Genomic DNA, 112,862 nt, shown 5'->3' on the forward strand with positions numbered 1-112,862 from the left:
CTGATCCATATTCCACTCTCGGTTGATAATTATTTTAATAAATCGATGATTATCCATTCCTGCTCGGAGGTTAGCATGTCGGATATCGATGTGAACCCCCCAATGAAGGAACGATCGGAATGAAAATGACCAAGGCCCTGCTGGCTTCCTGCCTGTTTATGGCGGCTCCCCTGATGGCGGCCGACTACGATGTCGATGCGGCTCACACCACAGTCCAGTTCAAGGTGGGCCACCTCGGCTTCTCCGAGCTGGTCGGCCGGTTCAACACCTTCAGCGGCACCTTCAGCATGGACGATGCCAATCCGACCGCCGCCAAGGCGAGCTTCGAAATCGACGCCGCCAGCGTGGACTCCAACCACGAGGCCCGCGACAAGCACCTGCGCAGTCCCGATTTCCTGGACGTCAAGCAGTACCCCAAGATGACCTTCGTCAGCTCCGGCTATGAAGGCACCAAGGACAAGGGCGTGCTCAAGGGCACCCTGACCCTGCACGGCGTCTCCAAGGACGTGGCCTTCGACATGGTCCACATCGGCGAAGGCAAGGATCCCTGGGGCGGCTACCGCAGCGGCTTCAACGCCACCACCACCATCAAGCGCAGCGACTTTGGCGTGAACTACATGCTGCCGGGCATTCCGGATGAGATGAGCATCAACCTGTTCGTCGAAGGCGTGCGCAAGTAATGGGCGCAGCACTCTTGCTACAAACCCTGGCGGCTCCTTTAGGGGCCGCTTTGCTGTCATGGCGCTGGCCGCGACTGGGGTATCTGTGGGGGGCGCTCGCGCTCTGGCTGGTGGGCTGCCTGCTGGGCGGCGCCTATGGCCTGCCGGTCAAGGCGTGGCAGTGGCTGCCGCTGTGCCTGCTGGTGCCCGCCGTGGCGCTGCAACTGGCAGACAAGGGCATAGCCCTGGCACTGTTCGCCGGGCTCGGTGCCCTGGTGTGGTGGCAGGGGCTGGCCTCGGTGCTCGACATCGAGCCGCGCATCTGGCTGGCCCTCTTGCCCGCCATCGCCTGGTTCGGCTGGACGGGCTGGCGCGGTGACAGCGAGGAGGGGCTGGGCTTTACCCTGGGCTTCATCTGGTTGGCGCTGGTCATCGGCATCGATGGCAGCCTGCTGATCGCCCAGCTGGCGGGCGCCCTGGCCGCCTTCGCCGGTTTCCGTGCCCTGCTCGGTGCCTTTGCGGGCATCAAGGTGACTCCGGCCGCCCTGGCGCTGGCGCTGGCCTTCGTGCAGATGCTGGCCTGGCAATATGTGGAAGTGCCGCTGCTGGTGCTGCTGCCGGTCTGGTTGCTGCCGCTCTTGGAGTGGGCCCTGCGCAAGCGCCCGGGGTTGTCTCGTTGGGGTCTGCTGATCCTGGTCGGGGCAATTGGTGCTGGTTTGAGTCTGTGGTGGGTCTGGCCAGAGGCATCACTTTATTAATTTCTGCATGAAAAACAGACTATTACCTTATAAATTGATGGGTTAGTCAAAGTCTGCACAGATAAAGATTGAGCCCCATGGTGCTTTCAGATAAAAAGGATTTTCAATTATCTGGACACACACAGAACCCGGCTATGCCGGGTTCTGTTTGCCTGCTTTCTCGCGGCACGCTAAGGAGGCCACAGTTGCGCAGTCAGGGATCTGAGCATCTGTTTTTTCGCCATTTCACCGAGCAGGGACGCCTCGGGGATCTCTGCATTCTGCTGGTGACCCACCTGCTCCCGGACCGACCCCATTTCATCCAGGTGCTCGACCGGGTGGGGCGGGTCGGCGCCATACTGCCCAAACCCAAGTCCGTGCACGGACCTACCCTGGCCTGGGCCCAGCAGCACTACCCAGTGCTGCCCCTCAATCGCCACTGGACCTCGGATCCCGAGGGCGTCATTGCCCAGATAGCCCCCCTGGTGGCACCCCACGAGCGGCTCATCATTCTGGACATAGGCGGCTACTTCGCCAAGACCCAGGCGGTACTCTCTGAACACTTCGGCGAGCGCTTTCTCGGGGTGGTGGAGATGACAGAGAACGGCCATCAGCGCTACGAACAGGAGCTGCTGGCCGCCCCCGTGATCTCGGTGGCGCGCAGCCCCCTCAAGCAGGCGGAAGACATCCAGATCGGCCTGAGTGTGGTCTACTCCGCCGAGTCTCTGGCGCGCACCCTGAGGCGTACCTTCAACGTCTGCCAGGCCGCCTTGTTTGGCTATGGCAAGGTGGGGCGCAGCATCGCCCGCGAGCTGCGCTGCCGCAACCTGCACCTGGAGCTGGTGGAGACGGATGCCCTGCGCCAGGTGGAGGCGCTCTCCCACGGCTTCAAGCTGGTGAACAAGGCCGAAGCCCTCGGCCGCGCCGAGCTGGTGATCTGCTGCACCGGCAACGGGGCCCTGGATATCGCCGACTTGCAGGCGCTGCGCCCCGGCGCCATGGTGGCCTCTGTCACCTCGGCGGACGACGAGTTCGCCTTCTGCCTCTCCCAGCTGCCCTGGCCGAGCGAGGAGGTGTGCCCCCATGTGCTGGCGCTCACGCGCCCGGATGGCAGCACCATCTTCCTGCTCAATCGCGGCGAGGCGGTGAACTTCGTCCACGGCGCCGTCATCGGCGAGTACGTCTATCTGGTGCTGGCTGAGATCATCGAAGGGGTGCACCAGCTGGCCGGGCAGAGTCCTGCCCCCGGCCTGCTCGAGCTGCCCCAGGCCACCATGCAGACCATAGCCCGCCACTGGTTAACCGATTTTCATGGAGTCATCGCATGACAGAACCACAGACCCCGGTCAGCAAGCCGCGCATCGAGATCCGCTACTGCACCCTCTGCCGCTGGATGCTGCGCGCCGCCTGGCTGGCCCAGGAGCTGCTCTCCACCTTCGACAGCGATCTCGGCGAGGTGGCGCTGGTGCCCGCCAGCAAGGGGGAGTTTCGCATCCTGGTCAACGGGATACAGGTGTGGGACAGGGTGGCCGACGAAGGCTTCCCCGAGGCCAAAGAGATCAAGCAGCGGGTGCGCGACATCATAGCCCCGGAGCGCGATCTTGGTCACGCCGATCGCAAGCCTGCCACCGAGTAGGCCGGGGACAAGGGGTTGAACGAGAGAGGGAGGCGCAGGCCTCCCTCTCTTTTTTTGCCCGGGGGATCAGGCGGCGGCAGACGACGGGGCGTCGGTCCCGCTCGCGGGAGAACCTATGTAGCGGGCCCGCTTGTGGGGCTTGATGCGGCTCATGTCCACCCACACCAGGCCGTCGATGCAGTGGTTGAAGTCGGGGTCTATGCCAAAGTCCATGAACTGCACGCCCCCCGGTTCGCACAGCTCGGAATACTGCTTGTAGAGGGTGGGGATGGCGCAGCCCAGGTGGTCGAGGCGGGCCTTGAGCGCCTTGAGATCGGCGCCGTAATCGGTCCCCTCGAACAGGGGCGCCGTCTCGGGGTAGGGGCGGCGCGAGGGGGCAAGGGCAAGCTCGGGGGCGAAGTGCTGGCGGTAGAAGCCCACCAGCAGATCCTTGCCGCCGGTGGCAGGCTGCCTGAGAGGGTCACGGGCCCGAACAGATACCGATACTGGGGGTAGCGGGCCAGGTAGGCCCCTATGCCGAACCAGAGGTAGTCGAGCCCCCGCTTGCCCCAGTAGGCGGGCTGGATGAAGCTGCGGCCAAGCTCGATGGCCTGCTCCAGCCGGGGCAGCAGCCTCTCTTCAAACCCGAACAGGGTGTGGCTGTAGAGGCCGCTCAGGCCTTTGCGCGCCAGCAGCTCGGCCACGGGGGCGAAGCGGTAGGCCCCTATGATGTCGAGGCGGGCCGGATCCCAGAGGATGAGGTGGTGGTAGTCATCGTCGAAGGCGTCGAGATCCCGCCGCCTGCCCGAGCCTTCCCCCACGGCGCGAAAGGCGATCTCCCGCAGTCGCCCCAGCTCGCGCAGTATCACAGAGTGGCCCTGCTCGTGGCGGCGATAGAGCAGGATGCGCTGGCCGTCCGGGGTCTGTCCGAGCAGCTCGCAGTCGTCTATGGCCTGCTTGAGCTGACGGCGCTCCTCCGGCAGGGCTATGGGGGCCTCGGTCGCCAGGGGGCCCTTCTTCCCCTTGCCGAGGCGATAGAGGTGGCGGCGCACCAGGGCGGCCGCTGTTTTGGGGGCGAGCTCCCCGAGGCTCTGGGGCGGGATGCGTTCCCCCAGGGTGAGGGAGATGCGCCGCCCCTGCTGGCGAAACAGCTGGCGCACCAGCAGCAGGGCGGAGGCGGGCTTGTGGAGCCAGGAGGCGAGATAGAAGGGGAGGCCGTTGCGCCCGTCCAGATGAATGGGCACCAGCGGGGTGCGGGTGCGCCTGGCGAGCTTGATGAAGCCCCCCTGCCAGGGGCCGTCCTTCACCCCCTTGGGGCCGAGGCGCGACACTTCGCCGGCGGGAAAGATGATGAGGGCGCCTTCTTGTGCCAGGTGTTCCCCCATAGCCAGGATGGCGCGCCTGTCTGTCTTGCCCCCCAGGTTGTCCACCGGCAGCAGCAGGGGGCGCAGGGGACGGATCTCCGCCAGCAACTGGTTGGCCACTATCTTGACGTCGGGGCGGATGCGGCCGAGCAGGCGCAGCAGGGCCAGCCCGTCCAGGGATCCTATGGGGTGGTTCGCGACTATCATGACCCGGCCGCTGGCGGGGATGTTCTCGAGTTCGGCCTCGCTCACCCAGTAGTCAAAATCGAGGGCGCCTAGGGCCTGCTCGACGAAGTCGAGGCCGCGCAGGTGAGGATGGCGCTCGGCAAACTCGGTGAAGGCCTCCTCGTGCAGCAGCCAGCGCAGCCCCTGCCGGAGCAGGGGACGGATCAGGGGTTGGGTGGCGAGGCGGGGCAGATGCTGCCCCAGCAGGGTATCGACGTTGAACATGGGCAAGGCTCCGCGGAACGTTGCCCCAGCCTGCCGCTACCCGGTTTCCCCTTTGTGGCAGCGGTGTGACGGTTTGATGACGGGGCGCAGGACCCCGCTCAGACCGCCGTTATTGCTTTCCCTCGGCCCGGCCCCGTTCAGGCGGCGTCACTGCTCCCGCCAGGCCGAGGTGAGCCGCACCAGTGCCACCAGGGTGGCGACCGCCTTCTCCATGGATTGCAGCGGGATGAACTCGTGCTTGCCGTGGAAGTTGTGACCACCGGTGAAGAGGTTGGGGCAGGGCAGCCCCATAAAGGAGAGGCGGGCGCCGTCGGTGCCGCCGCGGATGGGCTTGATCTTGGGGACCACGTCGGCGGCCTCCATGGCGGCCCTGGCCAGCTCGACTATGTGCATGTGCGGCGCTATCTGGCTGCGCATGTTGCGGTAGTTGTCCTCTATCGTCAGCTCGATGCGCGCCTTGGGGCAGTCGAGCTGCAAGGAGGCGACCCGCTCCTTGAGCTGGGCCTTGCGGGCGGCGAAGTGGTCGTCGTCGAAGTCGCGAATGAGGTAGTGCAGTGTGCTCTCCTCCACAGTGCCCTCCATCCGGGCCAGGTGGAAGAAGCCCTCATACCCTGCCGTGCACTCCGGGGTCTGCTCGGGGGGCATCTCGGCGTGGAAGCGGGCGGCCAGGGTCTGGCTGTTGATCATGCTGCCCTTGGCGGTGCCGGGGTGCACGTTGTTGCCTGTGATGCGCACAGTGGCGCTGGCGGCGTTGAAGTTTTCATACTCCAGCTCGCCCAGTTCACCGCCATCGACGGTATAGGCCCATTTGGCCGGGAATCTGTCCAAGGGGAACAGATCGGCGCCGCGGCCTATCTCCTCATCCGGGGTGAAGCCTATCCAGAGATCCCCGCGGGGGATGTCGGGGTTGGCCAGCAGGTACTGGGCGGCGGTGAGGATCTCGGCGATGCCCGCCTTGTCGTCGGCCCCAAGCAGGGTGGTGCCGTCCGTGGTGATGAGATCCTGCCCCAGGTAGTTTTTCAGGCAGCGGTACTGGCGAATGGCCAGCACCTCGTCCCCCTTGCCGAGGCAGATGTCGCCCCCCTGATAGTGCTCGACTATCTGGGGCACCACCTGCGCGGCCTCGTAATCGGCGGTATCCATGTGGGCGATGAGCCCGATGGCCGGTGCATCCGGCTGGTTACCCGGCAGGCAGGCGGTGAGATAGCCGTGCTCGTCCAGGGTGACCTGGGTCAGCCCCAGCTGGATCATCTCCTCGAAGAGGGCGCGGGCGAAGACGAGCTGGCCCTCGCTGCTGGGACAGGCAGGATTGGTCGCATCGGAGCGGGTATGAAAAGTCAGGTAACGCAGAAAACGCTCAAGCAGGGTATCCATTGGCAGGCCTCAAACCACAAAAGAGGGACCATTGTGGACAAGACGGCCGGACTGCTCATTGCGTCAGCGCAGTTTTTGATGAATTTGTCGGGGCAGGGATCCCGGGAGGAACGCTGGGGAAGGGGGCTCAGCCCTAAGGTGTTTTGAATAAAAATTCCGAATTTAAAACTGGTCATGCATATGCGAAAGGGCTGAATTTCCCCCCGGCCCAGCACTGGCAAGGGGTGGGGGAAAATGGCCGGTTCCCCTGTTATTTTCAGGGCCAATCCCGAGCGGGCTCATCCCTCGCCATCCCAGAGCCAGCCTTGCTGGCAGCAAGATTTGACCCATCGATCAAAACCCATTTTTTAACACGATTTTTTATTGTCAGTGGCGCCGGTAAGTGTGTACACTCCGCGCCGATCCGAGGGTAACCCTGAGCAGGCAGAGGCCGCCAGACACCGACAGGATCAGACGCCTATAGGGCGAGGCACGCAGAAACGACAGACACTGCTGGGGAATGGTTTCTTTAATACCGGTTAGGCTCCGGTATCAGGGAGAACAACAGACTCTCATCACCTACTGACCGAGTGGGCCAACGGCTCATCATCTTCCCTTGTCATGGGCGGTCACTGGCGTTGAGCGGGCTGTGGTGGTTGTCGTTTATCAACACGCGTGCGTGCTGACGTCTACCCTTCTCTTCCTTGAACCTCTCTCCTTCTGTCGGGATGGCTGCCGAATGATGAACGAACGGCGTGGCTGATGCCGGTTGTCATCAAAGTACCGCGGCGCCCCATTAGAGTGGCACCGCATACCGTTGAGCTTGATGTAAAGCCACCAGCCCCACATCAAGACTCGTTACTTCCCAAGATCCACCAGGCAGCCTTGGCTTGCCGCGATGTGCAATAGAGGATCCGGCTGTGACAAGGCCCAGGGTCAGGCGACAACGCCTCCCCCGCTGGCAGTGACGCACCGGGTGCCCGCAGGCAGCCTTTGCTCGCCGCATGTTGCAATCGATGGTCTGGATGTGATTGAGGGTAACGAAGGCGGCCTTCTGGCCGCTCATTTGCGAGGCATAGCCCATGACTAACTGGTCCAGCAAGGACTCCTTGAAGGTCTACAACGTTCCCTACTGGGGTGCGGGTTTTTTCAATATCAATGACGCCGGTCATGTGACCGTCTCCCCCGACAAGTCTCGTCCCGGGGCGCATATAGTGCTGTCCGAGGCCATCGAACAGCTGCGCCAGTCCGGACTGACTACCCCGGTATTGCTGCGTTTCCCCGACATCCTCAAGAGCCGGGTCGATGCGTTGTTCAACGCCTTCGGTCAGGCCATCGAGAAGTCAGGCTATGAAGGGGACTACCTGTGCGTTTACCCGATCAAGGTAAACCAGCAGCGTCGCGTCATCGAGACCATCAGTCAGTCCTACAGCGACAAGCCGCGGCTTGGGCTGGAGGCCGGCTCCAAACCGGAGCTGCTGGCCGTGCTGTCCCATCATCATGAGCAAGGCTCCGTGATCGTCTGCAACGGTTACAAGGACCGCGAATACATCCGCCACGCCCTCTTGGGCAACCTGATGGGCCACAAGGTCTACATAGTGGTGGAGAAACCCTCCGAGCTGGAAATGGTGCTGGACGAGTCAGTTCGCCTCAACATCAAGCCCAACATAGGGGTGCGTGCCAAGCTCGCCTCCACCGGCTCCGGCATGTGGGAATCGAGCGGTGGCTCCATGTCCAAGTTCGGCCTCTCCGCCTCCCAGATCCTGGCGCTGGTGGAGCGTCTGCGCAGCCTAGGCAAGCTCGATTGCCTGCAACTGCTGCACTTCCACCTGGGCTCCCAGATAGCCAACATCCGCGACATCCAGGGCGGCATCCGTGAGTGCGGCCGCTTCTATGCCGAACTGCGTCGCTTAGGGGTGCCCATCGACGTGGTCGATGTGGGCGGCGGCCTGGGTGTGGACTATGAGGGCACCCGCTCCCAGAGCCACTGCTCCGCCAACTACAGCCTGTCCGAGTACGCCAACAACGTGGTGTGGGGCATAGGCGATGTGTGCCGCGAGTTCGACCTGCCGCACCCGACCATCATCAGCGAGTCCGGCCGTGCCCTGACCGCCCACCACGCCGTGCTGGTCACCAATCTGATTGGTGCCGAAGGGGTGGAGGTGAACGACATCCATGCGCCGGATGAAGACGCCCCGACCATCTTGCAGAACATGTGGAAAGGCTGGCTGGACCTGCGCAGTGAAGATCCCTCCCTGCTGGAGATCTTCCACGACTCCGTGGCCGACCTTGGGGATGTGAACGCCCAGTTCACCATGGGTCTCTTGAACCTCGAGCAGCGGGCCTGGGCCGAGATGCTGCACCAGAACACCTGCCTGGCGCTCAAGGAGCTGCTCAACCCGGTCAACCGCAACCACCGCGCCCTGGCCGACGAGCTCTCCGAGAAGCTGGCAGACAAGTGCTTCGCGAACTTCTCCCTGTTCCAGTCCCTGCCCGATGCCTGGGGCATAGGTCAGGTGTTCCCCGTGATGCCGCTCACCGGCCTCGAGCGTCCGCTCACCCGCCGCGGCATCCTGATGGACATCACCTGTGACTCCGACGGTCAGGTAGAGCACTACGTCGACGGTCTGGGTGTCGAGAGCACACTGCCGATGCCGGAGTACGGCGAGAACGAAGAGTGCCACGTCGGCTTCTTCCTGGTGGGTGCCTACCAGGAGATCCTGGGGGATCTGCACAACCTGTTCGGTGATACCCACTGCGCGGAAGTGTGGCTGGACGAGGAAGGCAAGATGGACATTCGCAACGTGGTGCGCGGCGATACCGTCGATCAGCTGCTGCGTTACGTCAACATCGACCCGTCCGTCATCCGCGAGAACTACCAGCGGATCGTCTCCCACCCGGCGCTGGACGACGCGACCCGCAAGGCCCTGCTCGACGAGCTGGAGCTGGGTCTGCAAGGCTACGCCTACCTGGAAGACGAATAAGCCACGGGCTGGTTCGCCCCGTCGCTGCAAAGACGGGAATGAAAAACGGCGCCTTCGGGCGCCGTTTTTGTTGCCAGGATCCGCCCATCCGGTGATGTAGCGAGGCGAATCCCCCTCTTCATTTGGAGAGCAGGAGCCGGCCCTGGCTCTGGCAGGCCACAGATCCGGCAGATATCTGCGCCCGCCTGCCGCTTCCCTTGATCCACATCAAATGGGACTCGGACCGGTTATTTTACGGTCAGGAGTGATGTTGATGGGATGTAACAAAAGGATGCGCATATGGAACTGAAAAGGGACCCGAGATGCTATACCGACCTCTGTATCGACGGTAAGTGGTATCACTACGATCATTGCAGCACCCAGGTCTACATGCTGATGGGGGGCGCGGCGCCCAGCCTGCAACTGGCCTATGAGCCCGGCAGCGAAGAGGAGCTGATAGCCATGCTCCAGCAACTGGCCCGCTGCTGAGCAGGACTGTCTCATGGCCATCGGGCAATGTGCCGCGATGGCCACCTTCTGTTTTTCCTGTCAGCCGTTTGTCTTGCGGCCAAACAGTCTCTTGCCCATCTCCATCAGGGCGCTCGCTGCGGTATAGCTGCTGTCTGACTTGCCCGCTTCGTCTGTCACATAGAGAAAGTCTGATCTGTGCTTCTCCACCGCCTCCTGGGGGCTGGCGGCATAGATAAAACCCTCCTGCACCTCGAATCCCTGCGCCAGCAGCGCCGCTTTCTCGGTCAGAAAGCTGGGGGAGGCCATGTCGATAAAGGTGTACTGCTGCCGGTTGGAGGCCGGAATGGAGAAAAACTGGTATCTGGCCATCTGCGATTCCTCGCCTGCACGGCGTTGCCTTGATGTGATTGCCACTCGTCGAACGGCCTCCCTGTTTGCCGCCTGTGCAGGGGACGGAAAGCAATATTCGACTCTTTGTTGGGGCGGCCGACCCGATTCAGCGAGAGGCGCAATTGGAAGGCGTGCCCGGGGCAGGGGAGCAGGCCGAGCGCGGCAAGGCGTTGTGGCATTGCCCCTGCACCCGGGCGGCTCTGCCCCCACGGCAGGATCAGGCGGGCAGGCTGTGCCACTCAGGCGTAGGGAGTGGCGCCTCGCAGTGGGCCAGCAGTTGCTCCCCCGGCATGGGGCGCCCCAGCAGATAGCCCTGCAGGGTGTCGCAGCCGAGCTGGGTCAGCAGGGCGCGCTGCTCCGGGGTCTCTACCCCTTCGGCCACGATGCGCATCCCCAGGGCCTGGCCCAGGGCTATGATGGCGCCGATGATGGTGGCATCGTCCCCCTCGTGCGCCAGGGTGGCGACGAAGCCCCTGTCTATCTTGAGTTCGTTGGCGGGGAAGCGCTTGAGGTAGAGCAGGCTGGAGTAGCCGGTGCCGAAGTCATCGATGGAGATGCCAAGCCCAAGCTTTGCCAAGCGATTGAGGATGGCCAGGCTCTCCTCGGCGTTCTCCATGGCGGTGGATTCGGTGATCTCCAGGGTGAGGTGGCGGGCCTCGAGCCGGTGGCGGGCGAGGGCGGCCTCCACCACCTCCAGCAAGCCGGGGCTGGCCAGTTGTATGGTGGAGAGGTTCACCGCCACGCTCCAGTCGTGATGACCCGCCTCCCGCCAGCGGCTCATCTGACGGCAGGCCTCATCCAGTACCCAGTTGCCGATGGGGATGATGAGCCGGGTCTTCTCCGCCAGGGGCAGGAAGCTCGCCGGGGAGATGGCGCCATGGTGCGGATGCTGCCAGCGCAGCAGCGCCTCGGCGCCGACCACCTCGCCGCTGCGGGCGCCGTACTTGGGCTGATAGTGCAGGGCCAGCTCCCCCCGCTCCAGGGCATGGCGCAGCTCCTTTTGCAGCAAGAACTGCTGGTGGGCGTTGGCATTCATGGCGCTGTCGAAGTAGTAGTAGTCGTTGCGCCCCCGCTGCTTGGCGTAGTACATGGCGGCATCGGCGTTGAGGGTCAGCTCGTGCAGGCTGGTGCCATCCTGGGGATAGACGGCGATGCCGATGCTGGCGGTGATGTGCAGGCTGTGATGCTCCCAGGGATAGGGCCGGGCCAGAGTCGCCAGCAGCCGCTCGGCGAAGGCCGTGGTCTGGGTGATGTCCCCCGGCGCCAGGGCCAGCACGAACTCGTCGCCGCCAAAGCGCGAGGCGGTGTCGCTGGCGCCGAGCAGCCCGGTGATCCTGGTCGCCACCTCGGCCAGCAGCAGATCCCCGGTGTGGTGACCGTGGGCATCGTTGATGATCTTGAAGCCGTCGAGATCGAGAAACAGCAAGGAGAAGCTGCGCTGATTGTGCTGGCACTCCTGGATGCGCTGCTCCAGCCGGTCGGCAAACAGCAGCCGGTTCGGCAGCCGGGTCAGGCTGTCATGGAGCGCCAGCTTGAGCAGCTCGTCGTGGGCCAGGTGCAAGGAGGTCGAGAGGCGGGCTGCGTGGGCATCCAGCAGGGAGAGGACCAGGGCGATGGCGAACACCGCCAGGGTCACTATGATGATGACGGTCGCGAGCCACTGGGTATTGAGGCCGGTGTAGAGGGCGCCGCACAGGCTCCCCTCGGGGAACTGGGCCGCCGCCATGCCGGTGTAGTGCATGCCGATGATGGCGGCCCCCATGACCAGGGAGGCGAGGGCCTTGCGAAAGAAGGCGCGCGGTGTGCTGTTTCGCAGGCGAAACGCAATCCAGAGCGCGGCGCCGGAGGCGAGCATGGCGATGAGGATGGAGAGGACGAAGAGCCCGCTGTGGTAGTGAATACCAGGCTCTATCTTCATGGCCGCCATGCCGATGTAGTGCATGGCGGCGATGCCGGCCCCCATCAGCAGGGCGCCCCCCGCGATCTGGCGCCAGGGTAGCTCGGGGCGGCTCACCAGCCAGAGCGCGAAGGCCGAGGAGCCGATGGCCGCCACCAGGGAGAGCCCGGTCAGTGTCAGATCGTAGCCCAGCGCTATGGGCAGGTTGAAGGCGAGCATGCCGATAAAATGCATGGACCAGATGCCAAGCCCCATGGCGAAGGCGCCCCCCGCGAGCCAGAGGGCGGCGGCCCGTCCACGGCTCTGGCTCACCCGGCTCGTCATATTCAGCGCCGTGTAAGAGGCGAGCACCGCCACCAGGATGGAGAAAAACACCAGATCCTGGCTGTAATAACTGTCGAGCATGGGGTGGGTCGCGGTCACTTGATTCACTCTGGGATGGATAACGGCCTGAGCCATGGCCGGGCTGGGGAGGAAAATCGGGCTGGAGATTGTACACCAGAGGTGCCCCATACCGGCCAGCTATACGCACCAAAATGGGCCCAGGATCAGAGTAAAAACACTGAATTTATCCCTTGATGGCAATGCCCTCCCGCCCCTTGTCCCAAGGCGGGTTCCAAATTTTCCCGCTTGAAAAGCAGGGGCGATTCAATGGCACCGAGGTCAAGGCGCTGGTGGTGCTGTATGAGGGGGAGCAAGTCCCCTTCTCTTATCAGCTCTGGCAGATCAAACAGAACAGCGTCTGCCGTCCCTATGAGCAGGATGTGCGGCGCTTTAGCCAGTGTACGGTCAAGGCAAGGGCACTGTTTGGCAAGCTGTGCGATGAGTTATCGCGCCAGGATGACAGTAGCTGGCAGCTCCCTAAGTTCCGCACCATGTACTGCTCGGCCGCCATCGGCTTTCGCCCCATGATTGCGGAGATCGCCGATGCCAAGCAGAGCCCGGCGAAGCTGGCGGAGCGGGCCTGCAATCAGGCCATTCTGGCGGCCATGGAGAGCGAAGACGAAGCCCTGCTTGCCCAGCGCGACAAGGCCTGTGCCGCCATGCGATAAGGCGTATTCCCCTGATAAAAGAAATGCTTAGGGATAATGGATGTGCGCCAAGGCACAGTCTTTGCCAAGGGGGCTGGCTATGATGGGGGGCGATCACCATCACAGGGAGGAAGCATGATCAGCCATATCGACCATCTGGTATTGACGGTCAGCGACATAGAGCGGGCGGTAGCGTTTTACAGCCGCGCCTTCAAGATGGAGCCCATCACCTTCGGGGCCGGGCGCCGGGCCCTGCGCTTTGGCAACCAGAAGATCAATCTGCAACTGCTGGGGGAGGAGCCGCGCAACCGGGCACAGGTAGGTTCGGGGGATCTCTGCCTCATCACCCGCTGGCCCCTGGATCAGGTGATGGCCCAGCTGGCGAGCCAGGGGGTCGAGATAGTGGAGGGGCCCGTGACGAAGAGCGGTGCCTGCGGCCCCATAGAATCTGTCTATTGCCTGGATCCGGATCAGAACCTCATCGAGATCAGCCGCTATCGCTGAGTCCCCTGACGCATCAGGGCCGGTTTTCTTCCCCTTTGGTGAGGGCCCTGCGCAGTAGCGGGCGCAAGCTGAGCACCATGCCGGTGAAGAGCAGCAGATAGCCCAGGGGCAGCAGGGCAAAGGGCTCGTGCAAGAATCCCTGTGCATCCACTGTGGTGCCAAGCAGGTTGAAGGCCACAAAGCAGCCGAGCCCGGCCAGGATCAGCAGGGCGCCTATGGTCGTTGTCATCTCGTTGTCCTCGTTCGCGTATGGAAGAGGGGTGAGGGTGTCATGGCTGGGTGAAGCGAGCGTGAAGTGGTATCGGCCATGCAACCTGCGGTCGCCCAGATTAAAGCAACAGCTATGCATATAGAGCAACAGGGCAGCCATGGGCTGCCCTGTTGCTTTGGGGGATGTCACGGGGAAGGGCGTGACTAGCAGACCCCTTGCGCCAGCATGGCGTCGGCTACCTTGACGAAGCCGGCGATGTTGGCGCCGCTTTCGTAGTTCACATGGTCGTCATCCTGGCCATAACGTACACAGGTGGCGTGGATGCTGGTCATGATCCCCTTGAGGCGGGCATCCACCTCTTCCCGGGTCCAGGAGAGGCGCTGGGCATTCTGGCTCATCTCCAGGCCCGAGGTGGCGACCCCACCGGCGTTGGCGGCCTTGCCCGGGGCGAACAGCACCCGCGCCTCGTGGAAGACCTTGATGGCGGCGGCGCTGGAGGGCATGTTGGCCCCCTCGGCCACCAGTTGCACCCCATTGGCGACCAAGGCTGCGGCATCCTCTGCATCCAGCTCGTTCTGGGTGGCGCAAGGCAGGGCGACGTCCGCTTGCAGGTGCCAGGGAGTGCGACCGGTGAAGAACTCCAGCCCCAGCTCATGGGCGTAATCCGCCACCCGCTTGCGCTGCTCGTTTTTAAGTTCCATCAGGCGGGCCAGCTTCTCTGGGGTGAAGCCGTCCGGATCGTAGACGGTGCCACCGGAGTCGGAGGCGCTGATGACACAGGCGCCCAGCGCCATCGCCTTCTCGATGGCGTATTGGGCAACGTTGCCCGAGCCCGACACCGAGACCCGCATGCCGGCCAGGGACTGGCCACGGTGGGCCAGCATGGCCTGGGCGAAATAGAGCAGGCCGTAACCCGTGGCTTCCGGGCGGATCAGGCTGCCGCCAAAGGAGAGCCCCTTGCCGGTGAAGACGCACTCGGCGCTGTTGGTGAGCTTCTTCATCATGCCCGCCATGTAGCTCACCTCACGCCCGCCCACCCCGATGTCACCGGCCGGCACGTCGGTGTTGGCACCCAGGTGGCGATAGAGCTCCAGCATCAGCGCCTGGCAGAAGCGCATCACTTCCCCCTCGCTCTTGCCCTTGGGATCGAAATCGCTGCCCCCCTTGCCGCCCCCCATGGGCAGGGTGGTGAGGGCGTTCTTGAAGGTCTGCTCGAAGGCGAGGAACTTGAGCACCGAGAGATCCACCGAGGGGTGGAAGCGCATGCCCCCCTTGAAGGGACCTATGGCGCTGTTGTGCTGGATGCGGTAGCCGCGGTTGACCTGCACCTGACCCTGGTCATCCACCCAACTCACCCGAAACTGGATGAGGCGCTCGGGCTCCACCAGCCGCTCCAGCAGGCCGTGTTGCAGGTAGCGGGGGTGGCGTTCCACATAGGGCCAGATGGAGGCGACCACCTCGCTCACCGCCTGGATGAACTCGGGTTGGTGGGGGTTGCGGCTGGCCACCTGGGCCAGGAATGCCTCCTGAGAGAGGGAATGACTCATCTGTAACTCCTGTAATAAAGGGAAATTGGCCTCTTGCCAGAGACGGGTCGGCGCCGCTACATGGCCGACGCGAGCATGATAATTCGCGCTGACGAAAATCTTTTTATGCATTTTTGGTCAATAAATAGCAAGTTTTAGTTCATCCCTCTCTATGGGTATCCTTCGACGCTCTCTGCGGCCCTTGGCCTGTCGCTTCAGGCGAGGCTGGGCGGGGCAGGGGAGAGGAGGGTGAGAGCATGGGCAAGATGAAGGGGTGAATGGGCAAGGGGAGTCTTATCTGCGAGGCGGCATCCGCCGGGCGGCGGTTCTCTTCGGGGCGAATAGCAGGATCCGGTGCACGGGGCGGGGCAAGGGATGGCGCAATATGCTACTGTAGCGGCGTTTTTTGATGGGTTTATTGATGAAAGGGCAGCCTTGCCCTTTTGAAGAGACTTTTTGCAGGTGCTTTTTGTAGATTCTTTTTGTAGATGGAACCGTATGCAGACTAACCCGACCATGACCCGGCTGACTCAGCCGACACTTCTTCTGAACTCCACGATCTGGCAGGTGACCCATGCTGGCCGATGAATCCATGCGCCTGAACAAATACATCAGCGAGAGCGGCATCTGCTCCCGTCGCGAGGCCGACCGCTTCATCGAGCAGGGCCATGTCTACATCAACGGCAAGCGGGCCGGGATCGGCGATCAGGTGTTTGCCGGGGATCTGGTCAAGGTCAACGGTCAGGTGATAGAGGCGCGCGAAGCCGACAGCCTGGTCTTCATCGTGCTGAACAAGCCGGTGGGCATAGTCTCCACCACAGAGGCGGGAGAGAAGGACAACATAGTCGACTTTGTCAACCACAGCACCCGCATCTTCCCCATCGGGCGCCTCGACAAGGACTCCCAGGGCCTCATCTTCCTCACCAACCACGGGGATCTGGTGAACAAGATACTGCGGGCGGGCAACGATCACGAGAAAGAGTACCTGGTGACCGTCGACAAGCCGGTGACCGATGAGTTTATCCGGGGCATGGGGGCCGGGGTGCCCATCCTCGGCGCCGTCACCAAGAAGTGCAAGGTGAAGCGGGAGGCTCCCTTCGTGTTCCGCATCACGCTAGTGCAGGGGCTGAACCGCCAGATCCGCCGCATGTGTGAGCACTTCGGCTTCGAGGTGACCAAGCTCGAGCGTATCCGCATCATGAACGTCAGCCTCAAGGGATTGCCGGTAGGGGAGTGGCGCGATCTCACCGACGACGAGCTGATCGAGTTGTTCAAGCTCATTGAAGACTCCTCCTCCGAGGTGAAACCGGCCAAGGGGGAGAAACCCAAGACCCCGGCGGCGCAAACCGCCAAACCGGCCCAGGGCAAGAAGCCGCGCCGGGACGACGATCACGAGATTGGCGGCCGCCCCAATGTGCCGGGCCCGGAGGCCTTCGAGAAGAAGAGCCCCGCCGGCAAGGGGACTGTTGGCAAAGGTGGCGCAGGCAAAGCCGCCGCAGCTAAAGGTGCCCCCAGCAAGGGCGGCAAACCGGCCCCGGGCAAGCCGCGATCCAGCCAGGCCGGGCGGCAGAAGAAGGGGCGCTAGTTCGCCCCCTCATCGCCCTCTGATGTGCTCCCGATACACCGGCCCTAGGCCGGTGTATCGCTTTGTGCCGTCTGGGCCCTTTGGGTGAGGGGGGCGGGCTGCCCCATCGCCCTGGCCCCCATCACGTGAGCGTAGTGGCGCGGGTTCAGGCGCAGCACCAGCAGGCTCATCAGCATCAAGCCGCTGAGCTGCCACTGCCAGGCGCTGGCGAAGTCACCGCTCAGGTGGTGCAGGCGGGCCGCCACCCAGGGGCCTGTGGCCGCCAGCATGAAGCCAAATCCCTGCATCAGGGCGCTCAGGCTACCGGCGCGTCTGGGGTCTGGCAGGTGATCCAGCGCAATCACCATGATGAGGGAGAAGCTGCCGCCAAGGCCGGCGCCGCACAGCAGGCACCAGAGGATGGGGGCGGCTTGTGGGGCGAGCCAGAGGCCGCCAAAGCCCGCCACCTGCATCACTATGGCCAGCCCCATCCAGGGGCGCCTGTCCTCCTTGCGTGCCGCCAGCAGCGGCAGACCCAGGCCGCTGGCGGTCTGGGCCAGGGCCAGCCAGGCCACCAGCTCGCCCCCCTGCTGGGGGCTCCATCCCAGCGCCAGGTAGGCGGGGGCCAGCCAGGCCACGACTATGCCGTAGCCGCTGTTGATGATGCCAAAGCAGGCGATCAGCAGCCAGGCGCGGGGCAGCGCGATCAGCCGCGGTTCCCCTGATGGGGCGGAGTGCGGTGCGGCGGCGGGCAGGCGCACCCGCCAGCCGAGCCAGAGCAGGGCCAGCAGCACCGGCAGGCTCCAGAGGGCCAGCGCCCGGGACCAGTCGAGGTGCAGGGCGACCCTGGGGGTGAGCACGGCGCCGAGCGCCCCGCCCCCCATCATGCAGGCCGAGAAGATCCCCATCACCAGGGGCACCTTGCCCGCAAAGGTCCCCTTGATGAGGCCGGGCAGTGTCCCCTGCACCAGGGCCGACCCCAGCCCGCACAGGGCGGCGCTGGCGATGAGCAGGGTGCCGCTGGACAGGCTGAGGCGCAGGGCGCTGCCCAGCGTCAGCAGCAACAGGGCCGCCCCGAGCAAGGGGCGCGGCCCGGCCTTGTCGAGCAGGGCCGGGGTGAGCAGGACACCGACTCCGATCAGCAGCAGCGGCAGCAGGGTGACCCAGGCCAGCCTGTCCATGCCGAGGCCCAGCTGGGCGTCTATCTGCCCCGCCAGGGGGCCTATGGCGGTGAGGAAGGGGCGCAGGTTGATGCCAATCAGCACCACCAGCACCAGCAGGGCGCCGCTGCCGGAGGGGAGATGGCGCTTAACCATGGGACTGGGGGCCGTAGAGGGCGGCGGCCGGTATGGAGCTTGGCAACTTGATGAGGGGCAGGGGTGGCGGGCAGAGCGGCAGTCGCAGCCTGTCGTAACTGGCGCTGCTGTCAAAGCCGAAGGGGGCGGCGTCTTCATTGTCGAAGGCGTAGTAGACGGCGCTGATGCCGTTCATCACCAGGGCGCACAGGCACATGGGGCAGGGGTGGCCGCTGGCATAGACCACGGCGCCGGCAAGCGGGCCCTTGCGGCTCCCCTCCCGCAGCGCCTCCAGCTCGGCGTGACGGCTGGGATCCCCCGCTTCCAGCATGCGGTTGACGGCGCTCGCCACCAGCTGGTTGTCTCGCACCAAGAGGGCTGCGAAGGGGCGGCCCCCTTGCTGGCGGTGGGTCAGGGCCAGCTGCAGGGTCTGCTCCAGCCATGCCTGATGGCTGGGGGCCGAGACGGCACTGAGGGAGTTCACCGGGCGGGCACCGGACTGGGGAGGCTGTGACATGGGATCATCCTGGCAAAAGAGGGGGTGACGGCAGCCTAACGGGCCCGCAAGTCATTTGGAAATTAAATGATAAAATGACTTTCAGTGATTTTATAAATGGAGAATCCCCCCATGGAGCGACCCTTGCTGGATCCCCACCTGCTGCAGAGCTTTGTCGCCATCGTCGAGACCGGCAGTTTCACCCGTGCCGGCGAGCGGATGCACCTGACCCAGTCCACCATCAGCCAGCAGATGCGCCGCCTCGAGCAGCAGCTCGGTTGCCCGCTGCTCGACAGATCCGGCCGCCAGGTGGTGACCACGGCCCAGGGGGAAACACTGCTGGGGCTGGCGCGCCGCATCCTGGGGCTGCTGGCCCGGGCGGGGGAGCGGGTGAGCGAGGCCAGTCACCCCCTGCGCCTCGGGGTGCCCGAGGATTTCGCCGCCGGCGCCATGACGGCTGTGCTGGCGGCCTTTGCCCGGCAATACCCCGAGGTGAGGCTGGAGGTGCAAAGCGGTCTTAGCCACGTGCTGTGGCAGGCCTTCGAAGGGGGGGAGCTGGATCTGGCGCTGATCAAGCAGGGGCGGGGGCAGGGGGAGCCCATCGCCCGTTGGCGCGAGCCGCTGGCCTGGGTCGACAGCCGCGGCTGGCCTGCCTGCGAGCGGGAGCCTGTTCCCCTGGTGGTGTTTCCGAGCGAAGGCCTCTATCGGCGCCAGATCACCGAGGCCCTGGATGCCAGGGGGATCCCCTGGCGCATCGCCTACGTGAGTGCCAGCCTCGCCAGCCTGCAGGGGGCGGTGAGCGCGGGCATAGGGGTGAGCCTGCTGCCTGCCCGATTGCAGCAGCCCGATCAGGTGGCGCTGGTGGATTGGCCGGCGGTGCGCTCGGTGGAGCTGGCCCTGCACCTGGGGGCCGGAGACAGTGAGCCCCTCAGCCGGCTGTGCGAGGCCCTGATCGCGCTCTGTGACGAGGTGATGGGGCCCAGGTAGGAACAAGCCAGGCCCGAGGCCTCAGGCCAGGGATTGTCTGGGCACCACGGCGAGCCAGACTTCCACCTCGCCGCTGCCGCTATCCGGGTCAAAGGCGTCGCCGTAGCGCTCAAAATCCGGCTGGTGGGCCGACTCGTAGCCTGAGTGCGCCAGCCACGCCAGCGCCTGCTGCCAGGTTTGGGGCAAGGCATCGACATGGCCCCGGTGCAGGAAGACGGCGTAGGTCTGGGGAGTGATCCGCATCCGGCCGATCCCGGGGGGCAGCACCTCCAGCGCCGCTACTTCCACCGCGCACATATATTCGCACTCGGTGGCGGTGGCGGCGCAGATGACGCCGTAGGCGTGCTCCCCCAGCTGACCCGGCAGGGGGCCAAGGTTGCTGAAGTCACGCCACTGGCCGGCGAAGTCGCCGTGCTGGAAGCTATGATGGCGGCGCAGGCCGCCAAGCAGCATGGCCTTGCCGGTTTCGAAGCGAACGGGGTCTGACATAGCGCCTCCTGGGTTGGAAGGGTGAAGGGACAGAGTCTAGGTGAACGCGTCAGTGCGCCCGGCCTTCCTCGAGCTTGCGCTCATAGTCCCGGCGGACGATGGCGAGCGCCGCCAGGGCGAGATCCGGGGCAATCTGGTTGGTTTCCAGCAGTTCTATCAGATCCACCGCGAGTTTGACCTCGGGTGGTGCATTTTCCAGTGACATCTTGATTTCTCATGGGGCAGAGTGGGCGCCATTATAGCGCCGCGGGCCGTGAAGACACGCCCCGGTTGCCCGGGACCTGAAGGGCTTCACATGTGCTGGCGCATCTCCTTGTCGAGCTCCTCGCGCAGGGCCATCAGCTTCCTGGCGTACTGCTGCAAGCTCAGATCCTGCTCGCTCACCGGCTGCCATTGGGGCACCGGGCTCGGCTTGCCGTGCTCGTCCATGGCCACGAAGATGATGATGCAGTGGGTGGTCTTGTGGCGCTGGGGGTCAGTGGGGTGGCGGCTGTAGACATCCACCGCCAGGTGCATGCTGGTGGTGCCCGTGTGGATCACCCTGGCGTGCACCTCCACCAGCTGGCCTATCTGGATGGGGCGCAAAAAGCGAATGCCCCCCACATAGACGGTGACGGCATAGCCGCCACACCAGCCGGCGGCGCAGGCGTAGCCGGCCTGATCGATCCACTTCATCACCATGCCGCCATGGACCTTGCCACCGAAGTTGACGTCGGCGGGTTCGGCGAGAAATTGCAAGGTCAGCTCGTGGGGTGGGGTCATATCGTCTCCTCGGTTCATTGCCGGTCACTCTTGCGGTAGGCCTCGGCCTGCTGGCAGGGAGGCAGGGATGACACATAGGGGCGTTCATTGCCGGTGCGCTGGCCGAGGCTGGCGTACTCCTGCTGGCAGCGGGTCGTCTTGCCCCCGGCCCTGACGCAGGCATCGATGCGCTGCTGCCTCTCTTGTATCGTCTGTTGTTGCCGGGCGTTGGCACAGGCTCTGTCCAGCCCGGCCTGATGGGTTTCCCGAGCCTGTTCTATGGCGAGCAGGCCGCCCGAGAGGGTGCCACCGAGCAGCAGTATGACCAGCTTCATCATGGGTTGTCTCCTTGCGAAGGGCGCCTCGCCATGCCCAGGGCTATGCCCCCGAAATGGCCAGTGATGACAATAACAACCGCAGCGACCAGGACTCATCCAACCAGAGTCCGCGGGTCAGCGGCACCAAACGGGGCGCGGGCATCCATTCACCTTGAGTTCAGCGGCGGCGGCCCAGCATGGCAGCTCATGCAAATGAGGAGGCCCCATGAAACAGATGCTGGAGCAATTGATGGGAGCTGGCAAGGGCTGGCTCAACGATGGCGGTGACACGCGCAAGGCCCAGATGAAGGGCATGGCCCAGGGGGGGCTGGCCGCCGGGGCCATGGCGCTGCTGCTTGGCAACAAGAAGATGCGCAAGTACGGCACCAAGGTGGCGGCGGTGGGTGGGGCGGCCGCCCTCGGCGGGCTGGCCTACAAGCTCTATCAGGACTGGCAGCAGAACCAGAGTGCGCCTGCGGCCGGCACGCCCCATCCCCTCAACGAGCTGGCGGGCGCCGAACTGGATGCCCGCGCCAGCTTGCTGGTGCGCGCCATGGTGGCGGCGGCCCGGGCCGACGGCCACATCGACGGCAACGAGCGTCAGAAGATCCAGCAGTACCTGACCGAGCAGGGCCAGCCCGATGCCGCTCGCTGGATTGATGCCGAGCTGGCCCGCCCGCTGGACCCGCAAGCCCTGGCCCGGGAAGTGACCGACATGGAGCAGGCCACCGAGGTCTATCTCGCCTCCCTGCTCGCCGTCGAGGTGGATCACTTCATGGAGCGCGGCTATCTCGATGAGCTGGCCCGTGCCCTCAAACTCGATGACAACCTCAAAGCCAGCATAGAGCGCCAGGTGGCCCAGCTGGGCGCGCCGGGTTGAGCCCAGGCAGCCATAAGATTGTCCACAAGGCCCCGTCATGGGGCCTTGTCGTTGGTGGTCTATTGATGGGGCGCGAGCTGCTGGTGGACCAGGGCCGCCAGCCGGGTGAGGGCGGCCTCCAGCGCCGGGCTCCAGGGATGGGCGCTGTTGAGGCGCAGGCAGTGGTTGTGCTGGCCCTGGCTCGAGAACAGGGCCCCGGGGGCCAGTGAGAAGCCGCTGGCCAGCGCCTGGGCATAGAGTGCCCGGCTGTCGAGGCGCTCGTCGAATGTCAGCCAGAGGAAGTAGCCGCCATTCGGGGTCGAGATGCGCACCTCGTCCTGGAAGAGGCGCAGCAGGGCCGCCCGCATCTGCTGCTGGCGCTGGGCCAGGGTGTGGCGCAGGCGGCGAAAGTGGGCATCCACCCCGCCCTGGCGCAGCATGTCGGCGAGCGCCAGCTGGCTCGGCACATTGGTGGAGAGGGTCGACATCAGTTGCAGCCGCTGGATGCGCTCGGCATGGGGACCGGCCACCACCCAGCCGACCCGAAAGCCCGGCGCCAGGCACTTGGTCCAGGAGCCGCACAGCAGGCTGTCGCCCCGGGCATCCCAGCGCTTGATGGGGCTGGGGCGCTCGCGGCCAAAGTAGAGCTCGGCGTAGACGTCGTCCTCCACCAGGGGCACCTCATGGGCGTTGAGCAGCGCCATCAGCCCCTGCTTGTGGCCATCCGGCATGGTGTGGCCCAGGGGGTGCTGGACGTTGCCCATCAGCCAGCACGCCTTGATGGGACGCTGGGCCAGGGCCTCGGTGAGCAGGGCAAGATCGATGCCCACCCCGGGGATCACAGGGATTTCCACCACCTTGAGCTGCAAGCGCTCTATGGCCTGCAGGGCGCCGTAGAAGGTGGGGGACTCCACCACCACCCAGTCCCCAGGCTCGGTCAACACCTGCAGGCTGAGGGAGAGGGCCTCCATGGCGCCAGTGGTGATGATGATCTCCTGAGGGTCCACCGCCAGGCCGTCGCTGGCGTAACGCTGGGCGATGGCGCGGCGCAGCGCCTCGTTACCGGGGGGCAGATCTGCGACCGTGCTGAAGGGATCGAGGCGGCGCATGCAGCTCGCCAGTGCCCGGCCGAGCTGGGGATGGGGGAAGAGGGCGGGATCGGCCACCGCGAGCCCCAGCGGCACCAGCTCCCGGGACTTGCTCGCCTGCAACACCTCGAACACCAGATCGTTGATGTCCACCGAACCGCTGTAGTGGGCCTGCTGGGCGGCGCTCGCCTGCAGCGGGGAGGTGGCGGCCTTGACGTAGTAGCCGGACTGGGGCCTGGCCAGGATAAGGCCGCGGCTCTCGAGCAACTGGTAGGCCTGCAGCACCGTCATGGGGCTGAGGCCGTGGGTCTTGCAACTCTGGCGGATGGAGGGGATGCGCTCCCCCGGCTGCCAGAGGCCGCTCTCTATCTGCTGTTGCAACAAGGCAGCCAGCTGACCGTAACGGGACATGGTGTGTCCTAACTGTTATAGGTGGATTTCACTATAACTGCATCTGTTATAGGTGTCATGGCACGTGTTGTACTTAACGGGCGAAAACCTGTCTGTTAAATGCAACATAGAGAGTCATGCATGATAAGCCTGGATGATGTGGTCAGCCTCTCCCGAATACAGTTCGGCGCGACGGCGATGTTCCACTTTCTGTTTGTGCCCCTCACCCTGGGGCTGTCCTGGATCCTGGTGATCGCCGAGTCCGCCTACGTGATGACCGGCAAGGTGATCTACAAGGACATCACCCGCTTCTGGGGCAAGCTGTTTGGCATCAACTTCGTCATGGGGGTCACCACCGGGATCACCCTGGAGTTCCAGTTCGGGACCAACTGGGCCTACTACTCCCACTACGTCGGCGACATCTTCGGCACTCCGCTGGCGGTGGAGGGGCTGATGGCCTTCTTCCTCGAATCCACCCTGGTGGGCCTCTTCTTCTTCGGCTGGGACAAGCTCTCCCGGGGCCAGCATCTGCTGGTGACGGCGCTGGTGGCGCTGGGCTCCAACCTCTCCGCCCTCTGGATCCTCATCGCCAACGGCTGGATGCAGAACCCGGTCGGCGCCGAGTTCAACCCCATGACGATGCGCATGGAGCTGGTGGACGTGGCGGCGGTGATCTTCAACCCCGTGGCCCAGGTCAAGTTCGTCCACACTGTGGCGGCGGGTTATGTGGCGGCCTCCCTGTTCGTGATGGGGGTGAGCAGCTGGTATCTGCTGCGCCGCATGGAGGTGCGCTTCGCCCTGCGATCCTTTGCCATCGCCTCGGGCTTTGGCCTCGCCGCCATCCTCTCTGTCATCGTCCTCGGGGACGAGTCGGGCTACCGCTCAGGGGAGGTGCAGAAGGTCAAGCTCGCCGCCATAGAGGCGGAGTGGGAGACCGAACCCGCCCCTGCCTCCTTCACCCTGTTCGGCCTGCCGGATCAGGGTGCCGAGACCACTCACGCGGCCATCAAGATCCCCTATCTGATGGGCATCATAGCCACCCGCTCCCTGGATGAGCAGGTGACAGGCCTTAAAGATCTGAAGGCGCAGCATGAGGTGCGCATCCGCAGCGGCATGCTGGCCCACGAGGCTCTGGAAGCCCTGCGAGCGGATGGTAGCAATGCCGAGGCCAGGGCCACCTTCGAGCGCCACCGCGCCGATCTCGGCTACGGTCTGCTGCTGACCCCCTATGCCAAGGAGATCGGCAAGGCGGACGAGGGGGCCATAGCCAAGGCGGTGGACGACTCCATCCCCCAGGTGGCGCCGCTGTTCTGGAGCTTCAGGCTGATGGTGGGCATAGGGGGGGGGTTGCTGCTGCTCTTTGGCGCCGCCTTCCTGCAGCTGTGCCGGGGCAGGCTGGTGCAATCGCCCCGCCTGCTCAAAGCCCTGTTCTGGAGCATACCCCTGCCCTGGATTGCCATAGAGGCGGGCTGGTTCGTGGCCGAGTTCGGCCGCCAGCCCTGGACCATCAGCGACGTGCTGCCGGTGTCGGCGTCCGTCTCCTTGCTGCAACCGGGCCAACTCTGGTTCAGCCTCATCGCCATCTTCCTCATTTACAGCACGTTGCTGGTGGTGGAGCTGTTCTTGTTGCGTCATGTGATCCGCAAAGGGCCCGCCAGCCTGCAGACGGGTCGTTATCAAGGTGAAGTCTTGGCAAGCGGGAGTGCGCTCTGATGGATTACGAAACCCTGAAAGTGATCTGGTGGGGGCTGGTGCTCTTCCTGCTCGTCGGCTTCGTGGTGATGGATGGCTTCGATCTCGGGGTCGGCCTGCTGCTCCCCGTGGTGGCCAAGAACGACGAGGAGCGGCGGGTGCTGCTCAACAGCGTGGGCCCGGTGTGGGAGGGCAACCAGGTGTGGCTCATCGCCGGGGCCGGCACCCTGTTCGCCGCCTGGCCCCTGGTCTATGCCGCCGCCTTCTCGGCGCTCTATGTGCCCTTCATGTTCCTGCTGTTCGGCCTCTTCCTGCGCCCGGTCGGTTTTGACTATCGCAGCAAGCTGCCGGACCCGCTCTGGCGCCGCTGGTGGGACAGGGCCCTGGTGATGGGCGCCCTGCTGCCGACCCTGGTGTTTGGCGCTACCCTCGGCTTCCTGTTGCAAGGCTTGCCGTTTCGCTTCGATTCGCACCTTCGCATCCACTACGGCGCCTTCGATTTCAACTGGCCGCTGCTGTTGACCTGCATGGGGACGGCGCTGGCCCTGCTGATGCTGCACGGCGCCAGCTTCCTGCAGTGCAAGACCCAAGGGGTGATAGCCGAGCGCTGCGCCCGCCAAAGCCTCTGGCTCGGGCCCTTGGCGAGCGCCCTGTTTGCCCTGGGCGGGGTCTGGCTCAGCCAGATGCGCGGTTACCGGATAGCCGAGATTGGGGATCTCAACAGCGCCCTGACGCCGCTGATGAAGCAGGTGACGACGGCGCCGGATGGCTGGTTTGGCAACTTCGTGGCGCACCCAGTGCTCTGGGCTGTGCCTGTCCTCGGCCTCTTGCTGCCGCTCTTGAGCACGCTGGCAAGCCACCTTGGCCGGGCGCGGCTGGCGATCCTTGCCAGCGGTGGTGCCTGCGCCGCCATGATGCTGACCGTGGCCATAGCGCTCTTCCCCTTCGTGCTGCCCTCGTCCCTGGATCCGTCCAGCAGCCTGACCCTGTGGGACGGCACCTCCAGCGAGGGCACCCTGCTCATCATGCTGGGAATCGTCGCCGTGCTGATGCCCATCAACCTGGGTTACACCCTCTGGGTCTACTGGGTGGCGCGGGGCAAGATGAGTACCGAGCAGGTGCGCCAGCAGGGCCATAGCCTCTACTAACCCGCTTTCTACCGAAGGGAGACTTCGACTATGTGGTATTTCACCTGGATTCTGGGATTGGGGTTTGCGCTGCTGTGCGGTCTGGTCAATCTGCTCTGGCTGGAGGCGCGCTGGGCGGCGGACGAGGATCTCAAGGAGCCTTGATCCCGCCCCTGAAAACGAGAAAGGCCGACACTGGGTGTCGGCCTTTTTGTTTTTTTGTGCGGCGGATTAGATTGCCAGCGCCAGCCTGGCCTCGCGCTTCTCGCTTGCATGGGTGAGGCCATAGGCCAGCAGCACTATGAGGGCCCCGATCCAGGGTGTGTGCATCAACCCCAGGTGCTCCACCACAAAACCGCCAACGACAGAGCCCAGGGCGATGCCGACGTTGAAGGCGGCGATGTTGAGGCCGGAGGCCACATCCACGGCGTTCGGGGTATGGCGCTCGGCCTGTTTCACCACCAGCACCTGCAGGCCCGGCACGTTGCCAAAGGCGAAGGCACCCCACACCAGCACTGTGAGCACTGCCAGCACCGGATGGGGTGCGGTGAAGGTGAGCATCAGCAGGATGAGTGCCAGGCCGCCAAACATCAGCTTCAGCGCGGGCAGCGGGCCCATCTTGTCCGCCAGCTTGCCGCCCCAGATGTTGCCGACCGCCACCGAGACTCCGTACACCAGCAGGATCAGGCTCACCGCATTGGCACCGAAACCGCTCACCTGCTGCAAGATGGGGGCGAGGAAGGTAAAGGCGGTGAAGGCGCCGCCATAGCCAAGCGCCGTCTTGGCGTAGACCATCAGCAGCGGCTTGTGGGTCAGCACGGCGAGCTGCTCGCGGATGGTCGACGCTGTCCCCTTGGGCAGGTTGCTCGGGATCAGCAGCAGGCTGCCGACCATGGCGATGATCCCGAGTGCGCTCACCACCAGGAAGGTCTCGCGCCAGCCGAACTGCTGACCAATCCAGGTGCCGAGCGGCACGCCGGTCACCAGGGCGACTGTGAGGCCGCTGAACATGATGGCGATGGCGCTTGCCGCCTTCTCCCTGGCCACCAGACCCGTGGCTATGGTCGAGCCCACCGAGAAGAAGACACCGTGGGCCAGACCGGTCAGCACCCGGGCGACGATCAGGCTCTCGTAGCCGGGGGCCTGCCAGGCCAGCAGGTTGCCGGCGGTGAAGAGCGCCATCAACCCCACCAGCAGCCACTTGCGCGGCAGCTTGCCGGTGAGCGCCGTCAGCACGGGGGCGCCGATGGCCACTCCCAGGGCATAGAGGCTGACCAGCAGGCCCGCCGAGGGGAGCGAGACATTGAGCTGCTCGGCTATGGTGGGGATCAGCCCCACGATCACAAATTCGGTGGTGCCGATCGCAAAGGCACTCAGGGTGAGGGCAAATAATGCCAGTGGCATACAAACTCCTTGGATAGTGGCTCCCGACGGGAGAATGGCGCCAGTATGCCGATGAGCTTTGTTGGCAAAAATGACGGCAACGTCAAATTACTTTTGCCAAATCAGCAGCAATGGCGCCGTGGAATGGGGTAGAGGGAATGGCTGAGGCTGCGCAGACAAGAGCGGGCCGTACAGCGCGAGTTGAGTGCAGAGGCAAAGCGCGTAGAAGCAAGCTGTATAAACCGAGCTGGGAACAAAGAGGAAAGGGGCAAGGGCAGGTAGCAGAGGTAGGGGTCAGCGGCGCGGGCGGCTGGAGCGATACTGGAGACAAAAAAAGCGGGAGGCATGGTGCCTCCCGCTGGGGTTCTCGTCGACGGTGTTGGGTTTTCTTTGCTCCCTTCTCCCCTGGCGGGAGAAGGGTTGGGGATGAGGGGGGATAGCTTGCCCCTCACCCTAACCCTCTCCCGCAGGGAGAGGGGATAGCTCGTGGTTGCAATTGGCTAGTGAGGGTTGCCGGTATCCGCCGCCGCAGCGATAGATACAATGCGTCCTCTCCCGTTTAATCCCAATTCGGGGCGAAGTCCGGGTTGGCGCAGCGCTCCCCTCGCTCCAGGGTGGCAATCTGTGCCATCTCCTCGTGGCTGAGTTGCACCTTGAGGGCGGCCAGGTTGGCGGCGAGATTCTCCCGCTTGGTGGAGCTTGGGATCACCGTCATGCCCTGGGCCAGCAGCCAGGCCAGGGACACCTGGGCCGCTGAGACGCCGTGGCGCTTGCCTATCTCCATCAGGAGCGGCTCGCTCAGCACCTTGCCATAGGCCAGCGGCATATAGGCGGTGATGGCGATGCCGTGCTCCTGGCAGAACTCCACCACCTTGCGGTTTTGCAGCAGGGGATGGATCTCCACCTGCTGGTGGGCGATGGCGCCCGGCCCCAGGATAGCGATGGCTTCTTTAAGCTGGGCGACCGTGAAGTTGGAGACCCCGATCTCCCGGGTCAGGCCTTGTGCCTTGGCCTCGGCCAACTGCTCCAGGTAGACCGCCATCGGCACCTCATCCTTGGGGGAGGGCCAGTGAATAAGCGCCAGATCCAGATAGTCGGTGCGCAGTTTCTCAAGGCTCAGCTCCAGGCTCGGGATCACCTTGCCCGGGCCAAATTCGCTGGTCCACACCTTGGTGGTCAGGTAGATATCCTGGCGGGGAACACCGCTCTCGTTCATCAGCTGGCCCACTTCGGCCTCGTTGTCATAGATCTGGGCGGTATCTATGTGGCGATAGCCGAGATCCAGACCCTGCAGCAGGGAGTCGCGCAGGGGCTGATCTTTCAGGCGAAAGGTACCAAGACCCAGGTTGGGCATCTTCATCATTATATTCCTCAAGTTATTGTTTCTACGCTCAATATTGTGTCGGCCCATCCCCGCATCCAGGGCGGGCAGGGGACAGGCCGCAGCTGGATTCAGGCTAGCTGATAGCGGCGAACGCTGGTGCTGGCAAACCAGCCCCGGGTGTTGGCCACGAAGGCGAGAAAATGGGGCTGCTGCTGGTGGGCACTGAGCGCCGTATCGCTCTCCCACTCCTCGTGGATCATCCAGCCGTGGGGGTTCTCCATGCTCTGGTGCAGCCGGTAGCCGAGGCACCCGGGCTCTTGCCGGCTGGCGTTGACGAGCGGCGCCAGGGCGGCCCGACACTCGGCGGCGAATTCAGGCTTGGCCTCAAGCTCGGCAATCACGATCAGGGGGGATGGCATCTGAACCTCCTTGCTAAAACGACGGTCAGTATGCCCCCGGCAGACTGGGGGAAACAGGGCAGCAGTCGCAAAACACTATTGAGGAAAGAACAGCAATAGGGAGGGGGAACCCACACATTAGTATTTCGTTAGATCTATGGGCATTGCGAATTCTTCGCCAGCGACTTCTTTAGTTAAGGCTTGTCCTGCGATGCAAGTATTTCCATTGAAGGTCAGTGTCGGGCCATGGTGAAGCTCCCAGCCCTTGTTCATCAATTCAGAGATCCGCATGCAAAAATCTTTATCATCAGGGCCAGTAATAAATCGATAGAGCTTCATGGGTAATGCCTTGATTTAAAATTAAAAGTCAAAATATTTCGCTGAAATAACATGTCTGCTGCGCTGAGGGTTATCCCTCTGACCAGACCGCAAACTCGTTGCCGCTGGGCTCGACAAAGTGGAAGCGGCGGCCACCGGGGAAGTCAAACAGCGGGCGCACTATGGTGCCGCCATGCTGGCTCACCTTGGCCTGGGTTGCCTCTATGTCGGCGCTGTAGAACACCAGCAGGGCGCCCCCCTGAGCCGTGTGGCAGCAGAGATCCGCGCGATAGAAGCCGCCATCCAGCCCTTCCTCTTCGAAGGCGCAATAATCGGGGCCGTAGTCCGCGAACTGCCAGCCAAAGGCGGCGGCGAAGAAGGCCTTGGTGGCGGCGAGATCCCTGGCTGCAAACTCCACATAGTTCAGTTTTTCATGGGCCTTGGTCATAAGGGTCTCCTTGTCGATGACGGTGGTTATGTCGGTTGTCAGCCTTGCTGGGGGCGGATCGTGGAGTGCGGCAAGGCGTCCCAGGGGGTCAGCTTGAGCTGCTTGCAGCGCACCAAAACGATGATTCCCATCAGCAGACCGAAGCCTATGCCGAACAGCAGGCTCTGGCGCAGGGCGAAGGCCGGACTCACCTCATCTTGCCAGCCGAGGTACCACATCAACATCCCCCAGATGGCACCTGTCGGCAGACCAAAGGCAAGCAGGTTGACCAGAAAGCGTTCATGGTGGGGCGGTCTGAGTCGCAAGCCCAGTCTGCGCAGCAGTCTGAGCAAGGGGGGATTGTAGTTGGCGTGCCACACGCCTTTGCTTTCAAGCTCCTGGTGGGCTGCCGCCAACCGCTCTTCGAAGTTCATGATGTTCATCCTTGCGATGGCTTGGCGCCATACGATGCCAATTTTCGGCATTGTAACCACAAGGCCGGGAGCAAAACAGGCGGTTGCTCACGTTATGCGGACGGCAAGATCCGTCTCTGGTGACGCCTGCCTTGCCAACCCAGGGCCATTGTGCCTATAAAACCCCATGACTCTTGCCAGGATGACAACAATGAAGACCCATTCCGATGAACTTACCCTGTTCGTGGCCGTGGTGGAGGCGGGCAGCTTTCGCCAGGCGGCGGAGAACCTCGGCATGGACAACTCTGTGGTGAGCCGCGGCATCAAGCGCCTCGAGGAGAAGCTCGCCACCGTGTTGCTCAATCGCACCACCCGGCGGGTCAGCCTGACCGAGGAGGGAAGCTGGTTCTATCAGCGGGCGGTGAAGGTGCTGACCGAGATGAGCGAGGCGGAGAGCCACCTGCTGATGCGCCGGGAACAACCCGAAGGGATTCTGAGGGTCGACGCCGCCACCCCCTTCATCCTGCACCGGCTGGTGCCCATCATTGGCGAGTTTCGCCGCCGCTACCCCGGCATAGAGCTGCAACTGCACAGCTCCGAGGGCTTCATCAACCTGATGGAGCGGCGGGTGGACATGGCCATTCGCATCGGCGAGCTGACGGACTCCTCCCTGCGCGCCCTGCCGCTCGGGCGATCCAAGCTGCGGTTGCTCGCGTCCCCCGACTATCTGAAGGCGCGCGGCACCCCGCGCCAGCCAGCTGACTTGCTGGCGGGCCACGAGCTGCTCGGCTTTTTGCACCCCGATCACCTCAACCACTGGCCGCTGCTCAGCACTGAGCAGGGGGACAGGTTCGCCATCACCCCGACCCTGAGGGCCAGCAGCGGCGAGACCCTGCGCCAGCTGGCGCTCAGAGGTCAAGGGATCGTCTGCCTGTCGGACTTCATGACGGGAGAGGACAGGGCGAGCGGCGCCCTGGTGGAGGTGCTGGCCCGCAGCAACAGCGGCGCCTCGCGCCCCATTCATGCGGTCTTCTACTCCGATGCCCAGCGGGATATCCGGCTGCGGGTCTGGCTCGACTTCCTCAAAGAGCAGCTCGGCGCCGAGGCGTTGTAGAGGGCATGCCGACAGTGCCAACCCCCTCCCCCTCGTGGAGGGGGCATTTTCTCCCACCCCTTGGCAAGGGGAGGGCTGGGGTCAGGTGCGGTCAGAACACCCGCGCTCGCCAATAAAAAGAGGCCGACATCGCTGTCGGCCTCGTTCGTTTTCATCTCAAGGATGCATCGGCTGCCCGATTAATCCTCTTCGGCCCAGCGGCGTGAGCGTTCAACCGCCTTCTGCCAGCCGCTGTAACGCTTGGCGCGATCGGCTTTGTCCATCTGGGGAATGAACTCCCTGTCCACGCTGAACTTGTCTTCCAGCTCGTCGGAGCTCTTCCAGAAGCCGACGGCGAGGCCTGCCAGGAAGGCGGCGCCCATGGCGGTGGTCTCGATGCGGGTCGGACGCACCACAGGGGTGTGCATCATGTCAGCCTGGAACTGCATCAGGAAGTCGTTGGCGACGGCGCCACCGTCAACCTTGAGCGCTGCCAGCTTGATGCCGGAGTCCTGCTGCATGGCATCCAGCACGTCGCGGCTCTGGTAGGCGATGGATTCCAGCGCGGCGCGGATGATGTGGTTGCGGTTGGCGCCACGGGTCAGGCCGACCATGGTTCCGCGAGCGTAGGGATCCCAGTAGGGTGCGCCCAGGCCCACGAAGGCCGGTACCAGGTAGACGCCGTTGGTGTCCCCCACCTTGCTCGCGAAGTAGTCGGTGTCGCGGGCATCGTGGATGATCTTCAGTTCATCGCGCAGCCACTGGATGGTGGCGCCGCCCATAAACACGGCCCCTTCCAGCGCGTAGTTCACTTCCCCTTTCGGGCCGATGGCGACAGTGGTCAGCAGGCCGTTGTTGGAGCGAACCGGCTCTGTGCCGGTGTTCATCAGCAGGAAGCAGCCGGTGCCATAGGTGTTCTTGGCCATCCCCTTCTCGAAGCAGAGTTGGCCGAACAGGGCGGACTGCTGGTCACCGGCGATGCCGGCGATGGGGATGCGGGAGCCGCCGCCACGGGTGGTGTAGCCATACACCTCGGAGGAGGGTTTGACCTCGGGCAGCATGGAGGCGGGGATGCCCAGCTCGTCCAGCATCCGCTCGTCCCACTTCAGATCGCGGATGTTGTAGAGCATGGTGCGGGAGGCGTTGGTCGGGTCGGTGACGTGCACTTCACCGTTGGTCATCTTCCACACCAGCCAGGTGTCTATGGTGCCGAACAGCAGCTCGCCGTTCATCGCCTTCTCTCGGGCCCCTTCCACGTTGTCCAGGATCCACTTCACCTTGGTGCCGGAGAAGTAGGCATCCAGCACCAGGCCGGTGTTTTCGCGCACGTACTCTTCCAGGCCGCGGGCTTTCAGTTCTTCACAGATGGCCGCGGTGCGGCGGCACTGCCAGACGATGGCGTTGTAGATGGGCTTGCCGGTGGCTTTCTCCCACACAACGGTGGTTTCACGCTGGTTGGTGATGCCGATGGCGGCGATCTGCTCGCTGTGCAGGCCGCTCTTGGCCAGCACCTCGGTGAAGACGGAGGACTGGGTCGCCCAGATCTCCATGGGGTCGTGCTCGACCCAGCCCGCCTTGGGGTAGTGCTGGGTGAATTCGCGCTGTGAGGTCGCGACTATGTTGGCATCCTGATCGAACACTATGGCACGGGAGGAGGTGGTACCTTGATCCAGCGCGACGACAAATTTCTTTTCAGCAGACATGATGTTCTCCACGTTTGGGGGGACCGCTCTTAGGCGGCGGCCTCTTCTTTATTGGACAGCTTGGCGGCTTCTTCGGTCACGACACGGTTGCCCGGGACGCAGGGAGCCAGCACTTTCACATACAGAGCGGTACCCAGCTGGGCGCCGACTATGGGGCCGAGGATGGGAACCCAGAAGTAGGGGTTGTCGCGACCGCCGGTCAGGGCCACATCGCCCCAGCCTGCAAAGAAGGCGAACAGTTTGGGACCAAAGTCACGGGCCGGGTTCATGGCAAAGCCGGTCAAGGGACCGAGGGAGGCGCCGATCACCGCGATCAGTATGCCGATCAGCAGGGCGGCGGCGAAGCCTTTGGGGGCACCGTTGTTGTTGTCACCCAGCGCCATGATGCCCAGCATCAGGACGGCGGTGATCACCAGCTCGACCGCGAATGCCTGCATGTTGGAGAGCAGGGCATTGGGGTAGGTGGAGAAGATGCCGGCGGTGCCGAGGCTCTCTACGCTGCCGCGCACCACGTTGTGGGTCAGTTCCCACTGGGTGAAGAGGTTGCCATAGAGGAAGTAGACCAGGGCGGCGGAGGCGAAGGCACCCGCTATCTGGGCGATGATGAAGGGCACCACCTTGCGCTTGTCGAAGCCGCAGAAGGTCATCAGCGCCAGGGTCACCGCCGGGTTCAGGTGGGCGCCAGAGATGCCGCCGGTCACATAGATGGCGATGGCGACCCCCAGGCCCCAGGTAATGGAGATTTCCCATTGCCCGAAGTTGGCGCCAGCCAGCACCAGGGCGGCCACGCAACCGACGCCGAAGAAGATCAGCAGGCCGGTGCCGATAAACTCGGCGAGGCACTCGCCGAGCAGGGTATTGGGTCTTTGTATGCTCATAGTTGTTATTCCTTATATCCACCCAGAGTAGGTTTGATGTTCCGTTTCGTTATCTTGCATTCCCATTTTTTGCGTCCGAAAACGTTTCTTCTTGTTATTTGAGCTGACGCAAACGTTATGCTCGTTTGCGCTCGTTCTTGGACGAGAGAGAAAATAAACCTTCTGTGCCAATTCACCAGACCCCCGCCACCGGAAATGTGGACAAGATCCCATTCATTGCTAAGAAAATGTGACGAAAAGCAACTGTTAGCGGCGTTAATACTCCTTAGTGGGTATCTGCATTCCTTGCCCTGCAAGGGCTGGCGGCCGATGAGCGATCACTCATCAGGTGACATTTTTTGTAATAAAACTGCAATAATTTAGCCTTCATCACAGATTGAATGTTCACAAATGAGCACAATAGGCTCGCTTGCGAATAAGGACTCATCTGGTCGCAGGCATGATCGGGGCACCCTCAACCGCCCATAACAACAATAAGGAAGCAGAACATGCTTAGTCTCTTCAGGCCTGCACCCCACATAGAGCGGCTACCGGCCGACAAGGTGGATCCCTTCTACAAACGCATGCGCTGGCAGGTGTTTTTCGGGATCTTCTTCGGTTATGCCGGCTACTACCTGGTGCGCAAGAACTTCAGTCTGGCGATGCCCTACCTCATCGAGCAGGGCTTCTCCCGCGGTGATCTGGGCCTGGCCCTGTCCGGCGTCTCCATTGCCTACGGTCTCTCCAAATTCCTGATGGGGAACGTGTCGGATCGCTCCAATGCGCGCTACTTCCTCTCCGCCGGCCTGCTGCTCTCGGCTGGCATCATGTTCATGATGGGGACAGTGCACTGGGCCACCTCCAGCATCGCCATCATGTTCGTGCTGCTGTTCCTCAACGGCTGGGTTCAGGGCATGGGCTGGCCGCCCTGTGGTCGCACCATGGTGCACTGGTGGTCACAGAAGGAGCGGGGCGAAGTGGTCGCGGTCTGGAACGTGGCCCACAACGTGGGCGGCGGCATGATAGGTCCGCTGTTCATCCTGGGGATGGGCTGGTTCAATGACTGGCGCAGTGCCTTCTATGTACCGGCTGCTGCCGCCGCCGCCATTGCGGTGATCGCCTTCTTCGTGATGCGTGATACCCCGCAATCCGTGGGTCTGCCCCCCATCGAGGAGTACAAGGACGACTACCCGAAGGATTACAACGAGAGTCACGAGCAGGAGTTTTCCGCCAAGGAGATCTTCGTCAAGTACGTGCTGCACAACAAGCTCTTGTGGTACATCGCCATTGCCAACGCCTTCGTTTATCTCATTCGTTACGGTGTGCTGGACTGGGCTCCGACCTACCTGAAAGAAGCCAAAGACTTCAGCGTGGATCACTCCTCTTGGGCCTATTTCCTGTACGAGTGGGCCGGTATTCCGGGCACCCTGCTGTGCGGCTGGATCTCTGACAAGATGTTCCAGGGCCGCCGCGCCCCGGCCGGCATCCTCTTCATGGTGCTGGTGACCCTGGCTGTGCTGGTCTACTGGCTCAACCCGGCGGGCAACCCCACCGTCGACATGCTGGCACTGGTCGCCATCGGCTTCCTGATCTATGGCCCCGTCATGCTGATCGGTCTCTATGCGCTGGAGCTGGCGCCGAAGAAGGCGGCCGGTACAGCGGCGGGCTTCACCGGGCTGTTCGGTTATCTGGGTGGCGCCGTGGCGGCCAACGCCATGCTGGGCTACACAGTCGACCACTTCGGCTGGGACGGCGGTTTCATGGTGCTGACCGCATCTTGCGTGCTCTCCATAGTGTTGCTGGCAATGACCCTCAAGCACGAGAACATTGCCGTGGCGGCCCGCAAGGCCGCTGCCGACAAGGCATAAAACGTGATCCTGCCCTTATCAGTCCGAAAAGGGATAGGGTACACTGCCAAAGGCCCCGCAATGCCGGGGCCTTTTTTCGTCTCTCAAGCGGAGTGCAAGCGTGAAGCAAACCCAACGACATCTGGAGATCCTGGACGTCCTGACAAGGCAGGGCTTTGTCTCGACCGACGATCTGGTGACCCATTTTGACGTCAGCCCCCAGACCATTCGCCGGGATCTGAACGATCTCGCCGAGCAGAACAAGATCAGGCGCCATCACGGCGGGGCCTCCCTGCATTCGAGTACCGTCAATACCGCCTACAGCGCCCGCAAGGTGATGCAGCTCAAGGAGAAGGAGCGCATCGCTCGCGAGGTGGCCGCCAATATTCCGGATGGCTCGTCGCTCTTCATCGACATCGGCACCACCACAGAAGCCATAGCCCGCGCCCTGCTGGATCACCGGGAGCTGCGTGTGGTCACCAACAACCTCAACGTCGCCAGCATTCTCACCGCCAAGGATGACTTCACCGTCATCATCGCAGGTGGCGAGATCCGCAACCGGGATGGGGGCATAGTGGGGGAGGCGACCCGTGACTTCATCGGCCAGTTCCGCATGGACTATGGCGTCATCGGCATCTCCGGCATCGACAACGACGGCTCATTGCTCGATTTCGACTACCACGAGGTGAAGATAGCCCAGGCCATCATAGCCCACTCCCGCCAGGTGTTTCTGGCCGCCGACCACACCAAGTTCGGCCGCAATGCCATGGTCAACCTCGGCAACCTCAACCAGATCCACGCCCTGTTCACGGATCAGGAGCCGCCCGAGAAGTTGATGCGACTGATGTCCCAGCATCAGATAGCCTGCCACATCTGCTGAGTCTCCCCACGCCGTATTAGCATCAGGCCGCCACCGGGCGGCCGCTTTCTTGTCGCTCTCTCTCGGGGCCTCTCCCCATGGCGGCCGCCTTGCTCCTGCTACCTTTCCCCTTTGTCCCTGTGGCGCCGCACTCTGCTGGTCGCTGCGCGACTTGAGCTAAAAACAGCGGCTCTCTCCTCGTCCTCCATGGTGTGTTTCTGTGCTGGTGGCCCTCTCAGAGTCGGGCCCTGTCGGCCTCGGGCAGCCGCGCCCGTATCCGCTGCGGCAGATTCGCCCTGGTAGTAGGTGCCATGGCAAGGCTCGGGGCGGCATCTTGTCACCGACCGGCAGCATTTTTAGCATTGTCAGAACAATCGCGATCACATTTCCCTCATAAAATGTTCGTTTATCATTTTTTCATGTTCTAATATGAGCGAAATCAAACATTGCCGGCATGGCGAACACAAAATAAGAAAGTAGGTGAACATGAGCGAACATTATGATCTGGTCGTCGTCGGCGGCGGCATCAACGGGGTCGGCATTGCGGCGGATGCGGCGGGGCGGGGGCTGAAGGTGGCGCTGTTCGAGGCGCAGGATCTCGCCTCGGCCACCTCGTCCAACTCCAGCAAGCTGATCCACGGTGGCTTGCGCTATCTCGAACATTACGAATTCAGGCTGGTGAAAGAGGCGCTGGCGGAGCGGGAGGTGCTGCTCGGCATGGCGCCGCACATCGCCCGTCCCATGCGTTTTCGCCTGCCGCACCGCCCGCACCTGCGCCCGGCCTGGATGATCCGCGCCGGCCTCTTCCTCTACGACAACCTGGCCAAGCGCGACAAGCTCAAGGGCAGCTGCGGCCTGCGCTTCCTGCCGCAAGATGGCCTCAAGAACGGCATCAACAAGGGCTTCGAGTACTCGGACGCCTGGGTCGACGACGCCCGCCTGGTGGTGCTCAACGCCATGATGGCCCGGGACAAGGGCGCCGATGTGCAGACCCGCACCCGCTGCGTCAAGGCGGTGCGCGGATCCAAACACTGGACCCTGACCCTGGAGCGGGAAGGGGGCGAGCAGTTCACCGTCACCTGCCGTGGCCTGGTCAATGCGGCCGGTCCCTGGGTCAAGACCTTCTATGACGAGAGCCTGCACGAGAAATCCCCGCGCGGCATCCGCCTCATCAAGGGCAGCCACATCATAGTGCCGCGCATCCATGAGCGCGAAGAGGCCTATATCCTGCAAAACGAGGACAATCGCATCGTCTTCGTCATCCCCTACCAGCAGGACTACTCCCTCATCGGCACCACGGACGTGGAGCACCATGGCAGCCCGCGGGAGGCGAAGATCAGCGAGGCCGAGATCAATTACCTGTGCAAGGTGGTCAACGCCCACTTCACCCGCCAGATTGCGCCCTCCGAGGTCATCTGGACCTATGCCGGGGTGCGGCCGCTCTGCGATGACGAGTCCGACTCTCCCCAGGCGGTGACCCGCGACTACACCCTCGAACTCAGTGGCGAATCCGACGGGGCGCCGCTCTTGTCCGTGTTTGGCGGCAAGCTCACCACCTATCGCAAGCTGGCCCAGGCCGCCTGCAACAAGCTCAAGCCCTGGTTCAGCCAGATGGGGGATGACTGGACCGCCAGCAGCCGTCTGCCCGGTGGCGAGTTCGACTGCTCCACCACAGAGCTGGCCCGCGCCTACCTGCTCGAATTCGACTGGCTGGATGAGCGCAGCGCCCGCCGCATCGCCGAGGCCTATGGCAGTCACGCCCGTCTCTGGTTGCACGAGGAGCGCGGTCAGCACTTTGGTGCCGGGCTGTACGAGTCGGAAGTGCGCTATCTGATGAGCCGCGAGTGGGCCCATTCGATGGAAGACATACTGTGGCGCCGCAGCAAGCTGGGGCTGCGCCTCTGTGATGCCGAGCAGCAGCAACTGCACGCCTGGCTGGAGCATCACCATCACGCCCTGCCCAAGGCAAGCTGATGACAAGGCGGGCGGCCCTGGCCGCCCGCCGTTAAACTGCAATAAACCTCTGCTATAACAACTACCTACATCCAATAAACAATAACAAAGAGCCGTTTTTATGAAACAACCTCACCTCTCCCTGGTGGCCCTTGGCCTCGGGGTTGCCCTCGCATTGCCCGCCCTGGCCGCCGATGACGGCAAGATAGTGATCGCCCACCGTGGCGCCTCCGGCTATCTGCCCGAGCACACCCTGGAATCCAAGGCGCTGGCCTATGGCATGGGGGCCGACTATCTGGAGCAGGATCTGGTGATGACCAGGGATGACCAGCTGGTTGTGATGCACGATCACTTCCTCGACGGCATCACGGACGTGGCGACGCGCTTCCCCGGCCGCGCCCGTCCGGACGGTCGCTACTACGTGGTGGACTTCACCCTGGCCGAGGTGCGCTCCCTGCGCATGACGGAGCCCTTCCAGCTGGTGGAGGGCAAGCAGGTGCCCGTCTATCCGGCCCGCTTCCCGCTCTGGAAGTCCGACTTCAAGATCCACACCTTCCAGGAAGAGATAGAGATGATCCAGGGGCTCAACAAGAGCACCGGCAACAACATCGGCATCTACCCGGAGATCAAGGCCCCCTGGCTGTTCCGCCACGAGGGCAAGGACATTTCAAAAGCCGTGCTTACCGTGCTCAAGGAGTACGGCTACACCGGCAAGGACGACAAGGTCTATCTGCAGAGCTTCGATGTGGATGAGCTCAAGCGCATCAACGGCGAGCTGATGCCGGCGCTGGGCATGGACTTGAAGCTGGTGCAGCTGATGGCCGAGACCGACTGGAACGAGACCATGGTCTACGACACCAAGGGCAAGGCGACCCCCTACAGCTATGACTGGATGTTCAAGCCGGGGGCCATGAAGACCATAGCCGCTTACGCCGACGGCATAGGCCCCTGGAAGCCGATGATAGTCACCGAGCCGGGCACGCTCGGCAAGCCGGTGTTCACCGGCATGGTCAAGGAGGCCCACGCCGCCGGTCTCAAGGTGCATCCTTATACCTTCCGCCAGGATCAGGGGCAGATCCCGGCCTATGCGAAAGACTTCACCGACCTGCTCAACATCTTCCTCTATCAGGCGGATGTGGATGGGGTGTTCAGCGACTTCCCGGACAAGGCGGTGGCGGTCATCAAGGCCCACGGCAAATAATAAAAGAAGAGCAACACGGGAACGCAAGCGGGGCCAGGTGCCCCGCTTTTTTATGGCGGCAGGCCAGCCCCGGGAGTGATGAGATATAGGGTGTAATTATTTGTTTACGTTTTTCGTGGTGCAGGGGAGCTTTTGCACGCTACTTTCTTGCTGTTTTGGTCACGGGAGTGGTCATTAATCCATCTGTTGATGCAGTAAACCGCTAGTTTCACTTGATTGTTTGCTTTTCCTTGGTAAGGTGAGGGCGGTTGCGTAACAAAGCGCTGACTTGTGTAAACAAATAAATACACCTTGGCGCAATTGGCTTAAATACTGTAGAGAGAATGAGAAAATGCAAAGAGACCCCCTGAACAACATCCATATCCAGTCCGAACAAGTGATGATCACGCCTGCCCAGCTCAAGGAGAAGTTACCCATCTCCGACAAGGCGCTGGCATTCGTGCAAGGGGCCCGCAATACCATAGCCGACATCATCCACCGCCGGGATCACCGCCTGCTGGTGATCTGTGGACCCTGCTCCATTCACGACATGGACGCCGCCAAAGAGTACGCAACCAGACTCAAAGCGCTGCATGATGCCTACCAGGGCTCTCTCTACATTGTCATGCGGGTCTACTTTGAGAAGCCACGCACCACTGTCGGCTGGAAGGGCTTTATCAACGACCCGAATCTCGACGGCACCTTCGACGTTGAGTTGGGGCTGCACCGCGCCCGCGAGCTGCTCTGCTGGCTGGCGGAGCTGGAATTGCCGCTCGCGACCGAGGCGCTCGATCCCATCAGCCCCCAATACCTGGCGGAGCTCTTCTCCTGGTCGGCCATAGGCGCCCGTACTACAGAATCCCAGACCCACAGGGAGATGGCGTCCGGCCTCTCCATGCCGGTCGGCTTCAAGAACGGTACCGACGGCAACCTGGGGACCGCCATCAATGCCCTGCAGGCGGCCTCCAGCCCCCACGCCTTCATGGGGATCAACCAGCAAGGTCAGGTCGCGCTGCTGCAGACCCAGGGCAACCCGGATGGCCACGTGATCCTGCGCGGTGGCAAGCACCCGAACTACGATTCGGTCAATGTGTCGCTGGCGGAAGAGGCGCTGGAAAAGGCGGGCCTGCTGCCCGGTCTGGTGGTGGATTGCAGCCACGGCAACTCCAGCAAGGATCACCGTTTGCAGCCCAAGGTGGCGGACAACGTCATCCACCAGATCCAGGAGGGCAACCGCTCCGTCATAGGGGTGATGCTCGAATCCAATCTGTTCGAGGGCAACCAGTCCAGCGAGCAGCCCAAGGAGCTGATGCGCTACGGCGTCTCCATCACCGATGCCTGCATCGACTGGGAGACCACGGCAACCCTGCTGGCCCGCTGCCACAGCCAGCTGGCGGCGCCGCTCAAGAGCAGAACCGCGCTGTAAGTCGTGGTATCTTGTCGTAACTGATTGAACCATAGAGGTATCACTGTCCACGCAGTGATACCTTGTTGCCTCTTGAATCACAGGGCGCCGCCGCCAGCGGCGCCGGCAGGGACTGGATATGGCTGAAGAGTTGAATGCCCTCAGGGACAAGATAGATGTGGTGGACAGGCAGCTGATCGATCTGCTGGCCGCCCGTCTGACCCTGGTGGGGGAAGTGGGTGAAGTGAAGAGCCGCCACGGCCTGCCCATCTATGCGCCGGACAGGGAGGCGAGCATGCTGGCACGCCGCCGCACCGAGGCCGAACTGCTGGGGGTGCCCGGCGATCTCATCGAAGATGTGTTGCGCCGGGTGATGCGCGAGTCCTACATCCTCGAATCGGCCAGCGAAAAAGAGAACCACTTCAAGTGCATGAAGCCGGATCTTGGCAAGGTGGTCATCATCGGCGGCCAGGGTCAGCTTGGCCGCTTGTTCGGCCAGATGTTCGGCCTCTCCGGTTACAGGGTCGAGACCCTGGAGCAGGGGGACTGGCCGCGCTCTGACGCCATCCTCGCCGATGCGGGTCTGGTGATGGTGGCGGTGCCCATCGACATCACCTGCCAGATCATCGACCGGCTCGGCAAGCTGCCAGCAGATTGCCTGCTGGTGGACGTCACCAGCGTGAAGGCGGCGCCACTCGAACATATGCTGGCAGTGCACCAGGGGCCTGTCTTGGGGCTGCACCCCATGTTCGGGCCGGATGTGGCGAGCCTGGCCAAGCAGGTGATCGTCTGCTGCCAGGGCCGTGACCCTGCCGCCAGCCAGTGGCTGCTGGATCAGATGACCATCTGGGGCGCGCGGCTGCAGCAGGTGGAGGCCAAGGCCCACGACGAGGCCATGACCCTCATCCAGGCGCTGCGCCACTTCGCCACCTTCGCCTACGGCTGGCACCTCTCCCGGGAGCAGGCCAACATCGACCGTCTGCTGGCGTTGAGTTCCCCCATCTACCGGCTGGAGCTCGCCATGGTAGGGCGGCTGTTTGCCCAGGATCCCCACCTCTATGCCGACATCATATTGTCGTCACCGCAGAACCTCGCGATGATCCGCCGCTACTACCAGAACTTCGGCGAGGCGCTGGGGCTGCTGGAGCGGGGGGACAGAGCCGGATTTATCGAGGCCTTCTCGCAAGTGTCCGGCTTCTTCGGCGAACATGCCGACGAGTTCCTGCGCGAGAGCCGCACCCTGCTGGCCCAGGCCAACGACCGCCGTCACCACGACTGACGGCACGCATCCATAACAAAGGGGCCACTCGGCCCCTTTTTTTCATGCTGATCAGGCTGAAGCCCGGCTACTCGGCGGATGGCAGCCGCAGATCGGCGCCATCCCAACCCAGCGGCAGGGTGAGCAGCTGATCGATCAGCTCCCGGCGATCGGATTTCTCCAGATAGGCGAGGTAGAGCGGGCGGCTCAGCGCCTGCCCCCCTTCCACCAGGTGAAGTTGTCCCTGCTCCAGGAAGGGGCTCACCATGCGCCGCGGCAGATAGGCGGCGCCCCCATTGGCCAGCACGAACTGCAGCGCCATGCTGGCTGAGCTCGAATGCAGCACAGGGGTCTTCTGCAGGCTCTGCAACCGGCTCGATGGCGGCTCGAAACTGGTGCCCCAGTCGAGGTGAATATGGGGCATCTGCATCAGGCTGTCGGCATTGGCGGCCGGCTCCCGGCTCACCAGCTCGAACACCAGCTCGCCTATGGGGTGCAGGGCTATCTCGTCTATCTTGGTCGGCTCGGAGAGCAGGGCGAGATCGAGGGAGCGCTCCAGCAACTGGCGGCACAGGTGCTCGCGGGAGGCGGTCTCGAGCCGCACCGCGAGGCCGGGGGCCAGCGCATAGACATGGTTGAGCCAGTCGTTGAAGTCGAGCTCCCAGAACACCGCGGGCGCGCCTATGGCGAGCTGCTGACTGAAACCGGGGGAGAGGGCCACGTCCTGCTTGGCGCGGCCCAGGGTGTGCAAGATGGCGTCTGCATAGGGCAGCAGACGCTCACCGGAGGCGGTCAGACGGATGTTGTTGCGATGGCGGGCAAACAGGCTGACCCCGAGTTGTTGCTCGAGCTGGCGGATCCGAAAGCTCACCGCCGATTGGGTCAGGTAGAGATTCTCGGCAGCCCGGCCAAAGTGCCGGGTCTTGCTGACCTCGATGAAGGTCCGAAGCAGCTCGGTATCCATTAATCGAGGGACTCGTCGCTGCCACCGCCGCCGCCGCCTTCAAAGCTGCCGCCCGTGTCCTCATTGGCGCCACCCGCGACTGTGCACAGACGGTGCACCCGCTTGGGACCAATCACCTTCAGGTACTTGAACCATACCTTGGCGTGGGGGTTGCTGCCGGCTGCGCCAGACTTGACCTGCTCGATGAAGGCAGTTTCTACGTCATCGCGTGGGGCCAGGTTGCCCTGATAGAGCGCCAGCATCACAGTGCCATATTTTTCCAGACTGTCCGCTTCGGCCACGGTGAATTCGCCACTGCGACGCAGGCCACGGGGAAAATGTTTGAAGTCGTTGAAACGCTTGTCTGATTCGAAGCTCATAGTGCTCTTGTTCTGGTTAGTTTGACCTTTGCGGGCAAGTATCATCAGGCCGTCGCAGAGTGCAAAATCAATTTTCTTACTATGTTAATAAATATCTTTTATCGAACAGCCTTTGTCTCATCCCGAGGGTGAATTTTGCGGTCAGCTGCACAAAAAGCCTGAAAAATAGTGGAGTTATGTCAGGTTTTGTACAGCTGCGCCCGCTCTCTGCGGGGTGAAAACAATAAAATAAAGGCGCCATACGGCGCCTTTATTTGTGTTCATGAATTGGCTGAACCTGAGCGTTGGACACTCATTCAATCATGGCTGGCTGGGCCAGGTTGTCGGCACGCCACAGACGGTAGCGCACTTCATACTCCTGCGGCACATAGATGACGAACGGCAGCTTGGAGTTGTAGTTCACGAAGAAGCCCTGACCATAGATCTGGACGAAGCTCTCTTTCTTCTGGCCATCCGGGCAGGCCATCAGGGTGCTGACGGGACCCGAGACCTGGCCCAGGGTCAGGTAGTTGTAGCCCCAGCCCTTGACGCTGTGCTGTTCCAGGTTGCCGGCGAAGCGGGGCAGGTTGCAGTCAACCAGCATCTTTTTGCCCACTTGCAGCTCGACCATCATGTCGGCTTCGTTTTCGACTTCCGGCAGGCGGATCACCACACGTTCCTGGTTCACTTCGGCGGCAGGGAACATGCTGATATCAAATTTTTTCGGTTCGGCGGCGAAGGCATGGCCGCCCAGTAACAAGGCGCCCAGCAGGCTAAAACGCAATACGGTTTTCATCTGTACCTCATGGGATTGGTTCAACGCCGCTAGACTAACCGCTCTGCCCGTTTCACGCCAGCGCTCCGGCGCGCAAAACCAGCCTGAACCGGCACAGGGTGACGTAATTTGATGCTTTTTTGACGCCTTCCACCACAAAAAGGCCATTCGGGAGTAAACCGGGCAGGGGAGTCCCCGCCCGGACGCCTCACCTTACCAGCAGCACCTGCTTTGCCCAGGAACCTGGGGCCCGCATGCCGATGGCGCCACTGGTGATGTCCAGATAGGCGACCCCCTTGCTGGCGGGGACCGGGGTCGAGGACCAGAGGTAGACATAGCCGTCGTTCACCTCCTTGCCGTCCCCGGCCATGGCGCGGGGGAAGAGGGTCTCGTTCAATGCCGGCTTGTAGCAGGCGGACTCCAGTATGCTGATGAGCTCCTTGATGGTAGGCAGGCGCCAATCGGTGTGGCCGCCGAAACCGTGGAGGGCATGGCTCGGCTCGGTGCGGATCCGCTCTGCGGTCAGCAGGGCCTGCTGCCAGTAGAGCCGGGTCGGTTCGCCGCTGCAGCTCCCATTTTGCCAGCGTTGACCGAGCTGGCAGCGCATCCAGGTGAGGCCGGAAGCCCTGTCGGTGACTGTGCCGTTGCCGCGATCCAGGAAGCGGGAGCTTGGGCTGGTGCGCGGCATGGTGTCGTCGCAGATGGCGATGGCCAGTGCCAGCGGGCTGCACAGGGTGAGCAGCAGGGTCAGAAGATACTTGTTCATCGGGTTACCTCGGCCACCAGGCGCAGTTGTATGGCATTGATTTCATTTTCGTTCTGGACGCCATAGGGGTAATCGGTGCCCGCATCCTCCCCCAGAAACTGGGGACTGATGACGGCGATGGGGACGCTCTCGAGGCGCCGGGACGGGGTCAGGGTCTGGGTCCAGTAGCTGCCATCGAAGTCGCCGCTGGAGGGACCGACGTCGGGGAAGTAGCGCACATCCAGGCTGACCAGCTGGCCATCCTGGCGGGCGAGGGAGCCGTAGTGCTGCAGGCTGCCGAGCTCCTGGGCCGTGGGCAGGCGCCAGTGTCCTATGCCGCACAGCCGCTGTGCATTGAGCCACTGGCGATACTGCTCTGTGGAGCAGATGGCCTCCCCCTGGGGGCAGGCATAATCCAGCTCCGCCTGACTGGGGTGATAGTTGCCAAACTCCCAGGCGAAGACCCTGTGCAGATCCCGCGGACTGTCGGCATCATCGAGCTTCTTCTCCCAGATGAGGCCGGTGTTGAGATCCTCCACGCACTCCCACTCGTCGGCGTTGTCCGCCAGGGGCTGCCCCTTGCCGTCCAGCTTGCGATAGCGCAGGGGCGCCTGGTCCAGGCTCGCCTCCTGGCCCGGGTGATCCGCAGGCTCCTGGGTCAGCAGGTAATCCACCCCGTCCGTGTAGGTGGTGACGCCGCCGGCGGTCACCAGGGCCCGGGGTTGTTGTTGCTGCAGCACGGCGGCGAGCCTTGCCTGCTGGCTCAGGAGCTCGGGGCTGGCGGCAAAGTGCTGGGCGAGCTCGGGCAACAGGGTGACCAGCCCCTGCCAGATCTGGCGCTGGCGATCGCTGGCGGTGAGAGCGGGCAAGCTGGCGGCGTCATCCCGTGTCGCCAGGGCGAGCGCTTCCAGTGCCCTGTTGAACTCCTCCAGTTGCGCCAAGGCCGCGAGTCCCTGGCCCGGTTGCAGGGGGGCCAGGGCGAGCAGCAGCTCGGCCAGGGCCTGGGCCGGCGGGATCCCGTCCGCGACCCGGGTCTGCAACAGCGTGCTCAAGGGGGTGGGGGTGAGGCGCTGATCGTCCAGGCGCGCCGCCGGGTGGGTCAGGGTAAGGGCGCCCGGATCCCGGGGGATGAACAGCAAGGGGCTGGTGAGCAGGCCGGGAGCGCTGTCGCTCAGCTGACGGGCGCCGGCCTCGCCACTGACCACGGGCTCGCCTGGCTCGCAACTGTCGTTCTGGTTCAGGTTGACGCACAGGGTGCCCGCCGCTGGCAGCTTGACCGTCAGGCGATAGTCGGGGGGCGTCAGGGGCGCCTCATCGGACTCGCCACCACCACAGGCGCTGAGCAGGGGGGCCAGCAGGCAGGCCAGCGGGGTCATTCTCATCTTCATTTCTTGTCCTTTGAGGGGCCTTGGCCCCTCTTTGCTTTTATAGGGATGGATCAGGTGCGACGGCTGAGGCGGCGCCAGAGGGCCAGCGGCAGCAGCCAGAGCAGGTTGAGGGCTCCGCCCCCGCTGCTGTCCGCGGTGTTGAAGTGGATGATGCCGTCATCCGGCGGGGCGACGGGCTCACCACACTGGGCGCCGATGCGCTGGCTGATGCTCCAGCCGTTGATGCGCCCCTGATTGCCCGGCTTGCTGTCCACCACTTCCAGGGTCCAGCGACCGGCCAGCGGCTCCCCCTCCAGGGGAGTGAAGGGTTGCAGGGGCAGCAGCTGGGTGGGGAAGACCCCTTTGAGCCGTGGCAACGGGCTGTACCCCTTGTCCCAGATCTGGATGCGGGTGCCTGAGGGGGAGTTGAGCCAGATCTCCAGCTCATCCAGAGCCTGGTGCTGCAAGTCCAGGTGCAGTTGCAGGCGATCGCTCACCCGGGCGTCGCTTTTTTCCAGCACCAGGCTGGTTTCGCTGATGCCGCGCACCTCCTCGCTCTGGGCATCCTTGAGGGCCAGCGGCTGGCCGTTGGCCCGGCTGATGATGGGGGTGCCTATGGGCAGGGTCAGCGACTGCTGCCACTGACGCTCGGTCGGACTGGTGCCGCTCATGGCGAGGCTCAGCGGCAGGCTCACCTCGTCGCCACAGGCCAGCGGGCTGGTGGCCAGCAGCCGCAGGGTGGCGATGGTGCTGGCGCCGGCCGCCAGTGTGGTCGCTGACCAGGCCAGGGGATCGGCCTGCAAGCCGGCGGGCAGGGACAGGGTCAGGGCGTTGAGGGTCACCGGGGCGCTGCCGGGGTTGCTGAGGTTCAGCTGCACCGACTGGCGCTGATCCAGCACAAGGGCGCTGCCCTCGGCCAGGGCTATGTTGACGGGCGCCTGCAACAGGCCGTGCTGGCGGAAGGCCTGCTCCAGATGGCGGGCATAGGCACGCGCCGGGTAGAGGCGTGCCGCCGTGTCCACTGTGATGCGGGCCAGCTGCGGCATGCGGATGGCGGGGCCCAGCCCGAAGTGGGATTCGATGATGACGCGGTCAAATTCGTCCCGCGCCCCTTCCCCGTGCTCGGCCACCGACGCCAGCAGGGCCTGGAACAGCGGTGTGCCCCACAGCTGATCCCCGTTGCTGCCGTTGATGGTGCGGTGAGCCGGGTAGTTGTAGTCCGGGTGGTAGCGGGCCCGAGCATCGTCCAGCTGGCGCGGGGCGCGGTCGGTGAAGCGGGCATCCCAGTTGAACACAATGGCAGGCTCGAACTGGCGGCCCGCCTCGCTGCGCTGGCGATGGCTGGCGGCCAGATAGTCGCCGAAGCCCTCGCCGATGGCGCCCCAGTCACCCTCTTCCCCGAGATCCGGCAGGATGTGGTGCTGCACGCCGTGGCCGAACTCGTGCCAGATGACCATGGGATCCTCGGCATCGGGGACGCCGCTGCGGCCCAGCTCCAGCCTGCGCTCGAACGGATCGTAGAGAGAGTTGTCCTGATAGCCTGCGTCCGTGTCGACGTCGAGGGCGCCGGGGATGAGGTCGGTGAAGCCGAGCGCCTTGAGGTGGCGCTGGGCGAGATCCAGGTGGTAGTAGGCGTTGATGTCGGCAAAGCCCGGGTCGTCCCGGGTCAGGCGAAAGGCCTGCTGGCTGTCTGCCCCGTAGGGGGTCGTGGTGGGCTCGATGGCATCCACCACTCGAGCGTGGGGGCCGCTCAGCACATAGTCAGTGCCCAGCAGGGTGACCGGCAGTGCCACCTTGTCCTGATAGGCGGCATCTGCCAGCACCAGGGCCTCGTGCCAGACCAGGCTGGCGTCTTGCAACTGGGTGCGGGGATCGGGATCGAACACCCGCGCCAGGACGCGCTGATCCCCCGCATCCGGGGTGCGCACAGCCTGGGTGCTTGCCTGATCCCCCCAGCGGCCAAGTTCGCGATCGCCGTCGCAACTGGCAAACAGCTGGACTCGGCTGGCCTTGGCATTGCCCGCCTTGTGCTCGCTCACCCGCTGGCGCAGGGCCGGCACCAGGGTGTCGCCGTCACGCCAGTACCAGGCTTCGACCTGTCCCAGCGGCGCTATCTGGCTGCCGTCGGCGCGCAGCAAGTCCAGCAGGGGATCCAGGCTGGTGCTGGCATCGCAGCCGGGCGCTGCGCTCTGCAGGGGGCGCAGATTGTGATAGAGGCGCCAGGGTCTGCCGGCGCTGTCTATGCTGACGGCGGCCTGGGTGGTGGCCACCGGCAGGCCGTTGACCAGCATGCGGAAGCTATGGTGGTGGCCGAGCAGGCTGGCCCTGTCGTAGTCGGGGGCGAGGGTCACGCCCAGGCGCTGCTCCAGCCAGGCCTGGGGCGTGGTGGTCAGGGGTTGTTCATCGACAAACTGCAGCTCGGCCGCCAGCAGGGGCTGGGAGAGCAGGGTTGCCGCCAGCCAGAGGGCCAGGGAGGAGGGTTTCATGGGTGACTCCAAAACAGAAAAGGTGAATGGGGGCATCAGTGACGGACCCCCGCCAGGGAGAGCAGGAAGGCATACTCCCGGGCTGCGCGCAGCTCGGCCGTGCGGGGATTGGCCAGGTGGCCCCCCTCGAGTTCGGTGTGCAGCAGATAGGGGCCGGCCCCTGTGCTGTGGGCTCGCAGGCGGGCCAGCCACTTGAGGGGCTCCCAGTAGGGCACCTGGCTGTCGTGCAGCCCGGCCGTCACATAGAGGGGCGGGTAGGGGGCCGCGTGCAGGTTGTCGTAGGGGCTCAGGCGGCGCATGGCCGCATAGTCGGCCGGGATGGCCGGATTGCCCCACTCCCCGTACTCCTGGCGGGTGAGGGGCAGTTCGGGATCCTGCATGGTGCCGAGCAGGTCGACGAAGGGCACCTGCAGCACGGCCCCGGCGAAGCGGGTCGGCGCCTGATTGAGGGCCGCCGCCACCAGCAGGCCGCCGGCACTGCCTCCCATGGCGAACAGCCGGGCGGGATCGATGGCGGGATCCCGGGCCAGGCTCTCTGCCACCACCAGGAAATCGTCCACGCTGTGTTGCTTCTGCTGGCCGCGACCCTCCTTGTACCAGGCCTCTCCCAGCAGACCGCCGCCGCGCACATGGGCGATGGCGTAGACGAAGCCGCGATCCAGCAGGCTCAGCACCTGGGGCTGGTAGTAGGGGCGCATGGGGGTGCCGTAGGCGCCATAGCCGTAGAGCAGCAGTGCCTTGGGCGCCTGAATGTCCTTGCGCCACACCAGGGAGACAGGCACCCGGACGCCGTCCCGGCCGACGACCCAGCGCCGCTCGCTTTGGTAGGGAGAGGAGGAGGCTGGCTGCTCCTGGCGCCAGGTGCCGGAGGCCAGATCCAGCCAGCGCTGGTGCGGCGCCTCGGCCATGCCCTGGCGGCGGATCAGGATCTGCTGGCTGGCGGGGTCATGGGCACCCTGGATCCAGGCCGTGCCGGCCCCTTCGGTGAGCACCAGGCTGTGGGTCAGCTTGCCGCCAGCATCCAGCACATCGAGCCAGTCGTCCCCGGCCTTGCGGTATTGCAGCACTGTGTGGTGGGCAAACAGGCGCCACTTCTCGAGCTCACGGCCCTCGCCTGACCAGAGGGGTTGCCAGGGCCCGCTCGCTACCTGAGCCAGGCTGGGCGCCTGATAGAGACCCATGGCCCCGGCCCGGTTGCTCTTGACAAGCACCCTGTCCCCCTGGGTATCCAGGTAGTACTCGAGGCCGGGCTGGCGTGCCTTGATGAGCACTGCCTTGCCCTCATCCAGCAGGTATTGCTCCGAGCTGTCGTGGTTGTTGCTCTGCAAGATGAGGTGACGCTTGTCCGTGGTGCGATAGAGGCTGAGCAGCCAGGCGGGATCGGCCTCCTGGTGCACCAGCGCCTCCTTGCCTGCCTGCCAGGCCCATAGCTGCCAGGGGCGCAGGGTGTGGCGCTCGTTGGCGACCGTATAGAGGGTCTTGCCATCCAGGCTCCAGAGCAGGTCGGCGGTTCGGTGCGCCAGGGTGGCCTGGGCCTCGCCGCTCGCCAGATCCAGCAAGGTGATGCGGTAGTCCCTGTCCCCTCGGTTGTCTTCGGCCAGGGCAAGCAGGCGGCCATCTGGGTGCAGGGCCCAGGCGGCAATCTCGTAATAACCCTGGTCGGGTTGACGGGGGGCCAGCCGCTGGCGGGGGGCGGAGCCTGCGTCGCTGCGCTGCCACAGGCTGCCGTCCGCCTCCATGCGCCACTGGCTGCCGGCCTCGGTCAGCCACTCCTCTGGCAGGGGTTCGCCCCGCTCTCTGGCCTGCCACTCGGCTTGCAGTGTCTTCGCAAGCGGCTGCTGGCCGGCGAGCTGCTGTTCGGTCCAGCGGTTCTGCTCGCGCAGCAGCGTTAGCAGCTCGGGGGAGCGGCGACTGTCGTCACGCCAGCCGCCATAGGGATCGAGGCGGGCTATCTCTCCCTTCATCAACTGTGGGCGCTCGGGGATAAGGGGCGCGGCCTCCTGGGTTGCCTCAGGAAGCGGGGCGGCAGGGGCCGGGGTGGCCAGCAGGCTGGCCAGTACAAGCAGGCTGTGCATCAGATCCCCACGAAGGTGTAGCGCAGGCTGGCACTGAAGGTGCGGCCGCTCTGGGTGAAGAGTCCGGCATCGGTCCCGGCTTCCAGCCCGGCCACGTCCTGATAGCGGATGTAGCGGGTGTCGAACAGGTTATCGAGCTTGAGGTTGACCTTGAGGGCATCGGTGATCAGCCAGTCCGCCGTCATGGCGAGGCTGAACCAGCCCGCGCTGGTGAGGCAGGCATCCTGGCGCTTGGTCAGGCTGTTGCCACAGCTGGGCACCCTGTCCATGGCGGCGGCGTAGTCCGCCTGCACCCCCAGGCTCCAGTCATGGGTCTGGTAGCTCAGGCGGGTGTTGCCCTCCAGGGGGGTCAGGGTGCGCAGCGCCTCGCCCTGGCTGTCTTCCCCGTCGACCCAGCCGAGCTTGGTAGCCAGCTCCCACTCCTGGGTCAGCCAGTAGCTGGCGGCGATTTCCGCCCCCCAGGTCTCGGCCTTGGCCACGTTGCGGTACTGGCGCAGTATGACGCCGTCACTCAGGCGCAGCCCCACCTCGCGCCAGTCGATGAAGTTGTAGTAACGGTTGTAGAAGAGGGCCGGCTTGATGCTCCAGCTCTCCCCCTCGCCACTCAAACCCCACTCGAAGCTGTGGCTGGTCTCCTCCTTCAGATCCGTGTTGGCGATGATCTGGAACGGCGGCAGGGCGAAGTAGTGGGGAATATTGCCGTACACCTTGTCGTAGGAGGGAGCGCGAAAGCCGTTGGCATAGCTGAGCCAGCTGCGCCACTGCTCGTTGATGCGGTAGCTGGTGGCCAGGCTCGGGGAGAGATGCCAGCTGTGGTTCTCGCCCTGATTGCCATCTTGCGGGCGCAGCCACTGGTGATCCATGCGCAAGGTGGGGGTGAATTGCCACCGGCCCAGGGTCGCCACGTCGCCGAGCCAGACCCCGGCCCGGTCGGTGCGGGCACTGCTGAAGGGCTCGGACTGGCTGGGCTGGGGCACCCCCGCCTCCAGGCTCAGCTTCTCCACCGGCCGCTCGTGGCGGGTACGCTCCAGCTCGACGCCGTAGCTCAGCTTGTGGGCGATGGCGCCGGTGACGAGATCCCGGCGTACGTCCAGCTCGCTGCCGACGCGGTCTTCGGTGAAGGTGGAGAGCTCTCGCTCGCTGCGGTAGCGGGGATAGCCGCTCAGCAGGTCGTTTTGCAGCAGGCTGCGCTTGTTGGCGCTGTTCTTGGAGTGGTTGCCATAGAGGCTCCAGGTGAACTGATCCGCCAGCAGGCTGCCGAGATCGCTGGCCTCCCAGCCAAGCTTGCCCCCCTGGGTGCGCTGGCTGCCTTGCTCATTGTATTGGCGCACCTGCCACTTGCCGTCGGGCTGGGGTACTTCGCGCGGTCCCTGATCCCGCTGCGCATTGTCCTCGAAGTAGTCGAGCTCGAGGCGCAGCAGGTGGTGATCGCTTAACGGGAAGCGGGAGCTGGTGGAGGCGCTGAGGCCGTCCAGATCCGCCGGGATGCGGCTCTCGTCATAGTTGGCGGTCTCGTGTCCCTGCCAGCCGGAGACCCGCAGCAGGTGCTCGCTATCCAGCACCCGGGCGGCGCCGGTGGCGCTCAGCTTCTGCTTGTCGCTGCTGCCATCCTGCAGCACCTTGCCGCCGAGATAGGCATCCTGCCCCTGCAGGTAGTCCTCCGGCTGCTTGGTGGAGATGACTATGGTGCCGCCGATGGCGTCGGAGCCATGGAGGGAGGAGCCGGCACCCTTGGCGACCTCGATCTGCTTGACGTCATCGAGATCGAAGCTGAAACGGCCCACCTTGTCGTTGAGGTCGTCGGCGCCGAAGCCGTCGCTGACCCGCACCCCATCCTTGATGATGAGCACCCGGTTACCGCCCATGCCACGGATGATGATGTTTTGTGGCCGACCGGCTGAGCCGGTCACCGAGACCCCGGGTTCGTTCTTGAACACGTCGGTGAGTTCGGTGGCGACCTGGCGATCCAGATCTTCTTCCGTGATGACTGTGATGGAGCCGGAGACATCGGACAGCTTCTGCTCGATGCGCTGCCCCTTGACCACTATGGTCTCGTGGGCCCTGGGTTCGGGATCTGTCCCGGCGGGATCGCTGGCGGCCAGGGCTGTACCGGACAGCAGCATGGGCCAGTAGTGAAGCAGTGTTTTCATTGTTGATAATGATTTTTATTTAAGCCTGAAGGGCGCGGATTATTGCAGATGAATCCCTCCGCATCAACGATTGATAATCATTATCATCTTTGTTTTATGATCTTGATCGGACTGAGGTTTTTTGAGAGAAGAGTCAGTAGCTGCAGGGCATACGTTTGCGAATGGCACTGGCCGGGGGAGGGGATGAGGTGCGTCCCTCCTGGATCTCGAGACAATAAAAAGCCCGCCGAGAAGGCGGGCTGATTGAATCCATAAGAGCACCTAGGGGGTGCGATAGAAGCGGTTGAGCTCGTTCATCACCTGGATCATGGCGCCCATGTCCGGGGTGCCGTGCTTGATGGGGCGATAGGTATTGCGATCCAGCAGCTCGAAGTCACCCTGCTTGTTGAACTGGGTGATGGTGTTGTCCTGATAGATGGCAAAGTCATTCTGATCGCCGGCCAGCAGCCAGTTGCGCGGGCTGGTGTCAAACAGGCTGCGCCCCGTGCTGTAGTCGCGAGGGGGGTTGCGTACCCCCAGCATGCCCTTCATTAGGGTCGGCACCAGATCCAGGTGGCTGCTTGCCTGCTCCTGTGGCTGGCTCTCGACCCCGGGCCAGGCGAGCACCAAAGGAACCTGCACCTGATAGGGAGAGTAGTTGCTGCCATAGCCCCAGCTGTTGCTCTGGGTTTCGTTGAACTCCTGGCCGTGATTGGAGGTGATGACGACTATGGTCTGTTCGCTCAGCCCCTGCTGTTGCAGTTGGGAGAGCATCTGCTCCAGCAGCTGATCGGTGTAGAACACCGAGTTCTTGTAGCGATTCTCCAGCTTTTGCAGGTTCTCGGGTCTATAGGCGGTGGCCGGGTTGAACCGGGTCAGCTCGGGCTGGAAGGGGCCCTTGAGGCTGGCGGGCACCTGATAATCTCCCGGGCTCGAGAGATAGACCAGAGAGAACCAGGGTCTGTCCGCGGTGCGGGTGCCAAGCCACTGCTGCCAGTCGCCGATGAGGCGAGTGTCATCACTCTGGCGGGAGACAAACACCTGCTTGCGCAGGCCGGCGAGCAGGCTCTGCTGATATTGCTTGGCGTCTTCCAGCGCACCGAACAGGCCGAACTGGTAGTCCTGGCGCAGCATCTCGTCAAACAGCACCGGCGGGCGCTTGTCGGCACGGATGTCGCCATAGTAGTGGCCGGGCAGCCCGTAGAAGAGGCCGAACATCCCCATGGCGTCATCGTTGCCGCCACTCATGTGGCGTCTGTAGTTGAGGTGCTGATCCGCATAGCGCTGCAGATTGGGCATGTTGATGTTGTTGAGCATGTCGGCCCGCAGGGAGTCGACCACTACCACCAGCAGGTTCTTGTGCTCGCTCGGCGCACTCACGCTGAGGGGGCGCAGGGGATAGAGCAGGCGATGCTCGGCGCTGCCCTGGTTCTCGGCCTTCTTCTCATACTGCTCGAGATCGAGCCAGCCATGCTTGGCCAGGAAGCTTCGGGCTGTCATGGGATAGGAGAGCGGGAAGTTGGCGCGCTGCATGGTGATGGGCTGATACAGGGTCGCATCGGCCCAGCTGTTGACCAGGTGAGTCAGCATGAAGCAGACCAGCAGGGCCAGCCCTACCTGATTGCCGTACTGGCGGCGTTTGCGCTTGTTGATCTTGCGCCACACATAGGCCGACAGCAGCAGTTGCAGCAGGAAGATGGTGGGCACGGCGACGAAGATGATGCTCCAGATAGAGCCCTCTTCGGTCTGGGCCTGATCCAGCAGCAGTTGCCACACCTGACCATTCAAGTGGAACTTGAACAGCTGGAAGACCTGGGTATCGATGAGCAGCAGCACCTGCGCCAGGGTGGCGATGATGGCCGAAATGAAGCGCAGGGGCTTCTCCCTGGGCAGCACGAAGCTCAGGGGGAAGACGGTCAGCAGATAGGTGACGAAGCTCAGGAACGAGAAATGACCTATCCAGCTGATGATGAGATAGGTGACCCCGAGCGTGGTCGATGGCCAGCTGATGGAACCCAGATAGCGGGTCGCGATCAGCATGGCCAGGATGATGTTGAAGAAGGAGAACCAATGCCCCCAGGTGATCAGGCGAGAGACGTTATCACGATAGGGGTTGCCGGTTTCGACCATAATGATCCATCTGCTTGAAAAACATCAAAGAATGCGAAGAAACTCAGTGAGCATCGTGGCGATGATCCACCGAGGCGGTGAGCGCCTGGATGTACTTCTCGGTGATCGCCTGACGCTGGGCCGGGGCCATACCGTTGATGATGTTGGTGGTCAGGTTGCCAAGCACCATGAGACTGAGATCCACCGGCGCCTTGTGTTTCTCCAGGGCGGTGATCAGGTCGTTCATCAGGGCGTCAAACTGCTCGTTATTGTACTTTGATACGATGGGCATAATCTTGGGTTCATCTCGGTTCAAAGCGCCTTATAATACTTCACCCTTTCGGCTAACACTATGGCTTTGTGACATGAGTCTCGATATCGACAAGATCATTCTTCACTCCCTGCGCGCCGGCAATGACGGTCAGCCGCACGCCGATACCCGCAGTCAGACTCTGCCTGCCGACGAGGCGGTGCAAGGGCTGATGGCAGAACTGCATCGCATCTACAACGGCAAGGGTGGCAAGGGCTTCGGTTTCTTTGCCGACCCGGAAGCCGCCGTCGCCGAGCTGGCAGAAGGTGAAGAGGCTCCCAAGCAGCCGTCTCCGGCCTTTCGCATCGCCCTCGAACAGCTGCTTGGCGAGCAGACCGAATTCGTCCCCTTCTCTATCACCCTGACCCAGATGCTGGTCAAGCAGCTGGTGGAGCACGCCCTGGACGAGCAGGGCGTGCTGCTGATTGCCAAATACAACTATGTCGGGGTCGATTATCTGATGATTGCCTTGCTGGAGGGCAAGGAGAGCGTCACCGTCAGCGAGGCGCTGGACCTGCGTCACATTCATTACCTGGATATCGGCAAACTCAACCTGGTGGCCCGCATCGATCTGACCGAATGGAAAACCCAGCCTGATTCTCGCCGTTATATCACCTTCAGCAAGGGGCGGGTCGGCCGCAAGCTGGGGGCCTTTTTCATGGATTTGCTGGGTGCCCGCGAGGGCATGGATGCCAAGGTACAAAATAAAGGCTTGCTGCAGGCGGTGGACGATTATTGCGACAGCCGCCAGCTCGAACCCGCCGAGCGCAATGATTACAAGAAGCAGGTCTTCAAATATTGCACCGAGCAGGCGAGCGCCGGTGAAGAGATCGAAATCAAGGAGCTCTCGGCGGAATTGCCTGGCGATGGCGATCTCGATTTTTACAGCTTCATCGGCCAGGAATACGAGCTGGAAGATCGCTTCCCGGCCGATCGCTCCACCCTGCGCGGCCTGACCAAGTTTGTCGGCTCGGGTGGCGGCCTGACCTTGAGCTTCGAGCAGAAATTGCTGAACAGTCGGGTCTTCTACGATCCCCAGACCGACACCCTGACCATACGGGGCGTGCCGCCCAACCTCAAGGATCAGCTGCTGCGCCAGTCATAATGTGATCCAGTCACCATTTCTGGCAAAAAGGCACCGGAGTTCGCTCCGGTGCCTTTTTATTTAAGGGGGAGATGAACCTGGAATCCGGCTTGGTACTTTTGTTAACACATTAAACAAAATAATGGAGTTGAAAGGGTTTTCAATGGGGTGAAACCCCTTTCAACGGTGTAAATTTATTTCTTTTTGGTAATTAATTTTCCATGCAAGGCCAAAAATATGGCGATAAATCCCGATAAGTCGCTGAAATAAGAAAATGTTTTCATAACTTTCTGGAAGAAAATACGTAATTGCATTTCAAAAATGCGAGGCGTGTCATGTGAGGCGTTGCAGGCTTGGGATAATATTCATCTCGCACACAATGCTCTTACAGCGCGGAACTAATACAAGGAAAGGCTCATGAAAAAGAAATTGCTGTCATCCCTGATCGGTCTGGCTACCCTGGGTGTGGCTTGCTCAGCCACTGCTGCGATTGACGAAGGTCAGCTGACCATCTGGATCAACGGTGACAAGGGCTACAACGGCCTGGCCGAAGTAGGCAAGAAGTTTGAAGCCGAGACCGGCATCAAGGTGACCGTCGCGCACCCGGACCAGGTAGAAGTGAAGTTCCAGCAAGCTGCCGCCACCGGCAACGGCCCGGACATCTTCTTCTGGGCTCACGACCGTTACGGTGAGTGGGTCAAGGCCGGTCTGCTGGTGCCAGTGACGCCGAACGCCGCCACCAAGGCCAAGTTCGAGCAGTTCGCCTGGGACGCCATGGCAGTCGATGGCAAGACCTATGGCTACCCGGTCGCGGTCGAAGCCGTCAGCCTGATTTACAACAAGGATCTGTTGCCCAACCCGCCCAAGACCTTCGAAGAGATCGCCAAGATCGACGAAGAGCTGAAGAAGAGTGGCAAGCGCGCCATCATGTGGGCCTATGACACCCCCTACTTCAGCTACCCCCTGGTGGCTGCCAACGGTGGTTACGCCTTCAAGAAAACCGCCACCGGTTATGACGTGAAAGATACCGGCGTGAACAACGCAGGCGCCAAGGCCGGTGTGGGCTACATCTCCGAGATGATCAAATCCGGTCACCTGGAAAAAGGCATCGACTACGGTGTGATGGATGCCAAGTTCAACAAGGGCGAAGTAGCCATGATGATCAACGGTCCCTGGGCCTGGAGCAACCTGGACAAGAGCGGCATCAAGTACGGCGTAGCGCCGCTGCCGACCCTGAACGGCAAGCCGGCCAAGGCCTTCGTTGGCGTATTGGGTGCCACCATCAACGCCGCCAGCCCGAACAAGGATCTGGCCATCGAGTTCCTGGAAAACTACCTGCTGACCGACGCCGGTCTGGCACCGGTGAACGCCGACAAGCCGCTGGGCGCCGTGGCACTGAAGTCCTTCCAGAAGACCCTGGAATCCGATGCCAACATCAAGGCGACCATGCAGAACGCCCAGAATGGCGAGCCGATGCCGTCCGTGCCTGAGATGAGCCGTTTCTGGTCTTCCTTCGAAACAGCCCTCAAGAACGTCACCTCTGGCCGTCAGAGCGTTGACGAAGCCCTGGATACCGCTGCCAAGCGCATCGTCCAGTAAGCTAGCACCAGGGAGGCCTTCGGGCCTCCCACTCTCTCCAATCTCTCTTGGCGCAATAAAGGTTAATTGGCATGGAAGTTGTACCTTCTATCGAATCCTATGCCGGTCCGAAGAAAGACAAGTACGTCTGGCTGAAGTGGACCATGGCGGCACTGATTGCAGTGCTTAATGGTTATGCGGCCGTGATGATGTATGCCAGCGGCGAGTGGGTGTTTGCCCTGCTCGATCTGGTGGTCGTTTCTGTCGGTCTCTATGTCTTCATGAACAAGAAGACCTATGCCCACCGCTATATCTTCCCCGGTGTGGCAGGCATGGTTGTTTTTATCATCTTCCCTCTTGCCTACACGATCGGCATCGCCTTCACCAACTACTCGGGTGCCAACCTGCTCTCTCTCGAGCAGGCACGGGATTTCCATCTGAAAAAAATCTATAAGGTGACTGGCGGTGAATTCGATTTCACCCTCCTGGGTGGTGAGAACAATCAGTTTCAGCTGCTGCTGCAACAGGACGACCAATCCTTTATCAGTCAACCCCTTACCCTGCTGAACAACAAGGCGCGTACCCTGGCCGTCCGTGAAGGACGGGTCCGTGACGAGCCACAGGTTGTTCAGCTGCAACCCCTGAACGGGGAAGCGCTCGACCAGGCGGCACCCATACGTGCCATCGTCGATCACCGCACTCACCTGAGTGCCCTGGATCTGGTACTGCCGGATGGCAACATCCACCTGACCCTGAGCAGCCTGCGCAAGTTTGCGGCGCAAAAGCCGCTCTATACCCAGCTGGTGGACGGGGCCGTGCTCAAGTCCGGAGTCGTTATCAAGGACGGCAACCTGCTGCGGGACAACCAGAACGGCGAGCTGATGCTGCCGAACCCGGACACCGGCTTCTATCAGTACATAGATGCTGACGGTCACTTCGTCGGCAAGGGCATGGCCCCTGGCTTCGTGGTGAGCGTGGGCTGGAAGAACTTCGTCCGCATCATGACAGACCCGGGCATCCAGGGTCCCTTCATGCAGATCTTCGTCTGGACCGTGATCTTCTCCGCCTGCTCCGTGGCCTTCACCCTGGCCATCGGCATGGTGATGGCCTGTCTGGTGCAGTGGGAGCAGCTCAGGGGGCGCGGTTTCTACCGGGTCATGCTGATCCTGCCCTATGCGATACCGGCGTTCATCTCCATCCTGGTGTTCAAGGGCTTGTTCAACCAGAACTTCGGCGAGATCAACCTGTTCCTGGAAGCGGCGTTCGGCATCAAGCCGGACTGGTACACCACCCCCTTCCTGGCCAAGGTGATGATCCTCATCGTCAACACCTGGCTCGGCTACCCCTACATGATGATCCTCTGCATGGGCCTGCTCAAGGCCATCCCGGAAGATCTCTATGAGGCGTCCGCCATGGACGGTGCGGGTCCGGTACAGAACTTCTTCAAGATCACAGTGCCGCTCCTGATGAAGCCGCTGACTCCCCTGTTGATTGCATCCTTTGCCTTCAACTTCAACAACTTCGTACTCATACAGTTGTTGACCAACGGGGCGCCGGACATCATAGGGGCCAGTACCCCGGCCGGGACCACGGATCTGCTGGTGAACTACACCTACCGGATCGCGTTCCAGGGCTCGGGTGGTCAGGACTACGGTCTGGCCAGTGCCATCGCCACCGCCATCTTCCTGATCGTCGGCGCGCTTGCACTGCTCAACCTGAAATTGTCCAAAGCGGACAAGCTGTAAGGAGGCTTCTCAATGGCTATCGTACAACCCAAATCAGTGAAATACCGGGTGTGGGCAACCCACCTGGTCATGTGGGGCTTCCTGGCGCTGATCATCTTCCCGGTGATCATGGTTATCGCCATCTCGTTCCGTAACGGCAACTTCTCGGTAGGGGAGATAATCCCCTCCAACCCGACCCTGGATCACTGGAAACTGGCGCTTGGCATGTCCATCACCAACACCGATGGCAGCATAACGCCGCCGCCGTTCCCTGTGCTGACCTGGCTGTGGAACTCCATCAAGATCGCGGGCATCACGGCCCTGATGATAGTGGTGCTTTCCACCACCTGTGCCTATGCGTTTGCCCGTCTGCGGTTCCGTGGCAAGCAGACCATATTGCAGGGGATGCTGATCTTCCAGATGTTCCCGGCGGTGCTGGCGCTGGTGGCCATCTATGCGCTGTTCAACAAGATTGGCGACTACATCCCCTGGCTGGGTCTGAACACCCACGGCGGTCTGATCCTGGCCTACATGGGCGGCATAGCGCTGCACGTCTGGACCATCAAGGGCTACTTCGAGACCATAGACTCTTCCCTGGAAGAGGCGGCGGCCATCGATGGGGCGACCCCCTGGCAGGCATTCAGGTTGATCCTGCTGCCCCTGTCGGTGCCCATACTGGCGGTGGTCTTCATTCTGGCCTTCATCGGCTCCATCACCGAGGTGCCCGTGGCCTCCATCCTGCTGCAGGATGTGAACAACCTGACCCTGGCGGTCGGTGCCCAGCAATACCTCTATCCGCAGAACTATCTGTGGGGTGACTTCGCCGCCGCCGCCGTGCTGTCCGGCCTGCCCATCACAGTGGTGTTCCTCATGGCGCAGCGCTGGTTGGTCGGTGGCCTCACCGCGGGCGGTGTGAAAGGTTAAGTGGCGCCACGCAGCCAGCACCAAAGTGTTCCTGATGGTCAATCACAGGGCTGGTTAGTTGGTGGTCTCACCGCGGGCGGTGTGAAAGGTTAAGGTTTTAATGGCCGGGGGAGTGCTCCCCCGACTATCACGATTTGCACAGATTTCAGAGCGGAGCTCGTCATGGCTGAAGTAGTACTCAACAACGTTCGCAAAAACTACGATCCGGCTGTCCACAAGGACACGCTGCGCAACATCAACCTGGCCATCAAGGAAGGGGAGTTCATCGTCTTCGTCGGCCCGTCCGGTTGTGGCAAGTCCACCCTGCTGCGGATGATCGCAGGGCTGGAGGACATCACCAGCGGTGAGCTGACCATAGGCGGTCGTTACATGAACGACGTGCCGCCGGTGGAGCGCAACGTGGGCATGGTGTTCCAGTCCTACGCTCTCTACCCGCACATGAACATCTACGAGAACATGGCCTTCGGCCTCAAGCTCAAGAAGATGGACAAGGAGAACATCCACAAGCGGGTGATGCGTGCCGCCGAGATCCTGGGGCTCGAGCCCCTGCTGGACAGAAAGCCCAAGGCGCTCTCCGGCGGTCAGCGCCAGCGGGTGGCCATAGGTCGCTCCATAGTGCAGCAACCCCAGGTGTTCCTGTTTGACGAACCCTTGTCCAACCTGGATGCCGCCCTGCGGGTCAAGATGCGCATCGAGATCGCCAAGCTGCACAAGGAGCTCAACTCCACCATCATCTACGTGACCCACGATCAGGTGGAGGCCATGACCCTGGCCAACCGCATCGTGGTGTTGAGCCCGCTCAAGGGCGAGGCGACCACCAACCTGGAGCAGTTCGGCACGCCGCTCGAGCTCTACCACAACCCGGACAACAAGTTCGTGGCGGGCTTCATCGGCTCACCCAAGATGAACTTCCTGGCGGGGGAGCTGCTGGAGATAGGCGAGCAGGAGTGCGTGGTCAAGCTGACTTCCGGCGACACAGTGCGTGCCCGGGTCGATGCCCGCAGCGGCGCCGTCGGTGACAAGGTGGAGCTGGGCATTCGTCCCGAGCACCTGGTGCCGCTGGATCACGCCCACGCCGACAGCAAGGTGAGCGGCATAGTCCAGGTGGCAGAGCACCTGGGGGCCGAGTCCTTCGTCTACATGGACGTGGATGGCCACGACTTCACCGTCAAGGCCAGCTCGGATGTGGACGTGGCCACCGGTCAGGAGTACAGCGTCGGTATTCCGGCCGAGGCCTGCTATCTGTTCGATGTCAAGGAGCAGGCGTTCCCCCGTACCGCCAGATATATCCGCACCTGATGGTGTTGCTGTGCAGGTTTCCATAGTATTCAATGCCTTTTTGCCGGTCGAATGACCGGCTTTTTATTGCCTGCCCTGTGGGAAACCGGGCAGGCGGGGTGACGGGGTGAAGGCTTAGAGCTCGGCGGTGATGTCGGGCACGAAGGTCTGGCTGGCCAGGGGAGGGCGCTCATAGCCCTCTGTCTTGATGGGGGGCAGCTTGATGGGCTCGTAGTGGATCGCCTCGTAGGGCACCTTGCCGAGCAGGTGGGCGATGCAGTTGAGGCGGGCACGGCGCTTGTCGTCGGCATCGACCACGAACCAGGGGCTGTCCTCGGTATCCGTGTAGGTGAACATGTCATCCTTGGCGCGCGAATACTCCACCCAGCGGGAGCGGGACTGCAAGTCCATGGGGCTGAATTTCCAGCGCTTGATGGGGGTGTTGATGCGCTCCTTGAAGCGCTTCTCCTGCTCTTCATCACTGACCGAGAACCAGTACTTGATGAGGGTGATGCCGGAGCGAGTCAGCATCCGCTCGAACTCGGGGCAGGCACGCAGAAACTCGCGGTATTCGGCGTCGGTGCAAAAACCCATCACCCGCTCCACCCCGGCCCTGTTGTACCAGGAGCGATCGAACAGCACCATCTCGCCTGCCGACGGGAGGTGGGCGGCATAGCGCTGGAAGTACCACTGGGTGCGCTCCCGGTCCGAGGGGGCGGGCAGGGCGGTGACCCGGCAGACCCGGGGGTTGAGGGGCTCGGTGATCGCCTTGATGACGCCCCCCTTGCCGGCGGCATCGCGCCCCTCGAACAGCACCACCACCTTGAGCCCCTCCTGCTTGACCCACTCCTGCAGCCTGACCAGCTCCTCCTGCAGCTGAGTGAGGTGGTGTTCATAGGTCTTCTTGTCCAGGCGCGGGCGTTTCTTGCTCTTTTCCTTCGGCATGATCTTCTCCTGTTTGAGTCCTTTCTGTGCGTCACCCCAGCTTGCACCAGGGAGGCGCCACTGCCAAGGTCGGCGTGTTACACTGCCGCCCCATCGCTGCCAGCAAAACAGAAGAAAACATGAGGCAATTTATGGCGATTGATACTGCCGTCTCATCATCAGCAGCTGGCAACAGAAAAAACATCAAGCCATGTATGGCGATTTACACTGCCGCCTTATCAGCCGCTGGCAATAGCAAAAACATCAAGCCCTTTATGGCGATTTGCACTGCCGTCTCATCATCGGCAGCTGGCAACAGGAGATAACATGAAGCATTTTATGGAGATAGCGGGCCGCCGCATGGCCTATCTGGACGAGGGGCAGGGCCCTGTGCTGCTCTTTGGCCACAGCTACCTGTGGGACAGTGCCATGTGGGCGCCGCAAGTCGAGGCGCTCAAGGGTAGCTATCGCTGCATAGTGCCCGAGCTCTGGGGCCACGGGGATTCAGACTCTTTGCCGGAAGGCCCCTGCTCCCTTGAGACCCTGGCCCGGGATCACCTGGCCCTGCTCGATGCCCTCGACATAGAGGAGTGCGTGCTGGTGGGACTCTCCATTGGCGGCATGTGGGGCGTGGAGTTGGTCAGGATGGCCCCGGCGCGGCTCAAGGGAGTGGTGCTGATGGACACCTTCGTTGGCTGGGAGCCCCAGATCCCCTGCGAGCGCTACCTCGGCATGCTGGCCATGATAGAGCAGCTTGGCAGTCTGCCGGCCCCCGTCATCGATCAGGTGGCGCCGCTGTTCTTTGCCCATGAGCCGGATCCCGCCCTGATGAGCGGCTTCAAGGCACGCCTCGCCAGCTGGCCAGCGGATCAGGTGGCTAGCCTGGTGGCGGTGGGGCGCAGCTTCGTGACCCGGGAGGATCGCATCGAGTGGCTCGAAGAGATGGACGTGCCGAGCCTGGTGATGACAGGCTGCGAGGACAAGGCGCGCCCTGTGCTGGAGGGCTATCTGATGGCCGAGGCACTGGCCTGCCCCTTCAAGGAGATCCCGGCCGCGGGCCACATCTCGACCCTGGAGAACCCCGAGTTCGTCAACCGGACCCTGGCCGAGTTTCTGGCCACCCTGTGATGGCCCCTTGGCGCGCGCCAGTCACATCAAACAAGAAGGGAGCCATGGGCTCCCTTCTTGCTGGTTGGCGGTGGGGTTACCAGATGTAACCCACGGCGAAGCCGGCGTAGAGCTCCCCCTTGTGCTGGACTATGGGGCTGTCCGCTATGTCGTCGTCGTAGAGCTCGTAGTTGGCGGCAAACATGCCGATCCAGTGGGGGCTGAAACGGTAGCTGGTGATGATGGCCGCCATGGGTGAGAGGGTGGTGCCCGTGTCCCACTCTGGGCGCAGCCCCGTGGCCTCGCCCCCCGAGACGCCGCCAAAGTAGTAGTTCGCCATCTTGTCGCTGCGGATCATCATCCCCATGCCGGGCATGATGAGCAGCCTGTCCCGCAATATGGGGAAGTCGGCCCACAGCAGCAGCTCCTGGCCGTTGCTGCGCCCGGTCACGTCCGTGCTGAGGCGGGTGCTGAGCAGGGCATAGGGGGTGATGAGGCTGGCGCCTATGCCTCCTTCCAGCTCCCACTTGCGCGGTTCCATGCCAGCCAGCTCGGGGGCATCGTCGGGATCCAGGTTGCCAAAGCGCATCCTGCCGTAACCGTAGGCGGCGAAACTGTCATCCTTGTGAAAGTAGTAGCGGGCCCTGTCCCCGAGGAACATGAACTGCTCGCCGAAGTAGATGAAGCCGGGCACGGCAAGGGCCGTGTCATCCTGGCCCTGATAGCGGGCATCGCCACCGATGACGGCGCCACCCAGCACCAGTCCCTTGGGCACCGGGCTGGTGGGGCTGTCCTGCACGAAGATATCGAGGGAGCCGAGATCGACCTCGGCCTGGGCCGGGGTCGCGAACAGCAGGGTCAGGAGCGCGCCAAGCGCGGCGCTGTGCAGGGGGCGAACAGGGGACATGGACTGATCCTTCAGAGTCGGGGCTGGCAGAGCATACTGCCGATGGCCTTGTCAGTGAAGCCTGTTTTTATTTGAAATTCAAGTCGATAGCGTCGTTGTGCTGCAGCTGGATTCAGGCGGGAACCGAGTCCGTGGTCGATGAGTTCGCGGTAATAAAAAAGAGAGGCGAAAGCCTCTCTTCTCATCAGGGGGTAGGACGGGGTGTCTCGTCCCGCTTGGGCCAGGCGTTGAGCACAGCTTTCACCAGGGTCGCCAGGGGAATGGCGAAGAAGACTCCCCAGAATCCCCAGAGCCCGCCAAACACCAGCACGGCGATGATGATGGCCACAGGGTGCAGGTTGACCGCCTCGGAGAAGAGCAGGGGCACCAGCAGGTTGCCGTCCAGCGCCTGAATGACCAGATAGGCCACCATCAGCCAGGCGAAGTCCGGGGTCAGCCCCCACTGGAACAGGGCCACCATGGCGACGGGCACAGTCACCGCCACCGCCCCTATGTAGGGGATGAGCACGGAGAAGCCGACCGCCACCGCCAGCAGTACCGAATAGCGCAGCCCCATCAGGGCGAAGGGGATATAGGTCGCCACCCCGACGATGAGGATCTCGATCACCTTGCCGCGGATGTAGTTGATGATCTGGTCGTTCATCTCCACCCAGACCCGGTTGACCAGGGTGCGATTGCGGGGCAGGAAGCGGCGCAGGCCGCCCATCAGCACCTGCTTGTCCTTGAGCATGAAGAACACCATCAGGGGCACCAGGATGGCGTAGATGAGGATGGCCACCACGTTGATGAGGGAGCTGAGGGAAGCGCTCACCAGCTGCTCCCCCCCGGCCAGAATGCGCTGACGAATGTTGTCTATGATGGTTTCGACCAGGCTGACGTCGACTATCTCGGGGTATTTTTCCGGCAGGGTGCGCACCGCGTCCTGGGCATGGGCCAGCATGGAGGGCGCCTCCTTGGCGAGGTTGACCCCCTGGCTCACCAGTGTGGGGATGAGCCCCAGCAGCATCATGGTGGTCACAGAGAGAAACAGCAGCAGCACCAGGCTGGTGGCCAGGGGGCGGGAGAGCCCGGTGCGTTGCAGGCGGCTGACCGGCCACTCCAGCAGATAGGCCATCACCACGGCCACCAGCAGGGGAGCCAGCAGATCGCCGAACAGCCAGAGCACGGCGAAGCAGAACACCAGCAGCAGGAACAGGGCAACGGCATCGGGGTCGGAAAAACGGGTCTGATACCAGCGCTTCAATACATCTAACATCGAGGCTTCCTTGGTGTTTACCGTGTCATCAGGATGGAAAGGGGCAGCCCGGGGCCTGGCGACATCATGATGGCCGGCTCCCGACCACGAGCAGCAGGGAGAGGCGGGCGGCGGACTCCTCCAGGGGACGGACGCTGTGGCCCAGACGTTGCAGGTAGGCCGGAATGTCCTGCCGGGAGCCGGCATCCCCCAGTATGAGGTGCAGGGATTGGCCGGGTCTTGCCTGGCGCAACCAGAGCTTGAGCCGGATCAGCGGCTCGGGACAACGCCAGGGTGTCAGGTCGAGCTGTTCCATGAGGATTCCATCGCGTGCGTGGTGGTCATTATGGCCGTGATACCAGTATGAAACAACGCTTGTGGGCCTTGATGGGCAAGGGTATTCTGCCCGAGCCCCTTCTGATGGAGATAGAAACACTGTGGCCCGTTTTTCCCCCTTGATGGCATCGCTTCCCCTGCTGATATCCCTGATGAGCGCGACCTTTCAGGCTCAGGCGAACAACCAGCTGCCCGACATCGGCACCGCCGGGGTTGCCGCCCTGCCCATCGAGCAGGAAGTGCGCTATGGCAATGCCTTCATGCGGTTTGCCCGGGCGGGCTTGCCCATCATCGATGATCCCGTGCTGAGCGAATACATAGACGATCTGGGTCAGCGCCTGCTCACCAATGCCGACGGGGTGCGTTTCCCCTTTACCTTCTTCCTCATCAATGATCCCAGCATCAACGCGGCCGCCTTCCTCGGCGGGCGGGTCAAGGTGCACACCGGCCTCTTCCTCTACGCCGACAACGAGAGCGAGCTGGCCTCGGTGCTGGCTCACGAAATCACCCACGTGACCCAGCGCCACATAGCCCGTTACATGGAGGCGCAGGCGAGCAGCTCGGCCATGACTCTGGCCGGCCTGGTGGGCTCCATTGCGCTGGCGGTGATCAACCCCACCGCAGGTATAGCCGCGCTGCAGACCACCCTCGGGCTCTCCATGCAGTCGGCCATCAACTATACCCGGGACAACGAGTACGAAGCGGACCGCATCGGCATGAAGACGCTCTATGACGCCGGTTTCGATCCCATGGGCATGGCCAGCTTCTTCCAGAAACTGGCGGCGGAGTACCGCTACGCCAGCAAGCCGCCCGAGATGCTGCTCACTCACCCCCTGCCGGAGACCCGGATCAGCGAAGCCCGCGCCCGCGCCAACAGCTATGGTCGCCGTGCCTTGCCCCCCAGCCTCGACTTCTGGCTGGCCAAGGTGCGCATCCAGGTGCGCTATGGCACCGAGAGCCCCCAGGCGCTGCTCACCTACTTCGACAGCCGCCTGCAGAAGGGGGACTACCCCCTCAAAGACGCCGCCACCTATGGCAAGGCGCTGGCCCTGTTGCAGCTCAAGCGCACCGACGAGGCCGATACCCTGATGCAGAGTCTGGCCGCCCGCCATCCGGAAGATCTCTTCGTGGTAGATGCCCTGACCGACATCGATCTCGCCAAGGGGCGCAGCGCCCAGGCCATCGCCCGGCTGGAGCGCTTCCGCACCCGGATGCCGGACAACGAGGTGGTAGTGGTCAACCTCGGCAACGCCTATCTGGAGGCGGGCAACTACAAGAAGTCCATCGCCATCCTGGATCCTTATGCCCGGGAGCATGACGAGAACAGCCTGGCCTGGAGCCTGCTGTCGGATGCCTATCGCAAGGCGGGAAGGATGACGGACTTGCACATGGCGCGGGCGGAGACCCTCTCCCTGCGCGGTGATTACCAGGCGGCCATCGACGAGCTGATCGTGGCCCGTGGCACCACCAGCGACAAGCTGACCCTGGCCCGCATAGAGGCGCGCATCACCCAGCTGGAGCGGGCGAAGAAGGATCTCGATAGCCTCAAGGGCTAACGACACCGGGCATTTGCCAATACAACAAGGGCGCACCACGGTGCGCCCTTGTTGTTTATGGTGTTGATGTCGGTGACCTTGATAGCGCGCCGCGCTAGTGACTCAGGCTGCTGGCGGCCGCTCTGAGCATCTCGATCTGCTGCTGGTCGAGCTCGCCGACCAGTGTCTGCTTGAGTTTGCCCTCACTATCGAGCAGATAGCTGGTGGGCAGGGCGCCCGGGCGCGGGAAGGGGAGGCTGGCATCCGCATTGGCGATCAGCAGCGGCACCTTGATCTCGTATCGGGTTGCCAGCTGGCCCAGCTCTGCCGGGGTGGTCGGATCGTAGTTGATGGCCACCACGGCGATCTGGCCCTCCGCCGCCAGCGCGTTGAGGCGTGGCATCTCCCGCAGGCAGGGGGCGCACCAGGGGGCGAAGTAGTTGACCAGCAGCGGCTTGCCCGTCAGGGCGCTCAGGCTGAGGTTGTTGCCCGCCCCGTCGGTGAACTGGGGGGCTGGCGTGCAGGCGCCCAGCAGGGCGGCCACAATCAGCCAACATATTCGTTTCATTTCCACAGGCCTCCCGCTTACCCTGCCCATCCGTTTCCCCTACAATAGCGCCATTTGTTGTCCCATCTTGCAATATCAGGGAGTTACCATGAGCGAGACCCAAATCTATCACAACCCGCGCTGCTCCAAGAGCCGCGAAACCCTGGCCTTGCTGGAACAGCACGGGGTAGTCCCCGAGGTGGTGCTCTATCTGGAACAGGCGCCGAGCGAGGATGATATCCGCACCCTGCTGACCCAGCTGGGCTTTGCCGATCCGCGCCAGCTGATGCGCACCAAGGAAGATCTCTACAAGGAGCTGGGGCTGGCTGATGTGAACGGCGATGCCCTCATTCGCGCCATGCACCAGCATCCCAAGCTCATCGAGCGCCCCATCGTCATCAAGAATGGTCAGGCCCGCATCGGCCGCCCGCCCGAGCTGGTGCTGGAGATCCTCAAGTGAGCACCCGCTTCGCCCGTCTGCTGACTCTGGTCGGCTTCTTCGGCCTGCTGGCCTGGGTCATCCTCTGGCATCTGTGGCTCTCGCCCCACCCGGATCTCAACCCCTGGTTGCTGCCGGTGATCTGGACTGTGCCGCTGCTGTTCCCCCTGAAGGGCATAGTGCAGGGCAACCCCTACACACACGCCTGGGGCAACTTCGTGCTGATGCCCTACTTCCTCCACGCCCTGACCCTGATCACCACGGATGAAGGGGAGCGGTGGCTGGCGGTGGTGGAGCTGGTGTTCACCACCCTGGCCTTCATCGGCACCATCTATTACGCCCGCCAACGCGGCCGTGAGCTTGGCCTCAGCATCCGCAAGAAAAAGGATGAAGTGCAGTAATATCGCCCTCTCAACGCCCCGCTCGGGGCGTTTTTTATTGTCCTGATCCCGCCTCGCCCTGGCCTGCTCGGTAGTGGGTGAGTTGCCCCTCACTAAAGCGCATCACCTCGGGATAGAAGCGCAGAAACCCCAGCTCACAGTCGCGCCAGCGGCCCTCATCCAGGGTATGGAGCGCCTCCCCCAGCAGCAGGGGACGACGCAGGCGCCGGCCTATTCCGTTGAGGGCCTGGCCCAGCCCCTCCCGGCGTCCGTAGGAGGCGATCCAGTCCTGCTCCGCCATCCGCTTGAGGGCCATGGGCAGCCCCTCCGGCAGGTGGGCGTGATCCGCCAGCAGCTGGCCATAACTCTGCTGCAGGAAGCGGGGCAGGGGATCCTGGCTGAATTGCTGCCAGTGGTGGCTCAGCCAGTGGTCGTAGAGCATGTCCACCAGGATGCCGCCAAAGCGGCGCCAGGGGGCCTCGAAGCAGGCGACCGCCGCCCTGTGCTCGGGGTGGGCATCGGTGAAGGCATCTATCTTGCGGTGCAGCCGGATCCCCTCATCGAAATGGGCCGCGAGGCCAGTGGGCAGGGGCCCCTTGACGAAGTCCCCCAGCAGGTTGCCGGTGAGTGAGCTTCGGGTATGGGCCGCCAGATGGAGGTGCGCCAGGTAGTTCATGGGATCAGGGTCGTTGGCAGGTCGATGGCATGGTGCTCAGAGCCTAGAGGATCCTGGTTCTGTTGGCTATGGTCAGGATTTTGCGATGGCCCTGCAAGCCCCTCTTGCAGGGCAAATTTGGGGCGTGCTAAGGTGGCTTTCATCTTTGTCACAGGACGCGACAAACCATCATGATGCGCAAAGCCAGAGGCTTTTTTCTGGCCTTCTACTTCAAGCCTTTCTACCTCTCCGAGTGGTTCGACGAATAGATCGAGGCCCCGGAGCAGCTCATTGACGCCCGCCAATCATTGATACCTGTCGATCATTGATACCCATGGGGGCGTGATCTCGCTCATCCGCGTTTTGCCGTTTGTTGGCCATCGCTTGCCCAGGCTTGCGATGCCTTGACCGCGCCTGTGCGCTTTCTATGTAATGGAGTACTCATGATGAATACCAAACTGACCCTGTCAGCCCTGTTTGCTGCCTGCCTGCTCACCACCCCCGTCATGGCCAAGGAGTGGAAAACCGTGCGCTTTGGTGTGGAGGGCGCCTATCCTCCCTTCTCCTGGACCGATGCGTCGGGGGAGATCAAGGGCTTTGACATCGATCTCGCCAATGCCCTGTGCCAGCAGATGGCCGTCAAGTGCGAGCTGGTGGCGCAGGACTGGGACGGCATGATCCCGGCCCTGCTGTCGCGCAAATACGACGGGATCATCGCCGCCATGTCGATCACCGACGAGCGGCGCAAGAAGGTGGATTTCACCGCGAAATATGCCCATATCCCCAACCGCTTCGTGGCGGCCAAGGGCACAACGCTGGAGCTGACCCCGGCGGGGATGGCAGGCAAGCGCATAGGTGTGCAGCGCGCCACCACCCACGACAAGTACCTGACGGACAACTTTGGCTCCGACGTCACCATAGTGCGTTACGGCAATGCCGATGAGGCCTATCTCGATCTGAAGGCGGGCCGGGTGCTGGCCTTGCTGGCCGACGCCTCGGCCATCGATCAGGGGCTGCTCAGCAAGGCGGGCGGGGACAAGTTCGAGTATGTGGGGCCGGCCCTGACCGATCGCCAGTGGTTTGGTGACGGCATGGGAATTGCTGTACGCAAGGGCGATCAGGATCTCAAGGCCAAGCTGGACGAGGCGATCAAGGCCCTGCGGGCCAATGGCAAGTATCAGGAGATCAACCAGAAGTACTTCAAGTACGATATTTATGGTGGTTGATGGGGGGGAGGGAGCTTGCTCCCTCTCTTTTTTCGCAGCAAGCGGTGATGAAACAAGGAGATGCCCATGTTGACCCTGATCGAGGGTGCGGAAATTCATAGCCCGGCCCCGCTCGGCCAGCAGGATCTGCTGGTGGCCGACGGCCGCATCGCCTGGCTGGGCAAGGGGCTGACAGTCCCCCCTGACTGGCCGCTGGTGCGCGTCGACGGCCGTGGCCGCTATCTGGTGCCCGGGTTGGTGGATCCCCTGGCCCACATCACCGGCGGCGGTGGGGAGGGCGGCTTTGCCTTTCGCACCCCTGAACTCGCGGCGGGGGAGGCCCTGGCGGCGGGTGTCACCACCCTGGTGGCGGCGCTCGGCACCGACAGCCTGACCCGCACCCCGGCCCAGGTGCTCGGCAAGGTGCGCGAGTTTCGCGCCGCCGGGGTGAGTGCTTACATGTATACCGGCTCCTATCACCTGCCGGTCAAGACCCTCACCGGCAGGGTGGAGTCGGACATCATGCTGATCCCCGAGGTGCTGGGGGTGGGGGAGCTGGCCATCAGCGATCACAGATCCAGTGCGCCGACTCATGACGAGCTGGCACGGCTGGTGAGCGAGGCGCGGGTGGCCGGGCTGCTCGCGGGCAAGAGCGGGGTCAGCTTCTTCCACGTCGGGGACGGCCGCGGGGCCCTGGCACCGCTGCGGGCCCTGCGCGATGGCACCGACATTCCCCTGCGCCAGCTCTATCCCACCCACTGCAACCGCAACCCCTGGCTCTTTGCCGAGGCCATCGACTGGGGCCGGGAGGGGGGCTGGATCGATCTCACCACCTCGAGCTTTCCCGAGCTGCTGGACGATGGCGAGCAACTGGCGGCAGAGGCGCTGGTGGCGCTGCTGGCGGCCGGTGTGCCTGCCGATCGCATCAGCTTCAGCTCGGATGCCAACGCCAGCCTGCCGCGATTTGACGGCGAGGGGCGCCTTGTGGAGATGCGCTGCGGCCAGATTGCCAGCCTGTGGCAGGAGTGCGTTCGCGCCTGCGCCCTCGGGGTATCGCTCGAGGTCGCCCTGGGGGTGGTCACGGCCAATCCGGCGCGTGCCCTGGGGCTGGCTGGCAAGGGGGTGATAGGAGTGGGGCAGGATGCGGATCTGCTGCTGATAGCACCGGAGCACCTCGCCATCGAGAGAGTGATGAGCGGTGGCCAGTGGCGAACCTAGAGATGGCGCGCCCCTGAACCAACAAAAAGCCCGGCACTGCTGCCGGGCTTTTTTCCACCTGAGTGGTCGCGCCAGGCTCAGATAGCGAGGAAGCCCAGGATCAGGATGGGGCCGAGCAGGCTCAGGATAAAGCCCGAGACGATGGCCACCGGCACCACCTGGATGCCGCCGGATTTCTGGATGACCGGCAGGGTGAAGTCGAGCGCGGTGGCGCCGCCATAGCCGATGGCGGCGGAGGGGTGACGACGCATCAGCACCGGAATGATGAGGATGGCGATGAGCTCGCGTCCCAGATCGTTGATGAAGGCGGCGGAGCCGAGCACTGGCCCCAGCTTGTCGGCCACCAGTATGCCCGACAGCGAATACCAGCCGAAGCTGGAGGCGAGCGCCAGGGCGTGGCTAGAGGGCATCCCCAGCAACTGGGCCGCCAGCAGGCTGCCGAGCCAGCTGCTGAGGATGACGGTGGCGGCTATCTTCATGCCCCAGGGGTTGAGCAGGATCTGGCGCAGCCGCATGCCGGAGTTGCGCATCTGGATGCCGATGAGCAGCAGCAACAGCATCAGGGCCCACTCGCTCCATTTGTCGATGGGCAGGGCGCGCAAGTCCACCAGCAGCCCCAGCAACACGCCGCCGAGCACCACGAAGCAGAGCTGGAGGGACTCCCACAACAGATGCAGCTTGCTCGGCATCTTGGCGTCGCTCGCCTCATGGGTGGGGGGGCTGCGTCTGTCCAGCCACCAGAGTGCCAGCAGGTTGCAGGCGGTGATGGCGGCCAGCATCACCCCGGCCACCTTGAAGATCACCGCCAGGTTGCTGCCGAGGTTCTCCACATAGGCCAGCCCCAGCCCCATCAGGAACAGGATGAGGTAGACCATCTTGCCCAGCGACTGATTGATCAGCTTGATGAGCCGGGTGGAGGAGAGGGGGACAAGATAGCCAATCACCAGCGGCAGCAGGATCAGCAACACATTCAGCAACATTGGGGCCTCGGTCACAAAACTGGGAAAACGACACATTACCACTACTTTTTGGCCAAGAGTCATAAATCCATGATTTTGTATGCTTCATTCGACCCTTTTTTTATCGGTTTGTTACTTTTGCATGGCGAGGCCGCCTTCCCTGAGCCCTCTGGTCTCGGGTCGTCATCGCCAATAAAATCAATTCCATTTCGAAAAAAGTGCGTTTTGTTCGGCCGAGGTGGGGTGAATAAAGTGACTCTGAATGGCTTCTGACTGAAATGGCTGAATCTTCTTGCTACTGGTGCGTTCCGGGTATAAAAAGGCGGTATCCCAGAGATGGCGCAAAGCGGATTTTATGCAGACAAAGTGCTGAAAAATACCGCCAAGGCCAATAAAAATACAGATAAACCACTAAATACCTCGGTTCTGTATTGTTTTTTAACTACCTGAATGATATTTTCGCTGAAGGTTGCCATCGGTTAACTTTTTGTTAAATTTGCGATGGTGGAGTCACGCCGTAGCGGCGTCTAGGGACAGACAAGGTTGTAATGGATGAGCGACGTTGCCGCACTGGAAGTTCGTGAACTGCACAAGTATTTTGGCACCCACGAAGTGCTCAAGGGCATCGATATGACGGCCCGCAAGGGGGATGTTATCTCCCTGATCGGCTCCTCGGGTTCGGGGAAGTCGACCTTTCTACGCTGTATCAATCTGCTGGAAACTCCCTCTTCCGGCACGGTCTCACTCCATGGCGAGCTGATCCGCATGAAGAGCAATCGGGCCGGTGAACGCCTGCCCGAGGACATGCGTCAGGTGGAGCGCATTCGCAGCCGTCTGGCCATGGTGTTTCAAAGCTTCAACCTCTGGTCGCACATGACCATAATGCAGAACATCATCGAAGTCCCCATCCAGGTGCTCAAGGTGCCCCGTGCCGAGGCCATCGCCAAGGCGGAGCAACTGCTCAACCGGGTGGGCCTGTGGGAGCGGCGCGACTACTACCCCGGTCACCTCTCCGGCGGCCAGCAGCAGCGGGCCGCCATCGCCCGTGCCCTGGCGGTCGAGCCCGAGGTGATGCTGTTCGACGAGCCCACCTCGGCGCTCGATCCCGAGCTGGTGGGCGAGGTACTCGGCCTGATGCGCGAGCTGGCCGAAGAGGGGCGCACCATGCTGGTGGTCACCCACGAGATGTCGTTCGCCCGTGACGTCTCCAACAAGGTGATGTTCCTGCACCAGGGGCGGGTGGAGGAGGAGGGTAATCCCAAGGAGATCTTCGCTCATCCCAAGTCGGAGCGATTCAAACAATTCATCTCTTCCATCTATTGATGGGGGAGCGGTATGTTCAATATTCTGCGTTTTCAACGATCGACGTGTTTATCAAGGAGAGATACATGAACAAGCTGATGCTGGCGACTGCCGTGATGACGGCCCTGTGTTCCGGTAGCCTGATGGCCAAGGAGTGGAAAGAGGTACGGATCGGGGTTGAGGGTGCCTATCCTCCCTTCTCCTGGACCGAGCCGAGCGGCGAGGTGAAAGGCTTTGATATCGACATCGCCAACGCCCTGTGTGAAGAGATGAAGGTGAAGTGCACCCTGGTCAAGCAGGACTGGGATGGCATCATTCCGGCGCTGCTGTCACGCAAGTATGACGCCATCATCGCCACCATGGACATCACCGAAGAGCGCAAGAAGAAGGTGGACTTCACCCAGAAGTACCAGCACATTCCGGCCCGCTTCGCCGCCAAGAAAGGCACCGAGGTGCAGCTCGACAAGGCCTTCATGGATGGCAAGACCATTGCCGTGCAGCGCGCCACCTCCATGGACACCTACATCACCGACAACTTCCCCAACGCCACCATCAAGCGCTACGGCACCGCAGACGAAGCCTATCTCGATCTGAAATCCGGCCGGGTTGACTATGTGATGGCCGACTCCGCCGCCATCAGCGACGGTCTGCTGAAGAAAGAGGGTGGCGATGCCTTCGAATTCGTCGGCCCGAAACTGACCGATCCCAAGTGGTTTGGCGAGGGCGCCGGCATAGCGGTACGCAAGGCTGACAAGGATCTGAAAGAGAAATTCAATGCCGCCATCCTGGCCCTGCGCGCCAACGGCAAGTACAAGGCAATCAACGACAAGTACTTCGACTTCGACGTTTACGGCGAGTAACCCCCAGGCGCGCTACCCCGGGTAGCCGCCGAAGGGATTGCGGCGAATCATCACGACAGGTTGACCCTAGTCTGTAGTCATCGGGCCCGTTGTCTCTCGCAAGGGAGCGATGGGCCCGCTTAGTTGCAATGGAGCTGCATGTGTTTGGTTTGAAAGGATATTGGGACGGGCAAGCCCGCTCAATGCGTTGCAATGGAGCCGCATATGTTTGATTTGAAAGGATACGAAGCCTCCCTGCTGGAGGGGGCCTGGGTCACCCTGGAGGTGGCACTGGCCTCCCTGCTGCTGGCGCTGGTGCTCGGCATGCTGGGGGCGCTCGCCAAGCTCTCCCCCTACAAGTGGGCGCGCGGCATCGCGACCGCCTACACCACCGTCATTCGCGGCATCCCTGATCTGGTGCTGATGATGCTGCTGTTCTTCGGCGGCCAGGTGCTGATCAACGGGATCTGTACCTGGGTCAACGAGGCCTACAACAACTACCTGCTGGAGAGCAATCCGAACCAGGAGTGGGTCTCCCTGCTGCCGGATTACATCGACATCAGCCCCTTTGCGGCCGGGGTCGCCACCATAGGCTTCATCTTCGGCGCCTACATGACCGAGACCTTCCGCGGCGCCATCCTGGCGGTGGACAAGGGAGAGCTGGAAGCCGCCCGCGCCTTTGGCATGCGGGCGACCCAGGTGTTTGTACGGATCCTCTTCCCCCAGATGATGCGCCACGCCCTGCCGGGCTTTGGCAACAACTGGCTGGTATTGCTGAAAACCACGGCCCTGGTCTCCATCATCGGGCTCGATGACATGGTGCGAAAGGCGTCCCTGGCGGCGGGCTCGACCCAGCAACCGTTTACCTTCTACATGGCGGTGGCGTTGATCTTCCTGATCTTCACCGCGGTCTCGACCTCGGCGCTCAAGTGGGCCGAGCGTCACTACGCCATCAAGACGAGGTAAGCCATGCCGTATTCAATGCAGTCATTCGTTTACTGTGATAGTCGCGGTGTCAGTGCCGAGCGTATCTACATCACGATCAAGACGAGGTAAGCCATGGATTTCTCCATCATTCTCAAGGAGTGGCCCACCTACTGGGAGGGCTTCTACACCACCATCTGGCTGGTGGCGGCCTCCCTTATGCTCGGCCTCATGCTGGCGGTGCCCATGGGCATTTTGCGCAACAGCCGCAACTGGCTGATCAAGGGGCCGATCTGGGCATATATCTACTTCTTCCGCGGCACCCCGCTGCTGGTGCAGCTGTTCATCATCTACTACGGCGCCGCCCAGTGGGAGTGGCTCAAGAACGGCCCCGCCTGGGTGCTTTTCTCCGAGGCCTGGTTCTGCGCCCTGCTGGCGTTCACCCTCAACACCGGCGCCTACACCGCCGAGATAGTGCGCGGCGCCGTGCTGAACATGCCAAAGGGGCAGATTGAGGCGGCCAATGCCTTTGGCATGAGCCGCTGGCAGACCCTCACCCGCATCATACTGCCCAACTCGTTTCGCCGTGCGCTGCCCGCCTACAGCAACGAGGTGATCTTCATGCTGCAGGGCTCGGCGGTGGCGGGCATCATCACCATAGTCGACCTGACAGGTGCGGCGCGGATCATCAACTCCCGCTATTACAGCCCGTTCGAGGCCTTCCTGACCGCTGGTCTGCTCTACATGCTGCTCACCTTCGCCATCGTCTGGCTGTTCAAGAAGTGGGAGGCCCGCTGGCACGCCCACCTGCGCCCCCGCAGCGTATGACAAAAATGAAGAAGCCCGCAGCTGTGGGCTTTTTTTATGGCCCCGGCCTCTGCAGGCTCAGCGCCCCAGATATTCCCTGTCGAAGAAGGTGTTGACCCAGTGGGGTCGGTAGACGGCGAGCAGTGTCATGGCCATGCCGTTGAGCAGGGCCTCGGGGAAGAGCAGCAGCGGCCAGATGGAGAGGTAGTCGGCACTGATGGTGTGCCAGGGGTAGGCGCCGCTCATCCCCATCAGCAGGGCACTGGCGAGGATCTTGACCGAGATGCTGAGGGCCCCCCCAAGAAAGGCGGCCACGAACAGGTAGACGAAGAGGTGGCGGGGCAGCCAGGCCCAGCTTGCCAGAAACAGCAGCCAGCTGGTGGCCACCGGCAGCGCGACACCGATGAGCGCCTGCCAGCCGAACTCCGCCAGATCGGTGACACCAAAGGCCCCGAGGATCAGCAGGGTGAGGCAGGGGGCCAGCAGGGCGAGGCGCCAGCCCAGCAGCAGGGTCAGGCTGGTGAGGCCGAGAAAGTGGATCTCCAGCCCCTCGTGGAGGCCAGCCCGCAAGGTCCAGAGCGGCACCAGGACGATGGCGCTCCCCAGGCAGAGGTGCTGATAGAGGGGGTTGGCGTGGAGGGTGCGCAGCAGGGAGGCGTTCAGGCTGAAGGCGAGCAGCACCAGCCAGAGCAGGAGGGCGGCGACTTGTCCTTCACTCATGACCTCTCCTCTTGTGCCGGCGCTGCAAGGCCAGGGGCGCAATAAAAAGAGGCCGCCCTGTGCCGGGCGGCCTCCTGTCTCAATACTTCACGTTGGGGTGGTACTTGCCGAGGATGGCCTGGACCCTGTCCATGGTCTCCTTGCTGGGGGGCTTGATCCCGGTCAGATCGTAAGTGTCTCCCAGCACGTCCCACTTGTGCTTGCCGAGTTCGTGGTAGGGCAGCAGCTCCACCTTCTCGACGCACTCCCCCAGCTCTGCGATGAACTGGCCGAGCCCTTCGGCGCTCTCGTCATCGTCGGACCAGGTGGGCACCACCACGTAGCGGATCCACATGGTCTGGCCGCGGGACGCCAGGTAGCGGGCGAACTCCAGGGTGTACTTGTTGCTGACATGGGTGAGGGGGATGTGCTTCTCGTCGTTGATCTGCTTGATGTCGAGCAGCACCAGATCTGTGTTGTCGAGCACCCGATCGAGCAGCTCGTCGTAGTGACGCACGAAGCCGTTGGTATCCAGGCAGGTGTGGATCCCTTGCGCCTGGCAGGCGGCAAACAGCTCGGCGATGAACTCTTGCTGCAGCATGGCTTCCCCACCGGAGGCGGTGACGCCGCCGCCGGAGGCATTCATGAAGTGGCGGTAGCTGGTGAGATCCTGCATCAACTCGGGCACAGTGACCTCGCGGCCGCCCTGGGTGTCCCAGGTGTCCCGGTTGTGGCAATACTTGCAGCGCATCAGGCAGCCCTGCATGAACACGATGAAGCGGATGCCGGGGCCGTCGACTGTGCCGCAGGTCTCGACGGAATGGATCCGGCCAATGATGTCGGGATTGCTGGTGTCGCTAACGGTGGCGGCAGGGATCCGCTGAGTGCCCTGATCGGCAGGGCCGCTGGTTTCAACGGCAGGGATCCGGTTAATGACTGACATAGACGACTCCAATTGTTCGGACAGGGTTCGAGCGGTCGTTATTTTATGACATAAAGCCCTATAAATCCTACCAGTTTAGCCTGCCGGGGTGGCACCCAGCAGACTCTCCAGTGCCTTGACGGGGAGCGGGCGGCTGGTCAGGAAGCCTTGGTAGTGCTGGCATCCCAGGGCCTTGAGCACGGCCAGCTGCTCCTCGTCCTCCACCCCTTCGGCGGTCACCGTGAAGCGAAACACCTTGGCGAGATCCAGGATGGCCTTGACGATGGCCTTGTCCTGCTCGCTGTGTACCAGCGTCTGGATGAAGCTCCTATCCAGTTTGACCTCATCGGCGGGCAGATCGCGCAAATAGGCGAGAGAAGAGTAACCAGTACCGAAGTCATCGATGGAGATGAGGATGCCCAGCCCCTTGAGCTGGCGGATCTTGGCGATGCTGTCCAGCCGGTTCTCCAGCACCACGGACTCGGTGACCTCCAGCAGCAGGCGCGACGGCGGCACCCCGGTATCGCGCAGCACGTACTCCACCTGCTGCACGAAGCCGGCGGTGTGGAACTGGCGGGCGCTGACGTTGACCGACAGATGGGGGATGGCGAGGCCGTTGTTGAGCCAGAAGCTGTATTGGGCGCAGGCGGTCTTCATCACCCAGTAGCCTATCTCCTGGATCAGTGTGGTCTCTTCGGCGATGGGAATGAAGTCCCCGGGGGGGATCATGGTGCCGTCCATCTTCTGCCAGCGTAGCAGGGCCTCCACGCCCGAGAGGCTGCCGTTGTCGACTCTGTACTGGGGTTGATAGTGCAGCACCAGCTCGTTGTTGCGCAGGGCATCGCGCAGCTGGTTGTTGAGGGAGAGCTTGCTCTTCTCCTTCTCCGCCATGGCCTCGCTGAAGAAGATGTGGTTGCCCTGGCCGGCCCGTTTGGCCATGTGGACGGCGGTATCGGCCTGCTGCATCAGGATCAGGTGATCCTTGTCATCGTCGCTGAACAGGCTGATCCCCACGGAGGCGCTGCAGTGCAGCTTGTGATCGCCGATGTCGAAGGGGAGCCGGAAAATGCTCATCAGCTCGCGGGCGAAGTGCTCCGCCAGTATCTTGGCGGTGACATAGCCCTGGCCCAGCGCGGTGAACAGCAGGGCGAACTCGTCCCCCGAGGTGCGGGCCAGCACCAGGTTCTCCTGGGGCAGGGACTTGAGCCGCACCACCACGGCCTGGAGCAGCAGATCGCCGCAGGCGTGGCCGAGGGAGTCGTTGATCGACTTGAAGTTGTCGAGATCCAGCAGCAGCAATGCCCCCCACTGCCCGTTCGGGATCGCAAGGGTGCGCTGCATGATGTCGTTCAGGCTGCGCCTGTTGTAGAGGTCGCACAGATCGTCGTAATAGGCGAGCCGCTCTATGTGGCGGGCCGCCTCCCTCTCCTGGGTGATGTCGTGGAAGCTGCAGACGAAATGGCTGATCTCGTCCTCCTCATCCTTGACGCCGCTCACCATCAGTCGCACCGGGAAGAGATGGCCCTCCTTGTGCAGGCACTGCTCCTCGCCGAGCCAGTATCCCTGCTTATCGACGGCGGCAATGACCTCCTGCTTGAGGCTGTCGCCATAGTAGGTGGGCCTCAGGGCCTCGATATGCTGACCGAGCATCTCGTCGTCCCCGAACCCTGTGATGCGGCTGAAGGAGTCGTTGACCTTGAGGATGATGCCGCCGTGATCCATCACCAGCAGACCGTCGTGGGTGTTGAAGGCCACCTCGGCCAGGCGCAGGGCATCGTCGTTGGCGAGGCGCTGCAGCTCGATGGCGGCCCGCTCACGCTGCTCGTAGAGTGCATCGAGCAGGGGAATGGGGTCGGCCAGCGGCCCGTCGAGCAGCAGGGTGATCTGACCCAGGGGGACGCCGCCCTGGCCCTGGAGGGGAATGCCGATGTAGGCCTTGGCGTTGAGGGCCAGCAACTGGGTGGCCTGGGGATAGCGCAGGGGCAGGTCTTCCACATAGAGGCTCTGGCCGTGCTGGAAGATCTCCCGGCCCGGGCCTATCTCCATCCGCATGGGCTTGACCGCGGAGAAGGTCTCTCCTTCCAGCACGCAGCGGGGAATGAGCCAGAGATCCTGGCCGCGCAGCTGAAACTCTCCGAGCCAGCCGATGCGGGCGCCGCTCGCCGTCATGGCCCAGCGCACCAGGGCGCGGCAATACTCATTGCCGGTCTTGCAACTGAGCCCGCTTGGCAGGGTGAAGGGGGAGGCCTCGGTCACCTCGAGTTCGGGCTGCCAGTGGCCCAGCAACTGGGCGCAGTGGCGCACCAGCTGCAGCGTCTCTTCGCCTATCAGGGTCGTCTCGGCGTATTCGAGGCTGAGCACGCCGATGAGCTTCTCCTGCTCCAGCAAAGCGCCGTCCAGGCGGGAGCTGACATTGGCATTGGCCAGATAATAGTGCTGGCTCAGCATGGGCTGATGGGCGGCCTCCGAGAAGCTCAGGGCCCCCCGGGTACGCAAGGCCCGGATGTAGCGGCTGTCACCGCGAATGGCACCGACAGAATCCGCATTCAGGGTGAAGACAGGGGTCAGCTGCTCGCTGCCGAGGGGGCCATTGGCCTGGTAGTGCCAGAGGATGAGGCGATCGGCCCCCAGACACTCCCTGAGACTCTCCAGCATGGGGGCATACTGCTGCTGGCTGGCCATCTGGCTCAGGCGCGGCAGTTGCAGCGACAAGCTGGCAGCACTCTCCTGGGGTTGGGTCTGCAGGCAGATGAGCCAGAAGGCGTCCTGTTCATGGGAGAGGGAGATATGCCACTGCTGGGCGGCAAAGCGCAGCAGCAGCTTGCCCCCCTTGCCGCTGGCGAGCCGCTGCTCTATGGGCTGGCGCAGGGCATCGGGCAACTGGGCCGGCCAGGCGCTGCGGGGCTCATCGAGCCAGTGGAGCGGGGTCTGCATCACATCGGTCAGGGCGACCAGCCGTTGACTACGGGTATCCAGGCGAAAGAACAGGGGGGCCTGGCTGGCTGTCGGGAGATGACTGAGCGCGGTAGACGACATGAACTGACACTATCCTGTTGAGCAATTGTCGGAGGGCAAGAATACTGCAAATCTGCGGCAAACAAAATTTCATTGAAACCTAAATTAGATTATTCTAATTTAATGTCAATTTCTCGTTGAGTGGAGTCTTGCAGATGAAACGGATCCTGATTGTGGGTGGTGTCGCCGGGGGCGCGTCGGCGGCGGCCCGCGCCCGTCGTGTGAGCGAAGAGGCTGAGATAGTGATGTTCGAGCGGGGCGAGTTTGTCAGCTTCGCCAACTGCGGTCTGCCCTATCACATCGGAGGGGATATCCCCAATCGGGATGCCTTGTTGCTGCAGACGCCCCAGAGCTTCAAGCGCCGTTTCAACGTCGATGTGCGGGTCTTCCACGAGGTGATCGAGATAGACAAGGGGGGCAAGAGCCTGCTGGTGCGCAACCTGCAAACCGGCGAGGAGCGGCGCGAGCCCTACGATCTGCTGCTGCTGAGCCCGGGGGCGGCGCCTATTCGTCCTCCCTTCCCCGGCATCGACAGCCCGGGCGTGCACACCCTGCGCAACATCCCCGACATGGATCGCATCCTGGCGGCCCTGTACCACGACAAGCCGCGCCATGTCACCGTGGTCGGGGGTGGCTTTATCGGGCTGGAGATGATGGAGGCGCTGCACCAGCGCAAGCTGGAGGTCACCCTGCTGGAGCTCTCCGATCAGGTGATGGCGCCGGTGGATAAAGAGATGGCCAACATGCTCCATGCCCGTATCCGGGAAGAGGGGATCGATCTGCGTCTGCGCACCGGCCTCTGTGCCATCGAGCGTCTGGATGTGCCGGCAGAGAAGACCTCGGCCGTATCTGTCGCCAGCTGTGCCGGCCTGCGCCTGACCCTCAATGACGGCTCTCACCTCGACACCGGCATGCTGATCCTGGCCATAGGCGTCAAGCCTGAGACCCTGCTCGCCGCCAAGGCGGGGCTGGAATTGGGCCCGCGCGGCGGCATCAAGGTGGATGCCGGCATGCGCACCTCGGATCCCTTCATCTACGCGGTGGGGGATGCGGTGGAGGAGACAGATTTCGTCACCGGCGAGTCCGTGCTGATCCCGCTGGCGGGCCCCGCCAACCGTCAGGGGCGCATCGCCGCCGACAACATGCTGGGGCGAAGCGAGACCTACAAGAAGACGCAAGGCACCGCCATCTGCAAGCTGTTCGACCTGGCGGTGGCCAGCACAGGCCTCAACGAGAAGCGGCTGGTGCAGCTGGGTCTGCCGTTCGAGAAGGTCTATGTCCACCCGGGCAGCCACGCCGGCTACTATCCCGGCGCCCACCCGGTCAGCCTCAAGCTGCTGTTTGCCCCGGATGGCAAGATTTATGGCGCCCAGGCCATCGGCAAGGATGGCATCGACAAGCGCATCGACGTGCTGGCGGTGGCCCAGCGTGCCGGGCTCACCGTCTTTGACTTGCAGGATCTGGAGCTCACCTATGCGCCGCCGTTCGGCTCGGCCAAGGATGTGATCAACATGGCGGGCTTCGTGGCGAGCAACCACTTGAAGGGGGATACCATCCTCTGCCACGCCGCCGAGGTGCAGGCCCGCAACCCGCACCAGCAGGTGCTGGATGTGCGAAGCGCCCCCGAGCTCGACAAGCTGGGGCGCATCCCGGGGGCCCTGCATATTCCCCTCGACGAGCTGCGCGGTCGTCTCGATGAGCTGCCCAAGGATAAAGAGCTGCTCATCAGCTGTCAGGTGGGCCTGCGCGGCCATGTGGCCTGTCGCCTGCTGAGCCAGCACGGCTTCAAGGTGAAGAACCTCTCCGGTGGCTTCAAGACCTGGCAATTGGCCATCGCCGAATAGGCCTGCCCGGCCGAAATGGCCCAATTGACTGCTTTGCATGAAAATGGGCCACTCCATGGAGTGGCCCATTTTTACACCATGAGCACAGCCCGATCAGGGGGCGCTGTCATTGAGCTGCTTGCGAATGTGGTGCTGCAAGACCGCCAGCATGGAGGCACCGGAGAGGCCTATCATCAGGGCGCCGTTGACCGCTTCGAGGGGGCCGAGCAGCTTCCACTGCGGGCTCATGACGATGTCGCCATAGCCCAGGGTGGCGAAGTTGACCCCGGAGTGATAGACGGCCTCCTGCAGGGTGTCGAACTCCCCGAGCCACAGGAAGAGCCCGCCCCAGACGCCGATCTGTGCCAGGTTGCCCAGCATCACTAGGGTGATGATGCCAAACAGCGCCAGCATGCCGGCCAGCACCCCCTCACGCTTGCCGAACCGCTTGATGTAGAAGCGGATGCACCAGACGGATACCAGGGATTGCAACAGCATGTTGATCAGGATCACCGGGATGCCGACCATAAATATGAGAAACATGTCAGTCTCCTAACTTGGCTTCTGCCAGTGGGCGGCCGACCGGCCACCACTGCTCGAGCAGCAAGATACACAGCCAGCCATAGCCGGCCACCACCAGATAGAGGCCACAACGCATGGCCGCCGCCAACCACACATCCTTGCCGGTGGCGCTGTCCTCGATGGCCGGGCCAAACAGGATGAGCGCCGTGATCCAGGCGTTGCTCCAGAACGACGGCGAGCAGCGGCTCGCCACCAGCCGGATCAGACGCCGCGCCAGCCAGAGGGTCATCAGGGCCAGCATCAGCACCAGCATCAAGAGCGAGGGCCAGAGGCTGAGCCCCAGCCAGAGTGCGCAGGCCAGCAGGGCGCCCATCAGGGTCGAGAGCACCAGCTCCTGGCCCGCCTGTCTGGCGTTGAGGGAGGTACTCTGCTGGGCCAGCGCCACCGTCTTCATCACCGCCGGAATGTAGAATGCCGGGTTGCCGAGAGCCAGCAGCCACACCGGCAGTACGATGGCGACGGCGCGCAGCGCCAGCCGTTTGGGATGTTCGGGGGGCAATGGCACGGGTCTTGCCGCCGCTCCCGCCACCGGCAGGGGAGGGAAGAGCGCGTGGGCCATGCGGTTGACCAGGGTGCCTATCAGGATCCCCAGCCCCATCATCTGGGCGATGGCGATGGCCAGGGACTGCTCGATGAGCCCGGCCACCGGGATCACCGTAATGGCCATGATGAGCAGCATGGCGGCGGCCCCCTTGCCGGCCATCGACTGCTGCATCAGCAGGTAGAGCAGCAGGCCGATGAGCAGCACGGCCGCCAGGGCATAGTGGGTCAGCAGGGGGACCAGCAGCACCCCGGCGGCCATGATCCCCAGTAGCAGTAGCCCCCCTGCCAGCCCCTTCTTCAGGCCGAGGGCCTCCCCGGGTCGGCACAGCACCACCCAGGCCATGATGACGCCGAGGTGGGGCATGGGCAGGGCCAATCCGTAACAGATCCCCGCCGCGAGCCCGATGCCCGTGCCAATGCGCAGTACAGCCCTGTCGGCGTTATGCATATGGCGCCTCAATAGAGGAAGGAGAAGAGGCTCATCAGCCGGATATAGAGCGCCCCCAGGAAGTGCATCACCCCGCTCTCGCCGGTGTAGACCAGCACATCGGCCTGGCCGCCGACCCGCAGCGCCTCGACCGGCGGAAAGTCATCACTCTGGAAGGCGATTTTGACCGGGAAACGTTGTGCCTGACGCAGCCAGTCGCGGTTGTTGTCCACCGTGGGCAGGGCACCGGCGGGCTGGCTCTTGCCATCGCCTACCCCGTAGCCGACGCTGCGGATCTCCCCCTTGAACAGCTGTCCGGGCAAGCTGTCGAGCAATATGGTGACCTTGTCCCCTGGCCGGACGTTGCCCAGGTTGTTCTCCGTCAGATCCGCCGATACCCAGACGTCATGGATGGCGATCAGTGTCATGGCCGGTGCGCCGGCCCCGATGAACTGGCCGGCATCCGTGCTGAGATCCGTGATGAGGCCGCGACCCGGCGCCACCACTCGGGTGTTCTGGCGATCCAGCTGCGCCTTGTGGACAGCCGAGCGGGCGCTGAGCAGCTGGGAGTTGTCATCGCCGCTCGCCCCGGCGGCCTCGATGGCGCGGCGGACGTCGGCTTCCGCTGCCGCCACCTGGCTCCTGGCCGTCTCGCGGGTGGCTTGGGCCACCTCGAGGCGACGCACCGAGATGGCACCCGGATCCTCGCGATAGAGCCGCTCCTGGCGCTCCGCATCCTTGGCCGCGTTGTCATAGGCGGCGCGCATGGCCATCAGGGAGGCCTCGGCCGCCTTGACCCCTTCGGTGTTCGCCTTGACGCCGCTCAAGACCGTCTGGTAGTCGGAGTTGGCCTTGGCCAGGGCAATGTCATAGGGTTCGGGGTCTATCTCGAACAGGGGGGAGCCTGCGTCCACGTCCTGATTGTCGTGGACATAGACCCGCTTGATCTGGCCCGACACCTCGGCGGCGACGGGGACCACGAAGGCCTGCACCCGGGCCTGGGAGCTGTATGGGGTCAGCCGGTCCGCCAGCAGATACCAGATGAGCAGGAGGAGGATTGCAGCCAGCAGCCCTAGGGTGGCGCGGCGGCTGGCCTGGCCGGGAGATGCAGTGCTGTCAGTCATGGGAGCTTGCCTTCTGTGTCATGGGGGAGTGGGTTGCGTCGAGCAGGGGAGCCCAGTCGGCGCGCGTGCGCAGCTGGGCCTCCACCTCGGGGGTCACCAGGGGGCGTTCACGCCCCTGTTCCCAACCGCCACCCAGTGCCTTGTAGAGCGTGATGAGATCGCGCATCCGGGCGCCACGGCTGTTGACCAGGCGCTCCTGCTGGTTGAACAGGGCGCGCTGGGAGTCGAGCACCCGCTGGAAGTCCGCCATCCCCTCGCGATACTGGGTGTTGGCTATCTCGAGGGAGCGACGGGCGGCCTCGCCGGTCTGGGTCAGCAGGGCGATCTCGTCCTGGCCGTTGGCGTAGGCCACGGCCGCGTCATCCACCTCGCGGGCCGCCTTGAACACGCTGTCACGATAGCGCTCGTGCAGTTGCTGGAAGCGGGCGTCCTGCACCAGGATCTGGTTGCCGAGCCGTCCCTGATCGAGCAGGTTCCAGCTGAGCGAAGGGCCGACGGCCCAGGAGAAGGTGCCGCTCTCCCCATTGGTGGCGTTGACGCCCAGGGTGCCGAGCAGGGTGATGGAGGGGTAGAGCTCGCTCTCGGCCACCCCTATCAGGGCCGACTGGGCGGCCAGTTGCCGCTCCGCGACCCGCACATCGGGGCGTCGGCGCAGCAGATCGGCCGGCATCTCGGTGACCAGAGCCAGCTCGCCCTGGGGGATCTTGCCGGTGTTGGTGCCCATCTCGGGCAGGGGGCCAGGGGGTCTGGCAATCAGGGTCGAGAGGGCATTCTGGCTCTGGCGCAGGCTGGTCTCGAGTTGCGGAATGCCGGACAGGGTGCCGAGGTACTGGGTCTTGGCCTGCTGCACGTCCAGCTCGGCGCTGTTGCCGCTCTTGAACAGCCGTTCGGTGATCTCCAGGCTGCGCTGCTGGAGGCGGGCATTTTCGCGGGCTATGTAGAGGCGAGCCTCCACGGTGCGGATGCTCACATAGAGCTGGGCCACCTGGGCGGCCATCAGCACCTGGATGTCATCGTACTGGGCCAGGGTGGCGAAGTAGTTGGCATCCGCCGCTTCGATGCCGCGTTCGAACTTGCCCCAGAAGTCGAGCTCCCAGCCGAGGTTGAACCCGGCGCCATAGCTGCTGCCGGCGCTGCTGTGGCCGTTGCGGGTCTGTCCGGCTTGCAGGAACTCGCCCGTGCCCACAGTGGCCTGGGGGCCGAGCAGGCTCTCGGCGATGCCGAGCTGGGCCTGGGCCTCGAGGATCCGCAAGCCTGCGATCCGCACGTCCGGATTCTTTCGCAGCGCTTCCTCGACCAGGGAACTCAGCACGGGATCGTTGAGCCGGTTCCACCATTGGCGATAGTCGGCGGTTGCGCTCGCCTGCTGATCCTCGCTGGCGCTGTGCCAGCTGGCCATCTCTTCGACTCTGGGAGCCTGATAGTCGGGACCTAGCACTGTGCAGGCACTCAATAACAGGCACGCGCCCCCCGTGAACAGGGGGCGCATGGTGTGACGTTGGACGGCCATGGGGTTATTTATCCGCAGAAGCCAGACCTTCGTTGACCCAGGCCATGAAGATGCGATAGCCGATGGAGAGCAGGGTGGCGCCGATGAACATGCCGAGGATGCCACTGGCAGCCATGCCGCCAAGGGCGCCCAGCAGCACCACCGGCATGGGAGCATCGACACCGCGACCCAGCAGCAGCGGTTTGAGGACGTTGTCGGCCATGCCTGCGACGATCAGCAGGACGCTGTAGATGATGTTCACCGCAGTGCCGTGATCACCCGTGCTCCACATGTAGGCGATGGCGGGAGCCGTCACCAGGATCACTGGCACCTGGGCGATGCCGAGGATCAGCGCCAGGACGAAGAAGATGCCGACGGCCGGGATCCCTGCCAGCATCATGACGATGCCCGCCAGCAGCGCCTGGATGAAGGCGACCCCGATGACCCCTTGAGCGACGGCACGTATGGTGCTGGTGCACAGCTTGGTCAGCGCCAGCCCCTTGCGTTCGTCCGTGATGCGCATGGCGATGCGATCGGCGCTCGCAGCACCCGGTGCGCCCCAGGCCATCATGATGCCGGCCACGATGAAGGAGAAGACGAAGCCGAGCAAGCCACCCCCCATGCTGGCCAGGATGCCGACGACCTTCTTGGCCAGATCCCCGAGCTGCGGTTTGTAGCTGACGATGAGGCTGGGCAGATCCACCGAGGCCTTCAGCCAGACGGCATGGAGCTTGGCGCCCACCAGGGGGATGTCGGCGATGTCGGCGGAGGGCGCCGGGATCACCAGGGTGTTGTTGTTCACCTTGTCGACCAGGGAGCTGACGCTGTCACCCAGGGAGCTGACCATGACGACGGTAGGGGCCACGATGAGCAGCACCCCCAGCAAGACCAGCAGGGTAGAGGCCTTGCCCTGTTTCCCGCCAAGGCGCGCGGCAAAGCGCTGGTGGAGGGGATAGAGGGTGACGGCCAGGATCAGGGCCCACAACATCATGTTCATGAAGGGGGAGAACACGGTGAAGCAGAAAGAGCCCAGTGCCAGGATAAGGCCAAACTTGATGAACATATCCAGGAATCTGGCAACCAACCTTTTTTCGACTATGGACAGATCATTATTTTCCATTCTGGTATGACTCCGACGGGGGATGAGCACACAACCATGCTGGCCCAACACAGGTGTCGGGCCAGCAGGCATAGGGTGTGTAGTGATAAAGAACACTGAGTTCAGCGTGTGGGGGGCACTCTGACCTTGCCTGCATTTAATTTATGGCACAGGAACTCAATGTTTAAAAAATATTTAACTGCTTGATATTAGGCTGATTGCTTCTACAACTTCAGCGGTGCCAGAGAATAAAGAGTATTCCTATACCACACAAGGGAACTGTTGCCCCCAGTCTAGCTTGGGTTCAGAAAACGGGGAGGAGTTTACCTGTATAAAATAACTGTCGAAAAAAGAGTTTCGAATGGGAAATATTATTTGCTGGCTCATTAATAGCTATTTCTGCTGCCAGTAACGGAATGCCGTGGATGATGTGTCCGCCGCACTGAGCTTTGTGTTAATGGGGGCGACGTTTTATCCTATTGGCTCCTGCGCTGCGCTGGCGGCGACTCAACCCGGGATCAAACCTATGCGTCTCCTCAAGCCCTCTCCTGTGTCTCGCGTCCCTCGCTTACTGGCCTCGTTATTGGCGGGGGTGGGGGCTCTGCTGCTGGCAGGCTGCGGCCCGGACACCCCGGCGCCCGCATCTCCCTCAACCGAGGCGCAGCAGGAGGCGGGAGCTCCAAGTTCTGTGGTGCAGGCCAATGCCCGCCAGTATCGGGATGCCCCGGCGCTGGCACTGGTCTTCTCCGGCCCCCTGACGCCCAAGGCGAACTGGCAGAGTTGGCTCATTGTCAATGAAGGGGGCAAGCAGGTGCAGGGGGAGTGGATCCTCGCCGAAGATGGTCGCACCCTCTATTTCCCGAATGTCCAGCCCGACAAGAGCTATGAGGTGAGTCTCAAGGCGGGGCTGGGCCCATCTCCCCAGCGCTGGACCCTCAAGACCCGACCGCTGGAGGCGGGGGCCTCCTTTACCGCCAGCGGCATGGTATTGCCCCTGCGCGAGGAGCTGCGCCTGCCCATCAGCGCGGTCAACGTGGACGAGGTCAACATCGACTTCTTCCGGATCGATGCCGAGTATCTGCCGCGCTTCCTGGCCGAGTATCGCCCCGGCGCCGGCATGGGCAACTGGGATCTGGAGCAGGTCACCCAGCGTGCCAAGCGGGTGTTCAGCGGCCGCTATGCCCTGGCGCTCGATGCCAACCGGCGCGAGACCCGCCTCATCAATGTGAAGGAGCCGCAACTGGCCGAGGCCGGGGTCTATTTTGCGGTGATGTCGCCCCTTGGCAACTACGACTGGCGCAAGGAGACCACCTATTTCGCGGTGAGCGACATGGGGCTCAGTGCCCGCCGCTACCGGGATCGACTGGAGGTGTTCGTCAGCTCCCTGGCAACCGCCGACCCCCTCAAGGAGGTGCAACTCTCCCTGCTCGACGAGAAGGGCAACCGGCTGCAGGTACAGCAGACAGATCCGCGCGGTCACCGGCGTTTCGAGCAGGTGCAGGGGGCCCGCCTGCTGCTGGCCGAGCAGGGCAAGCATCTGGCTGTGCTGCGCCTCGATGGCGCGGCGCTTGATCTCTCCACCTTCGATCTGGGCACCCAGCCCTGGCAGGCCCAGCAGCTCTATCTGTTCAGTGGGCGGGATCTCTACCGCCCCGGCGAGCGGCTCGACAGCGAGATCCTGCTCAAGGGGCAGGATGGCCAGCTGTTGCCCGGCATGGCGGTGGAGCTGGAGGTGAAACAGCCGGACGGTCAGTTGCTGGAGCAGAAACGGTTGCTGCCTGACACCCTGGGCGCCGCCCACTACGGCCTGCGCCTGCCGCAGGATGCGCCCCTGGGACGCTGGACCATCACCCTCAAGACATCGGCAGGCAGCCGCTTCGAGTGGCCCTTCCTGGTGGAGGAGTTCCTGCCCGAGCGGCTGAAACTGCAGCTCGGCAAGGGGCCGGATGGGGAATTGCAGAGCCCGGAAGCGGCCCTCACCCTGCCGCTGCAGGGGGACTACCTCTATGGTGCCCCGGCGAGCAGTACCAAGGCGAAGGCGGAGGTGAAGATAAGCCGCGCCACCATGCCCTTCACCCAGTGGCAGGAGTTTACCTTAGGGGACGTGCTGCTCGCCGAGCAGGCCAAAGAGCCGGAGCCCCTCAATATCACCTTGAACGAACAGGGGCAGGGGACTTTTTCGTTAGCTGATGAGCTGGATGGCGTGCGTGCCCTCGGGCCGCTGGAGGTGGCCTACCGGGTGTCGCTCTCCGAGCCCGGTGGCCGCGCCGTCAATCGCAGCCGTACCCAGTACGGCTGGCCCGCCGACAGCCAGTGGCCCGCCCTCAGGGCCGATTTCGTGGCAGAGCGGGTAGAGGGGGGCAAACCGCTCCCCTTCCAGATCCTCAACCTCGACGACAAGGGCCAGCCGGTGGCGGGGGCGGTGAAGGTGCGGCTTATCAACGAATACCGCGACTACTACTGGCACTACGCCGACGGCGAGGGATGGAAGTACGAGTTCAACAGCCAGCCCTATCTGGAGCAGGAGCAGACCCTGCAGCTGGACGGCAAGGGGCCGACCGCCCTCAGCCTGCCCCTTGCGGCCGGCTGGTATCGCCTCGAGGTGGAGAACAGCCAGGGCCATCAATCCAGCCTGCGGTTCGAGATCGGCAGCTACGCCTGGGGCGGCGGTGGCGAGCAGGCGCGGCCCGACAAGATTGCCATCACCCTCGACAAACGTGCCTATCAGGCTGGCGACAAGGCCAAGGTGACCCTGGTGGCACCGCGTGCGGGCAAGGGGTTGCTGCTGGTGGAAGATGGCGACGGCCTGCGCTGGTGGCAGCGCATCGAACTGAACGCCGAAGGTGCCGGGCAAGGGGAAGGGCGTGGCGAGTTCGAGATCCCCATCAGCCCCGAGTGGCAACGTCATGATCTCCATATCTCGGCCCAGATCGCCGTCCCTGACAGCGAGTCGAGACCGGCGAGCAGCAAGGGCATTCAAAGCCTGCGTTCGGTCGGCCTGGTGCCGCTCGCGCTCGACCGGGAAGCTCGCCGCCTGCCGCTCACCCTGAGCGCGCCGGATAAAGCCGTGCCGCTCACCCGGCTCGAAGTGACCGCTACCTCCACCCCCAACAGTCAGGGGCGGGTGGTGCTGGCGGCGGTGGACAGGGGCGTGCTCAATATCAGCGACTACCAGCCTCTCGACCCCTTCGAGATCTTCTTCGGTCGCAAGCGCTTCGCACAAGACTTGTTCGACAACTACGGTCAGGTGATCCCGCCCCAGGACGGCAAGCAGGCTCGTCTCAACTACGGCGGTGATGCCCCGGCCCTGAAGAAGGGGGGCGCACTGGAGAGCCGGGTCGAGGTCGCTGCGCTCTGGAGTGGCGAGGTGAGTTTTGATGAGCAGGGCAAGGCGGTGATACCGCTGGATCTGCCCAACTTCAACGGCGAGCTGGCGCTGATGGCACTGGCCTGGAACGAGCAGCAGGTGGGGGAGGCTGAGCGCGCCGTCAAGGTAGTGGCGCCCCTGGTGGCCGAAATTGGCTGGCCACGCTTTGGCGCTCGCGGGGATCAGACCCGGGCCCTGGTGCAGTTGCGTAATATGAGCGGCGAGGATCAGAATCTTTCGCTTGAATGGACCCTCAATGGCGGGCTCAAGGCAAACGGCGAGCTGCCCAGCACCCTTTCCCTTAAAAACGGCGAGGAGCAGTGGCTGACCCTGCCACTCACAGTGACAGGCGCCAGCGGCGTGGCAAGCCTGCAACTGGCGGCCAGCGGCAAGGGCTTTGCGATAAGCCGCGACTGGTCGCTGCCGCTGCGCTCCCCCTGGCCTGCGCAGACTCGCCAGCGCTACCAGATGCTGGCCCCGGGTCAGCAGATGAGCTTTGCCCAGAGCGAACTGGCCGGGCTGGATAGCACCAACCTGCAGGGGCTGCTCAGCCTCTCAGGCACGCCCCCCTGGGATCCTGCCGCCCAGTGGCAGGCGCTGGCCGATTACCCTTATGCCTGTCTGGAGCAGACCCTGTCGCGCGCCTGGCCTTACCTGCTGACCACTGCGGATGAGCGTGTCGCCTGGTCACAACCCACAGAGGGCCGCAAGCCGGTGAGCGAGGCGGATCTGCAGCGCGCCCTGCTGCAACGCTTGCAGCGGCTGCAACTGCCGAGCGGCGGTTTCGGTTTGTGGGATGGACGCTCCGACGAGGAGCAGTGGCTCACCGCCTATGCCGCCGACTATCTGCTGGCCCGCAAGGAGGCGGGGGATGCCGTGCCGGAGGCCATGCTGAGTCAGGCGTTGAACCGGCTGCAGAGTTATCTGACCGACAGCCAGTACGGGGAGCGCTGGAGCAGTGCCCCCGAGCATAGCCGGCTGGCCTATCAGGCCTACAGCGCCTATGTGCTGGCACGGGTGGGCAAGGCGCCGCTTGCCACCCTGCGCCTCATCTGGGAGCAGCAGGCCGATCACGCCCGCTCCGGTTTGCCGCTGCTCCACCTCTCGCTGGCGCTCTCGGCCATGGGGGATGAGCAGAACGCCGCCAAGGCCCTTGCCCGGGCGCAGGCGACCGAGCGCGGTGAGGATTATCTGGGGGATTACGGCTCACCGTTGCGTGACCAGGCCCTCGAGCTATCTCTGCTCCGTCAACACAAGCTGGCCGAGGAGCGCTGGCCAGCGCTGAGCGCCAAGGTGGCCGATACCCTGGCTCACCGTCAGTGGCTCAGCACCCAGGAGCGGCTGGCCCTGTTGCGGCTGGCACAAGTTGATCCCGCCGCTGACTGGCAGGCCAGGTTGGTATCTACCGATGGCGAGCGCCCCTTTGCCGGCGAGGCCAGTGTGCAGCTCGGCGCCCCGGAGGCGCTGACAGCCAGCGCAGTTACCAACGAGGGCAAGGGCTCGCTTTATGTGCAACGCACTCTGATCGGCTACCCCGAACAAGCTCCTACTCGGTTGAGTCAGGGCATGAGCGTCACCCGCAGCTGGTTCAACGGCGACGGCAAGCAGCTTGATCCTGCCAAGGTTCGGGTCGGCGATCTGGTGGTGGTGCGGCTCAATGTGAGTAGCGAATCGGCGGTGCCCGATGCCCTGCTGGTGGAGATGCTGCCGGCCGGTTTCGAGCTGGAGAATCCGGCCCTTGGCAACAGCATCAAGCTGGAAGAGCTTTCGATTGAGGGTAAACCTGCGTGGCAGAGCGAGTGGAACGACTACCTCAAGCATCAGGAGTTTCGTGACGATCGCTACACGGCGGCGCTGGATCTGAGTGCGGGGGGCAACCAGCAGCTGGTCTACCTGATGCGGGCGGTGACGCCGGGTCGTTATCCGGTACCGCCGACCCAGGTGGAGGACATGTACCGGCCTGAACTGCGGGCCCTGGGGGAGGATATTCACGAGGTGAGCATCTCTGAGTAATCTTTCCTCCCTCGAGCGGGTTCGCCCGCTCACCCTCTGGCGGCGCAGTTTGCTGAGGCTTAGTCGCAGTGGCCGTGTTTGCCGTGCCTGGCTTGGCCGTTTGCCACCCTGGCTGCGCTGCTCGGGCATGGGGGCAATCGCCCTTATCCTGTTGCTGCTGACGCTGGATCGCCTCTTCCCGCCGCCGCCGCTGGATCCCGCCTACGCGCGGGTGGTGCTCGATATGAAGGGTCGGCCGCTGCGCGCCTTCGCCGACACCAGCGGCGTGTGGCGCTACCCCGTGACCCTGGAGCAGGTCTCCCCTCGCTATATAGAGGCGTTGCTGGGCTACGAGGATCGCTATTTCTGGCGCCATCCCGGGGTCAATCCGGTGGCCATGGTACGCGGGGTTTGGCAGTGGCTGCGCTACGGGCGGGCCGTCTCTGGGGGCTCGACCCTCACCATGCAGGTGGCCCGCCTCATCGAGCCCTACCACAGGAGCGTGCCCGGCAAGCTGCGCCAGATGGCGCGGGCGCTGCAACTGGAGTGGCATTACGACAAGCGCACCCTGCTCACCGTTTACCTCAACCGGGCCCCCTTTGGCGGCAATCTGGAGGGGGTGCAGGCGGCGAGTTTCGCCTATCTGGGCAAGAGCGCGGCCAAGCTGACCCACGCCGAGGCGGCGCTGCTGGCGGTGCTGCCCCAGGCCCCCAGCCGTTACCGGCCGGACAGGCACCCCGAACGGGCCCGTGCCGCCCGCGACAAGGTGATGCAGCGGCTGGTGGCGCAGGGCGCCTGGCCCGAGGCGGTGTGGCAGGAGGGGCGTATCGAACCGGTACTGGCCCGAGGACACTTCACCCCCATGGAGGCGCCGCTGTTTGCCCGCCTCGTCGCCGACAGCCAGCCGGGGGCCCTGGTGCACACCACCATAGACGGGGATCTGCAGCGCTGGCTGGAGGCCCGGGTGGCGAGCTATATCCGCCGCTTCCCCGAGCAGACCTCGGCCGCCTTGCTGCTGGTGGACAACAGCACAATGGCGGTGCGCGCCTATGTGGGCAGCGCCGAGTATGGCAACTTGCGCCGCCACGGCTACCTCGACATGGTGCAGGCGATCCGCTCCCCGGGATCCACCCTCAAGCCTTTCATTTACGGTCTGGCCCTGGACGAGGGGCTGGTGCACTCGGCCTCCCTGCTCTCCGATGCCCCGAGATTGGGTTCCGACTATAGACCCGCCAATTTTACCGGTGCCTTTCAGGGGCCTGTGACCCTCACCCAGGCGCTGCAGCAATCCCTCAACGTGCCGGCGGTGCAGGTGCTGGAAGCGCTTGGGGCCGACAAGCTGGTCAGCCGGCTCGACAACGCCGGGGTGCGGCTAGCGCTCTCGGACAAGCCCAACCCGGCCATTGCGCTGGGGGCGGCGGGCATTCGGCTCGAGCAGCTGGTGGCGCTCTACAGCGCCCTCACCCGGCAGGGGCAGGTGGCGATGCCGGTCTGGCTGGCGGGGCAGCAGGCGGTGCCCCGCCCCTTGCTGAGCCCGGGGGCCGCCTGGATCATCTGGCAGATATTGAGTGCCCAGGGGCGGGCGGATCAGCCCTTCGCCAGCGAGGCGACCGGCCGGATCAACCGGCTCGCCTGGAAGACCGGCACCAGCTATGGCTATCGGGACAGCTGGGCCATGGGGGTCTCCGGCCGTTGGACCATAGGGGTCTGGCTGGGGCGCCCCGACGGTACCCCCTTGCCGGGCTTTTATGGCCAGAGCGCGGCTGTGCCGCTGCTGCTCTCGGTCTACTCTCGCCTCTCGGACAACAGCCCTTTGCCGGCGCAACCCAATACGGTGAGCGAGGCCGAGATCTGCTGGCCGCTGGGACGCAAGGCAAGCGCGACCCTGCCTGAGGCCTGTTTGCAACGCCAGAGTGCCTGGCTGCTGGAGGCGCGGGATCCGCCCACCCTGCCGGATCCCATGGACTGGCCCTCGCCCCTGCGCCAGGTTGCGCTCACTGCCGAAGGCAAGCCGACCCTGGCCCGCTGCCAGGATGCGGCTCAGTCAGGCGTTCGGGCGCTCTGGCCGCTCTCGCTGGAGCCTTGGCGCACACCCGGCGAGCGCCGTCAGGCGCTGCTGGCAAGTGGTTGTGCGGGGGAAGGGCTAAGCGCCGACTTGCAGGCTCCCATTCGCATCCTGGCCCTGGGGGAGGGCAACCTCATTCGCAGTCAGCGCTACCGCCTGCAACCCAGGGTGTTGGGGGGCGTGGGCAAGCCGCACTGGTTTCTCAACGGCCAGCGGCTGCGCTGGGACGGGGATCAGGTACTGAGCGAGGCAGGACGCTACCAGCTGGTGGTGGTGGACGAGGCGGGCAACAGCGATCGCATCGAGTTTCGGCTGGAGAACCCCTCCTGAGAGAGGCGGGTCAGGGGAGCCTCGTTCAGGGCGACAACATCTTGACGGCAGCCCCTGTGCTGGCGCTGGATCAGGGTTTGACCTGACCCAGCCGGGTGAAGAAGTGCTGACTCTTGCGCTGGTGAAAGTGGCTCTTCTTGATGGGATGGAAGACAAGGCTGCTGTCGGGGTGACTCTCCTTGAGCCTGTGGATCATCGCCATGGCGGGCAATGAGCAGCTGACAAGGGTAGTGAGTGGCAGGCAGCGGGTCTCCGGGCCCAGCAGCTGGTTGAGCCCCTGCTGCGCTTGCTCGAAGCGGGCCAGTACGGCAGGGTCGGCGTAGCCGCTGCCCAGCATGGCGAGCAGGGCATCCAGAGCCTGGTGGAAGGCCGCCAGCTGCTGGCGAAAACCGCTGCGCCCGCGCAGGGCAACCAGCTCATCGAAGGAGATCTCGGCGAGGTGAGTGGGCACTTGCAGCGGGATCTCGAGGTGGAAGCAATCCTGGCCACCCCGGTTGTGGTAGCGGGATTCGAGCAGGTGCAGCAGCCTGTCCAGGTAGTCGTGATCCGTGATGAGGGCCCCCTCATTGGCGAGCGCCCACTCACGGGCGAGGCGCATGGAGAGCAGGTTGGCAAAGCGTCGCGCCATTCTGATCCCCCCCTCATCCTGGGTCGCAAAACCGTGGCTCAGGCAAAAGCCGTGCAGCCGCTCCAGACCCTGCTGGGCGGGGCAGAAGCAGTCGTGGTTGGCACGCTGGCGCCAGCGAGCGATCAGCTCCTTGTTGCCAAACACCTTGTGGCGGACGAAATCGGGGGCGATAAGGCCGGTAATCTGATTCTCGATTTGGGGGGTGATGGCGGCAAAGAAGGCCGGTGCCGGCCGCTCGGCCAGCAGATCGCTCTGCTGGCGCAGGGTATCGAGCAGGGCGGTGAGGCCGCTCTTCTCGCTGACGGTGAAGACGAAGGCGAGCCGCTCCAGATAGATCAGAGCAAACTTGAGCCAGAGTTCATCCCGTACTTCCATGCCGGGGTAGTAGATATAGGTCTTCATCGGATCGTCAGTGTTCAAGCCGGTGGCCAAGGCGCAGGCTCGGGAATATACGCAAGATTGCCGTCTTGCGGCAAACATTGTGTGGGAAAATCTGCCGTCACCTGGCCAGTAGGCGCTGGCGCCAAACTTCTGATATAATTCGCGCCCTTAAATCAAGGCCACCCGAGTCAACACCATGAAGTTCATTATCAAGCTGTTCCCCGAAATCACCATCAAGAGCAAGTCAGTGCGTCAGCGTTTCACCAAGATGCTGCAGGGCAACATCCGTAACGTGTTGCGCCGCTTTGACGAAGACGCCCGCGTGCGGATGGACTGGGACAAGCTGGTAGTGAGCTCCCGCAACGATCAGTTCCACGCCCAGTATCTCGAGACCCTGGCCTGCATCCCTGGCATCCAGTATTTCCTCGAAGTGAAACTGAGCAACTTCACCGATCTGCACGACATCTTCGAGCAGACCCGCGCCGTCTGGGGCGATCGCCTGAAAGGTAAGACCTTCTGCGTGCGTGCCCGTCGCGTCGGCAAGCACGACTTCAGCTCCCTGGAGCTGGAGCGCTATGTGGGTGGCGGCCTCAACCAGCATTGCGAAACCGCTGGTGTGCGCCTGAAGAAGCCGGATATCCAGGTCAATCTGGAAGTGGAAAACGACGAGCTCTACATCATCAGTGCCATCCACCACGGCATGGGCGGCTTCCCCATGGCGACCCAGGAGGACGTGTTGAGCCTGCTCTCCGGCGGCTTCGATTCCGGCGTGGCCTCCTACCAGTTCATCAAGCGCGGCTGCCGCGTGCACTACTGCTTCTTCAACCTCGGCGGCGCTGCCCACGAGATCGGGGTCAAGCAGGTCGCCTATTACCTGTGGAGCAAGTTCGGCGCCTCCCACAAGGTGCGTTTCACCGCCATCGACTTTGAGCCCGTGGTGGCCGAGATCCTCGAGAAGATCGACAACGGCCAGATGGGCGTAGTGCTCAAGCGGATGATGATGCGCGCCGCCGGCCAGGTGGCGGAAACCTTCCAGATCCAGGCCCTGGTGACCGGCGAGTGTGTGGGCCAGGTTTCCAGCCAGACTCTCACCAACTTGAACGTGATCGATCGGGTGACCGACAAGGTGATCCTGCGCCCCCTCATCACCTGGGACAAGCCGGACATCATCAGCGAGGCCCGTCGCATCGGTACCCTGGAGTTTGCAGAGACAATGCCGGAGTATTGCGGCGTCATCTCCAAGAAGCCCACCATCAAGGCAGTGCTGTCCAACATCGAGGCGGAAGAGGCCAACTTCGACTTCGCCATCCTGGACAAGGTGGTGAGCGAGGCCCGCTATCTCGACATTCGCCGCATCGGCGAAGAGACTGCCGCCCAGGTGCAGGAGGTGGAGACCACCCAGGTGCTGGCTGCCAATGAAGTCATCCTGGACATCCGCTCCAGTGATGAGCGCGACGAGAAGCCACTGGTGGTGGAAGGGCGCGACGTTCTGCACATCCCCTTCTTCAAGCTGGCGACTGCCTTTGGCGATCTGCCCAAGGAGCAGACCTACCTGCTCTATTGCGATCGCGGCGTGATGAGCAAGTTGCAGGCGCTCTATCTGAAAGAGCAGGGCTTTGACAACGTCAAGGTGTATCGCCCCTGATAGCGGTGTGCATGCGCCCATAAAAAATCCGGCCAAGGTGCCGGATTTTTTTATTTCACATCTTCGGTGACGATCAGGGGCAGGGGACTGGGGTAAAGGTCTCCTGGCCCTGGCAGCGCCAGCCCATCTCGGCCTGACGCATCTGCCACAGGTTGTTGCTGCGAAACAGGGTCAGGATGTAGAGCATGTCGCTCTTCTGACCATCGAGGGCCACAGAGAGCACCAGATCGTTGTCCAGCTGCTGGGCATGGATGCGGGTGGGCACGTCTTCATGACCCACGAAGCGGCGAGCCACTTCGCGATAGTCGTTGACCCAGCCCTGCTGACTGCTGCTCGCCTGACGGATCTGCTGGTTGAACTGCTGCACCGGGGTGGATGCCAGGCGCCCGAACAGGGCCTGTGTCCCCGCATGAGCCGCTGCCACCATCATCAGAATCAGCGTGGTAATGAGCCCAAGTTTTTGCATGAGGTAATCCGGCTTGAAACGACCACTCTATGACAACAGAAAAGCGGGCTTGGTTCAATCTTGCCCCTGCAAGGGTGGGATCTCGCCCACCCAGACCCGCTTCAGTTGCGCTGCAACGAGAAGGTCGGCAGGGAGAGGTGCCAGTAGATGGCGGCAACCCGCAGGCCAAAAACGGCCGTCATGCAGATGAGCATGGCGGTGACCCTGTCCATGTTGACCTCCAGCGCCAGGGTATAGAGGATGCCCCCCAGGATGCAGGCGGTGGCATAGATCTCCTTTTGCAGCACCATGGGCACTTCCCGGGCCAGCACGTCCCGGATCATGCCGCCAGCCACCCCCGTCATGGTGCCCATGAGCACAGCAATCAGTCCCGAGGTGCCGAAGTTGAGCGCCTTCTGGGCGCCAATCACGGTGAAGAGCGCCAGCCCGAAGGCATCGGCCACCGGCAGCACATACCAGGGCATGCGGCGGGGCAACTTGACCATCCACATACCGATGAGCGCCGTGGCGATGACGACCCAGATGTAGAGGGGGTCGCGTACCCAGAATACCGGGGTGGCGCCCAGGATCATGTCACGGATGGTGCCACCGCCGATGGCAGTCACCGCAGCCAGCACCATGACGCCGAAGCCGTCCATTCTGAGGCGCCCTGCCACCAATACCCCCGAAAACGCGAATACCGCAGTACCAAACATGTCGCTGATGTAAACAATCTGCTCAACCAGTGTCTGCATGGAGAACAACTCACGTCCAATAAATGATGGGGCGGCGATTTTAGGGGCAAGGGGCGCGCGTGAGCAATGCCGGTATGCAAAAGTGGGAGCCAGAGCCGGTTTCTGGGGACTGAAGAGGGCGGGTGACTGGCAGCACAGACCCAGCGGTTGCGGGATCTGGCCACCAATCTGCGGGTTGGTTGGGATGCAGTGACAAAAATTCTGATTTTTTTCTCAAGGCTGGGAAATAGAGGCCGATATATAGGTTAGGCGGCGATTACTGCCAAGAAGGCAGAAAAAAGAAATTAAAGTCTTACCAAACAGCGCCGTTAACTAAACATATCAGGCACAAAACAAAATAAAGCCTGAGTGAATTAAAGATAAAATTTAATAGCTTAGGAGAAAAATTATGAGTCTGTATATCAATACCAACGTTTCATCGCTCAACGCTCAGCGTAACATGATGAACAGCACCAAATCTCTGGATACCTCCTACACTCGTCTGGCCTCCGGCCTGCGCATCAACAGCGCCAAGGACGATGCGGCGGGTCTGCAAATTTCCAACCGTCTGACCTCCCAGATCAACGGCCTGGACCAAGGCAACCGCAACGCCAACGACGGCATCTCCCTGGCACAGACCGCAGAAGGGGCCATGGACGAAGTGACCGGCATGCTGCAGCGTATGCGTACCCTGGCTCAACAATCCGCCAACGGCTCCAACTCTGATAAAGATCGTGTGGCTCTGCAGAAAGAGGTGAATCAGCTGGGGGCAGAGATCAACCGTATCTCTACTTCCACCACCTTTGCGGGTACCAAGCTGCTCGATGGCTCTTTTAGCGGCACTTTCCAAGTAGGGGCGGATGCAAATCAAACGATTGGTTTTAGCCTCAATCAGGCGGGCGGTTTTAGTATTTCGGGGATAGCGGCAGCAGCTACAACGATCAATATGGGAACAGTTATAGGTACGGCCATTGCTGCCAACACCATTTTTACTGGTGGGGGGGCGGGTGGTATCGATATTAGTAGTCAGACTAAGGCTCAAGATGTATTAGCTGCTACTGATGCCATGCTGGAAGTCGTGGATGGCAAGCGCGCTGAGCTGGGTGCGGTGCAGAACCGGTTGGATTCCACCATCCGCAACCAGGCCAATATCTCGGAAAACGTCTCTGCAGCTCGCTCCCGTATCCGCGATGCGGACTTTGCCACCGAAACCGCCAACATGACCAAGCAGAACATCCTGCAGCAGGCCGCCTCCAGCATCTTGTCCCAGGCCAACCAGCGCCCGCAGTCTGCGCTCTCACTGCTGCAAGGCTAAGAGGACTGACTGCAAGAAAAAGAAAAGGGCGGTTGTTCAGGCCGCCCTGGTAAGCAAGATGGAACAATGGGGTGTTCGGATTTACGCCTTGTCCTATCGAAAGAAAAGTTCTCTTATTGGTATACCCCTCGAGTGTTGCGCAGATCGTTCACTCTGTCATCATCGAGGTTGTTCTCCTGAGCGTAAGCTCTTCTTTGGCCGACATTGTCGGCCTTTTTTATGAGCGCCGAAAAATTGGCAGCTCAATAACATTAAGCATAAACCATGCCACCTGTAGTCCTTTCCTGTATTGAGGCTTGAACACTTCCCCCACCCCAAATTAAAACAACCGTGCGGAGCTTTGAGCGGAGAAGTGTTGCCTCTCTGCTGATGAAGGCGGCAATAAATTTCCTAAAGCTTCTGATGGGGCTGCCGTTACAGAGAGTGAAGCAAATTGAGGGGTGTTCGGAAATCCAACATTTGCGCAACTGCGGGTCCCTTGTCCGTTCAAACAGGGGACCCGCCAGATGAGACAGATCGTTCAATCTGCCCGTCTGAACGGTGGGACCCTGACTGTATAGATGCAAACAGAGCCCGCAGTTTCTTGTTCATCAGGAGAAATCTTTTATGGCCATGTTTATCAATACCAACACTTCATCACTGAACGCCCAGCGTAACTTGATGAATACCAGCAAGTCTTTGGATACCTCATATACCCGTCTGGCATCGGGTCTGCGTATCAATAGCGCCAAGGACGATGCGGCGGGTCTGCAGATCTCCAACCGCCTGACCTCCCAGATCAACGGCCTGGATCAGGGCAACCGCAACGCCAACGACGGCATCTCCCTGGCGCAAACTGCGGAAGGGGCCATGGATGAAGTGACCGGCATGCTGCAGCGTATGCGTACCCTGGCCCAGCAGTCCGCCAACGGCTCCAACTCTGATAAAGATCGCGCCGCCTTGCAAAAAGAAGTAAACCAACTGGGTTCTGAGATCAACCGTATCTCGAAAGATACAACTTTTGCTGGTACCAAGCTGTTGGATGGTAACTACAGCGGTAGTTTCCAGGTGGGGGCTGATGCCAACCAAACAATTAGCTTTAGCCTCAATCAGACGGATGGTTTCAGTATTTCTGGCATTGCGGCAGCAGCTACAACGATCAATATGGGAACAGTAATAGGTACTGCTATTGCTGCCAACACCATTTTCACTGGTGGTGGGGCGGGTGGTATCGATATTAGTAGTCAGACTAAGGCTCAAGATGTATTAGCTGCTACTGATGCCATGCTGGAAGTCGTGGATGGCAAGCGTGCCGAGCTGGGTGCGGTGCAGAACCGTCTCGATTCTACTATCCGCAACCAGACCAACATCTCGGAAAACGTCAGCGCAGCCCGCTCCCGCATCCGCGATGCGGATTTTGCCACCGAGACCGCCAACATGACCAAGCAGAATATCCTGCAGCAGGCTGCCTCCAGCATCCTGGCCCAGGCCAACCAGCGTCCGCAGTCAGCTCTGTCACTGCTGGGCTAAGCCGCTATACCCATCAGCCACTGATAGAAGGAGCAGCAGATGGCCAATGAATCGATAGCCGTGCCCTCTGTTACTTCGATGCTAACTCAACATGGCGGCCCTCAGGCCGCCATGTCTGTTTCTCCATCCCCCTCTGGTGAGAAACGTGTGAAGGAACAGGCTGGTGTCGAACCGGCAGCCAAGGCATCGCAAGAACCATCAGCGCATATCAAGGCGTCAGCATCGCGCACCGAGAAGGCGCAATTAGAAAAGCAGGCCCAAGAATTGCAAGAAAGGCTGGACAGTTTGAGCAGAGTGAAGGGATGGACCATCAACTTCAGTCTGGTGCCTGAGCTCGATCAGCCCGTGATCAAGGTGATAGATGCTGATACCAGGCAAGTGATACGCCAGATCCCGAGTGAAGAAATTCTCTTGATGAAAAAGAGACTGCAGACCATGGAACAGGGGGGAGACGATAGCATCAACCTCTCGGGTCTGTTGTTTGATGGCCAAGTTTGACCCTATTTTTTAAGTTAATAGTAGACAGGAGGATGTATGGCGATTACCTCTGCGGGGGCGGGCTCTGGGCTCCAGCTTGAAAGTGTGATCTCGGCGAGTGTGGAGGCCAAAAAGGCCCAGTTGCAACAGCCGATCATCACCAAACGCAACAGTACCCAGATCACCTTGTCTGGCATAGGTCAGCTCAAGTCCTCTATCTCCGCCTTCACCGATATCCTCGACAAGTTGAGTGCCCCGGGTGCGTTCAACAAACGGGCCATCAATATCACGCAAGATAAAGATGATCCTGTGCTGAAGATGGAGAGCAAGAGTGGCGGATCCAACGGTCAGTACAACATTACCGTCAATAAGTTGGCACAGACGAGCCGGCAGGAAGGGGTGTTTGACAGCTCGACGGCCCCGCTGATCACCCAGGATGGTCAGCTGACGTTCAAGGCGGGTGACAAGGAATTCAAGGTTGATGTGAAAGCGGGGGATACCCTGCAGGATATCCGCAAGAGCATCAACGGCAATGGCGACAACTTTGGCCTTAGCGTTAACATAGTCAACACCGCGGATGGCAAGGCAAAACTCATCATCGACTCGGGAGTGTCGGGCGATGGCAGGGATCTGGCCATCACGGGCGATAACGCCGAACTGGATATCTTCTCGACCGGCGCCGCAGGTAGTGCCATGAGTCAGACCCAGGCGGCGAGCAGCGCCGAGATCGTGGTCGATGGCAACGTCCTCAAGAGCGATACCAATGTCTTCGATGACACCATCCAGGATCTGAAACTGACGGTGCTGCGGGTATCGGACAAGGACAGCAATGGCGATCTGAAGTCCAACAAGGTGGATATCACGACGGACAAAACCTCTATTCAGGAGCTGGTGCAGCAGTTTGTCGATGGCTACAACGCCTTGCAGGACAAGATAGGGACGCTCGGCAAGCGCAGCAGCTTCGTCGGGGGCGTGAAACAGGATGACGGCGGTGCCTTGGCCGGTGATTCCACTACGCGGGCCATCAACACCTTCATGAGCAATCTGGTGGTCAGTCCCTCTGAGAGCAGCTCGACCTATTCGACTATCTTTGAGATCGGCATGAAGATGGATAACAAGGGAAAACTATCTCTCGACAAAGAAAAGTTCGGGGAAGCTGTCGACAAGAACTTCGATCAGGTGGTGGCCCTGTTTGGCAATGAGAAAGGCCTTGCCGGCTCTCTGAGCAAGGGGCTCAAAGAATATACCAAGTCAGGGGGCATGCTGGCGCAGCGTACCGATACCCTGAACTCTGATCTGCGTAGCCTGGGTCAAAAAGAAGTGACCAGCAATGCCCAGTTAGTGAAATATGAGGCGGCGCTGCGTGCCCAATACGGCAGCCTGGATGCCCTGCTGGTCAAAATGAACAACTCGGCATCCGCCCTGTCTGCATTGCAAATAAAAGATAATTGAGAGTGATATTTCGAGGTTTCATCTTATGTACCACCGTAATCTGAAGGCATATAAGGCAACCAGCATAGCGGCTGATTTGGCGGTTGCCGATCCTCACCGTGTTATTCAGCTGATGATGCAGGGATTTCTCGAGCGTCTGGCACAAGCCAAGGGCGCCATCGAACGGCAAGACATGGAGGCAAAGTCCATCGCCGTCTCCAAGGCGCAGGGCTTGTTACATGGCCTGCAAGATGCACTCGATATGAGTCAGGGCGCCATCTCCGAAGACTTGCACGGCCTTTATGCCTATATGGATGAGCGCATCTGGGATGCCAGCCTGACACGGGATGTTGCCCCCCTCGATGAGGTCATGAATCTGATGGTGACGATCAAATCCGCTTGGGATCAGCTGCCCGAGGCAGAGAAACAGCAAGGATTTCATATGCGCCAGCAGCTGGGTGATCTGTGAGTGCCGTGCTCGCCGCCCTCGAAGCGGCGCTGCAGGACAATGTCAGCTTGATGGGAACGCTGCTGGAGCAACAGCAATATGACGAGGCCCTGCAGTGCATGGATGAGCGGCAGGCTCTGATAGACAGTCTGGTACAGCTGGCCAGGGTGGAGCCGATGCAGCGACAGCCTGCCGCCACCCTGGCGGCCGCCCACGCTATTGAGGACGCACGTCTGCAAGCCCTGGCTGCCAGTCATCACCAGATCGTATTCAAACAGCTAGCTCAAGTCGGTAAAGCCAACAAGGCTGGGCAAGCGTATCGCGTGAACAGCAAGGAGTTCTGATGTCAGTCAATTTGAATGCTACCCTGGCAAAAGCCGAACAGGAGGCACTGCGACTACAGCAGCAAGCCGAACAGGAAGCGGCCATGGCGGTCGCACTGCCGCTGCGTTTTGAACAGAGTATGGCGGCGTTCCGTCGATATATTCCCCATATCGCCGACATGTATGAGGCCTATCAGCCGGCCCGCCCGTTCAAATTATTCTGCACTGAAAATGGTCAACCCAATCTGGCGTGGCTCGATGATGATGTTGCCGTTTACGGGGCCGAGCCCTATCTCATCTGTGAGACATTGGTGACCGAGTTCATGGAGAAGGGGACTTTGTCCAAGTTCTCCTTCAGCCAAGAGGCCAATCCCCTGGGCTTTATGCATGTCGAGTACCTCAACAAGCTGAATACCTATCTTGACGACATTTCTGCGAAAGAAACCTTGCTTGGTCATGTGCCTAGTGAGGCGCCCAGCGCCCTGGTATTCGGCGTCGGTCTCGGGTACCACCTTGGTTATCTCTATGAAAGGTGCAAGATTGGTACACTCTTCCTGTTTGAGCCGGACCTGGATCTCTTTTACGCCTCTCTCTACTGCTTTGACTGGGCACCCTTACTCGATTACCTGCATCAAGAGAATCTGGGACTGCAGATCTTGTTGGGACAGGATGAAGAGACCATCGTCAAGGACTTCGCCTCGGCCATTCACAGCCGAGGTTCCTTCTTGGTCGCCAATGCTTTTGTTATGTGGGGTTATCAGAACGAAAAGATAAGAAAGCTGATAGAAAAAGTACAGAAGGAATATTATCTGTTGGTAATGGGATGGGGTTTTTTTGATGATAATATGATTTCCTTGTCTCACACAGTAACTAATATTGAGCGTTCTGTACCATTTATACAGAAGGGAAAGAAGTTATCAAACAGATTTAAACACACTCCAGTATTCATTATTGGGAATGGCCCTTCTTTAGATGAATCATTAGATATAATTAAAGAAAACAAGGATGGAGCTATTCTTGTTGCTTGTGGCAGTGCCATTTCCGCACTACACAAAGTGGGGATTAAACCAGACATTTATGTTGCGATTGAACGAACGAAAATCGTCTATGACTTTCTAGTAAATCTAAACGATCCTGATTATCTCCAAGATATTCTTTTTTTGAGTGCAGATGTAATTCATCCTGATTGTGCTACTTTATTTAATATGTCTGCGTTTTTATTCAAGCCAAGCGAGCCGGGAGTGAGACTCTACCATAATTACTTTTCCCATGTGGGCTCTTACGTATCCCTTGGTGGAATAAATCCCTTGGTGGGGAATATCGGTATTGCTGCGCCTATCCATCTTGGTTTTAAAACGCTGTATCTGTTCGGTTTGGATAATGGCTATAAGCACAAGGGTCACCATCATTCTAAATTCAGCTCGTACTATAACAATGAGGAAAGTGCCCGCGCTCTGGGGGAGATGATGTATGGCGATAGCTTATGGCAACGTGAAGGGAATTTTGGTGGCGCTATTATCAGCAATGCCATGTTTGACACCTCGCGTCGAGTGATTGAACAGGTGCTGGCTGCCAATGAAGACGTAAGCTGTTTCAATTGCAGTGATGGTGCCAAGATAGAGAGGGCGAAGGCCTTTTCGAGTGCAGATATAAGTCTCTCTATACCGGTTGATAAGTCTGCTCTGCTTGGGGAAATCGGCACCTTTTGTGCACCTATCCCCTTGTCAAAGCAACATTTCGAGCCATTGCTTGATATCGGATTCTTCAATGTTTTCATTGATAAGATGGTCGTCGAATGGCAACAGGAATTTACGTCTCGTAATGAAATCAATCAGTTGATGTTGCGCAATTTTGGCTATCTTTCTCAGATCGCCGCTACCCGACAACAGCATATAGCACAAGTTATGATTGGTTCGATGAACTATGTGTTTTCTCTGCTGAGCTCCATTCTTTATTCGTTTGAAGGTGAAAAAGAAACACTCGTGCTGATGCAGCCAGCTATTGGTATCTGGCTTGAGTTTTTGGCAAAGGCAAAGGAGATGTATCCACAAGCGCTCGACAGTGTAGATATGATTGATGACCATCAGACAATGGATTTATTCAAGAAATGAAATTTTTATTTCTTCATATTTGTAACTAACAATAATTTTTCTGTAAGTTTAATAACTATACTTAGAATGCTTTAACGGTAAGAGGTAGCTATGGAATATCATGCTGATTCACAAAATATAAACACGCCGTGTACGGAGCAGGAAGACTTCTGGGCCGGTGAATTTGGCAATTCGTACGTTGAACGCAATAAATATGAAAATTATGCGGCCGATAATTTAGCATTTTTTAGCAAAGTTATAGCACGCACTCAGAGGGTTAATAAAATTCTCGAACTCGGCGCTAATGTAGGCCATTAATTTAATTGCTCTGAAGCACTTATTACCCAATGCGGTTTTTTCGGCAGTTGAGATAAATGAGAAGGCTGCATTGGCATTAAAACGTAATGTTCCAGATGTTGATATATACCAAAAATCAATAGTTGATTTCACTTCTAATGAAGTCTGGGATTTTATTTTTACAAAAGGGGTTTTGATCCATATCAATCCAGATCAACTACCTAAAGTGTATGAGTTAATGTATCAGAAGTCATCTCGATATATACTCATCGCCGAATATTATAATCAGAAACCAATAGAGATTACTTATCGAGGGCACTCAGGAAAACTTTTCAAAAGAGATTTTACAGGGGAAATGTTGACACAATTTCCAGATCTATCATTGGTTGATTATGGCTTTATATATCATGGGGACACGAATTTTCCTCAAGATGATATTACTTGGTTCTTGCTTGAGAAATAGAACATCATATTTAGAAATAAAATGTGAAGAACAATACAAAAATGACCCAGCAAAATACAAGCTGGGTCTTTTAGTTTAACTTGACTTATATGCAATAATATCCCAGCTTGCAAAATGGTGGTTATTGGCTGGCAATATGGATACTCTTTCTTTATGTTCCAGTCGCTCAATAATAAAGCCAGCATCTGTAAATAATTCAATTATATGTTCTTTATCACTAAAATGTACTTGACCTACCCCTGAAAATTGACTCTCGTGAGGAAGGTCGATTTTTGTGTAGCTATCGATAGCACGACCCTTTTCAAAGTCACTATGCTGTGTGGAGAACCAGTCTATGCCAATGAATTTTCCTCCTGGTTTGAGATATATAATGACAGATTCAATAATTCGTTTTATAGCGAAGGTGTCGTTATGGGTAATAGATGCCCTGTCGATTACAAGATCGAAATAGTTATCAAATTCGGAGTGATGTACTTTTGAAAAATCGCTCGTTATAATCTTTCCCTTCAGCTGTGGGTAGGTTTCAACGAGCTTGGCTGTAATAATCTGACTACCATCAATGCCATAATAACTACAACCTAGTGCAAGAAATAATGGAATATTAGCGCCAGCACCACAACCTAGTTCCAGTACGCGTTGATAGCCATCTTTAGGATTTGCATATCTATATACGCACGATACAAGATCACTCCATGGCCAGATGCTCATATGAGAGTTGTTTTTGTATGCTTCATTCCATTCATTAGAATATGCCATTGAACAAGCCTTTATTTAACGTTGAACCAGTAATCAATAATGCCCATGAAAGGGATAAATGAACCAAAAAGTTGCGGGTAGGGTGTTGGCTCAAAGTAATGATAATCCAATTTTATCCCATTCGAGATGAAATTATTTTCCTCCAGATAGTTCTTTCCCATAGGGCCAGAGAGATAGGTCGTTGCACCTACTTCTTGGCAGATATCTAAGATAAGATCTGACTTTTTTGATGAGATATTCAATGATGAAGACCTCATTATTTTGGTTTTAATATTTAGCTCATCCAGCCAAAATAACAGATGGTTAAAACACAGATCGGCAAGGAGCGTTTCATTATTGTCATAGAGTTTAGTTATCTTTTCATATTTTTCATGAAATGAAGCACTTTTTGAGTAGCTGCTTTTGATGGACATTAAATGACTTTTTCGCCAGTCTACATCTCTTACAATTTCAGTGTCGAACAGACTCTTGCTTAAGTGTCCCTTTTTCATGACGGGGATAGTTAGCCAGTATGGGCCATTGGCACCTTTAATTAAATTTCGATTGGTAAAACTATTCTTTTCAAATTGCACTGTGTCGAGAAATATAAATAGGTCGCTCTTCTTGATGCGTTCTACGTATCCTAGCCAAGGTAGATAAGCGGGTTGATGGATGCTGATGATCATATTTTTAGTGCCCTCGTACAGACAGAAATGATTTTATTGACGTCCTTATCTGAAAGGGAAGGATAGATCGGTATCGAGAGTGTTTTTTTGCTTAAATCGGCTGCATTAGGTACCAATGTATTTGTAGTAAGCAGTTCATCCTCTGTTACTGGTACTATGGATCTGATACCACTTTCAAGCAAAGCGTTTTGACAGGATATGACCTTTGTACTATCAGTAAAAATCACGGCTCTAAACCTAACGGGTTTCACATCTTGGCTTATACTGTCAATAACAGGGAGGCCTGCTTCCTGATATTTATTAAATATATTGGCGCGACGATAAATAAATTCAGGCAATTTTTTTAGTTGCTCTCTAGCAATTGCAGCCTGAATATCTGTCATCTGAAAATTAAACCTTGGTATGGTATCGACAATTGAGTCGTAATCCCTTATTTTTCTTGCTAGCTCGGAAATGTCTCTATTTTTTGATATTATGATTCCACCTTGCCCACCACTTGTTATTATTTTAGTTGCACCGAGAGAAAACACACCGATATCTCCGAAAAGACCCACTTGTATATTTTTTATCGTGGCGCCAAGGGCTTGTGCAGCATCTTCAACTAAAAAATAGCTTCGTTTTTTTTCCACGTTCAGATCTGGCAGGCCAAACATATGGGCTATGATGTAAATATCCGCATTGCTTTTTTTTAATGAGGCATTTACTGATACTTCTTCTATATCCAAAAAATTTGGTATACCACCAGATAACTGTATCGCATTAAATATGGAGCGGCATGAGTAGGCAGGGGCAGATATATATCTATTCTTTGCTTTTGCTATCGTCAATGACATATAAAGTGCTGCAGAGCCACTACTCACAGCGACAATATTTTCTGCTGGTAAGTTTATATAGTTACCAAACTCATGCTCTAGGGATAAGACCTCTTCGCCTTGTGCAACCCACCCGGATGCTAATACTCTAGCAGCTGCTTGAGACTCCTCATGACCAAGTGTCGGCCTATTATGTGGGATCATTTTTTATGATATCCTCCAAATAGTAACCTTCCTTTACAATCATGGGATTACCAATTACTAATGAATATGGTGGTATATGGCCAGCATCAACAATAGTGCCGGCAGCAATAACAGAATGATGCCCTATGTAGACACCACCTTTTATTACGCAATGGGATCCCACAAAGACATTATTTTCCAAAATAATATCTTTTCTATCAATAGACTTTACTAGCTCAATGCACTTCAAGTGAGAATCTGCGCAGTTAATAGTAACAAAAGATGCAATATCACAGTGAGCACCAATGACAACGTTCGCACCTGTAGCATTAACTTCGCTAAAGGCACCAATATAAACATTTTCTCCAATATCAGGAGTGCCTAATATCCATACTAAGGGATGGTAAGGATTTTCTTTGAAAGTAGTCAAATCATAAAAATGCTGCTTGTATTCATCTTGCTTCATCATGATATGTCTTCCCAAGAAAGTAATGTGCCCTTCTGAAGACTGTATTTTGCCACTCTCCCCAGCACATCGTCGAGGTGAATTGGTGGTAGCCCATTACCAGGTCTACGCAATCCGATGTTTATATTACTGAGTATCTCACCTGGCGTAATGTCTTTTAATGCAGTGATACTTCGGCGAGCCAATACTTTCATATCTTGCTCTGCAATCGTAGGTCTTATAATAGGAGAGCCAAGCATCAGGTGTGCGTCTCTGATCGCAGATATCCATTCTCGAGCCCCGTTGGGATCTTCTGAAAACCAATGGTCTGGACCAGGTAATTGATGATCGAGTGTGAAGTGCTTCTCGAATACCACAGCGCCTAAACCATATGCAATTGCTGCAGCCAAGGGCCCTTGGGTATGATCTGAAAATCCCAATACTAAATTTGGGAACGCTGCCGCTAGAGTTTTTAATTTACTCAGATTTACATCGGCTAC

General features: G+C 61.5%; 104 protein-coding genes and 1 pseudogene (2 of these 105 only partly in view). 49 read left to right on the forward strand and 56 right to left on the reverse strand.

Annotated elements, in window-relative coordinates; all coding sequences use genetic code 11:
• Positions 1 to 9 carry the start of a LysR family transcriptional regulator gene (locus OC537_RS03245; protein ID WP_262109316.1) on the reverse strand. Its footprint begins 894 nt before the window's first position, so only the first 9 of its 903 coding nucleotides appear in the window; it begins with the start codon at positions 7 to 9; its stop codon lies beyond the left edge, outside the window.
• Positions 10 to 119: 110 nt separating this feature from the next.
• On the opposite strand from OC537_RS03245, the gene OC537_RS03250 reads away from it, so the two are divergent.
• From OC537_RS03250 to OC537_RS03265, 4 genes are all read left to right on the forward strand, one after another.
• Positions 120 to 680, forward strand: coding sequence for a YceI family protein (locus OC537_RS03250; RefSeq protein ID WP_025326429.1), 561 nt, complete (start codon positions 120 to 122; stop codon positions 678 to 680).
• Positions 680 to 1,417 (forward strand): hypothetical protein, encoded by a 738-nt coding sequence (locus tag OC537_RS03255; RefSeq protein ID WP_262109319.1) that lies wholly within the window; start codon positions 680 to 682, stop codon positions 1,415 to 1,417. Before OC537_RS03250 ends, OC537_RS03255 begins: the two co-directional genes overlap by 1 nt.
• A gap of 185 nt (positions 1,418 to 1,602) precedes the next feature.
• On the forward strand, positions 1,603 to 2,724 hold the full coding sequence (locus tag OC537_RS03260) for an adenosylhomocysteinase (protein ID WP_262109321.1): 1,122 nt from the start codon (positions 1,603 to 1,605) through the stop codon (positions 2,722 to 2,724).
• Positions 2,721 to 3,032 carry a SelT/SelW/SelH family protein gene (locus tag OC537_RS03265; protein ID WP_234691847.1) on the forward strand — a complete coding sequence of 104 codons (312 nt, stop codon included), beginning with the start codon at positions 2,721 to 2,723 and terminating at the stop codon, positions 3,030 to 3,032. The genes OC537_RS03260 and OC537_RS03265 overlap by 4 nt, the downstream gene beginning before the upstream one ends.
• 66 nt (positions 3,033 to 3,098) lie before the next feature.
• Here OC537_RS03265 and OC537_RS03270 read toward each other — a convergent pair.
• Positions 3,099 to 4,825, reverse strand: a pseudogene (locus tag OC537_RS03270) (lysophospholipid acyltransferase family protein).
• Between the two features lie 147 nt (positions 4,826 to 4,972).
• Positions 4,973 to 6,199, reverse strand: coding sequence for a peptidase T (pepT, locus tag OC537_RS03275; protein WP_262109326.1), 1,227 nt, complete (start codon positions 6,197 to 6,199; stop codon positions 4,973 to 4,975).
• Between the two features lie 1,061 nt (positions 6,200 to 7,260).
• Here pepT and speA point away from each other — a divergent pair.
• The gene (gene speA, locus OC537_RS03280; protein ID WP_111912556.1) at positions 7,261 to 9,162 is read left to right on the forward strand and encodes a biosynthetic arginine decarboxylase; all 1,902 of its coding nucleotides are present in this window, start codon (positions 7,261 to 7,263) and stop codon (positions 9,160 to 9,162) included.
• Positions 9,163 to 9,441: 279 nt separating this feature from the next.
• Complete coding sequence (locus tag OC537_RS03285; protein ID WP_139746065.1) at positions 9,442 to 9,630, forward strand: hypothetical protein; 189 nt, start codon at positions 9,442 to 9,444, stop codon at positions 9,628 to 9,630.
• 60 nt (positions 9,631 to 9,690) lie between these two features.
• Here the strand turns inward: OC537_RS03285 and OC537_RS03290 are convergent, their stop codons facing one another.
• Positions 9,691 to 9,981, reverse strand: coding sequence for a hypothetical protein (locus OC537_RS03290; RefSeq protein WP_262109336.1), 291 nt, complete (start codon positions 9,979 to 9,981; stop codon positions 9,691 to 9,693).
• Positions 9,982 to 10,219: 238 nt separating this feature from the next.
• Positions 10,220 to 12,304 (reverse strand): putative bifunctional diguanylate cyclase/phosphodiesterase, encoded by a 2,085-nt coding sequence (locus OC537_RS03295; protein WP_262109338.1) that lies wholly within the window; start codon positions 12,302 to 12,304, stop codon positions 10,220 to 10,222.
• Between the two features lie 173 nt (positions 12,305 to 12,477).
• Between OC537_RS03295 and OC537_RS03300 the strand changes: the two genes are divergently transcribed.
• A complete protein-coding gene (locus OC537_RS03300) occupies positions 12,478 to 12,951 on the forward strand; it encodes a hypothetical protein (RefSeq protein WP_262109340.1) in 474 nt (157 codons plus the stop codon).
• A 114-nt stretch (positions 12,952 to 13,065) separates the two neighbouring features.
• Positions 13,066 to 13,434 carry a VOC family protein gene (locus OC537_RS03305; protein WP_262109342.1) on the forward strand — a complete coding sequence of 123 codons (369 nt, stop codon included), beginning with the start codon at positions 13,066 to 13,068 and terminating at the stop codon, positions 13,432 to 13,434.
• Positions 13,435 to 13,447: 13 nt separating this feature from the next.
• Here OC537_RS03305 and OC537_RS03310 read toward each other — a convergent pair whose 3' ends face one another.
• Positions 13,448 to 13,663 carry a DUF3955 domain-containing protein gene (locus OC537_RS03310; RefSeq protein WP_262109344.1) on the reverse strand — a complete coding sequence of 72 codons (216 nt, stop codon included), beginning with the start codon at positions 13,661 to 13,663 and terminating at the stop codon, positions 13,448 to 13,450.
• 185 nt (positions 13,664 to 13,848) lie between these two features.
• Positions 13,849 to 15,192, reverse strand: a complete 1,344-nt coding sequence (gene gdhA, locus OC537_RS03315) for an NADP-specific glutamate dehydrogenase (RefSeq protein ID WP_262109346.1) — start codon at positions 15,190 to 15,192, stop codon at positions 13,849 to 13,851.
• A 553-nt stretch (positions 15,193 to 15,745) separates the two neighbouring features.
• Between gdhA and rluF the strand changes: the two genes are divergently transcribed.
• Positions 15,746 to 16,756, forward strand: coding sequence for a 23S rRNA pseudouridine(2604) synthase RluF (gene rluF / locus OC537_RS03320; RefSeq protein WP_139746364.1), 1,011 nt, complete (start codon positions 15,746 to 15,748; stop codon positions 16,754 to 16,756).
• Positions 16,757 to 16,800: 44 nt separating this feature from the next.
• On the opposite strand, the gene OC537_RS03325 is transcribed toward rluF, so the two are convergent.
• Complete coding sequence (locus tag OC537_RS03325) at positions 16,801 to 18,051, reverse strand: cyanate transporter (RefSeq protein ID WP_262109352.1); 1,251 nt, start codon at positions 18,049 to 18,051, stop codon at positions 16,801 to 16,803.
• On the reverse strand, positions 18,044 to 18,547 hold the full coding sequence (locus tag OC537_RS03330) for a nucleoside deaminase (protein ID WP_262109354.1): 504 nt from the start codon (positions 18,545 to 18,547) through the stop codon (positions 18,044 to 18,046). Before OC537_RS03330 ends, OC537_RS03325 begins: the two co-directional genes overlap by 8 nt.
• 123 nt (positions 18,548 to 18,670) lie before the next feature.
• Here OC537_RS03330 and OC537_RS03335 point away from each other — a divergent pair, with 123 nt between their 5' ends.
• Positions 18,671 to 19,513, forward strand: a complete 843-nt coding sequence (locus tag OC537_RS03335; RefSeq protein ID WP_262110546.1) for a LysR family transcriptional regulator — start codon at positions 18,671 to 18,673, stop codon at positions 19,511 to 19,513.
• Positions 19,514 to 19,534: 21 nt separating this feature from the next.
• Here the strand turns inward: OC537_RS03335 and OC537_RS03340 are convergent, their stop codons facing one another.
• From OC537_RS03340 to OC537_RS03355, 4 genes are all read right to left on the reverse strand, one after another.
• Positions 19,535 to 20,002 (reverse strand): GyrI-like domain-containing protein, encoded by a 468-nt coding sequence (locus OC537_RS03340; RefSeq protein WP_262109356.1) that lies wholly within the window; start codon positions 20,000 to 20,002, stop codon positions 19,535 to 19,537.
• Between the two features lie 49 nt (positions 20,003 to 20,051).
• A complete protein-coding gene (rsmS, locus tag OC537_RS03345) occupies positions 20,052 to 20,207 on the reverse strand; it encodes a pleiotropic regulatory protein RsmS (protein WP_111912584.1) in 156 nt (51 codons plus the stop codon).
• Between the two features lie 86 nt (positions 20,208 to 20,293).
• The gene (locus OC537_RS03350) at positions 20,294 to 20,764 is read right to left on the reverse strand and encodes an acyl-CoA thioesterase (RefSeq protein WP_139745905.1); all 471 of its coding nucleotides are present in this window, start codon (positions 20,762 to 20,764) and stop codon (positions 20,294 to 20,296) included.
• Between the two features lie 14 nt (positions 20,765 to 20,778).
• A complete protein-coding gene (locus OC537_RS03355) occupies positions 20,779 to 21,081 on the reverse strand; it encodes a hypothetical protein (protein ID WP_262109361.1) in 303 nt (100 codons plus the stop codon).
• 205 nt (positions 21,082 to 21,286) lie between these two features.
• Between OC537_RS03355 and OC537_RS03360 the strand changes: the two genes are divergently transcribed.
• A complete protein-coding gene (locus tag OC537_RS03360) occupies positions 21,287 to 21,940 on the forward strand; it encodes a tellurite resistance TerB family protein (protein ID WP_262109362.1) in 654 nt (217 codons plus the stop codon).
• Between the two features lie 59 nt (positions 21,941 to 21,999).
• Here the strand turns inward: OC537_RS03360 and OC537_RS03365 are convergent, their stop codons facing one another.
• Entirely contained in the window at positions 22,000 to 23,418 is a 1,419-nt protein-coding gene (locus OC537_RS03365) for a PLP-dependent aminotransferase family protein (RefSeq protein WP_234678333.1), read from the reverse strand.
• A gap of 120 nt (positions 23,419 to 23,538) precedes the next feature.
• On the opposite strand from OC537_RS03365, the gene OC537_RS03370 reads away from it, so the two are divergent.
• From OC537_RS03370 to cydX, 3 genes are read left to right on the forward strand one after another with little or no spacing between them, the layout of a single operon-like run.
• Positions 23,539 to 25,110 (forward strand): cytochrome ubiquinol oxidase subunit I, encoded by a 1,572-nt coding sequence (locus OC537_RS03370; RefSeq protein ID WP_262109365.1) that lies wholly within the window; start codon positions 23,539 to 23,541, stop codon positions 25,108 to 25,110.
• Positions 25,110 to 26,237 (forward strand): cytochrome d ubiquinol oxidase subunit II, encoded by a 1,128-nt coding sequence (cydB, locus tag OC537_RS03375; RefSeq protein WP_262109367.1) that lies wholly within the window; start codon positions 25,110 to 25,112, stop codon positions 26,235 to 26,237. The genes OC537_RS03370 and cydB overlap by 1 nt, the downstream gene beginning before the upstream one ends.
• 30 nt (positions 26,238 to 26,267) lie before the next feature.
• Entirely contained in the window at positions 26,268 to 26,381 is a 114-nt protein-coding gene (gene cydX / locus OC537_RS03380) for a cytochrome bd-I oxidase subunit CydX (protein WP_025326454.1), read from the forward strand.
• Positions 26,382 to 26,447: 66 nt separating this feature from the next.
• Here cydX and OC537_RS03385 read toward each other — a convergent pair whose 3' ends face one another.
• The 6 genes from OC537_RS03385 to OC537_RS03410 form a co-directional block, all read right to left on the reverse strand.
• Positions 26,448 to 27,620, reverse strand: a complete 1,173-nt coding sequence (locus OC537_RS03385) for an MFS transporter (RefSeq protein WP_262109370.1) — start codon at positions 27,618 to 27,620, stop codon at positions 26,448 to 26,450.
• A gap of 538 nt (positions 27,621 to 28,158) precedes the next feature.
• The gene (gene dkgB / locus OC537_RS03390) at positions 28,159 to 28,962 is read right to left on the reverse strand and encodes a 2,5-didehydrogluconate reductase DkgB (RefSeq protein ID WP_262109372.1); all 804 of its coding nucleotides are present in this window, start codon (positions 28,960 to 28,962) and stop codon (positions 28,159 to 28,161) included.
• 89 nt (positions 28,963 to 29,051) lie between these two features.
• Positions 29,052 to 29,342: a putative quinol monooxygenase gene (locus OC537_RS03395; protein WP_262109374.1), complete on the reverse strand. Its 291-nt coding sequence runs from the start codon at positions 29,340 to 29,342 to the stop codon at positions 29,052 to 29,054.
• A gap of 117 nt (positions 29,343 to 29,459) precedes the next feature.
• Positions 29,460 to 29,660, reverse strand: a complete 201-nt coding sequence (locus OC537_RS03400; RefSeq protein ID WP_111912600.1) for a DUF1737 domain-containing protein — start codon at positions 29,658 to 29,660, stop codon at positions 29,460 to 29,462.
• A gap of 70 nt (positions 29,661 to 29,730) precedes the next feature.
• Complete coding sequence (locus OC537_RS03405; RefSeq protein ID WP_262109377.1) at positions 29,731 to 30,087, reverse strand: VOC family protein; 357 nt, start codon at positions 30,085 to 30,087, stop codon at positions 29,731 to 29,733.
• Between the two features lie 38 nt (positions 30,088 to 30,125).
• Complete coding sequence (locus OC537_RS03410; protein ID WP_262109379.1) at positions 30,126 to 30,500, reverse strand: DUF6404 family protein; 375 nt, start codon at positions 30,498 to 30,500, stop codon at positions 30,126 to 30,128.
• A 190-nt stretch (positions 30,501 to 30,690) separates the two neighbouring features.
• Here OC537_RS03410 and OC537_RS03415 point away from each other — a divergent pair, with 190 nt between their 5' ends.
• Positions 30,691 to 31,593, forward strand: coding sequence for a LysR family transcriptional regulator (locus OC537_RS03415; protein WP_139745915.1), 903 nt, complete (start codon positions 30,691 to 30,693; stop codon positions 31,591 to 31,593).
• Positions 31,594 to 31,772: 179 nt separating this feature from the next.
• On the opposite strand, the gene glpK is transcribed toward OC537_RS03415, so the two are convergent.
• On the reverse strand, positions 31,773 to 33,275 hold the full coding sequence (gene glpK / locus OC537_RS03420) for a glycerol kinase GlpK (protein WP_111912608.1): 1,503 nt from the start codon (positions 33,273 to 33,275) through the stop codon (positions 31,773 to 31,775).
• Between the two features lie 29 nt (positions 33,276 to 33,304).
• Positions 33,305 to 34,153, reverse strand: a complete 849-nt coding sequence (locus OC537_RS03425) for an MIP/aquaporin family protein (RefSeq protein WP_005327692.1) — start codon at positions 34,151 to 34,153, stop codon at positions 33,305 to 33,307.
• A 488-nt stretch (positions 34,154 to 34,641) separates the two neighbouring features.
• On the opposite strand from OC537_RS03425, the gene glpT reads away from it, so the two are divergent.
• From glpT to tyrA, 6 genes are all read left to right on the forward strand, one after another.
• A complete protein-coding gene (gene glpT / locus OC537_RS03430; protein ID WP_168235412.1) occupies positions 34,642 to 36,000 on the forward strand; it encodes a glycerol-3-phosphate transporter in 1,359 nt (452 codons plus the stop codon).
• 100 nt (positions 36,001 to 36,100) lie between these two features.
• Complete coding sequence (locus tag OC537_RS03435) at positions 36,101 to 36,859, forward strand: DeoR/GlpR family transcriptional regulator (RefSeq protein WP_005328190.1); 759 nt, start codon at positions 36,101 to 36,103, stop codon at positions 36,857 to 36,859.
• Positions 36,860 to 37,324: 465 nt separating this feature from the next.
• A complete protein-coding gene (gene glpD, locus OC537_RS03440) occupies positions 37,325 to 38,812 on the forward strand; it encodes a glycerol-3-phosphate dehydrogenase (RefSeq protein WP_262109390.1) in 1,488 nt (495 codons plus the stop codon).
• 100 nt (positions 38,813 to 38,912) lie between these two features.
• Positions 38,913 to 39,992, forward strand: coding sequence for a glycerophosphodiester phosphodiesterase (gene glpQ / locus OC537_RS03445; protein WP_262109392.1), 1,080 nt, complete (start codon positions 38,913 to 38,915; stop codon positions 39,990 to 39,992).
• A gap of 331 nt (positions 39,993 to 40,323) precedes the next feature.
• Positions 40,324 to 41,397 (forward strand): 3-deoxy-7-phosphoheptulonate synthase, encoded by a 1,074-nt coding sequence (locus OC537_RS03450; RefSeq protein ID WP_262109394.1) that lies wholly within the window; start codon positions 40,324 to 40,326, stop codon positions 41,395 to 41,397.
• Between the two features lie 118 nt (positions 41,398 to 41,515).
• A complete protein-coding gene (gene tyrA / locus OC537_RS03455; protein WP_262109396.1) occupies positions 41,516 to 42,655 on the forward strand; it encodes a bifunctional chorismate mutase/prephenate dehydrogenase in 1,140 nt (379 codons plus the stop codon).
• A gap of 67 nt (positions 42,656 to 42,722) precedes the next feature.
• Here the strand turns inward: tyrA and hdfR are convergent, their stop codons facing one another.
• The 10 genes from hdfR to OC537_RS03505 form a co-directional block, all read right to left on the reverse strand.
• Positions 42,723 to 43,598 carry an HTH-type transcriptional regulator HdfR gene (hdfR, locus tag OC537_RS03460; protein ID WP_025326467.1) on the reverse strand — a complete coding sequence of 292 codons (876 nt, stop codon included), beginning with the start codon at positions 43,596 to 43,598 and terminating at the stop codon, positions 42,723 to 42,725.
• Entirely contained in the window at positions 43,598 to 43,957 is a 360-nt protein-coding gene (gene maoP / locus OC537_RS03465; protein ID WP_162520133.1) for a DUF413 domain-containing protein, read from the reverse strand. Before maoP ends, hdfR begins: the two co-directional genes overlap by 1 nt.
• Before the next feature lie 292 nt (positions 43,958 to 44,249).
• Positions 44,250 to 44,732 carry a serine protease inhibitor ecotin gene (gene eco / locus OC537_RS03470; RefSeq protein WP_005328180.1) on the reverse strand — a complete coding sequence of 161 codons (483 nt, stop codon included), beginning with the start codon at positions 44,730 to 44,732 and terminating at the stop codon, positions 44,250 to 44,252.
• A 187-nt stretch (positions 44,733 to 44,919) separates the two neighbouring features.
• The gene (locus OC537_RS03475) at positions 44,920 to 45,477 is read right to left on the reverse strand and encodes a DUF1566 domain-containing protein (RefSeq protein ID WP_106887284.1); all 558 of its coding nucleotides are present in this window, start codon (positions 45,475 to 45,477) and stop codon (positions 44,920 to 44,922) included.
• A complete protein-coding gene (locus tag OC537_RS03480; RefSeq protein WP_182310771.1) occupies positions 45,474 to 46,832 on the reverse strand; it encodes a DUF1566 domain-containing protein in 1,359 nt (452 codons plus the stop codon). Before OC537_RS03480 ends, OC537_RS03475 begins: the two co-directional genes overlap by 4 nt.
• 62 nt (positions 46,833 to 46,894) lie before the next feature.
• The gene (locus OC537_RS03485; protein ID WP_262109408.1) at positions 46,895 to 49,309 is read right to left on the reverse strand and encodes a proprotein convertase P-domain-containing protein; all 2,415 of its coding nucleotides are present in this window, start codon (positions 49,307 to 49,309) and stop codon (positions 46,895 to 46,897) included.
• 35 nt (positions 49,310 to 49,344) lie between these two features.
• Positions 49,345 to 51,384 (reverse strand): prolyl oligopeptidase family serine peptidase, encoded by a 2,040-nt coding sequence (locus tag OC537_RS03490; RefSeq protein ID WP_262109411.1) that lies wholly within the window; start codon positions 51,382 to 51,384, stop codon positions 49,345 to 49,347.
• Positions 51,384 to 53,534 carry a TonB-dependent hemoglobin/transferrin/lactoferrin family receptor gene (locus OC537_RS03495; protein WP_262109413.1) on the reverse strand — a complete coding sequence of 717 codons (2,151 nt, stop codon included), beginning with the start codon at positions 53,532 to 53,534 and terminating at the stop codon, positions 51,384 to 51,386. Before OC537_RS03495 ends, OC537_RS03490 begins: the two co-directional genes overlap by 1 nt.
• Before the next feature lie 261 nt (positions 53,535 to 53,795).
• A complete protein-coding gene (locus OC537_RS03500) occupies positions 53,796 to 55,643 on the reverse strand; it encodes a DUF3413 domain-containing protein (protein WP_111912764.1) in 1,848 nt (615 codons plus the stop codon).
• A 43-nt stretch (positions 55,644 to 55,686) separates the two neighbouring features.
• Positions 55,687 to 55,914, reverse strand: a complete 228-nt coding sequence (locus OC537_RS03505) for a DUF1414 domain-containing protein (protein ID WP_011705556.1) — start codon at positions 55,912 to 55,914, stop codon at positions 55,687 to 55,689.
• Between the two features lie 73 nt (positions 55,915 to 55,987).
• Here OC537_RS03505 and yejK point away from each other — a divergent pair, with 73 nt between their 5' ends.
• The 5 genes from yejK (at position 55,988) to OC537_RS03530 (ending at position 62,541) form a co-directional block, all read left to right on the forward strand.
• A complete protein-coding gene (gene yejK / locus OC537_RS03510; RefSeq protein ID WP_262109418.1) occupies positions 55,988 to 57,037 on the forward strand; it encodes a nucleoid-associated protein YejK in 1,050 nt (349 codons plus the stop codon).
• A 396-nt stretch (positions 57,038 to 57,433) separates the two neighbouring features.
• On the forward strand, positions 57,434 to 58,615 hold the full coding sequence (gene malE / locus OC537_RS03515; protein ID WP_106887277.1) for a maltose/maltodextrin ABC transporter substrate-binding protein MalE: 1,182 nt from the start codon (positions 57,434 to 57,436) through the stop codon (positions 58,613 to 58,615).
• A gap of 71 nt (positions 58,616 to 58,686) precedes the next feature.
• Positions 58,687 to 60,339 (forward strand): maltose ABC transporter permease MalF, encoded by a 1,653-nt coding sequence (malF, locus tag OC537_RS03520; RefSeq protein WP_234571140.1) that lies wholly within the window; start codon positions 58,687 to 58,689, stop codon positions 60,337 to 60,339.
• Between the two features lie 12 nt (positions 60,340 to 60,351).
• Entirely contained in the window at positions 60,352 to 61,242 is an 891-nt protein-coding gene (gene malG / locus OC537_RS03525) for a maltose ABC transporter permease MalG (protein ID WP_262109422.1), read from the forward strand.
• A 162-nt stretch (positions 61,243 to 61,404) separates the two neighbouring features.
• Positions 61,405 to 62,541, forward strand: coding sequence for an ABC transporter ATP-binding protein (locus OC537_RS03530; RefSeq protein ID WP_111912768.1), 1,137 nt, complete (start codon positions 61,405 to 61,407; stop codon positions 62,539 to 62,541).
• 114 nt (positions 62,542 to 62,655) lie between these two features.
• On the opposite strand, the gene ppk2 is transcribed toward OC537_RS03530, so the two are convergent.
• Positions 62,656 to 63,465: a polyphosphate kinase 2 gene (gene ppk2, locus OC537_RS03535; RefSeq protein WP_262109425.1), complete on the reverse strand. Its 810-nt coding sequence runs from the start codon at positions 63,463 to 63,465 to the stop codon at positions 62,656 to 62,658.
• A gap of 131 nt (positions 63,466 to 63,596) precedes the next feature.
• Between ppk2 and OC537_RS03540 the strand changes: the two genes are divergently transcribed.
• Positions 63,597 to 63,770 (forward strand): hypothetical protein, encoded by a 174-nt coding sequence (locus OC537_RS03540; RefSeq protein ID WP_262109428.1) that lies wholly within the window; start codon positions 63,597 to 63,599, stop codon positions 63,768 to 63,770.
• Position 63,771: 1 nt separating this feature from the next.
• Entirely contained in the window at positions 63,772 to 64,572 is an 801-nt protein-coding gene (locus tag OC537_RS03545) for an alpha/beta fold hydrolase (RefSeq protein WP_262109430.1), read from the forward strand.
• A 76-nt stretch (positions 64,573 to 64,648) separates the two neighbouring features.
• Here the strand turns inward: OC537_RS03545 and OC537_RS03550 are convergent, their stop codons facing one another.
• The 3 genes from OC537_RS03550 to OC537_RS03560 all read right to left on the reverse strand — a co-directional run bounded on the left by OC537_RS03550 (position 64,649) and on the right by OC537_RS03560 (position 67,008).
• Complete coding sequence (locus OC537_RS03550; protein ID WP_262109432.1) at positions 64,649 to 65,458, reverse strand: MipA/OmpV family protein; 810 nt, start codon at positions 65,456 to 65,458, stop codon at positions 64,649 to 64,651.
• A gap of 184 nt (positions 65,459 to 65,642) precedes the next feature.
• A complete protein-coding gene (locus tag OC537_RS03555) occupies positions 65,643 to 66,713 on the reverse strand; it encodes an AI-2E family transporter (protein ID WP_106887270.1) in 1,071 nt (356 codons plus the stop codon).
• A gap of 64 nt (positions 66,714 to 66,777) precedes the next feature.
• Positions 66,778 to 67,008: a sulfurtransferase TusA family protein gene (locus OC537_RS03560; RefSeq protein WP_106887269.1), complete on the reverse strand. Its 231-nt coding sequence runs from the start codon at positions 67,006 to 67,008 to the stop codon at positions 66,778 to 66,780.
• Positions 67,009 to 67,129: 121 nt separating this feature from the next.
• Here OC537_RS03560 and OC537_RS03565 point away from each other — a divergent pair, with 121 nt between their 5' ends.
• Positions 67,130 to 68,584 (forward strand): M48 family metalloprotease, encoded by a 1,455-nt coding sequence (locus OC537_RS03565; RefSeq protein ID WP_353852474.1) that lies wholly within the window; start codon positions 67,130 to 67,132, stop codon positions 68,582 to 68,584.
• A gap of 94 nt (positions 68,585 to 68,678) precedes the next feature.
• On the opposite strand, the gene OC537_RS03570 is transcribed toward OC537_RS03565, so the two are convergent.
• The gene (locus OC537_RS03570; protein ID WP_262109436.1) at positions 68,679 to 69,161 is read right to left on the reverse strand and encodes a TlpA family protein disulfide reductase; all 483 of its coding nucleotides are present in this window, start codon (positions 69,159 to 69,161) and stop codon (positions 68,679 to 68,681) included.
• A 58-nt stretch (positions 69,162 to 69,219) separates the two neighbouring features.
• Here OC537_RS03570 and arsC point away from each other — a divergent pair, with 58 nt between their 5' ends.
• Both arsC and OC537_RS03580 read left to right on the forward strand, forming a co-directional pair.
• A complete protein-coding gene (arsC, locus tag OC537_RS03575; RefSeq protein WP_262109439.1) occupies positions 69,220 to 69,570 on the forward strand; it encodes an arsenate reductase (glutaredoxin) in 351 nt (116 codons plus the stop codon).
• Positions 69,567 to 69,950 carry a DUF2069 domain-containing protein gene (locus tag OC537_RS03580; RefSeq protein ID WP_139746229.1) on the forward strand — a complete coding sequence of 128 codons (384 nt, stop codon included), beginning with the start codon at positions 69,567 to 69,569 and terminating at the stop codon, positions 69,948 to 69,950. The genes arsC and OC537_RS03580 overlap by 4 nt, the downstream gene beginning before the upstream one ends.
• Positions 69,951 to 69,984: 34 nt before the next feature.
• On the opposite strand, the gene OC537_RS03585 is transcribed toward OC537_RS03580, so the two are convergent.
• Positions 69,985 to 70,605 carry an ACP phosphodiesterase gene (locus OC537_RS03585; protein WP_262109443.1) on the reverse strand — a complete coding sequence of 207 codons (621 nt, stop codon included), beginning with the start codon at positions 70,603 to 70,605 and terminating at the stop codon, positions 69,985 to 69,987.
• Entirely contained in the window at positions 70,602 to 70,889 is a 288-nt protein-coding gene (locus OC537_RS03590) for a hypothetical protein (RefSeq protein WP_262109444.1), read from the reverse strand. Before OC537_RS03590 ends, OC537_RS03585 begins: the two co-directional genes overlap by 4 nt.
• Positions 70,890 to 71,027: 138 nt before the next feature.
• Here OC537_RS03590 and OC537_RS03595 point away from each other — a divergent pair, with 138 nt between their 5' ends.
• Both OC537_RS03595 and iadA read left to right on the forward strand, forming a co-directional pair.
• Positions 71,028 to 71,810, forward strand: coding sequence for an ABC transporter substrate-binding protein (locus OC537_RS03595; protein WP_106887264.1), 783 nt, complete (start codon positions 71,028 to 71,030; stop codon positions 71,808 to 71,810).
• 66 nt (positions 71,811 to 71,876) lie between these two features.
• Positions 71,877 to 73,007: a beta-aspartyl-peptidase gene (gene iadA / locus OC537_RS03600; RefSeq protein WP_262109449.1), complete on the forward strand. Its 1,131-nt coding sequence runs from the start codon at positions 71,877 to 71,879 to the stop codon at positions 73,005 to 73,007.
• A gap of 77 nt (positions 73,008 to 73,084) precedes the next feature.
• Here the strand turns inward: iadA and OC537_RS03605 are convergent, their stop codons facing one another.
• Positions 73,085 to 73,987: a lysine exporter LysO family protein gene (locus OC537_RS03605; RefSeq protein WP_106887262.1), complete on the reverse strand. Its 903-nt coding sequence runs from the start codon at positions 73,985 to 73,987 to the stop codon at positions 73,085 to 73,087.
• A 531-nt stretch (positions 73,988 to 74,518) separates the two neighbouring features.
• Here OC537_RS03605 and OC537_RS03610 point away from each other — a divergent pair.
• The 4 genes from OC537_RS03610 to OC537_RS03625 all read left to right on the forward strand — a co-directional run bounded on the left by OC537_RS03610 (position 74,519) and on the right by OC537_RS03625 (position 77,859).
• On the forward strand, positions 74,519 to 75,289 hold the full coding sequence (locus OC537_RS03610) for an ABC transporter ATP-binding protein (RefSeq protein WP_025326493.1): 771 nt from the start codon (positions 74,519 to 74,521) through the stop codon (positions 75,287 to 75,289).
• Between the two features lie 65 nt (positions 75,290 to 75,354).
• Positions 75,355 to 76,128 (forward strand): ABC transporter substrate-binding protein, encoded by a 774-nt coding sequence (locus OC537_RS03615; RefSeq protein WP_262109453.1) that lies wholly within the window; start codon positions 75,355 to 75,357, stop codon positions 76,126 to 76,128.
• 204 nt (positions 76,129 to 76,332) lie between these two features.
• Positions 76,333 to 77,073, forward strand: a complete 741-nt coding sequence (locus tag OC537_RS03620; RefSeq protein ID WP_042649366.1) for an ABC transporter permease — start codon at positions 76,333 to 76,335, stop codon at positions 77,071 to 77,073.
• A 93-nt stretch (positions 77,074 to 77,166) separates the two neighbouring features.
• Positions 77,167 to 77,859, forward strand: a complete 693-nt coding sequence (locus OC537_RS03625; protein ID WP_042649365.1) for an ABC transporter permease — start codon at positions 77,167 to 77,169, stop codon at positions 77,857 to 77,859.
• A 57-nt stretch (positions 77,860 to 77,916) separates the two neighbouring features.
• Here OC537_RS03625 and OC537_RS03630 read toward each other — a convergent pair whose 3' ends face one another.
• The 3 genes from OC537_RS03630 to OC537_RS03640 form a co-directional block, all read right to left on the reverse strand.
• Positions 77,917 to 78,558, reverse strand: coding sequence for an energy-coupling factor ABC transporter permease (locus tag OC537_RS03630; protein WP_111912790.1), 642 nt, complete (start codon positions 78,556 to 78,558; stop codon positions 77,917 to 77,919).
• A 79-nt stretch (positions 78,559 to 78,637) separates the two neighbouring features.
• Positions 78,638 to 79,480, reverse strand: a complete 843-nt coding sequence (pflA, locus tag OC537_RS03635) for a pyruvate formate lyase 1-activating protein (RefSeq protein WP_082030047.1) — start codon at positions 79,478 to 79,480, stop codon at positions 78,638 to 78,640.
• Positions 79,481 to 79,555: 75 nt separating this feature from the next.
• Positions 79,556 to 82,495 carry a GGDEF and EAL domain-containing protein gene (locus OC537_RS03640; protein WP_262109463.1) on the reverse strand — a complete coding sequence of 980 codons (2,940 nt, stop codon included), beginning with the start codon at positions 82,493 to 82,495 and terminating at the stop codon, positions 79,556 to 79,558.
• A 134-nt stretch (positions 82,496 to 82,629) separates the two neighbouring features.
• Here OC537_RS03640 and OC537_RS03645 point away from each other — a divergent pair, with 134 nt between their 5' ends.
• On the forward strand, positions 82,630 to 84,318 hold the full coding sequence (locus OC537_RS03645) for an FAD-dependent oxidoreductase (RefSeq protein WP_262109465.1): 1,689 nt from the start codon (positions 82,630 to 82,632) through the stop codon (positions 84,316 to 84,318).
• 93 nt (positions 84,319 to 84,411) lie between these two features.
• On the opposite strand, the gene OC537_RS03650 is transcribed toward OC537_RS03645, so the two are convergent.
• The 5 genes from OC537_RS03650 to OC537_RS03670 are packed head-to-tail and all read right to left on the reverse strand — an operon-like array spanning position 84,412 to position 89,525.
• On the reverse strand, positions 84,412 to 84,840 hold the full coding sequence (locus tag OC537_RS03650; RefSeq protein ID WP_139744508.1) for an ion channel: 429 nt from the start codon (positions 84,838 to 84,840) through the stop codon (positions 84,412 to 84,414).
• 1 nt (position 84,841) lies between these two features.
• Positions 84,842 to 85,870 (reverse strand): DUF2955 domain-containing protein, encoded by a 1,029-nt coding sequence (locus OC537_RS03655; protein WP_163134898.1) that lies wholly within the window; start codon positions 85,868 to 85,870, stop codon positions 84,842 to 84,844.
• Between the two features lie 8 nt (positions 85,871 to 85,878).
• On the reverse strand, positions 85,879 to 86,973 hold the full coding sequence (locus OC537_RS03660; RefSeq protein WP_111912798.1) for an HlyD family secretion protein: 1,095 nt from the start codon (positions 86,971 to 86,973) through the stop codon (positions 85,879 to 85,881).
• Complete coding sequence (locus OC537_RS03665) at positions 86,966 to 88,483, reverse strand: efflux transporter outer membrane subunit (protein ID WP_262109475.1); 1,518 nt, start codon at positions 88,481 to 88,483, stop codon at positions 86,966 to 86,968. The genes OC537_RS03660 and OC537_RS03665 overlap by 8 nt, the downstream gene beginning before the upstream one ends.
• 4 nt (positions 88,484 to 88,487) lie before the next feature.
• Entirely contained in the window at positions 88,488 to 89,525 is a 1,038-nt protein-coding gene (locus OC537_RS03670; protein ID WP_234570474.1) for an AI-2E family transporter, read from the reverse strand.
• A 562-nt stretch (positions 89,526 to 90,087) separates the two neighbouring features.
• Between OC537_RS03670 and OC537_RS03675 the strand changes: the two genes are divergently transcribed.
• Together OC537_RS03675 and pbpC are read left to right on the forward strand one after the other, a co-directional pair.
• A complete protein-coding gene (locus OC537_RS03675) occupies positions 90,088 to 94,941 on the forward strand; it encodes an alpha-2-macroglobulin family protein (protein ID WP_262109479.1) in 4,854 nt (1,617 codons plus the stop codon).
• A 127-nt stretch (positions 94,942 to 95,068) separates the two neighbouring features.
• Complete coding sequence (gene pbpC, locus OC537_RS03680; RefSeq protein ID WP_262110547.1) at positions 95,069 to 97,315, forward strand: penicillin-binding protein 1C; 2,247 nt, start codon at positions 95,069 to 95,071, stop codon at positions 97,313 to 97,315.
• A 70-nt stretch (positions 97,316 to 97,385) separates the two neighbouring features.
• Here pbpC and OC537_RS03685 read toward each other — a convergent pair whose 3' ends face one another.
• The gene (locus OC537_RS03685; RefSeq protein ID WP_262109483.1) at positions 97,386 to 98,345 is read right to left on the reverse strand and encodes a hypothetical protein; all 960 of its coding nucleotides are present in this window, start codon (positions 98,343 to 98,345) and stop codon (positions 97,386 to 97,388) included.
• 175 nt (positions 98,346 to 98,520) lie between these two features.
• Here OC537_RS03685 and thiI point away from each other — a divergent pair, with 175 nt between their 5' ends.
• Positions 98,521 to 99,969 carry a tRNA uracil 4-sulfurtransferase ThiI gene (gene thiI / locus OC537_RS03690; protein ID WP_262109485.1) on the forward strand — a complete coding sequence of 483 codons (1,449 nt, stop codon included), beginning with the start codon at positions 98,521 to 98,523 and terminating at the stop codon, positions 99,967 to 99,969.
• 73 nt (positions 99,970 to 100,042) lie between these two features.
• Here the strand turns inward: thiI and OC537_RS03695 are convergent, their stop codons facing one another.
• Entirely contained in the window at positions 100,043 to 100,435 is a 393-nt protein-coding gene (locus tag OC537_RS03695; RefSeq protein ID WP_262109487.1) for a hypothetical protein, read from the reverse strand.
• Between the two features lie 101 nt (positions 100,436 to 100,536).
• Entirely contained in the window at positions 100,537 to 101,169 is a 633-nt protein-coding gene (locus OC537_RS03700) for a trimeric intracellular cation channel family protein (RefSeq protein ID WP_025326511.1), read from the reverse strand.
• A 388-nt stretch (positions 101,170 to 101,557) separates the two neighbouring features.
• Here OC537_RS03700 and OC537_RS03705 point away from each other — a divergent pair, with 388 nt between their 5' ends.
• From OC537_RS03705 to OC537_RS03740, 8 genes are all read left to right on the forward strand, one after another.
• Positions 101,558 to 102,463, forward strand: coding sequence for a flagellin (locus OC537_RS03705; protein WP_262109491.1), 906 nt, complete (start codon positions 101,558 to 101,560; stop codon positions 102,461 to 102,463).
• Between the two features lie 606 nt (positions 102,464 to 103,069).
• Complete coding sequence (locus OC537_RS03710) at positions 103,070 to 103,972, forward strand: flagellin (protein WP_262109493.1); 903 nt, start codon at positions 103,070 to 103,072, stop codon at positions 103,970 to 103,972.
• Positions 103,973 to 104,011: 39 nt separating this feature from the next.
• Entirely contained in the window at positions 104,012 to 104,470 is a 459-nt protein-coding gene (locus OC537_RS03715) for a flagellar protein FlaG (protein WP_262109495.1), read from the forward strand.
• A gap of 36 nt (positions 104,471 to 104,506) precedes the next feature.
• The gene (gene fliD, locus OC537_RS03720; RefSeq protein WP_262109497.1) at positions 104,507 to 105,901 is read left to right on the forward strand and encodes a flagellar filament capping protein FliD; all 1,395 of its coding nucleotides are present in this window, start codon (positions 104,507 to 104,509) and stop codon (positions 105,899 to 105,901) included.
• 25 nt (positions 105,902 to 105,926) lie between these two features.
• The gene (gene fliS / locus OC537_RS03725) at positions 105,927 to 106,349 is read left to right on the forward strand and encodes a flagellar export chaperone FliS (RefSeq protein WP_262109501.1); all 423 of its coding nucleotides are present in this window, start codon (positions 105,927 to 105,929) and stop codon (positions 106,347 to 106,349) included.
• Complete coding sequence (locus OC537_RS03730; protein WP_262109504.1) at positions 106,346 to 106,672, forward strand: hypothetical protein; 327 nt, start codon at positions 106,346 to 106,348, stop codon at positions 106,670 to 106,672. The genes fliS and OC537_RS03730 overlap by 4 nt, the downstream gene beginning before the upstream one ends.
• Positions 106,672 to 108,762 carry a 6-hydroxymethylpterin diphosphokinase MptE-like protein gene (locus tag OC537_RS03735; protein ID WP_262109508.1) on the forward strand — a complete coding sequence of 697 codons (2,091 nt, stop codon included), beginning with the start codon at positions 106,672 to 106,674 and terminating at the stop codon, positions 108,760 to 108,762. Before OC537_RS03730 ends, OC537_RS03735 begins: the two co-directional genes overlap by 1 nt.
• 301 nt (positions 108,763 to 109,063) lie before the next feature.
• Complete coding sequence (locus tag OC537_RS03740; RefSeq protein WP_262110549.1) at positions 109,064 to 109,501, forward strand: pseudaminic acid biosynthesis-associated methylase; 438 nt, start codon at positions 109,064 to 109,066, stop codon at positions 109,499 to 109,501.
• Positions 109,502 to 109,576: 75 nt separating this feature from the next.
• On the opposite strand, the gene OC537_RS03745 is transcribed toward OC537_RS03740, so the two are convergent.
• The 5 genes in view from OC537_RS03745 to OC537_RS03765 are tightly spaced (at most 11 nt apart) and all read right to left on the reverse strand, a layout consistent with a single transcriptional unit that may run on beyond the window.
• The gene (locus OC537_RS03745) at positions 109,577 to 110,257 is read right to left on the reverse strand and encodes a class I SAM-dependent methyltransferase (RefSeq protein WP_262109510.1); all 681 of its coding nucleotides are present in this window, start codon (positions 110,255 to 110,257) and stop codon (positions 109,577 to 109,579) included.
• An 11-nt stretch (positions 110,258 to 110,268) separates the two neighbouring features.
• Positions 110,269 to 110,922, reverse strand: a complete 654-nt coding sequence (locus OC537_RS03750) for a WbqC family protein (protein WP_262109512.1) — start codon at positions 110,920 to 110,922, stop codon at positions 110,269 to 110,271.
• Positions 110,919 to 111,938, reverse strand: coding sequence for a DegT/DnrJ/EryC1/StrS family aminotransferase (locus OC537_RS03755; protein ID WP_262109517.1), 1,020 nt, complete (start codon positions 111,936 to 111,938; stop codon positions 110,919 to 110,921). The genes OC537_RS03750 and OC537_RS03755 overlap by 4 nt, the downstream gene beginning before the upstream one ends.
• Entirely contained in the window at positions 111,925 to 112,386 is a 462-nt protein-coding gene (locus OC537_RS03760) for an acyltransferase (protein WP_262109519.1), read from the reverse strand. Before OC537_RS03760 ends, OC537_RS03755 begins: the two co-directional genes overlap by 14 nt.
• A protein-coding gene (locus tag OC537_RS03765; protein ID WP_262109521.1) for an N-acetylneuraminate synthase family protein crosses the window boundary here: on the reverse strand, positions 112,383 to 112,862 show its 3' portion. The gene runs 579 nt beyond the window's last position; the window shows 480 of its 1,059 coding nt (coding positions 580-1,059); its start codon lies off the right edge, out of view; the stop codon is at positions 112,383 to 112,385. Before OC537_RS03765 ends, OC537_RS03760 begins: the two co-directional genes overlap by 4 nt.

The sequence above is a fragment of the Aeromonas sp. Marseille-Q5825 genome, from assembly GCF_946892685.1.
GTDB lineage: Bacteria > Pseudomonadota > Gammaproteobacteria > Enterobacterales > Aeromonadaceae > Aeromonas > Aeromonas rivipollensis.

Bases quoted from the DNA above. Each gene is read 5' to 3' on its own strand.
- OC537_RS03450 (WP_262109394.1), top strand. From the start codon at position 40,324: ATGCAAAGAGACCCCCTGAACAACATCCATATCCAGTCCGAACAAGTG.
- OC537_RS03610 (WP_025326493.1), top strand. From the start codon at position 74,519: ATGAGCGACGTTGCCGCACTGGAAGTTCGTGAACTGCACAAGTATTTT.
- OC537_RS03365 (WP_234678333.1), bottom strand. From the start codon at position 23,418: ATGTCCCGTTACGGTCAGCTGGCTGCCTTGTTGCAACAGCAGATAGAG.
- OC537_RS03330 (WP_262109354.1), bottom strand. From the start codon at position 18,547: ATGTCACAGCCTCCCCAGTCCGGTGCCCGCCCGGTGAACTCCCTCAGT.
- rsmS (WP_111912584.1), bottom strand. From the start codon at position 20,207: ATGTCACTGGAAAATGCACCACCCGAGGTCAAACTCGCGGTGGATCTG.
- glpT (WP_168235412.1), top strand. From the start codon at position 34,642: ATGCTTAGTCTCTTCAGGCCTGCACCCCACATAGAGCGGCTACCGGCC.
- OC537_RS03385 (WP_262109370.1), bottom strand. From the start codon at position 27,620: ATGCCACTGGCATTATTTGCCCTCACCCTGAGTGCCTTTGCGATCGGC.
- OC537_RS03400 (WP_111912600.1), bottom strand. From the start codon at position 29,660: ATGAAGCTCTATCGATTTATTACTGGCCCTGATGATAAAGATTTTTGC.
- OC537_RS03595 (WP_106887264.1), top strand. From the start codon at position 71,028: ATGATGAATACCAAACTGACCCTGTCAGCCCTGTTTGCTGCCTGCCTG.
- OC537_RS03710 (WP_262109493.1), top strand. From the start codon at position 103,070: ATGGCCATGTTTATCAATACCAACACTTCATCACTGAACGCCCAGCGT.
- OC537_RS03760 (WP_262109519.1), bottom strand. From the start codon at position 112,386: ATGATGAAGCAAGATGAATACAAGCAGCATTTTTATGATTTGACTACT.
- OC537_RS03265 (WP_234691847.1), top strand. From the start codon at position 2,721: ATGACAGAACCACAGACCCCGGTCAGCAAGCCGCGCATCGAGATCCGC.
- OC537_RS03660 (WP_111912798.1), bottom strand. From the start codon at position 86,973: ATGACTGACAGCACTGCATCTCCCGGCCAGGCCAGCCGCCGCGCCACC.
- pepT (WP_262109326.1), bottom strand. From the start codon at position 6,199: ATGGATACCCTGCTTGAGCGTTTTCTGCGTTACCTGACTTTTCATACC.
- OC537_RS03705 (WP_262109491.1), top strand. From the start codon at position 101,558: ATGAGTCTGTATATCAATACCAACGTTTCATCGCTCAACGCTCAGCGT.
- OC537_RS03620 (WP_042649366.1), top strand. From the start codon at position 76,333: ATGTTTGATTTGAAAGGATACGAAGCCTCCCTGCTGGAGGGGGCCTGG.
- OC537_RS03425 (WP_005327692.1), bottom strand. From the start codon at position 34,153: ATGAGCATACAAAGACCCAATACCCTGCTCGGCGAGTGCCTCGCCGAG.
- OC537_RS03350 (WP_139745905.1), bottom strand. From the start codon at position 20,764: ATGACCCCACCCCACGAGCTGACCTTGCAATTTCTCGCCGAACCCGCC.
- OC537_RS03305 (WP_262109342.1), top strand. From the start codon at position 13,066: ATGATCAGCCATATCGACCATCTGGTATTGACGGTCAGCGACATAGAG.
- OC537_RS03410 (WP_262109379.1), bottom strand. From the start codon at position 30,500: ATGAACTTCGAAGAGCGGTTGGCGGCAGCCCACCAGGAGCTTGAAAGC.
- OC537_RS03645 (WP_262109465.1), top strand. From the start codon at position 82,630: ATGAAACGGATCCTGATTGTGGGTGGTGTCGCCGGGGGCGCGTCGGCG.
- glpK (WP_111912608.1), bottom strand. From the start codon at position 33,275: ATGTCTGCTGAAAAGAAATTTGTCGTCGCGCTGGATCAAGGTACCACC.
- OC537_RS03615 (WP_262109453.1), top strand. From the start codon at position 75,355: ATGAACAAGCTGATGCTGGCGACTGCCGTGATGACGGCCCTGTGTTCC.
- maoP (WP_162520133.1), bottom strand. From the start codon at position 43,957: ATGAGCTTCGAATCAGACAAGCGTTTCAACGACTTCAAACATTTTCCC.
- OC537_RS03685 (WP_262109483.1), bottom strand. From the start codon at position 98,345: ATGAAGACCTATATCTACTACCCCGGCATGGAAGTACGGGATGAACTC.
- cydB (WP_262109367.1), top strand. From the start codon at position 25,110: ATGGATTACGAAACCCTGAAAGTGATCTGGTGGGGGCTGGTGCTCTTC.
- fliS (WP_262109501.1), top strand. From the start codon at position 105,927: ATGTACCACCGTAATCTGAAGGCATATAAGGCAACCAGCATAGCGGCT.
- yejK (WP_262109418.1), top strand. From the start codon at position 55,988: ATGAGTCTCGATATCGACAAGATCATTCTTCACTCCCTGCGCGCCGGC.
- hdfR (WP_025326467.1), bottom strand. From the start codon at position 43,598: ATGGATACCGAGCTGCTTCGGACCTTCATCGAGGTCAGCAAGACCCGG.
- pflA (WP_082030047.1), bottom strand. From the start codon at position 79,480: ATGTCAGTCATTAACCGGATCCCTGCCGTTGAAACCAGCGGCCCTGCC.
- OC537_RS03670 (WP_234570474.1), bottom strand. From the start codon at position 89,525: ATGTTCATCAAGTTTGGCCTTATCCTGGCACTGGGCTCTTTCTGCTTC.
- OC537_RS03255 (WP_262109319.1), top strand. From the start codon at position 680: ATGGGCGCAGCACTCTTGCTACAAACCCTGGCGGCTCCTTTAGGGGCC.
- OC537_RS03500 (WP_111912764.1), bottom strand. From the start codon at position 55,643: ATGGTCGAAACCGGCAACCCCTATCGTGATAACGTCTCTCGCCTGATC.
- OC537_RS03650 (WP_139744508.1), bottom strand. From the start codon at position 84,840: ATGTTTCTCATATTTATGGTCGGCATCCCGGTGATCCTGATCAACATG.
- OC537_RS03475 (WP_106887284.1), bottom strand. From the start codon at position 45,477: ATGAACAAGTATCTTCTGACCCTGCTGCTCACCCTGTGCAGCCCGCTG.
- rluF (WP_139746364.1), top strand. From the start codon at position 15,746: ATGCTGGCCGATGAATCCATGCGCCTGAACAAATACATCAGCGAGAGC.
- OC537_RS03560 (WP_106887269.1), bottom strand. From the start codon at position 67,008: ATGGAACAGCTCGACCTGACACCCTGGCGTTGTCCCGAGCCGCTGATC.
- cydX (WP_025326454.1), top strand. From the start codon at position 26,268: ATGTGGTATTTCACCTGGATTCTGGGATTGGGGTTTGCGCTGCTGTGC.
- malG (WP_262109422.1), top strand. From the start codon at position 60,352: ATGGCTATCGTACAACCCAAATCAGTGAAATACCGGGTGTGGGCAACC.
- OC537_RS03545 (WP_262109430.1), top strand. From the start codon at position 63,772: ATGAAGCATTTTATGGAGATAGCGGGCCGCCGCATGGCCTATCTGGAC.
- OC537_RS03310 (WP_262109344.1), bottom strand. From the start codon at position 13,663: ATGACAACGACCATAGGCGCCCTGCTGATCCTGGCCGGGCTCGGCTGC.
- pbpC (WP_262110547.1), top strand. From the start codon at position 95,069: ATGGGGGCAATCGCCCTTATCCTGTTGCTGCTGACGCTGGATCGCCTC.
- OC537_RS03625 (WP_042649365.1), top strand. From the start codon at position 77,167: ATGGATTTCTCCATCATTCTCAAGGAGTGGCCCACCTACTGGGAGGGC.
- OC537_RS03655 (WP_163134898.1), bottom strand. From the start codon at position 85,870: ATGCATAACGCCGACAGGGCTGTACTGCGCATTGGCACGGGCATCGGG.
- OC537_RS03415 (WP_139745915.1), top strand. From the start codon at position 30,691: ATGAAGACCCATTCCGATGAACTTACCCTGTTCGTGGCCGTGGTGGAG.
- OC537_RS03300 (WP_262109340.1), top strand. From the start codon at position 12,478: ATGGCAATGCCCTCCCGCCCCTTGTCCCAAGGCGGGTTCCAAATTTTC.
- OC537_RS03735 (WP_262109508.1), top strand. From the start codon at position 106,672: ATGTCAGTCAATTTGAATGCTACCCTGGCAAAAGCCGAACAGGAGGCA.
- glpQ (WP_262109392.1), top strand. From the start codon at position 38,913: ATGAAACAACCTCACCTCTCCCTGGTGGCCCTTGGCCTCGGGGTTGCC.
- OC537_RS03285 (WP_139746065.1), top strand. From the start codon at position 9,442: ATGGAACTGAAAAGGGACCCGAGATGCTATACCGACCTCTGTATCGAC.
- OC537_RS03485 (WP_262109408.1), bottom strand. From the start codon at position 49,309: ATGAAACCCTCCTCCCTGGCCCTCTGGCTGGCGGCAACCCTGCTCTCC.
- OC537_RS03755 (WP_262109517.1), bottom strand. From the start codon at position 111,938: ATGATCCCACATAATAGGCCGACACTTGGTCATGAGGAGTCTCAAGCA.
- OC537_RS03605 (WP_106887262.1), bottom strand. From the start codon at position 73,987: ATGTTGCTGAATGTGTTGCTGATCCTGCTGCCGCTGGTGATTGGCTAT.
- malF (WP_234571140.1), top strand. From the start codon at position 58,687: ATGGAAGTTGTACCTTCTATCGAATCCTATGCCGGTCCGAAGAAAGAC.
- OC537_RS03295 (WP_262109338.1), bottom strand. From the start codon at position 12,304: ATGCTCGACAGTTATTACAGCCAGGATCTGGTGTTTTTCTCCATCCTG.
- OC537_RS03530 (WP_111912768.1), top strand. From the start codon at position 61,405: ATGGCTGAAGTAGTACTCAACAACGTTCGCAAAAACTACGATCCGGCT.
- OC537_RS03355 (WP_262109361.1), bottom strand. From the start codon at position 21,081: ATGATGAAGCTGGTCATACTGCTGCTCGGTGGCACCCTCTCGGGCGGC.
- OC537_RS03745 (WP_262109510.1), bottom strand. From the start codon at position 110,257: ATGGCATATTCTAATGAATGGAATGAAGCATACAAAAACAACTCTCAT.
- OC537_RS03550 (WP_262109432.1), bottom strand. From the start codon at position 65,458: ATGTCCCCTGTTCGCCCCCTGCACAGCGCCGCGCTTGGCGCGCTCCTG.
- gdhA (WP_262109346.1), bottom strand. From the start codon at position 15,192: ATGAGTCATTCCCTCTCTCAGGAGGCATTCCTGGCCCAGGTGGCCAGC.
- OC537_RS03640 (WP_262109463.1), bottom strand. From the start codon at position 82,495: ATGTCGTCTACCGCGCTCAGTCATCTCCCGACAGCCAGCCAGGCCCCC.
- OC537_RS03395 (WP_262109374.1), bottom strand. From the start codon at position 29,342: ATGCCATCCCCCCTGATCGTGATTGCCGAGCTTGAGGCCAAGCCTGAA.
- OC537_RS03570 (WP_262109436.1), bottom strand. From the start codon at position 69,161: ATGGGCAGGGTAAGCGGGAGGCCTGTGGAAATGAAACGAATATGTTGG.
- OC537_RS03490 (WP_262109411.1), bottom strand. From the start codon at position 51,384: ATGCACAGCCTGCTTGTACTGGCCAGCCTGCTGGCCACCCCGGCCCCT.
- dkgB (WP_262109372.1), bottom strand. From the start codon at position 28,962: ATGATGAAGATGCCCAACCTGGGTCTTGGTACCTTTCGCCTGAAAGAT.
- OC537_RS03250 (WP_025326429.1), top strand. From the start codon at position 120: ATGAAAATGACCAAGGCCCTGCTGGCTTCCTGCCTGTTTATGGCGGCT.
- OC537_RS03325 (WP_262109352.1), bottom strand. From the start codon at position 18,051: ATGGTTAAGCGCCATCTCCCCTCCGGCAGCGGCGCCCTGCTGGTGCTG.
- eco (WP_005328180.1), bottom strand. From the start codon at position 44,732: ATGAAAACCGTATTGCGTTTTAGCCTGCTGGGCGCCTTGTTACTGGGC.
- OC537_RS03585 (WP_262109443.1), bottom strand. From the start codon at position 70,605: ATGAACTACCTGGCGCACCTCCATCTGGCGGCCCATACCCGAAGCTCA.
- ppk2 (WP_262109425.1), bottom strand. From the start codon at position 63,465: ATGCCGAAGGAAAAGAGCAAGAAACGCCCGCGCCTGGACAAGAAGACC.
- OC537_RS03675 (WP_262109479.1), top strand. From the start codon at position 90,088: ATGCGTCTCCTCAAGCCCTCTCCTGTGTCTCGCGTCCCTCGCTTACTG.
- OC537_RS03505 (WP_011705556.1), bottom strand. From the start codon at position 55,914: ATGCCCATCGTATCAAAGTACAATAACGAGCAGTTTGACGCCCTGATG.
- OC537_RS03405 (WP_262109377.1), bottom strand. From the start codon at position 30,087: ATGACCAAGGCCCATGAAAAACTGAACTATGTGGAGTTTGCAGCCAGG.
- OC537_RS03540 (WP_262109428.1), top strand. From the start codon at position 63,597: ATGGCGATTGATACTGCCGTCTCATCATCAGCAGCTGGCAACAGAAAA.
- OC537_RS03700 (WP_025326511.1), bottom strand. From the start codon at position 101,169: ATGCAGACACTGGTTGAGCAGATTGTTTACATCAGCGACATGTTTGGT.
- iadA (WP_262109449.1), top strand. From the start codon at position 71,877: ATGTTGACCCTGATCGAGGGTGCGGAAATTCATAGCCCGGCCCCGCTC.
- OC537_RS03715 (WP_262109495.1), top strand. From the start codon at position 104,012: ATGGCCAATGAATCGATAGCCGTGCCCTCTGTTACTTCGATGCTAACT.
- thiI (WP_262109485.1), top strand. From the start codon at position 98,521: ATGAAGTTCATTATCAAGCTGTTCCCCGAAATCACCATCAAGAGCAAG.
- OC537_RS03665 (WP_262109475.1), bottom strand. From the start codon at position 88,483: ATGGCCGTCCAACGTCACACCATGCGCCCCCTGTTCACGGGGGGCGCG.
- OC537_RS03695 (WP_262109487.1), bottom strand. From the start codon at position 100,435: ATGCAAAAACTTGGGCTCATTACCACGCTGATTCTGATGATGGTGGCA.
- OC537_RS03370 (WP_262109365.1), top strand. From the start codon at position 23,539: ATGATAAGCCTGGATGATGTGGTCAGCCTCTCCCGAATACAGTTCGGC.
- OC537_RS03480 (WP_182310771.1), bottom strand. From the start codon at position 46,832: ATGACCCCGCTGGCCTGCCTGCTGGCCCCCCTGCTCAGCGCCTGTGGT.
- glpD (WP_262109390.1), top strand. From the start codon at position 37,325: ATGAGCGAACATTATGATCTGGTCGTCGTCGGCGGCGGCATCAACGGG.
- speA (WP_111912556.1), top strand. From the start codon at position 7,261: ATGACTAACTGGTCCAGCAAGGACTCCTTGAAGGTCTACAACGTTCCC.
- OC537_RS03555 (WP_106887270.1), bottom strand. From the start codon at position 66,713: ATGTTAGATGTATTGAAGCGCTGGTATCAGACCCGTTTTTCCGACCCC.
- OC537_RS03340 (WP_262109356.1), bottom strand. From the start codon at position 20,002: ATGTCAGACCCCGTTCGCTTCGAAACCGGCAAGGCCATGCTGCTTGGC.
- OC537_RS03495 (WP_262109413.1), bottom strand. From the start codon at position 53,534: ATGAAAACACTGCTTCACTACTGGCCCATGCTGCTGTCCGGTACAGCC.
- fliD (WP_262109497.1), top strand. From the start codon at position 104,507: ATGGCGATTACCTCTGCGGGGGCGGGCTCTGGGCTCCAGCTTGAAAGT.
- malE (WP_106887277.1), top strand. From the start codon at position 57,434: ATGAAAAAGAAATTGCTGTCATCCCTGATCGGTCTGGCTACCCTGGGT.
- OC537_RS03290 (WP_262109336.1), bottom strand. From the start codon at position 9,981: ATGGCCAGATACCAGTTTTTCTCCATTCCGGCCTCCAACCGGCAGCAG.
- OC537_RS03630 (WP_111912790.1), bottom strand. From the start codon at position 78,558: ATGAGTGAAGGACAAGTCGCCGCCCTCCTGCTCTGGCTGGTGCTGCTC.
- OC537_RS03360 (WP_262109362.1), top strand. From the start codon at position 21,287: ATGAAACAGATGCTGGAGCAATTGATGGGAGCTGGCAAGGGCTGGCTC.
- OC537_RS03750 (WP_262109512.1), bottom strand. From the start codon at position 110,922: ATGATCATCAGCATCCATCAACCCGCTTATCTACCTTGGCTAGGATAC.
- tyrA (WP_262109396.1), top strand. From the start codon at position 41,516: ATGGCTGAAGAGTTGAATGCCCTCAGGGACAAGATAGATGTGGTGGAC.
- arsC (WP_262109439.1), top strand. From the start codon at position 69,220: ATGAGCGAGACCCAAATCTATCACAACCCGCGCTGCTCCAAGAGCCGC.